Annotated in this window: 102 protein-coding genes, 5 tRNA genes and 3 pseudogenes (1 of these 110 cut by a window edge); 67 read left to right on the top strand and 43 right to left on the bottom strand. The window is 61.7% G+C overall.

The genetic code is table 11. The features are described from left to right. The 21 genes from QWI75_RS19525 to QWI75_RS19425 form a co-directional block, all read left to right on the top strand. Positions 1 to 265: the end of a Pvc16 family protein gene (locus tag QWI75_RS19525; RefSeq protein ID WP_289270938.1), read on the top strand. Its footprint begins 1046 nt before the window's first position; the window shows 265 of its 1311 coding nt (coding positions 1047-1311); the start codon falls outside the window, past its left edge; it ends in the stop codon at positions 263 to 265. After that, positions 262 to 2286 (top strand): ATP-binding protein, encoded by a 2025-nt coding sequence (locus tag QWI75_RS19520; protein ID WP_289270936.1) that lies wholly within the window; start codon positions 262 to 264, stop codon positions 2284 to 2286. The genes QWI75_RS19525 and QWI75_RS19520 overlap by 4 nt, the downstream gene beginning before the upstream one ends. After that, positions 2283 to 2660 (top strand): hypothetical protein, encoded by a 378-nt coding sequence (locus tag QWI75_RS19515; protein ID WP_289270935.1) that lies wholly within the window; start codon positions 2283 to 2285, stop codon positions 2658 to 2660. Before QWI75_RS19520 ends, QWI75_RS19515 begins: the two co-directional genes overlap by 4 nt. A gap of 25 nt (positions 2661 to 2685) precedes the next feature. Further along, on the top strand, positions 2686 to 3117 hold the full coding sequence (locus QWI75_RS19510) for a hypothetical protein (RefSeq protein WP_289270933.1): 432 nt from the start codon (positions 2686 to 2688) through the stop codon (positions 3115 to 3117). A gap of 20 nt (positions 3118 to 3137) precedes the next feature. Next, positions 3138 to 5969: an eCIS core domain-containing protein gene (locus tag QWI75_RS19505; protein WP_289270931.1), complete on the top strand. Its 2832-nt coding sequence runs from the start codon at positions 3138 to 3140 to the stop codon at positions 5967 to 5969. A gap of 26 nt (positions 5970 to 5995) precedes the next feature. Then, positions 5996 to 7678 carry an eCIS core domain-containing protein gene (locus tag QWI75_RS19500; RefSeq protein WP_289270929.1) on the top strand — a complete coding sequence of 561 codons (1683 nt, stop codon included), beginning with the start codon at positions 5996 to 5998 and terminating at the stop codon, positions 7676 to 7678. A 161-nt stretch (positions 7679 to 7839) separates the two neighbouring features. After that, entirely contained in the window at positions 7840 to 9219 is a 1380-nt protein-coding gene (locus QWI75_RS19495; RefSeq protein ID WP_289270928.1) for an eCIS core domain-containing M35 family metalloendopeptidase, read from the top strand. A 372-nt stretch (positions 9220 to 9591) separates the two neighbouring features. Next, positions 9592 to 10974 (top strand): eCIS core domain-containing protein, encoded by a 1383-nt coding sequence (locus QWI75_RS19490; protein WP_289270926.1) that lies wholly within the window; start codon positions 9592 to 9594, stop codon positions 10972 to 10974. Positions 10975 to 11017: 43 nt separating this feature from the next. Next, positions 11018 to 11677 (top strand): hypothetical protein, encoded by a 660-nt coding sequence (locus QWI75_RS19485; protein ID WP_289270924.1) that lies wholly within the window; start codon positions 11018 to 11020, stop codon positions 11675 to 11677. Then, positions 11674 to 12036 (top strand): LysM domain-containing protein, encoded by a 363-nt coding sequence (locus QWI75_RS19480; protein ID WP_289270922.1) that lies wholly within the window; start codon positions 11674 to 11676, stop codon positions 12034 to 12036. Before QWI75_RS19485 ends, QWI75_RS19480 begins: the two co-directional genes overlap by 4 nt. Further along, the gene (locus QWI75_RS19475; RefSeq protein ID WP_289270920.1) at positions 12029 to 13156 is read left to right on the top strand and encodes a hypothetical protein; all 1128 of its coding nucleotides are present in this window, start codon (positions 12029 to 12031) and stop codon (positions 13154 to 13156) included. Before QWI75_RS19480 ends, QWI75_RS19475 begins: the two co-directional genes overlap by 8 nt. Then, positions 13153 to 13728 (top strand): phage baseplate assembly protein V, encoded by a 576-nt coding sequence (locus QWI75_RS19470; protein WP_289270918.1) that lies wholly within the window; start codon positions 13153 to 13155, stop codon positions 13726 to 13728. Before QWI75_RS19475 ends, QWI75_RS19470 begins: the two co-directional genes overlap by 4 nt. Positions 13729 to 13791: 63 nt before the next feature. Further along, positions 13792 to 14112 (top strand): hypothetical protein, encoded by a 321-nt coding sequence (locus tag QWI75_RS19465; protein ID WP_289270917.1) that lies wholly within the window; start codon positions 13792 to 13794, stop codon positions 14110 to 14112. Positions 14113 to 14118: 6 nt separating this feature from the next. After that, positions 14119 to 14475 carry a GPW/gp25 family protein gene (locus QWI75_RS19460; RefSeq protein WP_289270915.1) on the top strand — a complete coding sequence of 119 codons (357 nt, stop codon included), beginning with the start codon at positions 14119 to 14121 and terminating at the stop codon, positions 14473 to 14475. Further along, positions 14472 to 17033, top strand: a complete 2562-nt coding sequence (locus QWI75_RS19455) for a putative baseplate assembly protein (RefSeq protein WP_289270913.1) — start codon at positions 14472 to 14474, stop codon at positions 17031 to 17033. Before QWI75_RS19460 ends, QWI75_RS19455 begins: the two co-directional genes overlap by 4 nt. Beyond that, the gene (locus QWI75_RS19450; RefSeq protein WP_289270911.1) at positions 17030 to 19855 is read left to right on the top strand and encodes a putative baseplate assembly protein; all 2826 of its coding nucleotides are present in this window, start codon (positions 17030 to 17032) and stop codon (positions 19853 to 19855) included. Before QWI75_RS19455 ends, QWI75_RS19450 begins: the two co-directional genes overlap by 4 nt. Further along, a complete protein-coding gene (locus tag QWI75_RS19445) occupies positions 19852 to 22008 on the top strand; it encodes a hypothetical protein (RefSeq protein WP_289270909.1) in 2157 nt (718 codons plus the stop codon). The genes QWI75_RS19450 and QWI75_RS19445 overlap by 4 nt, the downstream gene beginning before the upstream one ends. A gap of 69 nt (positions 22009 to 22077) precedes the next feature. Then, the gene (locus QWI75_RS19440; RefSeq protein ID WP_289270907.1) at positions 22078 to 24795 is read left to right on the top strand and encodes a DUF6519 domain-containing protein; all 2718 of its coding nucleotides are present in this window, start codon (positions 22078 to 22080) and stop codon (positions 24793 to 24795) included. A gap of 106 nt (positions 24796 to 24901) precedes the next feature. Further along, positions 24902 to 25651, top strand: a complete 750-nt coding sequence (locus QWI75_RS19435) for a hypothetical protein (RefSeq protein ID WP_289270905.1) — start codon at positions 24902 to 24904, stop codon at positions 25649 to 25651. After that, positions 25648 to 26589, top strand: a complete 942-nt coding sequence (locus tag QWI75_RS19430; protein ID WP_289270904.1) for an ATP-grasp domain-containing protein — start codon at positions 25648 to 25650, stop codon at positions 26587 to 26589. Before QWI75_RS19435 ends, QWI75_RS19430 begins: the two co-directional genes overlap by 4 nt. A 465-nt stretch (positions 26590 to 27054) precedes the next feature. Next, positions 27055 to 27729 (top strand): LuxR C-terminal-related transcriptional regulator, encoded by a 675-nt coding sequence (locus tag QWI75_RS19425; protein ID WP_289270902.1) that lies wholly within the window; start codon positions 27055 to 27057, stop codon positions 27727 to 27729. Positions 27730 to 27786: 57 nt separating this feature from the next. Here the strand turns inward: QWI75_RS19425 and QWI75_RS19420 are convergent, their stop codons facing one another. The 7 genes from QWI75_RS19420 to QWI75_RS19390 all read right to left on the bottom strand — a co-directional run bounded on the left by QWI75_RS19420 (position 27787) and on the right by QWI75_RS19390 (position 34481). Beyond that, complete coding sequence (locus QWI75_RS19420; protein WP_289270900.1) at positions 27787 to 28701, bottom strand: toll/interleukin-1 receptor domain-containing protein; 915 nt, start codon at positions 28699 to 28701, stop codon at positions 27787 to 27789. 197 nt (positions 28702 to 28898) lie between these two features. Further along, positions 28899 to 29027 (bottom strand): hypothetical protein, encoded by a 129-nt coding sequence (locus QWI75_RS19415; protein ID WP_289270898.1) that lies wholly within the window; start codon positions 29025 to 29027, stop codon positions 28899 to 28901. Continuing rightward, positions 29024 to 30412 (bottom strand): toll/interleukin-1 receptor domain-containing protein, encoded by a 1389-nt coding sequence (locus tag QWI75_RS19410; RefSeq protein ID WP_289270897.1) that lies wholly within the window; start codon positions 30410 to 30412, stop codon positions 29024 to 29026. The genes QWI75_RS19415 and QWI75_RS19410 overlap by 4 nt, the downstream gene beginning before the upstream one ends. 4 nt (positions 30413 to 30416) lie before the next feature. Continuing rightward, a complete protein-coding gene (locus QWI75_RS19405; RefSeq protein ID WP_289270895.1) occupies positions 30417 to 31499 on the bottom strand; it encodes a hypothetical protein in 1083 nt (360 codons plus the stop codon). Between the two features lie 290 nt (positions 31500 to 31789). Beyond that, positions 31790 to 32086, bottom strand: coding sequence for a DUF4062 domain-containing protein (locus tag QWI75_RS19400; protein WP_289270893.1), 297 nt, complete (start codon positions 32084 to 32086; stop codon positions 31790 to 31792). A gap of 26 nt (positions 32087 to 32112) precedes the next feature. Continuing rightward, the gene (locus QWI75_RS19395; RefSeq protein WP_289270891.1) at positions 32113 to 33006 is read right to left on the bottom strand and encodes an N-acetylmuramoyl-L-alanine amidase; all 894 of its coding nucleotides are present in this window, start codon (positions 33004 to 33006) and stop codon (positions 32113 to 32115) included. 149 nt (positions 33007 to 33155) lie between these two features. Further along, complete coding sequence (locus QWI75_RS19390) at positions 33156 to 34481, bottom strand: NTP/NDP exchange transporter (protein WP_289270889.1); 1326 nt, start codon at positions 34479 to 34481, stop codon at positions 33156 to 33158. 319 nt (positions 34482 to 34800) lie between these two features. On the opposite strand from QWI75_RS19390, the gene QWI75_RS19385 reads away from it, so the two are divergent. Then, a complete protein-coding gene (locus tag QWI75_RS19385) occupies positions 34801 to 35751 on the top strand; it encodes a DNA/RNA non-specific endonuclease (RefSeq protein WP_289270887.1) in 951 nt (316 codons plus the stop codon). A 67-nt stretch (positions 35752 to 35818) separates the two neighbouring features. Then, entirely contained in the window at positions 35819 to 37963 is a 2145-nt protein-coding gene (locus QWI75_RS19380; protein WP_289270885.1) for a S8 family serine peptidase, read from the top strand. Positions 37964 to 37978: 15 nt separating this feature from the next. Here the strand turns inward: QWI75_RS19380 and QWI75_RS19375 are convergent, their stop codons facing one another. Beyond that, positions 37979 to 38206 carry a hypothetical protein gene (locus QWI75_RS19375; protein ID WP_289270884.1) on the bottom strand — a complete coding sequence of 76 codons (228 nt, stop codon included), beginning with the start codon at positions 38204 to 38206 and terminating at the stop codon, positions 37979 to 37981. 262 nt (positions 38207 to 38468) lie between these two features. Between QWI75_RS19375 and QWI75_RS19370 the strand changes: the two genes are divergently transcribed. The 5 genes from QWI75_RS19370 (at position 38469) to QWI75_RS19350 (ending at position 46382) form a co-directional block, all read left to right on the top strand. Next, entirely contained in the window at positions 38469 to 39398 is a 930-nt protein-coding gene (locus tag QWI75_RS19370) for a BON domain-containing protein (RefSeq protein WP_289270881.1), read from the top strand. Between the two features lie 242 nt (positions 39399 to 39640). Then, positions 39641 to 40933 (top strand): MFS transporter, encoded by a 1293-nt coding sequence (locus QWI75_RS19365; protein ID WP_289270879.1) that lies wholly within the window; start codon positions 39641 to 39643, stop codon positions 40931 to 40933. Positions 40934 to 41027: 94 nt separating this feature from the next. After that, positions 41028 to 43193 carry an amylo-alpha-1,6-glucosidase gene (locus tag QWI75_RS19360; protein WP_289270877.1) on the top strand — a complete coding sequence of 722 codons (2166 nt, stop codon included), beginning with the start codon at positions 41028 to 41030 and terminating at the stop codon, positions 43191 to 43193. A gap of 744 nt (positions 43194 to 43937) precedes the next feature. After that, positions 43938 to 45029, top strand: a complete 1092-nt coding sequence (locus tag QWI75_RS19355; protein ID WP_289270875.1) for a glycosyltransferase family 4 protein — start codon at positions 43938 to 43940, stop codon at positions 45027 to 45029. Then, entirely contained in the window at positions 45030 to 46382 is a 1353-nt protein-coding gene (locus QWI75_RS19350; RefSeq protein WP_289270873.1) for an MFS transporter, read from the top strand. It abuts the gene before it with no gap. 22 nt (positions 46383 to 46404) lie between these two features. Here the strand turns inward: QWI75_RS19350 and pgm are convergent, their stop codons facing one another. After that, positions 46405 to 48054 carry a phosphoglucomutase (alpha-D-glucose-1,6-bisphosphate-dependent) gene (gene pgm / locus QWI75_RS19345; RefSeq protein WP_289270871.1) on the bottom strand — a complete coding sequence of 550 codons (1650 nt, stop codon included), beginning with the start codon at positions 48052 to 48054 and terminating at the stop codon, positions 46405 to 46407. Between the two features lie 166 nt (positions 48055 to 48220). Beyond that, positions 48221 to 48361, bottom strand: a complete 141-nt coding sequence (locus tag QWI75_RS19340; protein ID WP_289270869.1) for a hypothetical protein — start codon at positions 48359 to 48361, stop codon at positions 48221 to 48223. Between the two features lie 339 nt (positions 48362 to 48700). On the opposite strand from QWI75_RS19340, the gene clpX reads away from it, so the two are divergent. Then, entirely contained in the window at positions 48701 to 49978 is a 1278-nt protein-coding gene (gene clpX / locus QWI75_RS19335) for an ATP-dependent Clp protease ATP-binding subunit ClpX (RefSeq protein ID WP_289270867.1), read from the top strand. 137 nt (positions 49979 to 50115) lie between these two features. On the opposite strand, the gene QWI75_RS19330 is transcribed toward clpX, so the two are convergent. From QWI75_RS19330 to QWI75_RS19320, 3 genes are all read right to left on the bottom strand, one after another. Beyond that, positions 50116 to 50283 (bottom strand): hypothetical protein, encoded by a 168-nt coding sequence (locus tag QWI75_RS19330; RefSeq protein ID WP_289270865.1) that lies wholly within the window; start codon positions 50281 to 50283, stop codon positions 50116 to 50118. Between the two features lie 55 nt (positions 50284 to 50338). Then, positions 50339 to 50515: a hypothetical protein gene (locus tag QWI75_RS19325; RefSeq protein ID WP_289270863.1), complete on the bottom strand. Its 177-nt coding sequence runs from the start codon at positions 50513 to 50515 to the stop codon at positions 50339 to 50341. An 84-nt stretch (positions 50516 to 50599) separates the two neighbouring features. Beyond that, positions 50600 to 51553, bottom strand: coding sequence for a hypothetical protein (locus QWI75_RS19320; protein WP_289270862.1), 954 nt, complete (start codon positions 51551 to 51553; stop codon positions 50600 to 50602). Positions 51554 to 52087: 534 nt separating this feature from the next. Between QWI75_RS19320 and QWI75_RS19315 the strand changes: the two genes are divergently transcribed. The 11 genes and pseudogenes from QWI75_RS19315 (at position 52088) to QWI75_RS19270 (ending at position 62394) form a co-directional block, all read left to right on the top strand. Beyond that, positions 52088 to 52849, top strand: a complete 762-nt coding sequence (locus tag QWI75_RS19315; protein WP_289270860.1) for a hypothetical protein — start codon at positions 52088 to 52090, stop codon at positions 52847 to 52849. 55 nt (positions 52850 to 52904) lie between these two features. Then, the gene (istA, locus tag QWI75_RS19310; protein ID WP_289266912.1) at positions 52905 to 54242 is read left to right on the top strand and encodes an IS21 family transposase; all 1338 of its coding nucleotides are present in this window, start codon (positions 52905 to 52907) and stop codon (positions 54240 to 54242) included. Next, positions 54239 to 55021, top strand: a complete 783-nt coding sequence (gene istB, locus QWI75_RS19305) for an IS21-like element helper ATPase IstB (protein WP_289266911.1) — start codon at positions 54239 to 54241, stop codon at positions 55019 to 55021. The genes istA and istB overlap by 4 nt, the downstream gene beginning before the upstream one ends. Before the next feature lie 19 nt (positions 55022 to 55040). After that, positions 55041 to 55622, top strand: coding sequence for a hypothetical protein (locus QWI75_RS19300; RefSeq protein ID WP_289270858.1), 582 nt, complete (start codon positions 55041 to 55043; stop codon positions 55620 to 55622). A 1027-nt stretch (positions 55623 to 56649) separates the two neighbouring features. Continuing rightward, a pseudogene (locus QWI75_RS22955) lies at positions 56650 to 56907 on the top strand (Arm DNA-binding domain-containing protein); the annotation flags it as partial. A gap of 102 nt (positions 56908 to 57009) precedes the next feature. Further along, complete coding sequence (locus tag QWI75_RS19295) at positions 57010 to 57876, top strand: tyrosine-type recombinase/integrase (protein WP_289270857.1); 867 nt, start codon at positions 57010 to 57012, stop codon at positions 57874 to 57876. A gap of 444 nt (positions 57877 to 58320) precedes the next feature. Next, positions 58321 to 58653, top strand: coding sequence for a DUF6883 domain-containing protein (locus QWI75_RS19290; protein WP_289270855.1), 333 nt, complete (start codon positions 58321 to 58323; stop codon positions 58651 to 58653). Continuing rightward, positions 58650 to 58886, top strand: a complete 237-nt coding sequence (locus QWI75_RS19285; RefSeq protein WP_289270853.1) for a DUF4926 domain-containing protein — start codon at positions 58650 to 58652, stop codon at positions 58884 to 58886. Before QWI75_RS19290 ends, QWI75_RS19285 begins: the two co-directional genes overlap by 4 nt. Before the next feature lie 661 nt (positions 58887 to 59547). Beyond that, entirely contained in the window at positions 59548 to 60723 is a 1176-nt protein-coding gene (locus tag QWI75_RS19280; RefSeq protein WP_289270850.1) for a Fic family protein, read from the top strand. Between the two features lie 226 nt (positions 60724 to 60949). After that, entirely contained in the window at positions 60950 to 61291 is a 342-nt protein-coding gene (locus tag QWI75_RS19275; protein WP_289270848.1) for a hypothetical protein, read from the top strand. Positions 61292 to 61443: 152 nt separating this feature from the next. Further along, positions 61444 to 62394: an IS110 family RNA-guided transposase gene (locus QWI75_RS19270; RefSeq protein WP_289266904.1), complete on the top strand. Its 951-nt coding sequence runs from the start codon at positions 61444 to 61446 to the stop codon at positions 62392 to 62394. Between the two features lie 477 nt (positions 62395 to 62871). Here QWI75_RS19270 and QWI75_RS19265 read toward each other — a convergent pair whose 3' ends face one another. The 5 genes and pseudogenes from QWI75_RS19265 to QWI75_RS19250 all read right to left on the bottom strand — a co-directional run bounded on the left by QWI75_RS19265 (position 62872) and on the right by QWI75_RS19250 (position 66286). After that, on the bottom strand, positions 62872 to 63387 hold the full coding sequence (locus QWI75_RS19265) for an IS5 family transposase (protein ID WP_289270846.1): 516 nt from the start codon (positions 63385 to 63387) through the stop codon (positions 62872 to 62874). Between the two features lie 113 nt (positions 63388 to 63500). Further along, a pseudogene (locus QWI75_RS22950) lies at positions 63501 to 63680 on the bottom strand (transposase); the annotation flags it as partial. A 478-nt stretch (positions 63681 to 64158) separates the two neighbouring features. Then, positions 64159 to 64650: a hypothetical protein gene (locus QWI75_RS19260; protein WP_289270844.1), complete on the bottom strand. Its 492-nt coding sequence runs from the start codon at positions 64648 to 64650 to the stop codon at positions 64159 to 64161. Further along, positions 64647 to 65390, bottom strand: coding sequence for a TIGR04255 family protein (locus QWI75_RS19255; RefSeq protein WP_289270842.1), 744 nt, complete (start codon positions 65388 to 65390; stop codon positions 64647 to 64649). The genes QWI75_RS19260 and QWI75_RS19255 overlap by 4 nt, the downstream gene beginning before the upstream one ends. Before the next feature lie 464 nt (positions 65391 to 65854). Further along, positions 65855 to 66286 (bottom strand): hypothetical protein, encoded by a 432-nt coding sequence (locus QWI75_RS19250; protein WP_289270840.1) that lies wholly within the window; start codon positions 66284 to 66286, stop codon positions 65855 to 65857. Between the two features lie 94 nt (positions 66287 to 66380). Between QWI75_RS19250 and QWI75_RS19245 the strand changes: the two are divergent. Beyond that, a pseudogene (locus QWI75_RS19245) lies at positions 66381 to 67321 on the top strand (IS3 family transposase); the annotation flags it as partial. Between the two features lie 191 nt (positions 67322 to 67512). Then, complete coding sequence (locus QWI75_RS22945; protein ID WP_370693652.1) at positions 67513 to 67722, top strand: HNH endonuclease; 210 nt, start codon at positions 67513 to 67515, stop codon at positions 67720 to 67722. A gap of 94 nt (positions 67723 to 67816) precedes the next feature. On the opposite strand, the gene QWI75_RS19240 is transcribed toward QWI75_RS22945, so the two are convergent. The 4 genes from QWI75_RS19240 to QWI75_RS19225 all read right to left on the bottom strand — a co-directional run bounded on the left by QWI75_RS19240 (position 67817) and on the right by QWI75_RS19225 (position 69371). Beyond that, positions 67817 to 67892: transfer RNA gene (locus tag QWI75_RS19240), tRNA-Lys, on the bottom strand. Between the two features lie 95 nt (positions 67893 to 67987). Then, positions 67988 to 68063: transfer RNA gene (locus QWI75_RS19235), tRNA-Arg, on the bottom strand. Between the two features lie 126 nt (positions 68064 to 68189). Beyond that, positions 68190 to 68810, bottom strand: a complete 621-nt coding sequence (locus QWI75_RS19230) for a YkgJ family cysteine cluster protein (protein ID WP_289270838.1) — start codon at positions 68808 to 68810, stop codon at positions 68190 to 68192. A gap of 6 nt (positions 68811 to 68816) precedes the next feature. Further along, positions 68817 to 69371, bottom strand: coding sequence for a hypothetical protein (locus QWI75_RS19225; RefSeq protein ID WP_289270836.1), 555 nt, complete (start codon positions 69369 to 69371; stop codon positions 68817 to 68819). A gap of 327 nt (positions 69372 to 69698) precedes the next feature. Between QWI75_RS19225 and QWI75_RS19220 the strand changes: the two genes are divergently transcribed. Then, positions 69699 to 69986 (top strand): HU family DNA-binding protein, encoded by a 288-nt coding sequence (locus tag QWI75_RS19220; RefSeq protein WP_289270834.1) that lies wholly within the window; start codon positions 69699 to 69701, stop codon positions 69984 to 69986. Between the two features lie 241 nt (positions 69987 to 70227). Here the strand turns inward: QWI75_RS19220 and QWI75_RS19215 are convergent, their stop codons facing one another. Further along, complete coding sequence (locus QWI75_RS19215; RefSeq protein WP_289270833.1) at positions 70228 to 70506, bottom strand: MoaD/ThiS family protein; 279 nt, start codon at positions 70504 to 70506, stop codon at positions 70228 to 70230. A gap of 99 nt (positions 70507 to 70605) precedes the next feature. On the opposite strand from QWI75_RS19215, the gene QWI75_RS19210 reads away from it, so the two are divergent. From QWI75_RS19210 to QWI75_RS19175, 8 genes are all read left to right on the top strand, one after another. Next, complete coding sequence (locus QWI75_RS19210; protein WP_289270831.1) at positions 70606 to 71001, top strand: hypothetical protein; 396 nt, start codon at positions 70606 to 70608, stop codon at positions 70999 to 71001. Between the two features lie 77 nt (positions 71002 to 71078). Beyond that, on the top strand, positions 71079 to 71663 hold the full coding sequence (gene rfbC, locus QWI75_RS19205) for a dTDP-4-dehydrorhamnose 3,5-epimerase (RefSeq protein ID WP_289270829.1): 585 nt from the start codon (positions 71079 to 71081) through the stop codon (positions 71661 to 71663). A 175-nt stretch (positions 71664 to 71838) separates the two neighbouring features. After that, positions 71839 to 72300, top strand: a complete 462-nt coding sequence (locus QWI75_RS19200) for a Fur family transcriptional regulator (protein ID WP_289270827.1) — start codon at positions 71839 to 71841, stop codon at positions 72298 to 72300. A 117-nt stretch (positions 72301 to 72417) separates the two neighbouring features. Then, positions 72418 to 72846: a rubrerythrin family protein gene (locus QWI75_RS19195; protein WP_289270825.1), complete on the top strand. Its 429-nt coding sequence runs from the start codon at positions 72418 to 72420 to the stop codon at positions 72844 to 72846. Positions 72847 to 72966: 120 nt separating this feature from the next. Next, complete coding sequence (locus tag QWI75_RS19190) at positions 72967 to 74244, top strand: heterodisulfide reductase-related iron-sulfur binding cluster (RefSeq protein ID WP_289270823.1); 1278 nt, start codon at positions 72967 to 72969, stop codon at positions 74242 to 74244. Beyond that, positions 74241 to 74828 (top strand): DUF3501 family protein, encoded by a 588-nt coding sequence (locus QWI75_RS19185; protein WP_289270821.1) that lies wholly within the window; start codon positions 74241 to 74243, stop codon positions 74826 to 74828. Before QWI75_RS19190 ends, QWI75_RS19185 begins: the two co-directional genes overlap by 4 nt. 136 nt (positions 74829 to 74964) lie before the next feature. Then, positions 74965 to 75285, top strand: coding sequence for an iron-sulfur cluster insertion protein ErpA (gene erpA / locus QWI75_RS19180; protein WP_289270819.1), 321 nt, complete (start codon positions 74965 to 74967; stop codon positions 75283 to 75285). Between the two features lie 140 nt (positions 75286 to 75425). Then, the gene (locus QWI75_RS19175; protein WP_289270817.1) at positions 75426 to 76193 is read left to right on the top strand and encodes a 6-carboxytetrahydropterin synthase; all 768 of its coding nucleotides are present in this window, start codon (positions 75426 to 75428) and stop codon (positions 76191 to 76193) included. 146 nt (positions 76194 to 76339) lie between these two features. On the opposite strand, the gene QWI75_RS19170 is transcribed toward QWI75_RS19175, so the two are convergent. Beyond that, positions 76340 to 77887 (bottom strand): sigma-54-dependent Fis family transcriptional regulator, encoded by a 1548-nt coding sequence (locus QWI75_RS19170; RefSeq protein WP_289270815.1) that lies wholly within the window; start codon positions 77885 to 77887, stop codon positions 76340 to 76342. Positions 77888 to 78296: 409 nt separating this feature from the next. On the opposite strand from QWI75_RS19170, the gene QWI75_RS19165 reads away from it, so the two are divergent. Next, on the top strand, positions 78297 to 78761 hold the full coding sequence (locus QWI75_RS19165; RefSeq protein ID WP_289270813.1) for a hypothetical protein: 465 nt from the start codon (positions 78297 to 78299) through the stop codon (positions 78759 to 78761). A gap of 19 nt (positions 78762 to 78780) precedes the next feature. Here the strand turns inward: QWI75_RS19165 and QWI75_RS19160 are convergent, their stop codons facing one another. Next, entirely contained in the window at positions 78781 to 80553 is a 1773-nt protein-coding gene (locus tag QWI75_RS19160) for an alginate export family protein (RefSeq protein ID WP_289270811.1), read from the bottom strand. A 520-nt stretch (positions 80554 to 81073) separates the two neighbouring features. Between QWI75_RS19160 and QWI75_RS19155 the strand changes: the two genes are divergently transcribed. Next, positions 81074 to 81544, top strand: coding sequence for a hypothetical protein (locus tag QWI75_RS19155; RefSeq protein ID WP_289270809.1), 471 nt, complete (start codon positions 81074 to 81076; stop codon positions 81542 to 81544). 204 nt (positions 81545 to 81748) lie between these two features. After that, positions 81749 to 82231 (top strand): hypothetical protein, encoded by a 483-nt coding sequence (locus QWI75_RS19150; RefSeq protein WP_289270807.1) that lies wholly within the window; start codon positions 81749 to 81751, stop codon positions 82229 to 82231. 173 nt (positions 82232 to 82404) lie between these two features. On the opposite strand, the gene QWI75_RS19145 is transcribed toward QWI75_RS19150, so the two are convergent. The 4 genes from QWI75_RS19145 to typA form a co-directional block, all read right to left on the bottom strand. Continuing rightward, positions 82405 to 82737: a thioredoxin family protein gene (locus QWI75_RS19145; protein WP_289270805.1), complete on the bottom strand. Its 333-nt coding sequence runs from the start codon at positions 82735 to 82737 to the stop codon at positions 82405 to 82407. Between the two features lie 73 nt (positions 82738 to 82810). Then, positions 82811 to 83281, bottom strand: coding sequence for a peroxiredoxin (locus QWI75_RS19140; RefSeq protein ID WP_289270803.1), 471 nt, complete (start codon positions 83279 to 83281; stop codon positions 82811 to 82813). 140 nt (positions 83282 to 83421) lie between these two features. Then, positions 83422 to 84204 carry a hypothetical protein gene (locus QWI75_RS19135; protein WP_289270801.1) on the bottom strand — a complete coding sequence of 261 codons (783 nt, stop codon included), beginning with the start codon at positions 84202 to 84204 and terminating at the stop codon, positions 83422 to 83424. Positions 84205 to 84242: 38 nt separating this feature from the next. Next, complete coding sequence (gene typA / locus QWI75_RS19130) at positions 84243 to 86141, bottom strand: translational GTPase TypA (protein WP_289270799.1); 1899 nt, start codon at positions 86139 to 86141, stop codon at positions 84243 to 84245. A gap of 332 nt (positions 86142 to 86473) precedes the next feature. Between typA and QWI75_RS19125 the strand changes: the two genes are divergently transcribed. Next, complete coding sequence (locus QWI75_RS19125; RefSeq protein ID WP_289270798.1) at positions 86474 to 88810, top strand: penicillin-binding protein 1A; 2337 nt, start codon at positions 86474 to 86476, stop codon at positions 88808 to 88810. Between the two features lie 29 nt (positions 88811 to 88839). Here QWI75_RS19125 and iscX read toward each other — a convergent pair whose 3' ends face one another. The 7 genes from iscX to QWI75_RS19090 form a co-directional block, all read right to left on the bottom strand. Then, positions 88840 to 89052: a Fe-S cluster assembly protein IscX gene (gene iscX / locus QWI75_RS19120; protein ID WP_289270797.1), complete on the bottom strand. Its 213-nt coding sequence runs from the start codon at positions 89050 to 89052 to the stop codon at positions 88840 to 88842. Positions 89053 to 89120: 68 nt separating this feature from the next. Next, positions 89121 to 90941, bottom strand: a complete 1821-nt coding sequence (gene dnaK, locus QWI75_RS19115) for a molecular chaperone DnaK (protein ID WP_289270795.1) — start codon at positions 90939 to 90941, stop codon at positions 89121 to 89123. Positions 90942 to 90982: 41 nt separating this feature from the next. Beyond that, entirely contained in the window at positions 90983 to 91666 is a 684-nt protein-coding gene (gene hscB, locus QWI75_RS19110; RefSeq protein WP_289270793.1) for a Fe-S protein assembly co-chaperone HscB, read from the bottom strand. A 103-nt stretch (positions 91667 to 91769) separates the two neighbouring features. After that, a complete protein-coding gene (locus QWI75_RS19105; protein ID WP_289270791.1) occupies positions 91770 to 92117 on the bottom strand; it encodes a HesB/IscA family protein in 348 nt (115 codons plus the stop codon). Positions 92118 to 92135: 18 nt separating this feature from the next. Continuing rightward, positions 92136 to 92540 carry a Fe-S cluster assembly scaffold IscU gene (iscU, locus tag QWI75_RS19100; protein ID WP_289270789.1) on the bottom strand — a complete coding sequence of 135 codons (405 nt, stop codon included), beginning with the start codon at positions 92538 to 92540 and terminating at the stop codon, positions 92136 to 92138. Between the two features lie 58 nt (positions 92541 to 92598). Next, positions 92599 to 93816 (bottom strand): IscS subfamily cysteine desulfurase, encoded by a 1218-nt coding sequence (locus QWI75_RS19095; protein ID WP_289270787.1) that lies wholly within the window; start codon positions 93814 to 93816, stop codon positions 92599 to 92601. Beyond that, a complete protein-coding gene (locus QWI75_RS19090) occupies positions 93813 to 94298 on the bottom strand; it encodes an RrF2 family transcriptional regulator (RefSeq protein ID WP_289270785.1) in 486 nt (161 codons plus the stop codon). Before QWI75_RS19090 ends, QWI75_RS19095 begins: the two co-directional genes overlap by 4 nt. A gap of 203 nt (positions 94299 to 94501) precedes the next feature. On the opposite strand from QWI75_RS19090, the gene QWI75_RS19085 reads away from it, so the two are divergent. The 7 genes from QWI75_RS19085 to QWI75_RS19055 all read left to right on the top strand — a co-directional run bounded on the left by QWI75_RS19085 (position 94502) and on the right by QWI75_RS19055 (position 101811). Beyond that, positions 94502 to 94921, top strand: a complete 420-nt coding sequence (locus QWI75_RS19085) for a 2Fe-2S iron-sulfur cluster-binding protein (protein WP_289270783.1) — start codon at positions 94502 to 94504, stop codon at positions 94919 to 94921. A gap of 210 nt (positions 94922 to 95131) precedes the next feature. Further along, positions 95132 to 96547 carry a glutamate--tRNA ligase gene (gene gltX / locus QWI75_RS19080; protein ID WP_289270781.1) on the top strand — a complete coding sequence of 472 codons (1416 nt, stop codon included), beginning with the start codon at positions 95132 to 95134 and terminating at the stop codon, positions 96545 to 96547. A gap of 36 nt (positions 96548 to 96583) precedes the next feature. Then, positions 96584 to 96657 (top strand) — tRNA-Gln (locus tag QWI75_RS19075). A 99-nt stretch (positions 96658 to 96756) separates the two neighbouring features. Next, positions 96757 to 96830, top strand: a tRNA-Gln gene (locus QWI75_RS19070). A gap of 97 nt (positions 96831 to 96927) precedes the next feature. Next, positions 96928 to 98619 carry a glutamine--tRNA ligase/YqeY domain fusion protein gene (locus QWI75_RS19065; RefSeq protein ID WP_289270779.1) on the top strand — a complete coding sequence of 564 codons (1692 nt, stop codon included), beginning with the start codon at positions 96928 to 96930 and terminating at the stop codon, positions 98617 to 98619. 139 nt (positions 98620 to 98758) lie between these two features. Then, a complete protein-coding gene (locus QWI75_RS19060) occupies positions 98759 to 99286 on the top strand; it encodes a YcbK family protein (RefSeq protein ID WP_289270778.1) in 528 nt (175 codons plus the stop codon). Positions 99287 to 99678: 392 nt separating this feature from the next. Then, positions 99679 to 101811, top strand: a complete 2133-nt coding sequence (locus QWI75_RS19055) for a cadherin-like beta sandwich domain-containing protein (protein WP_289270776.1) — start codon at positions 99679 to 99681, stop codon at positions 101809 to 101811. 180 nt (positions 101812 to 101991) lie between these two features. Here the strand turns inward: QWI75_RS19055 and QWI75_RS19050 are convergent, their stop codons facing one another. After that, entirely contained in the window at positions 101992 to 102498 is a 507-nt protein-coding gene (locus tag QWI75_RS19050) for a hypothetical protein (protein WP_289270774.1), read from the bottom strand. 436 nt (positions 102499 to 102934) lie between these two features. Between QWI75_RS19050 and QWI75_RS19045 the strand changes: the two genes are divergently transcribed. The 4 genes from QWI75_RS19045 (at position 102935) to QWI75_RS19030 (ending at position 110596) form a co-directional block, all read left to right on the top strand. Next, positions 102935 to 105547, top strand: coding sequence for a cadherin-like beta sandwich domain-containing protein (locus tag QWI75_RS19045; RefSeq protein WP_289270772.1), 2613 nt, complete (start codon positions 102935 to 102937; stop codon positions 105545 to 105547). A gap of 31 nt (positions 105548 to 105578) precedes the next feature. Next, positions 105579 to 106892, top strand: coding sequence for a cadherin-like beta sandwich domain-containing protein (locus tag QWI75_RS19040; RefSeq protein ID WP_289270770.1), 1314 nt, complete (start codon positions 105579 to 105581; stop codon positions 106890 to 106892). A gap of 225 nt (positions 106893 to 107117) precedes the next feature. Then, positions 107118 to 108371: a cadherin-like beta sandwich domain-containing protein gene (locus tag QWI75_RS19035; RefSeq protein WP_289270768.1), complete on the top strand. Its 1254-nt coding sequence runs from the start codon at positions 107118 to 107120 to the stop codon at positions 108369 to 108371. A 101-nt stretch (positions 108372 to 108472) separates the two neighbouring features. Beyond that, the gene (locus QWI75_RS19030; RefSeq protein ID WP_289270765.1) at positions 108473 to 110596 is read left to right on the top strand and encodes a cadherin-like beta sandwich domain-containing protein; all 2124 of its coding nucleotides are present in this window, start codon (positions 108473 to 108475) and stop codon (positions 110594 to 110596) included. Positions 110597 to 110639: 43 nt separating this feature from the next. On the opposite strand, the gene dinB is transcribed toward QWI75_RS19030, so the two are convergent. From dinB to QWI75_RS19010, 4 genes are all read right to left on the bottom strand, one after another. Then, positions 110640 to 111713, bottom strand: a complete 1074-nt coding sequence (dinB, locus tag QWI75_RS19025; protein ID WP_289270763.1) for a DNA polymerase IV — start codon at positions 111711 to 111713, stop codon at positions 110640 to 110642. Positions 111714 to 111735: 22 nt separating this feature from the next. Further along, entirely contained in the window at positions 111736 to 112164 is a 429-nt protein-coding gene (locus QWI75_RS19020; RefSeq protein ID WP_289270761.1) for a DUF6941 family protein, read from the bottom strand. Positions 112165 to 112203: 39 nt separating this feature from the next. After that, positions 112204 to 112692: a hypothetical protein gene (locus QWI75_RS19015; protein WP_289270759.1), complete on the bottom strand. Its 489-nt coding sequence runs from the start codon at positions 112690 to 112692 to the stop codon at positions 112204 to 112206. 273 nt (positions 112693 to 112965) lie between these two features. After that, positions 112966 to 113412: a hypothetical protein gene (locus QWI75_RS19010; RefSeq protein WP_289270758.1), complete on the bottom strand. Its 447-nt coding sequence runs from the start codon at positions 113410 to 113412 to the stop codon at positions 112966 to 112968. Between the two features lie 161 nt (positions 113413 to 113573). Here QWI75_RS19010 and QWI75_RS19005 point away from each other — a divergent pair. After that, positions 113574 to 113651, top strand: a tRNA-Glu gene (locus QWI75_RS19005). A gap of 19 nt (positions 113652 to 113670) precedes the next feature. Here QWI75_RS19005 and QWI75_RS19000 read toward each other — a convergent pair. Continuing rightward, positions 113671 to 114729, bottom strand: a complete 1059-nt coding sequence (locus QWI75_RS19000) for a tyrosine-type recombinase/integrase (protein ID WP_289270756.1) — start codon at positions 114727 to 114729, stop codon at positions 113671 to 113673. Further along, positions 114716 to 115036, bottom strand: a complete 321-nt coding sequence (locus QWI75_RS18995) for a helix-turn-helix domain-containing protein (protein WP_289270754.1) — start codon at positions 115034 to 115036, stop codon at positions 114716 to 114718. The genes QWI75_RS19000 and QWI75_RS18995 overlap by 14 nt, the downstream gene beginning before the upstream one ends. Positions 115037 to 115343 lie beyond the last annotated feature (307 nt).

Genomic DNA, 115343 nt, shown 5'->3' with positions numbered 1-115343 from the left:
GGACGCGAACGGCGATGCGACGATCGCGCTCACCGTCCGGCCTGAGGTCCGGCCGGCACAACGGGCCGCCCTGATCCTCGGCGATCGCGAGATCCCGGCGCAGCCGCATCCGCCGCAGACCGACCGGCTTTCGTTCGTGGTCAAGAAAGCCAAACCCGAGACATTCTTCATCCGTTTGCGCGTGGACGGGGTGGACAGCCTGCTGGTGAATCGAGCGGTCACCCCGCCGGTGTTTTTCAATCAGACCGTCACGATCACGCCATGAACCGGACCGAGACAGTCTCCTGGCACGAGGCCAACCAACGCTCTTTGATGGCGGAACTGGCTGTGCTCCGCAGGGTCTTGGAACGCCGGGCCGCGCAGGCCACGGATGACGTCCCGTTCGACGAGGCCTCGGCCGACTCAGAGCAGGAAGCGATTCGGATGGCGCAAGAGGTCCTGCCGGCGCCCGCGGCCTTGGACAGGCTCTGCGCCACGTTCGGGCTCTCGCCGTTCGAGCGGGCCTTGCTCCTGTTGTGCGCCGGCATGGAACTCGATGCGGCCTGGGGAGCCAAGTGCGCGGCTGCGCAGGGCGACCCGCGCCGGACCTATCCCACCTTCAGCCTGGCCTTGGCGGCGCTGCCGGAGCCGCATTGGAGCGCGCTGAATCCGTCGGCGCCCTTGCGGCGGTGGCGCCTCATCGAGGTGGGAGCGGGCGAGACGCTGCTCACGAGTCCGCTGAGGATCGACGAGCGCATCCTGCATGATCTCGCGGGCGTGTCGCACCTCGACGAGCGATTGGTTGGGCTGGTCGATGAGGTCCTCACGGAAGAGCAGGACGAATTGGCGCCCTCTCACCAAACCTTGGCGGGACGGTTGGCTGGGATCTGGTCACAGGCGAGCCGGGCAACGGCGCTTCCAGTGGTGCAACTGTGCGGCCGGGACCCGGCCGCGAAGCGGATGATCGCCGCTACGGCCTGCGCCTCCCTGCGCTGGCGGTTGTACCGGTTGTCGGCGCATCTGATTCCGCTCTCGCCGAGTGAGCTGGACGCGATGCAACGGTTGTGGCTGCGCGAAGCGGCGCTGACGGGAAGCGCGCTGCTGTTGGAGTGCGACGACACGGAGCCGGCCGATGCCGCGCGCGATCGGATGGCGACGCGGCTGATCGAGTCCATCGAGGGTCCGCTCGTCGTGGCGGTCCGGGAGCGCCGCCGTGCCGGATCCCGTTCGACGATCAGCCTCGATGTGCCGGCGCCGGGGACGGCGGAACGACGGACGCTCTGGGCAAGGGCGCTGGGGAGCGCCGGCGCAAGTCTGAACGGGCGGATGGAGGCGCTGGTCTCCCAATTCAGCGTGAACGTCCAGGCGATTCACGCCGCCTGCGCGGAGGCACAGACGCCGCGAGCAGCGGGCCCCTCGGAGAATGTCGCGGACGTCCAGGCGATCGAGTTGGCGTCCCGCCTGTGGGACGCCTGCCGCCGACAGGCGCGCCCGCGGCTGGACGAACTGGCGCAACAGATCGAGCCCTCGGCGACCTGGGAGGACCTTGTCCTGCCGGACCTTCAACGGCGCCGGCTGCGGGACATGGCCATTCATGTGAGGCAGCGGGGGAAGGTGTACGAGGACTGGGGCTTTGCCGCCAAGGGCGCGCGCGGGCTCGGCATCAGCGCCCTGTTCGCCGGGGCCAGCGGAACGGGCAAGACGATGGCGGCGGAGGTCCTGGCCAACGAGTTGCGGCTCGATCTCTATCGCATCGACTTGAGCCAGGTCGTGAGCAAGTACATCGGCGAGACGGAAAAAAACCTCCGGCGGGTGTTCGACGCGGCCGATGAAGGCGGAGCCATCCTGCTGTTCGACGAAGCCGATGCCCTGTTCGGCAAACGCAGCGAGGTGAAAGACAGCCACGACCGCTATGCCAACATCGAAGTGAGTTATCTGTTGCAGCGCATGGAGGCCTATCGGGGCCTGGCGATTCTGACGACCAATATGAAGAGCGCGCTGGACCAGGCGTTCCTGCGCCGCATCCGGTTCATCGTGCAGTTTCCCTTCCCGGATCCGGAGCAGCGGGCCGAGATCTGGCGGCGGGTCTTTCCGCAGGGCGCGCCGACCGAAGGACTTGATGAGGCCAAGCTGGCGAAGCTCAATGTGGCGGGGGGCCACATCCGCAATATCGCGGTGAACGCGGCCTTCCTGGCAGCCGAGGCGGGCGAGCCGATCCGGATGCGGCACCTGCTCGACGCAGCCCGCGGCGAATACGCCAAGCTGGAAAAGCCGCTCACCGAAACGGAGATCGGAGGATGGGCATGATGAGTGATCAGCAACGAGAGCTGATGACCGAGTCGGGTCACCATCATGAACAGGCCTATCAACAGGCCTTCCCTCAGTCCTCAGCCCTCAGTCCCCGGTCCTACGAAATCAATATTGGAGAACTGGTGCTGCACGGGTTTGAACCGCGCGACCGGTTCGCGATCGCCGAGGCGGTCACCCGCGAATTGGATGGTCTGCTCCGCGAGCAGGATCTTCCTGCGACGGTGTTCGGTGGAGGAGATCTGGCCCGTCTGGACGGGGGATCGTTCGAGGTCGCACCGGGCTCCCGCGCGGAGACCATTGGCCGGCAGATCGCACGGGCAATCTATGACAGGTGGCGGGTGGCGAATGAGGCGTCTCCGCCAGACCGCTGATGGGCGCTCACCAAAGGAGAGGGACATGGCACGGCAAACCGCACGATCGGAACGGACCCCACGAAGCTGCGCAACCGGCGTCTGCGATCCTCAACGGAGTCAGGGACTCAAGGCTCCTGCGCCGAAAGGGAAGCATGCACTGGTGACCCTCAAAGGGCCGGGCGTGTTTCTGGCGGCGCAGGTCTCGAAGCAAGGGGGCAATACCGACTTGACCTTCGTCAATCTCGACATCGACGGCAGGAACGTCACCAGCCTCTCCTTCGCGGCGGCCGACAACTTGGGATTGACGGAGCACAATCCCTACGGGATCACCTTGCTCAAGGGCAACGCGGTGGACACGTTTACCATCGGCTTTCCCTCGCCCCTGCGCTTCGAGCGCGAGCTGAAGCTGTCGGTCACGGTCAATGAAATGGGCGTGGTGCAAATTCTGGCCAACGTGATTCACGGCGCCGTGTGATGCGGGGAACGGTTGAACCGATGAGGGGCCCTGTCCAAAGCCGAGTCCCGCCTCCCATCGAGGCGTCAGGGTCATCCGCTCGAACGGGAGTCCTCCAGCGCCGGTGCGCCTGCGGCGGGGCGGCGGGGTTCGGCGGCGCCTGCGAAGCCTGTCAGAAGAAGAAGGTTCTCGGGAAGCCGGCGCAAGCCAAGTTGCGGATCAATGAGCCGGGCGATGCCTATGAGCAGGAGGCGGACCGGGTGGCCGAGCAGGTGATGCGGATGCCGGCCGGGGAAGTCCGCGCAGGAGGATACGACAAAGCGGCTCGACCTGTCATTCAGCGACGGGCCATGGGAGGTGCAGAGGGAGGGGCGGAGGCTCCGTTGATCGTCCATGACGCCTTGTCTTCCTCTGGCCGGCCGCTCGACGCCGCGACACGGGCCTTCTTCGAGCCGCGGTTCGGACATGACTTTTCGAAGGTGCGCGTCCATTCCGGCGCGCCGGCCGAGCAATCGGCGAGCGACGTGAATGCCCATGCCTACACCGTGAGGCACGACATCGTGTTCGGCGCCGGGCAGTTCTCGCCTGGCACAATGGAAGGGCGGCGGTTGCTGGCTCATGAGCTGGCGCATGTCGTGCAGCAGACCGGTGCATCCGGGCCGATCGCCGGGATGGGCCTCGGGATCGCGCGGAAGCAGGCGGGTGCCACGGCCCCCGCGCCGCCTGCCGTGAGGGAGATGACCCGGGATGAGGCGCGGGCCGTGCTTGCGTCGTATCTCGCGGCAGGCGGAGTGGATGAGACGATGGCGGCGATGAACGCCATCGAAGCGACGCTCAACATGTCGTCAACCCCTGAGAACTGGCGGATGCGGCTTCGGGTGCTGGCCGCCGCCTTCAGCCTGCTCGATGGCGCAGGCGCGGCGATCGTGCTGAAGGCATTGACCGCGCCGGCCGGCGCCAGACAAAAGCACCTGCGTGTCCGTTTCGGCAGGCTGGATCGAGACTTCCGTGCGCCGCTGCTCGAGATTCTGCGCAGGCGGGCCGGGGCAAAAACAACCAGCGAAGAACAGCCTACACCGGAACCGGCCAAGACCCTGCCGGCAAAAGGCAAGGGCACATGGGTCGAGCTGGAAGAAGGCGTGTTCGCCTACCAAGTCCCCGCAGGAACCACGATCAACGATGTCGCGGCCTATCTGTCGAGGCATCCCGATCTGCCGATTGAGCTCGCCAAAGTCAACAATATGTCGCGCGCGACTCCGCTCGAAGAGGGCTATCCGGTCATCGTCTCGGTCGACCTGATCGATCAAGAGAGTGCGATCCGGGACATGCCGGAGCCCGTGCGCCGCCGCATCGCTTCCATACGAGAGGCGCGCGCGATGCAGGCTCAGTATCAGCGTTTTGTGAAGGTGCGGAGCGGCCATCCGCTCGGGCCGGGCGCGGTGGGATTGATTCCGCTCACCACGGCGGCGATCACCGGCGCCATCGCCGCATTGAAATACCCCGCAGGGCTGATAGTCGGGCTGCTCAAAGGCGCCTGGAAGGCGGTGACCGAGATATTCGAGGGGGCGTGGGATCTGATCAAGACGATCGGGAAGGTGCTCTACAAGCTCATTACCGGCGACATCGGCGGCATCTGGAAGATGATCAAGGGCTGGATCAAGCAGCTCAAGCTTCTCTGGGAGAAACGAGGGGAGATCGCCAGCGACTTCATGGACAAGTGGGAGAACAAAGACCCCTGGAAGCGCGGGCTGTTTCAAGGGGAAGTGCTGGGCTGGGTGATGATGACGGTGCTGATCGTGATCCTTACCGCGGGCGCGGGGGCGATCGCGCAAATCGCCGGCAAGTGGAAATTCGTGATCGATGCCCTCAAACTTGCCGACCGCGCCGGCGATCTCACCACCTACGTGCGAGCAGCCGGCAGGATGCCAAGCAAAGCGACGGAGGTCGTGCGCAACAAACTAGGCTTGAAGGCGGGGGAAGTCGCCGAGAAGACTGCCGGGAAGCCGACGAAAGAGGTCTTGGAGCAAGGCGCCACCAGGCGGGCGCAGGAACTGGCCGCCGAGGGCCTCGCGGCCAAACTCAGAACGGCGGACGGCCACGACATCAAGATCACCAAAGACGGCCGCATGTGGATCTGCACGGATCCCTGTGATGAGTTTCGCAAGAGGTATCAACGCGTGCTCGAGAACAGTAAGGGCCTCGAGGAAGAGCTGAATCAGATCGCGAAAATCGCCGATCCGAACGAGAAGGCCAAGGCCCTTGCGAAGTGGAAGTCCAAGGCCGATACCGAGGCCGCCCGAGATGTCACGCCGACTCAAAGGACGGCCATGTTCTCGCGCAAAGGCTGGGGGCAGTACGTCTATAAAGGCCGAAAGCTGGGCATTGTCGACACGATCGAAGGTCCTCAAGCCTGGTATATCAGGACAGGCAAAGGCGGACCGGCTGGGCTGGAAGGTCCGGCCAAAGGGGATCCATCACGCTTCCATGGCTGGGCGCAACTGGAGGAGATCAATCCACATAACAAGAGACCCATTCCCGGGAAACCAGCTACGGAATGGATGATCAAGCCTGAAGGAGGACGATTCGGGCAGCCGGGAACACCGGAAGCGCAAATCAATAAGAATATCTCGGACTGGCTCAAAAGTGAGCCGCAACCGGCTGCTGGGCGCGATGTGGGCGACGTCGCGTTCCTCAATGACTGGCTTCGGAAGAACGGCGTGGAGCCGGGAGGCGGCCACAAGGTCGGCGACGAGGTGACCTTGCTGTCCCCCACCAAGCTGACAGAACTACCGAAGACCAGGGTCATGGACTACGTCGAAATTGACGGCGTGATCTTTGAGCGGAAGTACTACAAGGTCAAGGCGATACCTTAGATATAGGAGAGAGGGCATCGGCAACGATGAAACTCCACGCGCCAGCACAACGCCGATCCACGACGGCATCGCCTCCGATGCCGATGCGGGCGGGACTCCTCCAGCGCCGGTGCTCCTGCGGCGGGGCGGCGGGGTTCGGCGGCGCCTGCGAAGCCTGTCAGGAGAAGAAGGTTCCTCTGGAGCCGGTGCAAGCCAAGTTGCGGATCAATGAGCCGGGTGACGCCTACGAGCAGGAAGCGGATCGGGTTGCGGAGCAGGTGATGCGGATGCCGGCGGGGGAAATCCGCGCAAGACAGCAAGACGGAGCGACGCGCCCCCTCATGCGGCGACGGGCCATGGAAACCGCGGAAGGCATCGCGGAGGCTCCACCGATTGTTCATGAGGTCCTCTCGTCGTCCGGGCAACCGTTGGATGCTGCGACTCGCGCCTTCTTTGAGCCCCGGTTCGGACATGATTTTTCGAAGGTGCGCATCCATGCCGGCGCGCCGGCCGAGCAATCGGCGCGAGACATGAACGCCCATGCCTACACAATGGGCCATCACATCGTGTTCGGTGCCGGGCAGTTCTTACCAGGCACGATCGAAGGGCGGCGGCTGATGGCCCATGAACTGACGCACGTGGTGCAGCAGACCGGAACCAATCGGATTCGTCTTGATCAACGCGCCGACACTGGCGGCCTCTCCACGGAGATCGTCCAATCAACGGCCGCAAGCGGCGTCGTGCAGCGCCAGCCTGCCGGTAAGACCGAGGCCGCCTATCAAAAGCTGGTCAAGCAGGGCAAATGGTGCCGCGATTCAGAGGAATCGGGGAAACTTCATCCTGGTCTGCAATGTTACCGCGAGATTCCCCCGTCCCGAGGGTATCCGCCCGGTGATCAGGTCTGTTTCAGCAAGGAAACCGGCAAGTTCGTTGAGTCCAGCCCGGATTTTATCTCGGCCGTGTCCGGACAGAGGCAAGACGGCACCTGCGATATCCCGATGGGGTTCACCGATCCACCGCAACCCTTCACGCAACGGGGGCGTCGCGCGCTCGGCCATTTGATCGCCGATATTGCGACCGAGGATCCCGACCTGATCGGCCGGCACTTCGGCCGACTGTCGGGCGTGGCGATGGGCATCGCCTTGCCCAAGGGGCTCGACTCCGATCTGGCGAGTTTTGCCGTGCCCGCCATCTTGGGATTCCTCGCGGGAGAACTCGGCGAGCGGGGCTTGCCTCGGTTGAACCGCTTGGCGCGAAGGCATGGCTTTCTGCCGACTATCAGCCTGGGCGCCGGCAGCCATCTTGGCCTTGGTCTGGGCGTCGGACTCGAGAAGAGGGACCGTCCGCTGCCCCTCGTGCCCATCAACACGTACCTGACCTTCAACTTCGAGTCGAGCCTGTCCCTGTCCGGACCGGGCGAGAGTTCCACCTTCCTGGCCAAGGTCGGCGTCCGCATCGACCCGGGCAAGCAGGGCGGGCTTTTTGCGTTGGGTTCAATCGGTGCGGGGTTGGCGGCGGGCGGTGATGTGTCCGCCGCGGCCTCGGCGGAGGTGGGCGCTGGCATCCGGGCGACGGATTTCCTCGATGTGCAACTGGTGCGGGAGACGGTCGCCGGCGATGTTCAGGAAGGCGCCACCTATTGGCTGACGTTGAAACTGACCGCTCCGCAGCGCGTGCTTCAGGGGCACCGGAAGGTGCCGACGCCAAAGAAAGGTCGTGGAAGAAAGTGAACCGGTCAACGGCGATCAAGTCGTTCATGCCGACGCCTGCGGGCTTCCTTCTTCAACGTCGATGCGCCTGCGGCGGATCGTCACGTCTCGCTGGCCATTGTCATGCTTGCAGCAAGACGAGCGGGGAGCGGCGATCAAGCAGCGAGCCCCAGCAGCAGACCGTGCCGGCGCCTGTCCATGAGGTGCTGCGATCGTCCGGCCAGCCGCTCGACCGGAGCACACGCTCGTTCTTCGAGCCGCGCTTTGGTCATGATTTCAGCCGGGTGCGAGTGCATGCGGATGAACAGGCGGCGCAATCAGCTCGCGCGGTGAACGCCTCGGCCTATACAGTCGGGCGAGAGGTCGTGTTCGGCGCCGGACAATATGCGCCGGGAACGTCTCCGGGCCGGAAGCTGCTCGCTCACGAGTTGGCGCATGTCGTGCAACAAGATGGTTCCACGGTGCCAATCCCCATGGGGCTCAGCCAGATCGGCGAGCCTCTGGAAACCGAAGCCGATCGAGTCGCGGACGCGGTCGTGGCCGGTCATGACAGGCTTGGGGTGAGGCGCCCGCTTGGCAGGGCATCCGCAACCCGTCTGATGCGCGCGATCGCCTATGGCGCCGATTGTCAGCCCAATCAAAAAGAGGTGGAGGGCAATGTCTCTCGAGCCCAGGCGTCGGCGGGCCGGTGGATACGTGCCGCATTGACGAGTCTAACCAGCCCCGAGAGGATCGGAAGTCTCCTGCGGCGGCACTTCAACATCGAGGCCAACAACGCCGCCGCGACCGGGCAAATTCGCAGCCAATTCGAACATATCCTCGGAGACCTCGATGCGGACGCGTTCACGTATCACTGCCGTCCTGATTCGGATGCACGGTGCCAAAGTGCCGATGGTGGAAATGTCAAGGGGTTTGCCTATGCCGGTCGTCCGGATATTTTCTTCTGCGATCCCTATCCGTTCCAGAACTTCTTCGGCCACAAGTCTCTGATCGACACGCTCCTTCATGAAGCGGCTCATGCCCATGACGCGAGCTTCAACCACGACACGTATGAATGGCAGGACGCCTACCCTGGTCGCCGTCCGCTGACCAACGCCGATAGCTACGCGAGCTTTGCGCGCGAGGCGGCACTGGGCCGTGGAGGAGCCAATCTGGAGCTGACTGTGGGAAGCCTGCTGGCCGCGGAACCGCAGTTCTATATTGCCGCCGGTCTATCGGGCGAAGTGGGTGGGCCGGCGCTGGACCTCTTCAACCTGAAGCTGGGCTACCGCATCGCCTATCTCCATGGAACGGGCCGGCAGCCGAGACGCGCGTTTCAGGCGGGCGAGATCGGGCTCCGCATCAATCCGATCGGCAAACGGGTGTATGTCGACGTGACTACGGGGGCCTTTCTGGGACAGAACTTCACCGACAATGAACTGATGGCCGGGATCGCCAATCGCCTCTCGGCCGGCTATCGGGGCGAACGGGCCGATCTGGGGCTCGATCTTGAACATCTGCGTGATTTCGTGGCCGATCAGGATCTCGTCATCGTCGGCGTGAGAACGGCGGTCCGATTCTAAAGGGCTCTAACGATGACTAGGCTAGCGCGCTTCGTTCGCACCGAGACCGGCGCAGATCACTCCGTGGCCCAACCCTGTTTGCAGCGTAAGTGCGCGTGCGGCGGCTCAGCGGGGTTCACCGGTACCTGTCCGGACTGTCAGAAGAAGAGGCTGCTGGGAAAGCCCTTGCAGACCACATTGCGGATCAATGAACCGGGCGATGTTTATGAACAGGAAGCGGACCGGGTGGCGGCACTCGTGATGCAGATGTCTCACGCAACGTCTCCACTCAACGAACGGCAATCCGGCGCAGCAGTGCAGCGGCGGGTCGCCGGAGGTGAGCGTGCGATCGAAAGGGGCCCCGTCGTCCAGCGCGCGGAGTCAGGCGGTGGTATGGCTGCATCCGCGGACCTCACCTCCACGGAGAGCAAGCCCTCCGATGAGGAGGGCAGCCGGTGTCCGAGTTGGCGGGCAGACCCGGAGAGTATCAGCAAGCGGGCAGCCGAGACCTATGCACAACACGACATGACCCCACCCTCCCACGCCACCGTGGAGAGAATCGACTGCGGCCCTCCGAACTGGTTAGGCAACTATGGGTGTTATGTCCATTTCAGCGACGGGCTCGTGCTGCGGGTGATCGTGCGGGCCAAGGATATCGTCGTCGGCGTTCCGCCGATTACGAACCTGACGCCGCCCGCGGCGACGCCGCTGTGTTTTTACGACTATGCCTGCCCCGAGGGGCAGTTGGTGCTGACCGTCAAGGAATGCAAGAGCGCCAAGGCGACAGGACCGACGCTCGTCGGGCAACGGCGCGCCGCCCCCGGCGTAACTGGCTCGATGGACGCTCCGGCCTTGGTGAACGACGTGCTGGCTACCGCGGGCCGGCCATTGGACCCCAGCGCGCGCACGTTCTTCGAGTCGCGATTCGGGTACGACTTCGGGAGGGTGCGTGTCCACACGGATGCGCGCGCGGCGGAGTCCGCAAGGGCGGTCCATGCGCTGGCCTATACGGTGGGGAACCGGATCGTGTTTGGAGAAGGACAGTTCCGGCCAGACACCGGAGAGGGACAGCGGGTTCTGGCCCACGAGCTGACCCATGTCGTGCAGCAGGGCGGCGCCGGTCCCAGCGAAGCCCATTCGGGGAGATCCGCTCCTCGTCTTGGTCCTCCTGATGGCTCTTATGGGCAAAAGGCCGAGCGGGCCGTGAACCCTCGGATTCCGCTTGGCATCCAGCGATTAGGGGCCAACCCCGGTTGTTCGGAGGAGGAGATCAAGACGATTCATCAGTCCATCTTCAACGCCAGGGGGTGGTTAAACAAGGCGATCGCCAAGATGGAAACGACGCCGACGCCTTCCAAGGTCATCAAGAGCCTGCGCCGTAATTTCGGACCGACCTACGGGGTCGCCGCCAACATTCCTCTGATCGTGGGCCGGCTGCGTAGGGGCTATCGGGAAATCAGCACGATCCCGATCCGATGCGCCGGAACGGAAACAGCCGAATGCGCGGCCGGCCACTGCGGATTAGCCAATAAAGGGGCGGGCGGCCACGAGACGACCATCTGCCGGAATGTCACGTTGGATGAAGGGACGTCCAGCGTCTATCAGGCCGGTTGCGTGCTTCACGAATCGTTCCATGCGGCCTTTTCCAATTTTACCGTTGATGAGTACTCGGGCTGGCATGGGCATGCGGGCTCGACCCCGACGTATCCTGGCAGGGGCACCGCCCCGTTGCTCAATGCCGACTCGTACACGACGCTGGCAATGGATCTGTCATAGCCGCGCCGGGAGTGCCGGCCAACCATGCGGCCCGGATGACAACATGAGCACATTTCCCAATTCGCCGCGGTTGCTGAAGGGCGGCCTTGTCCTGATCGATCCGGACACCGCCGCGGTGCTGCGCGTGATCGCGCTGCAATACAATCCGGATACGTTGAGTCGAACGTTGCAGGTGAAGGGCGTCGGGACGGAGGGGGGCGACCGATCCGAGGCGTTGCGGCTCAAGGGGCCGCCGGTGGAGACGATCAAGCTGGACGCGGAAATCGACGCGACCGATCAATTGGAATTTCCCGATCGGCACCCTACGGCGACCCAGGTCGGCATCCATCCGCAGCTCTCGGCGTTGGAGACGATTCTCTACCCGGCCAGCGCGCGCCTGCTCGCCAACCACCGTCTTGCGCAGGCGGGCACGCTGGAGATCGCGCCGATGGAAGCGCCGCTGACCCTGTTCGTCTGGAGCAAGACGCGGGTGCTCCCGGTGCGGCTGACGGAGTTCAGCGTGACGGAAGAGGCGTTCGATCCGGCCCTCAATCCGATTCGAGCCAAAGTCAGCCTGGGCCTGCGGGTGCTGAGCGTCGATGATGTCGGGTTCACCCATAAGGGCGGGACCTTGTTCATGGGGTACCTGCAAGCCAAGGAACAACTGGCGGCGAAAAACCAAGGCGGCACGTTGAACGTGTTCGGGATCGGAGCCATACCATGACGGATCCGTTGCAAATCCTGTTACAGCCCAGCCCGCTGAACGCCATCCTGTTTCCGCCGAACAGCCGGTACCACGGAGTGCCGACGGCGACACTGGAGACGCCGGACGGCAGATCGGTGGTCTACTTGCGGCGGCGCCTGGTCCCTCCGCCGGAGCGGCTCGCGGTGCTCTATGAACACACCGTGACCCAGAACGAACGGTTGGACGGGATCGCCCAGCGTTACTTCGGCGACCCCGAGCAGTTTTGGCGAATCTGCGATGCCAACGTCGCGTTCCGTCCGAGCGAACTGACGGAGCGGATCGGGCGTCGATTGAAGATCACGTTGCCGGAGGGCGTTCCGGGGGTCCAACGTGCGTAACGGCCTGCATCTGACGTTGATGGTCGGTCCGCTGGTGCCGGTGCCGGTTCCCCAGGAGGTCTTGGACGCCCTGACCGGCGTACAGGTCGTCACCAACGCCGGCGACGCCGCCAGCGGGTTCGAACTGATCTTTGCGTTGAGCACGAATTCGCCGCTGCACGCCTTGTTCCTGGTGGCGGGGGGGCAGTCGATTCCGCTGGTCCGCGTGATCATCGCGGTCACGATCAACGGCGCAACCGAGGTGCTGATGGACGGCGTCATGACGCACCATGAGGTCAAGCCGGGGACCGACGCAGGCCAGGCCACGTTGATCGTGAAGGGGAAGGACCTCACCGCGGTGATGGATTATGTGGAGTTCAATGTCCCTTATCCCGCCATGCCGGGCGAGGCGCGCGTCGGGTTGATGTTGGCGAAGTATGCGATGTTCGGGATCGTTCCCATGATCATTCCGAGCGTCCTGCTCGACGTGCCCATCCCGCTCGAAAAAATCCCCGGGCAGAAGGGCACCGATCTGAACTACATCAGGTGGCTGGCGAAACGGGTCGGGTACGTGTTCTACCTTGAGCCTGGTCCGGTCCCTGGGACCAGCAGGGCCTATTGGGGGCCGGAGATCAAGGTCGGGATTCCCCAGCCGGCGCTGAACGTCGACATGGGCGCGCATACCAATGTCGAATCCTTGAGCATCAGCTACGACACGGAATCCAAGGAGCTGCCGGTGATTTTCATCTTGAATAAGGAAACGAAGGCGATCATCGGGATTCCCGTGCCCGACGTGACGCCGTTGAATCCTCCGCTGGGGCTCATCCCACCGATTCCGAAGGGCATCAAACCGGTTCCCGGAATGGCCAAGTACTCGCCCGTTGAAGCCCTGCTCATCGGCCTGGCGAAGGCGGCCAAGTCGTCCGACGCGGTCACGGCCAGCGGGAGCCTCGACGTGCTGCGATACGGGCGCGTGCTCCGCGCCAGACAGTTGGTCGGGGTGCGGGGCGCGGGGCTGGCCTTTAACGGGCTGTACTACGTCAAGAGCGTCACCCATATGATCAAGCGCGGCGAATACAAACAGAATTTCACCTTGAGCCGAAACGGCCTGATTTCCACTCTGCCCACGGTGCCGGCATGAAGGAACTCGACAGCGAATTAGAATCGACGAACGGCGTCTCCGGAAAGTTTTACGGCAAGTATCGCGGGACGGTCTTCAACAACCTCGATCCGCTTCAACTCGGCCGCATCCAGGTGATGGTGCCCGATGTGTTGGGCCTCACTCCCTCCAGTTGGGCCATGCCCTGCGTGCCGATCGCCGGCAAGCAGGAGGGCACGTTCTTTGTCCCGCAAGTCGGCGCCGGAGTGTGGGTCGAATTCGAGCAGGGAGAGCCGGATTATCCGATCTGGGTGGGAGGGTTTTGGGGCGTGGCCGCGGAGGTGCCGGCCCTCGCGCTGGCGCCTCCGGCCCCGCCGCCGGGACAAAACATCGTGATTCAGACCACGGGGCAGAACACCCTGCTGCTCAGCGACGTCCCCGGTCCGACCGGCGGGATCATGCTCAGGAGCACAACCGGGGCGATGGTCCTGGTCAACGACATGGGCATCACCATCTCGAACGGCAAGGGGGCGAGCATTGCGATGGTGGGGCCGTCGATCACGATCACGGGCCAGCCGGTGAACCTCAACAACGGGGCGCTGACGATTCTGTAAATGGGACGGCCGGCGTGGAGTGCTCAGGCGGCGGCGACAAGCTGAAAGAGGAAGGCCGATAGGATGCCGGGATTTCTGTTGCATGTGGGGGCGACGGTGCTGTGCGCGCACGGAGGCCAGGCCCAGCCCGGCTCTCCGAATCCACGCGTGTTGGTCGGGGGCCAGCCCGTGACCACGCAGCCGGCTCCCTATGCGGTGGCCGGCTGTCCGTTCAACGTGAGCGGCGTCCCGAGTCCCTGCCTGACGGGCCAGTGGGTCACGGCTGCTACGAAAGTATTGGCCGGAGGCCTGCCGGTTCTTCTTCTCGACAGTCAGGCCCTGTGCGCGCCGAACAGCACGCCGCTGCAAGTCTCGACGACGCAAACCAGGGTGAGCGGGATGTGAGGCCCTATGAACCTGGACTTTCCCTTTCGCTGTGACGCCCAAGGACGCTCGGCCGCCGCGGATGACGAGAAGCACGTTCGAGACTTGATCGAACAGGTGCTGTTTACAGCTCCGGGCGAACGGGTCAATCGGCCGACCTTCGGCAGCGGGCTGATGCAATTGGTCTTCGCGCCCAACAGCGATGCGCTCGCGGCTGCCACCCAGGTAACGGTCCAGGGGGCCCTCCAGCAATGGCTCGGCGATCTGGTGCAGATCGAAGCCGTCGAGGTCCGGCATGAGGACGCCATGCTCCACGTTACCGTTCACTATGTCTTGCCCCGCACCCAACAACGTCGGGTTGCGGAGTTTGGTCGCGCGGTATGACGATGACGACACCCTATCGCTGTAAGAACGAGACGAGGCGGGCCCTCGTCCGGAACACGAAGGGGGCCGATGGCAAGCCGGTCCTGAACGGCATCGACTTTCTGGAAGTCGCGACCGCTGATCAGAAGACGCTTCGCGTCCGGTTCCTCCATCCCCTGCCGGGACAGAGCAACCAGGTGCCGCCCAGCCCGGCTCCCCCGTTGACGCCAGCCAATGTTGTGATCGACGGGGGGGTGAGGATCAGGGGCATTCGCGTGGGGACGGTCGGCGCGACGGACCGGGTCTTGACGGTGACCGTCGCGGAGCCGGGCGACTTCTCGACCTATGTCTTTCGTCTGGTCACGTCGGCTGACGATCCGGCTCCTCCGACGGGCTTTGATCCGCAGTTGTCCGCCATCGAGTTCTCCTTCAAGGTGACCTGCCCCAGCGATTTTGATTGCAAACCGGCTGAGGCCTGTGCGCCCCCGTCCGTCTCGCAGCCGGAGATCAATTATCTGGCCAAGGACTATGCCAGCTTCAGAAGGGTGATGCTGGACCGGCTTTCGCTGCTCCTGCCCCGATGGAGCGAGCGCAGTCCGGCGGATCTGGGCATCGCGCTCGTTGAATTGCTGGCCTATGTCGCGGACCACCTCAGCTATCAGCAGGATGCGGCGGCGACCGAAGCCTACCTCGGGACCGCGCGCCGCCGCATCTCGGTCCGCCGCCATGCCAGGCTGGTGGATTACAGCCTGTTCGAAGGGAGCAACGCGCGGGTTTGGGTTCAGGTTCGGCTGAAGCCGGGCCGGGACAACGTGTTGCTCAGCCGGACCAGCGGCCAAGGCCCCACGATGTTGCTCACCCGCGTCGAAGGGTCCGACGCGGTCATCGCCCCAGGATCGGCGGCTCAGCAGGCCGCGCTCACGGCAGGACCGGTAGTCTTTGAGCTGATGGACGACGTCCGGCTGTTCCGGCAGCACCACGAACTGCCCTTCTATACCTGGGGGGACAAGGAATGTTGCCTGCCGACGGGGGCCACCAGGGCCACCTTGAAGGGACATTACCCGCATCTGACGAGAGGCGCGGTGCTGATTCTCCAGGAGAAGAAGGGGCCGAAGACCGGCGCGGAAACGGATGCCGATCCGTCCCGGCGGCATGCGGTGCGTCTGATCCGGGACGCCGTCAACACAAAGGATCCATTGAATCAAGAACCGATTGCCGAGATCGAGTGGCATGCGGAGGATGCCTTGCCGTTTTCGTTCTGCCTGTCTTCGAAAACCGACAAGGATCATGGCGAAGATGAAGTTGACGATGTCACGGTCGCGCTCGGCAACATCGTCTTGGCCGACCACGGACGGACCATGGCCGAAGAGGATCTGGGGACGGTGCCCCCCGTTCGGCTGTTCCGGATACCGGCTCGCCATGCCGCTTCATCACTCGGCGGCTTCGAGATTGGCCGGGAGGACCGATCCGGCGGCCCGCGACAGCCGGTCCCGCCGCGGTTCCGGCCGGCCTTGCAGGGAAAGCCTCTGACACAGGCCGCGCCTTATCCCTATCGGGAAGTTGGTGAGGACCTCCGGTCGGCCCATGCAGCCATGCAGTACCGGCGCGCGACCGTCCGGCCCCAGATCGTGTCCCTCACGAGCACGGATGAGGCCGGTTCCACGGAATGGACGGCGAAGCCGGATTTGTTGAACAGCCGACAGCTCAACGACTGCGTCGTAGAGATGGAAGAAGACGGGACGGCCTTCTTGCGGTTCGGTGACGGGCGGTACGGCAATCGGCCTCCCTCAGGAAGCCGGTTCACGGTTCGGTACCGGGTCGGCAACGGCGCCCAGGGCAATATCGGAGCCGACACGCTCGCCCATCTCGTCACCGAGAACGCGGATGTGGCGGGTGTCGGCAACCCGATGGCCGCCCAAGGCGGGCAGGAACCGGAAAGCGTGGAGTCAGCGAGGCAGAACGCGCCCTATGCCTTTCGAGCACAGGGACGCGCGGTCACAATGCGGGATTACGGCCGTGTCACCGAGCGCCATCGGGGAGTTCAACGGGCGGCCGCGTCGCTGCGTTGGACGGGAAGCTGGCACACGGTCTTCGTCACCGTCGATCGCAGCGGCGGGAGCAGGGTCGATGCGCGGTTCGAAGCGGACCTGCGCCGCCACCTCGAACGGTACCGAATGGCCGGTCACGATGTCGAAATCGATGATCCTCGGTTCGTGCCGCTGGAGATCGAAATGCAGGTGTGCGTCCACCCCGATTATTTCCGCGGGGACGTGACGGAAGCGCTGCTGCGCCTCTTCAGCAACCGAGTGCTTCCGGACGGCCGGCGCGGCATCTTTCATCCCGACAACTTCACGTTCGGCCAAACGGTCTATCTGAGTCCGCTCTATGCGGCGGCGGAGACGGTCGCCGGCGTGGCATCGGCGCGCGTGACCGTGTTTCAGCGCCAGGGCCTCCCCGGCACCGAAGCGCTGCACACGGGCGAGTTGAAGTTGGGGCGGCTCGAAATCGCCCGACTCGACAACGATGCGAACTTCCCCGAGCGGGGCGTCTTTCGGCTGATTGCGGAGGGAGGGAAATGAGCGGAGAACAGCCTGGCGCCATGGCTTCGGAACAGGCTTCCGAGCTGAATCCCTGCGGGTGTTGCATCGGACTCGGCGCGGCGACCCCTGTCGAGGTCTTCAACCGGCCAGGCCTCTCGGTCGTTCAGTATCGCGTGGGGACCCATGCCCTCTTCAAGAGCACGATGCTCGCGCGGCTTTCCGCGTCCGACCATGCGAAGTTGGAATCCCTCAAGACGCGCCGTGACGATGATTTCGCCATTGCCCTGCTCGATTCGTGGGCGGTGCTGCTGGACATCCTGACCTTTTATCAGGAGCGGATCATCAATGAGTCGTACCTGCGCACGGCGACCGAGCGCCGTTCGCTGCTGGAGCAGGCCCGGTTGATCGGCTATGAGCCGAGGCCCGGCGTGGCGGCCGGCACCTATCTGGCCTTCACCGTCGATGATCCGACGCCGCCTCCAGCCGTGGGATCGGCGCCGGCTGCGACTCCGACGTCGGCGACCGAGGTCGTCATCGAGAAGGGCACCAAGGTGCAAAGCATCCCCGGCCCCGGTGAGAAGGCCCAGATCTTCGAGACGGTCGAGACGATCGTCGGGCAGGCGGGGTGGAACGCCTTGCGGCCACGGCTCACGCACCCACATCCGCTGGAGCCGGATCTGGAGTCGGTGACGATTCCAGGTCTCACGTCGTTCGTCAAGTCCGGCGATACGATGCTGATCGTAGCGGGAGAGGACCCGGCCGGGCGAAGCGTGAAACGGGTGCTGGCGGTGACGACGGATGTCAAGGCTCAGACGATACGTCTGGATCTGGTGCCCTCTCCAAAACCTGTTCCGCTGCCGCGGCCCAAGATCGTGCTCGGCAAGTTCATCAAGCAGGCGGCATTCCTCAACGATCAGTTTCTCCGGAAGGAATTGGTGGTGGCAAAGAGCTGGAAACAGGATGTCTTGCGGGCCATGGCCATCCAGAAGCGATGGTCGCCCCTCGCAATCCAGGCCGCCATCAGGGCGCAGGTCTCGGTGGCCAAGCCGGTTCGTTCCATCCCGGACAAGGGCGAGCCGGCGCCAGTGCCCGGAGCGCAACCTTCCAGGGAGCCACTTCCGAACGGCGTCTTTGCTTTCCGCGAGCGGGCGGCGCTGTTCGGGCACAATGCTCCCAAGTACCAGTCGCTCTCCCCCGCTCAGCGATTGGGAGAAAAGTTCAAGGATAAGACCGGAACCGAACAAACCGTGGAACCGGTGTACCCCAACAGTTGGGAAGAGAGGACCCTCAACGACGAACAAGAAGAGGGTCGGCCGCCGCATCTGTTTCTGGATCGGGTCTATCCGAACATCGTCCGGGACAGCCTGATTCTCTTGGAGAGCCAAGCGGGGCGTGAAGTCTACCGGGTGCGAGAGGTCGGCGAGGTGTCTCGCGCCGATTACACGATCAGCGCCAAGGTGTCTCGCGTGGAGGTGGATCATTCCGAGGGCTTCGGCAACTTCCGGCTTCGCGATACGACCGTCTACGCCGTCAATGAGCCGTTGGACCTCGCGCCCCTCCCCATCTCGGATCCGATTGCAGGGAGCCGCCTCACGCTCGACCGTGCCGATCTCGGCCTGAAGGCCGGTCAAACCGTCATCGTGACAGGCGAGCGGGAGGACCTGCGGGATGTCACGGTCAGCGAGGCGATGACCCTCGCCGAGGTGACGTTGGAGGAAGGGTTCACGACGCTGACATTCGGCCAGGGCCTGACCTATCGTTACGTGAGGGAGACCGTCACCATCAATGCCAATGTCGCGGCGGCGACCCACGGCGAAACAAAGGGGGAGATCCTCGGCAGCGGCGATGCGGCCCAAGCCTTTCAACAGGTCGCCTTGCGCCAGCCCCCATTGACCTATGTCAGCGCGCCGACGCCAGGCGGGGCCGCATCGACGCTCGACCTGTGGGTCAATGATCAACGGTGGCGCGAGGTGTCGAGCCTGTACGGACAGGGGCCGACCGATCGCGTCTATCTCGTCCAGCGGGACGACAGCGGCAACACAACGGTCCGGTTCGGCGATGGCGCCATGGGGGCGCGGCCGGCCACTGGGCAGCACAATATCCGCGCGACCTATCGCCAGGGACTCGGCGCGGCCGGCATGGTCAAGGCGCGGCAGCTCAGTCTGCTCATGACCCGCCCGCTGGGGGTGCGGGAGGTCACGAATCCGCTTGATGCAACCGGGGCGGCGGACCCCGAGACCCGCGACGACATCCGGTCCAACGCCCCGTTGGCGATTCGCACGTTGGATCGCGTGGTCTCCTTGCGGGATTACGAAGACTTCGCCCGGGCCTTTTCGGGGATCGGCAAGGCGCAGGCAACCTGGGTATGGAACGGGACGAAGCGCGCGGTCCTCATCACGGTCGCCGGGACGGGAGGCGCCCTCGTCGAAACGAGTAGCCAGCTTGCCGAAAATCTCGACCGCGCCATACGGGAGGCCGGCGATCCCTTCGTGCCCTTCAGCGTCCTGTCCTACCGCCCTGCGTTGTTCAAGCTGGCCGCCAGGGTGAAGGTTCATGGCGACTATCGGCCGGAGCAGGTCGTCCGGAGCGTTCAGGAACGAGTCCGGACGGCCTTTGCGTTTGAGCATCGGGAGTTCGGCCGGCCGGTCGCGTTGAGCGAGGTCATCGCCCTCATACAGCAGGAGAAGGGCGTGGAAGCCGCCACCGTCACGCAATTCCATCGGATCGATGAGGAACCGGCCTTCCCTTTCCCGGCGCTGCTCGGCGCCGACCAGGCGCGGGTGGGGGATGGAGAGCTGTTGGGCGCCGAGTTGCTCCTGTTGGACCCCAATCTGTTGCCGGATATCGAGGTGCTGTCATGACGATGGATGCCGAAACCCTCTACCGCCTCCTGCCCGCCCTCTATCGCCTCCGGGACGAGGAGCAGGGAGGGCCGCTCAAAGCGCTCCTGTCGGTCATCGCGGAGCAGGCGGCGGCGATCGAAGAGGACTTGGAACAACTGTACGACGATCACTTCATTGAAACCTGCGCGGACTGGGCGGTCCCCTACATCGGTGATCTGATCGGCTACCGGGGGCTGCACGGGGTGGCGGCCAAGGTGAGCAGCCCGCGCGCGGAAGTGGCCAACACGATCGGCTACCGCAGGCGGAAGGGAACAGCTTCCGTTCTGGAACAGCTCGCGGGAGACGTGACGGGATGGAACGCACGCTGCGTGGAATTCTTTCAGTTGCTCGCCACGACGCAATATCTGAACCATCTCCGCCCGGGCCATCCGGCTATGGCGGATCTCCGCCGGCAGGCGACCCTGCAGTACTTGGAGACTCCCTTCGACCGGACGGCCCATACCGTGAACGTCCGCCGCATCTTCAGCGGGAGAGGGAAGCACAACATTCCGAACGTCGGATTGTTCTTCTGGCGGCTTCGCCCCTATCGAGTGACGCGAGGAACAGCCAAGCTGGTGAAGGAGGGATGCTATACCTTCCATCCGCTGGGGCTGGATGGTCCGTTGTTCAATCCCGGTCAGGGCGAAGAAGAGATCGAGCACCTGGCGGAGCCGGTGAACGTGCCGGACCCGCTGCGGCGCCGTATCCTGTACGACGAGCTGGAGTCGTTCCGACAATTGCTCGCCGACGGCAAGACGGAGGCGGCGGCGAGCCAGGGTTTGACTTACTTCAGTTCGCGCCTGCCGGTCTTCCAGATCTTCAAAAATGCGACGGCCATCCCGGCCGCAGAGATCCTCATCTGCGACTTGAGCGAATGGCGGAGGCCCCCGAACCAGCTCGCCTATCGGCCGACCGGGAAACGATTCAACGACAACAGCCCCGACCCCAAGCTGCCGATTCAGGTCGCGGTCGATCCGCTGTTGGGCCGCCTGGCGTTTCCGGCCGGAACCAACCTCGCCAACGTCCAGATCACGGTCAACTATTCCTATGGATTCAGCGACGATCTCGGAGGAGGGCCGTATAAGAAGGACACCCTTGTCTCTCCGGTTTCGGCCCGGGTGTCCGCCGGGGGTTCCACGCTTCCTCAGGCCCTCGCCTCGGTCGGGACGGGGGACGGCGTGATCCAAATTGACGACAGCGCCACGCTCGACGGCAACCTGACCATCACGCTCGGTCCCCAACAGGATCTGGTGATCCAGGCGAACGAAGGCACGCGCCCGGTGATCAACGGCGCCGTGACGATCGTCTCCGCGCCGGGAGCCGAGGTGACGTTGGACGGTCTCATGATCGCGAAGATGGTCCGCGTCACTGGCGCCGAACAGATGATGCTCACGTTGAGACATTGCACGCTCTCCCCCGTGGAGGTGGCCGGCGATCTGACAACCAAGCCGCTCGCGACGCCGTCGATACGGTGGAACGATGCGGGCGTTCACGGAACCTTGATACTGGATCGCTCCGTCAGCGGCCGGATCGTGGTGGGGAGCGATGTGCGCGTCAGCCTCGGCAACAGCCTCGTGGATGCCGTTCAAGAGGGCGGCGTGGTGCTGGCCGGGAGCGAGGATGGGCGCGAGCCGGCCGGCAACCTGCGGACGCTGGGCAGCACGTGGCTGGGCTCGGTCCATGTGCGCCAATTGGAATCGGCGGAACAGAGCCTGTTCCTGGGGCCGGTCACCTGCGACCAGACGCAGACGGGATGCGTCCGGTTTTCCTACGTGCCGCTGGAATCCCAGGTCCCGCGCCGGTATCGGTGCCAACCGGACTTCGCGATCCGGCAGGCGATGGAGGAGGCCAAGACCCGCCATCCCGGTATCTCCGCTTCCGAATTGGAGCAGATCGCCGCCAGAACCAAGGCTCGGCTGCAACCGGTCTGGACCAGCCGGCAGTTCGGCCATCCCGGCTATGGGCAGCTTCACGGTTCCTGCCACGTCGAAATTCGGACGGGAGCCGAGGACGGCTCGGAAGTGGGCGTCTTTCACCAAGTCTTCCAGTCGCAGCGGGAAAGCAATGTACGGACGCGGTTGGCGGAGTATCTGCGGTTGGGTTTGGAGACTGGCCTGTTTTACGTGACGTAGCCAGAGCGGACCTTCGACGATCTGCCCAAATAGCATGAGCCGCAGGGGACGAGTCAGAGGAGACATTCCATGAAAGGCGATTTCAGCCGGCAGACATTCGATCCATCGAAGCACTACAGCGACGTGCTCATGCAGCAGGGACGGGTGCAGCTCGATGCGGATTGGAACGAGCAACAGGCGATCCATCGCTATCGGGCCGAGAGAGGGGCGCAGGACATCATCGGCTATTCCGGCGCTCCCGCCCACAATCCGGGGTTTGAGATCGTGCTCAGCCAGGACCGCTCGACCTTTCTGATCGGCGCCGGAAATTATTATGTCGCGGGCATCCTGTGCGAGAACGAGGCGACGGTCCCGTACGGCGGACAGCCGGACCTGCTCGACGCGCCGGCCGTTCGAGAGATCCTGCAACGGGCCGGGACGACCTTCGGAATCGTCTACCTGGATGTCTGGAGGCGGCACGTGACGGCGCTGGACGACCGGTCCATGCGCGAGTCGGCCCTTGGCGGCCCCGACACCACGACGAGGGTCAAGACCATCTGGCAGGTGAAGGTGCTGCCGGTGAAGGAGCCGCAGGGCGGCTTCGTCGGCTGCACGAGCTTCTTCGAGGAATGGGAGAAGCTGTTGGCGGGCGGAAAGGGCGCATTGGACGCGCGCTCGAGGCCGGCGTCGAGCGTCCCGAACCCCTGCATCCTTCCGGCCAGCGCCGGCTTTCGCGGCTTGGAAAATCAGCTCTACCGCGTGGAGATCCACCGGGGTGGCGTCTTGGGGGATCCGAACAATGTTCCGACGTTCAAGTGGTCGCGTGACAACGGGACCGTGGTGACGGCGATCGAGAAGATCAGCGGCCAGGAGGTCACCGTCCGAGACCTCGGCCCCGACGAGCTGCTGGGATTCGCCAGCGGGCAGTGGGTGGAGCTGTGCGACGATGCCGCCGAGCTTGCCGGCGCCCCCGGGCAGTTGCTGCAAATCGACAACGTCAATCGGTCCACCCGGGTCATCAAACTGACGTCCGCGCCGAGTCCGTTGGCCTCCGGCCCGGCTGGCGTGGAGCCGAAGCGCCATCCCAAATTGCGACGGTGGGACAGTGTCAAGGATCTCCCCGCGCAAGTGCCTTCGAGCAACGAGGGCTTCATCCCGCTCGAGAACGGCGTCGAGGTCAAATTCGAACCGGGAATCTACGCCACCGGCGATTACTGGCTGATTCCAGCCCGGACCGCCATCAACGGCGAGACCGGAACGATCGAGTGGCCGTTCGCCTCGTCGCAACCCCCGTTCGGCATCCGGCACCAGTATTGCCGGATCGCGCTGCTCCGCCGAAACCAGACGGATAACACGCTTACGGTGCAGGACTGCCGGAAGATCTTTCCGCCTCTCACCGGCGTCGGGGCGCTCCATGTCGTCGGAACCAACTGGCTCAACGACGACGTGATGCCGTTGGCGCAGTTGCAGCAGGATGGATTGCAAGTCACCCTGGACGGCGTCCCCTCACAGCCGACCCCGGAGACGCCGGGGGCGCCGCAATCGGTGAATCCCGGGAGCTTCATCGTCACGCTGGAAGCGCCGCTCGCCCCTTCGCCCGATCCGAATGCCGTTCTGCCTCGCGTGAACATGATCCTGAACGGCAAGATCACGGTGGAGAAAAACAGCATTCAGTGGAAGCCGGAATTGGCCGAGCTCCTGAAACTGGTGGAAGGACCGCCCTCGTTGCGGTTGATCCGCGTCACGCTGAAGGGGGCGGCGATTTGGAGCATCCAAGGGGAGGACGTGTTCTATCTCGACGGCCAGGCATTCGGCCGGCCGGGCCTCCGGCCGGGCAGTGATGCGGCTGCGCGGACCGATTTGCTGTTTCCGTCCGGCGCCGGCGTGCGCGCCAGCGATTTCGAAAGCTGGCTGTTCGTTCCGGCTCAAATCAGGCCGCCGCTGCCGGATCTGGATTCATTCAACGTAACGCCGGGCGTCGTTCGGGCGGGCCAGCCGGTCACGGTCGTGCTCGCGTTGAATCGCCCGTCTCCAAGCGGCGGCACGGCCGTCGCATTGGCCAAAACTGTGTTGTCCGGCAGCGATCCCGTCCCAACCTTGCCGCAGGCGGTCACGGTTCCTGAAGGACAGACGACGGTCTCGCTCTCGACGGCGACCAGGGCGGATGCCGCCGGCTCTGTGTCCGTGAAAGCCACCTTGAGAGGAGCGGAGAAGACGGCTTCGCTGACGACACGGATCGTCTCCGTGACGATCACGCCGCCGGCCGTCTCCCTGTTTGCGGGAGCGTCCGTGCAGTTTAACGCGAATGTCGAGGGGGCAGAGGACAATACGGTGACCTTCACGATCCGGGAGGGGGTCCGCGGAGGCAGCATCGCTCGGACGGCGCCGACCAGGGCAACCTATACCGCGCCGAGAGAGCCGGGCCAGTTCCAGGTGGTCGCGACGAGCGCGGCGGATCCGACGAAGTCGGCGATCGCCAGGGTCACCGTGACGGAGAAACGGAAGGATTCAAAAGAAGGCAAGGACATCAAAGAGAAGGAGGTCGAGAAGGTCAGGGACAAGCTCAAGGACATTACCGATACGAAGATCAGAGATGTCCATCCGTTGAGCGGGGGCGGACCCAGGCCGGAGGACTTACGGGCAACAACCAGAGCCCAAGCGGATCGGGGACTGTTGGCCGCGCAGGACGATCGAGGCGAAGGACAGGCGTTCATTCGGCCGGATGAACGCCCTCCGGTTGGAGAACCGAGGGGGTCGGCAAAGGAGCCCACCAGGAAACGGGCCAAACGCAGAAAGAAGGAACGATAGCCCGCATTATTCAGACGGTTCGTGGCGTTGCACCCGTTGCTCCTCTGTTGCAATGGGCCAAGGCAGCGGAAGCGTTCATGAATAATGCGGGATGGGACCAGGCCATATGACCTCCCGTGCAACGTTTCTCGTCGTCGCAAATTCGTGGGATGCGGTCTCCCGGAGTTTTGTCGAGCGGCATCGGGATGGCGGCGTGCAACTCCTGACGCCTCGTGATCTCTCACGGGTCGGGTGGAGCTGCTCGTTCGGCACAATGGGAGTACGTTCACGGGCCGTCGTGGCCGGCCGCTTGTTGGAGGACCGCGAGATCCATGGAGTGCTGACGCGGCTGCCCGGCGTGAGCGAGCAAGAGTTGCTCCATATCGCGGCGGGCGACCGAACCTATGTCGTTGCCGAGATGAACGCATTTTTACTGGCTTGGCTCACGACCCTGCCCTGTCCGGTTCTGAATCGTCCGACTCCGCGCTGCCTGTCCGGCCGCTGGTGGCGCCAGGAGGAGTGGGTCCGCGTGGCCGGTCACCTGGGCATTCCCATTCTCCCGGTCCACCGGCGCATCCGGCTCACCCAGGGTCGAAGACCGAGGGCCGTCTCCCAACCGGGAGGCTCGACCGTGACGCTGATCGGGAGGCGGCATCTCGGGGACGCCGATCCGCTGTTGATCGTTCAGGCGCGGCATCTGGCGCAGGCGGCCGGAACCGATTTCCTGGCCGTTCGCTTTACCGGTCCGTCTCCAGGGTCGGCCTTCGTCGACGCGACGCCCTGGCCGGATATTGCCGATGATGTGATCGGCGAGGCCGTGATGGACTATCTGGTGACGGCGCGTACGGACGGGCAAGAGAGCCAAGAGGCCGCATGATTCTGCTCTGGGGGCTCTTGGAGGACAGTCCGCTGGCGCTTGTGCAAGCGGCGCTTCAGCGGCAAGGGGCGCCGACCTTCGTGGCGGATCAATCGGCGGTCCGTGAGACAGCCCTTGACCTCACGGCCGGCGCGGATGTGCGCGCGCGGCTCCGGGTCGGGTCACGAACATGCGATCTCAGCCAGGTCACGGCCGCCTATATCCGACCCTATGAGTCACGCCGACTGTTGAGCGGAACAGACGCGCAAGAGGGCAGCGCCGCCCGACGCCATGCCGAGGCACTCGACGAAGGGCTGACCCTCTGGAGCGAACTGACCCCGGCGTTGGTCGTCAATCGAATCGAGGCCATGGCGGGCAACAGTTCCAAGCCGTATCAATCCTTGCAGATTCGGTCGAGCGGGTTCGAGGTGCCGGACACGCTGATCACGACGGATCCGGCTGCGGCGGCGGAGTTCTGGGAACGGCATGGCACCGTGGTCTACAAATCCGTGAGCGGGGTGCGGAGCATTGTCTCGCGGTTGACGACGGCTCACCGCGACCGTTTGGCCGATATCCAATGGTGCCCGACGCAGTTTCAAGCCTACGTGCCGGGCACGGATGTGCGGGTCCACGTGGTGGGGAATGACATCTTTGCCTGCGAAATTCTCTCCGATGCCGACGACTACCGATATGCTGCATACCAAGGCTCGGAGACGAAACTCCGGCCCTATGTGTTGCCGGACGACTGTGCCGGACGCTGTGTAAAACTGGCGGTTGCCATGGGGCTCCTTGTGGCGGGCATCGATTTGCGACGGACGCCGGATGACCGCTGGTACTGCTTTGAAGTCAACCCGTCGCCGGGGTTTACCTACTATCAGGAGGGGACGCAGCAGCCGATCGATCAGGCGATTGCCCGACTCTTGATCGATGCGCCCCGTCCCCCCGCCATCCATTGTTGAGCAGGCGGGAAAGAATCGACTCCCGCTCTTCCGGAAGCCTGTCGCCGTACGCCCGAAAGCCTCCATCCGATTTCTCATCGCAGGTTCACCCGGCGGAATGGATGTGGGATCGTGCGCGCGCAACCACGTATCCGATGAGATACAGGCGTATCGCTTTAGATACGGAGCGAAAGACTCTGGACGGAAGCCCTTTACGCGATTGCGAGCTGTCGCGATGGTGTAGGCTGGTACGTACAGTCGTGACTCAAAACGGGCGCAAGCGCACCTGCGCGAAACCGACAGCAGAGGTGTGGCTGTCGTGGAATAAGATTTGCTCGCTAGGTGGTTCCTGTCTCTTCGCATCGCAGTGGATCGGATGGTCGAGGAGGGCTAATTAGGTCTCGCGTCGTTCAATCGAAGAGAGTACACTTCCACCTGGTTTTTCTCGCATGGCTGTGGGGATTGCATAAGCGGGCATGGGAAACCATGAGCGAGCATGTGATTCGTGTCGGTATCCTGCATCGTCATCGTCTCCTGCGCGAAAGTCTGGCCTGTTACCTGAGTCAGCGTGAGACGATCTCGGTCGTGTATGCGGCGTCGGAGTGGGAGTTGGACGGCCGAGCATTGTCCGAGCTTCATGCCCAGGTGTTCCTGCTGGAATGCGACAAGGCCTCGCGAGAGCCGATGCAGGCGGCGAAACAACTCCATGCCTATGCCCCCGAGTCCAAGATTTTGATGTTGGACGTGCCGGACAGGGAGGCCGATATCCTCTCCTGCATCGAGGACGCGGGCGCCTCGGGCTATCTCCTTCGGGACGCGTCGGCGGACGACGTGCTCAGGGCGGTGGAGGCGCTGGCAAGGGGAGAAACGCTCTGCTCTCCGCGGATCGCCCATTTGCTGTGTTCACGGATCTCGACCCTGGCGCAGCGAGACGGCGGAGCCGGTCTCGACGACGACGCGGGTCTGACGAGGCGGGAGCGGGAGATTATCGGATTGATTGAGCGGGGGCTCTGCAACAAAGAGATCGCCGTTCATTTGTGTATCGAGGTGCAGACGGTCAAGAACCACGTCCACAATATCCTCGACAAGCTTCAATTGCAGGATCGCCGGGAAGCCGCCCGATATGCCAGGGAACGGGGCCTGGTGGCCAGGGGACATTGAGCTACCCTGCGTCTCTGGAACAAAGCTGTCTGGTTGGCAGAATTCAAGCGGCGATGACTAAACTGATGAAACGGGCTTTGTCGGCGTCAGCGTTCGTTTGAACGCAAGAATCATAGCCAGATCATGTTTGGCTGCGGCATAGTGGATCCCATCTTGTTTGGCTAAGGCAATGGCCCGCCGGATGAAGAACTCTGCCGCCTCTAGATCGCGTTCAAAGATCAGGATGCTGCCCAGACCGTTTAATGCGGAATAATCATTTGGGTTGCCAAAGAGGGCCTCGAAGAACAGACGTTCTGCCTGCGCCAGCAATCGGTCTTTGGGCGGACGGCCAGCCTGGATCGCCGCCCAATGCTTTAGCATATACGCATTCTTGCGGTGATACCCCGCCAGGTTGAGCACCATTGGTTCCAGCGGCCACGTTTTTTTAGCGTCAGACGTGACGCCATCGATCAGTTGATACTTCTTCTTGGCTGTCTGAAGATCCCTCTTCCCCAAGCAATCAGTGACGGCGCTTTGCCCCTCAACGATGTGCTGTATAGTCTGCTGGAGTTCCCAGCTTGGACTGCTCATCACGGTCGGAACCTCGTTTGCCGCATCCGGAGACGTGCGAACGGCCCGACGGAGCTGTTCAATCGAAGCGGTGTTTCGGCGTTGCAGATTCAAGTAAATGGTGTTCTGGAGGAAATAGGGTAACGGTGTGTGATCGCGCACGCAGGCGACAATGAACCGGTTCAGATGAAAGGCGGTCAGCACTTCGGCAGCAACCCATCGGGACCTTGCCGCGGCCTTCGACCAGAGAAGGATCAGAATGCGGCTGTTCCTGATCGCATTTTGCAGTTCCTTCCGTAACAAAACTCCCAGACGGATCTCTGAACGGTCCAACCAGACCTTGAGGCCGTCCGCCTCTAGAAGTTCTTCGATCTGGGCGACCACCCCGGCTTCTTTCGAGGCATGGCTAATGAACGCATCCATGTGTCAACCATCCTCTGAATGATGCTGCCTTGCTGTCTACAGCGCATAACGGCGCGAAAGTCTGTTGCGGTGAATTCGGGTCAGAGAAGGTGTTAGGCGGCCTGCCCATGACCATGGCCGCCGTCCTTCTACGCAAATCCCTGAAAATGTTCCGCGCGAAGCTTCTATTTGGCGACAGCCTGGCCGACTCTCTGATGTCAGAGACCGAACGCGTCTTTCGTATCGATGATGATGGTTTTGGCGCCTCGTGCCTTGGCCTGTTCGATCATATCGGCAGCGCCGCCGGGACCGCCGACGCCGCGCGGCGTCTGGGCTCTACGGCTCACATCTGTTTGGACCGGCTGAGAGTGGCGTCAAGTGCGCCCATGACCTGCCGAACCACAATTCCAGCGTTTGCGGAGGGATCCTGACTTGAGAGCAGTTCATTGTGCATATCCGTCAGGTCCGGGTTCGGCTTGTCCCTGCCGGCGATCATGAAGGGCAGGATCGTCACCTCGTTTCTCCGCTTCAGAATCTCGCGGAGTTCATACTCGCACGTTGGTGACTGCTCGTAGGTGGAGTCGAGCAGGGCTACGAAATGCGTGGTCTTCTTGAGTGACTCATCCAAAGCTACTTTCCAATCGATACCGGCGGCGTTGACCTGATGGTACTCAAAGGGAATCACGTGCTTTGCCTTGAGAAGCGTGTAGATCTGCTCCACGAGTACACGGTCGGAGCCTTTCAGCGTGTGACTGATAAACACGAAAAACCGCGCGTAGCGCTTCGACTGAAGGTAGTCGAGCCCGTCGACGTCACTGAGTGCCTCGCTAAGGCGATCCATGGCGGCGATACGAGGAGCGACCAAATCTAGAACATCCTCTGGTTTGCTCCACCTCACAATATCGTTCTCAAACCCGCCCGGATCTCCTTTCAGAATCCACGGCAGTCCGTCTGGCTCGGATGCCGCGGACAGCATGCGAATCGCGGGCAATCCCAAACCGTGCGCGGCGGCATACACCTGCTCTAATCGGGAATCGCGCGTCCCAAATTCGGCCAGGACCAGCCCGGCTTCGTGAAGCAGCCGAAAGACCTCACCGCTGCTTTGCCGTTCGGGGTTGCAACGGACGGGCTTGTACCCGCCAGCCCGCAAGCTGCCTTGGAGCGCCTCGCCGACTCCCTCATAGAGCGAGGCGCCCACCAGGATGGCAGCGCTTCTGGACCGCTCGTAGCTCACCGGCCGGCGGTGGTTCGCCGCCCAGGCTTTCCACTGCCGGATCTTCGCCTGGATGACGGTCGTCCATTGTTGCGATTCGATGCGGCGTTCCTTGGTTCCGCAAACGAATTCGATGTACCCTTCCCAGGGTCGAATCGTCTCCGGAGGCCAGAAGCGCGTGCCTCGTTCGTACAGGACGAGTCGCGGGGTATCCGCTCGTTCGGCGAGCCGAATCTCAAACAGGCTGTAGGGCGAGCAGCGTAAGTCCGCGCCGCCGGCCACCGGTGCGGCCTCACGGGGATCGCGGTAGGTCAGAATGCTGACAAACAGATCGGTTCGCCGGAGGAGTTCCTCGATTCGATTGATGTAGTAGGGGGGATCGGCTCCGGGTTCCTCTGGAACGTCCACCAGCAGCGTACAGTCGGCGACCAGCTCTTCCCACACCTGGAGGTTCAGCTCAACATCGCGCGGACGCCAACTGTGGCTGAAGTAAACCGCGAATCTGCTCGGGCCTGCCACGGAATCAGGGGCCTTTCCTCGCTTCTATGGCGCTCACATTGACGACATCAGTGGAGATGAGCTTACGGAACACCGCATCCAGGGTCAATCCAGCGACGAATCCAATGAGCACTCCGAAGAGCACGAGCTTTTTGGCTTGCTCCGGCGAGACGATATTTGGCCCACCTGTCGCAGGCGCGGTGGTGATCTGGGCCGTGATGAACAGCAGCCCCGCGACTCCGCCCGCGATCAGCCCCATGGCCACGGTCGTAAGTGTGGTTTGCGTGGTTACAGGCGTGGAACCCTGACTGGCGTCAAACACGAGGCGGATGGTGGAACCTGCAACTCCGGCCAACAGTGGCGAGAAGAACAAAAGAGAAACCAACAGAGATTGAGGGATGTCGGTCCACGCCAACGCGACGGGGACTGCAGCCACGGCAACGACGAAGACTAACAGGGCAAAGAATGCATGCAAGCTGACGGAAACCTCCTTTCGGCGTTCTTCGATACGGCGCTGCCTGACCAATTCGGCTTTGCGGGCGAGCTGGTCTTTGATCACTCTGACGCACTCAGCCGCATGATCATCCGACCACCCAGGACGCGCCATCAACGAAATCTCATCAGCGCTGGGCAGGTCTCGCCCTGGCCGCAGGGACTCCCAAACCTTCGAGGCGGCGCCGCCGAACGCCGCCAGTGGAAGCATGGCGATTCCGTGGCCCATAGCAACCACGCCGGCAATCATCGTGGAATCGCCGCCCCCCATCAGCAGAATACCGTTTGCCTCATTCAACGACTGGTAAAACGACATTTCCCAATTCTGGCTGTGATCGGGCCGCCAGTCGAACACCTCGCCATTGGTTTGCTGCTCGGGGAACTCGGGCTTTTCTCCGTGCAAGGGATAACGGACCTGAATCGAGCGAGGTTTAGCCAAGCGGCTTGCGACATACCCCTTTACGATGCGGCCTTCCAGAAAGTCGGCGCCACTGGAGTAAACAAGGATGCGAAGCCCGGCCTTGGCAAGTTCCCGTCCGAGCGCCTCGGCGGCTGCAGGTGCGTCAAGGGAAGTTTTCACGTTTCCTACAATTGCGACGATGGGATCTTCAGTCATACATAACTCAGATCTTGGTGGGCGGCTGTGGAGTGGCCGGGGTTGCGATGGTCGACAAACTCCCAGAGCGCGTCGTCATGGGAGTATGGTGATGGAGACAGCGCGGCTCTTGCTGTGCGAAGTTAATATAGCGTGTGTGCACTGAGCGTAGCAATGACTCGTATTGAGTCGTCTCAAATGTTACCGGTGTTGCCAAGCAACATCTTGTAGAGCCATTCACATTACCCCCAAGGCCAGATGGAACTGGCCTCAAGGAGAAAGCGGATAAAGGCAACGGGCATGGCGCGGCGTTATCGGTAGGAGTCTATGTGCGCATACAACAACTCGAACTGGGTGTAGGAGAGACGGCCGTATGCTGGATCGACCGTCGGCGGCTCGGCTCCGTACCCCCGGCCGACAAGCTGGATCACCCCCTCGCAAGAATCGAGCTGCCGGCGCAGCCACTGGCCGAGTTCGCCCTGGCCGGTGGGAAAATCATCTTGGGAGACTGGGTCGAATCCGAGTGTGCGGACCGTGGCGGCCACGTCTTTGCGAGCGGTTCGCAATTCCTCGCTGACCGCCGAGAGAAACAGGCGTGGTCGGTTCATGCGGCGTCGGCCTCCTCTTCGTGGCTTCAGGAGGGGTGAGTTGCGACCGGCTCAATGTACTTGTTCGAGACCCAGCCCTCAAGGTCGCCCTGGCCGTCCACCTCGACTTTCGTCCAGCGTGCGCCCTTTTCCAAGATGAGGAGCAGGGTGCCTTTGCGCAGGGCAGGCGCGGCCAGGTCATATTCGGCGCCCGGTCCCTTGCGGATGTTCAGCGAATCGGCCGTGACGCGGCACCGTTCGTCTTGTTCACCCTTTCGGCCCAGGGCCCGCGACCGGATCGACTCCAACGGAAAGGCCGGTCCCGGATCGCGCTTGCGCTCGGGCGCGATGTCCTCGTGGCCGAGCACGTCCGTCAGCCCATATTCCTTGACGAGCAGGAAAGCGAGTTTCAGCGCGGTCTCAATCTGCTTCTGCGTGTAGGTATGCCACCAGGCCGGTTCCTGATCGAGCTTATGCTTGGCCTGAACGGCTTGGGAGGCCGGATAGGTTTCGCCGAACCAGGCCGTGAGCCTGTCTCCCGTGCGAGTCAGCCGGCCCGCATTATCCATTTCGATGCCGATGGCATATTCGTTGAGTCCGGTGAGGCCTTCCCAATGGCTGGTGCCCGCATGCCAGGTCTTGATGTTGAACGGCGCCAGTTGCGTGATCGTGCCGTCCCGGCCCACCACCAGATGGGCCGAAGCCTGCGCAACGGGATTGCACAGCCAATCGCAAGAGTCCTTGGCGCTGTGTCCGGCCGTGTAGTGAAAGACAAGGTAGCGCGGCGTGATCGGACCGCCGTGGTTGGGAGTCTCTCGATAGGTCACCGCCGGGCCGACCAATCGATGGTCGCGACAGGTGAAAGTATCAGGAGCATCGGTCGCGAGCGAACCGGTGCCGGGTGAGCGGCGAGGCGTTCGTCTTGTGCGAGGTCTCGGCATCGGGCGCTCCTTATCGACGAGGGAGAAGCAAGGATACGAATCTTGGGGCTGTCGCGGCAAGCCGCATCGAATGTATGACCGTCACGATGAAGGGGAGCCGCCGGTCTCTCATGGGAGAGAGACAATGTTCCGACGCAAGGAGTCGGCGATCACTCGTGGCCGGAAGACCGCCGAAGCTCCTCGTGCTTTCGTCCGAGATAGAGGCCGTTCACCAGCCACAGCCCCGCAATCGGCACGGCCGCGAGCGCCATCTCGGAAATGGAAAAGCCGGCTGCCTGCAGCGTTGTCGCCACCCAACTGCTGGCCATGTCTCCGCCTCGGTGCACCACCGTGTCGATGACGTTCTTGGACTGGTACTTTTCTTCCTTCGCGACGACCGTGAAGAGAGTTTCGCGGGTCGGTTTCGTAATGGCAAATTCACCGGATCGCCGCAGGATGCCGAAGGCCACCAGTACCGGCAGGATCGGCGCGACGCTGAAGAGCCCGAACCCGATCAGGTTGAAGGCCGGCACCGCCGCGAGCAGCGCCGTGACCCCCAGCCCCGTCAGGAGCCGGCCGGTCAAGAGCACCTGGGCGCAGACGGTCAGGCCGTTCACGGCAAAGTCGACCAGGGCAAACAGCCGGGTGCGCTCTTCGGGATTGCCCAGCACTTGGGGCACGAGAACCATCTGTTGGCTGTAGAGCAACGTGGAGAGGACCGAATAGCAGCCCAGATACAGGCAGATCAAAAGAAGATAACGAGACTGGAGTATTTTGGTGATGCCGACCAAAAGGCCGGGCGGGGTGCTGGATGTCAGCTCCAAACGATGGCGGTCCTGAAGCCCCTTCTGATTGGCTTGATGCGCAGGGACGGCCCCAGTCAAGGCGAAGAAACAGGCCAGGGACGCCAGCAGCAACGAGATCGAAACCAGAAGCAAGGGGGCAATTCCGATCATCGGCACTGCCAGTGCTGTGAAGAGGGGACCGGACACGGCCCCGGCGCTGCCGCCGGCCGCAATGAAACCAAAGAGGCGGCGGGCCGCTTCCGTGGAGTAGAGATCCGCCATCACGCTCCAAAACACGGAGACGACAAACAGATTGAACACGCTGACCCAAACGAAAAACACGGGCGCCACGACCGAGCGGGGGGCGCCGGTCGTGAGCGCGAGATAGAACAACAACAGGTTGGAGGCGAAAAACAGATAAACCGTGGGAATGAGCCGGCGGACCGGTAGCCGGCCGGCCAGCCAGCCAAAGAGGGGTACCAGCGCGAGCATCGAAACAAACACGGCCGAGAACATCCATGGCAAGGTCCGCATGCCGGACTGGACCCCCATCTCATCGCGAATCGGCCGGAGCACGTAATAGGAAGCGAGCAGCGCGAAGAAATAGAGAAACGACAAGAGCAGAGCCCTGACTTCCTGGTGCTCGATGGAGACCAGCCGGCGCAGCAGAGACAGAAGAGGAGATGGGGTCGAGGCGGCGGTCTGCGTCATTGATGGGGCGGATGGTCGGTGACTATAGCCGGAGGCGGCGGCTGTGGCAACGTGCACAGACGCGGGTCTGTATCGAGATGGATACGGGAAGGGTATCGGAAGAGATACGCCGCCTTTCTCAAGAACCGGGCTGTTCTCTCTATGTTTTTTGCGGAGTTTTCGGGCTTCACTATTGTGGCGGGCAGTTTGCAGGTTTATCCTCATCGGCGGTCCCCGGCGCGGCGCCCTGCGCGTGAGGATATCCGAACTTGTCCCTGCCGGCCCTCAATGTTGTTCGTGCCTGCAATTGCGCAGGGGTGTGTCGAGAAAGGAAGGAGCCATGATCGCAACCCATCCAACCGAGCTTGAGCAGATGAAAACGCTGGGCGAACTGGCCGAGCAGGCCCGAGCCATTCTCCGCGACATGGAGGAGGCCGATCGGGCTCCCATCGTAAGGACCGTCCGCGACTATGCCGGGCGAACGGGATACTCCGCGCAATTTCTTCATGGGTTCGCGGTGCCCCACCCGACACCGACCGGGGTCCGGGCCTGCGATGTCGCCCCGCTGCTGAACGGATGCGGAACGGAACTCAAGTACGAACACTTTTCCGTCGTCATGTCGAAGTCTCGACGGCTCGCCCTCTATGTCGCCTGCAACATCGACGGCCGGCGTTCTCAAAAAATCAAACGCGGCCAGGACCGCTGGAGCCTCGATCCGCGGATGGACCGGGAGTATCAGATCGGGGAAGACCTCTATGCGAGGAACGAATTGGATCGCGGGCATTTGGTGCGGCGCGAAGATCCGGTGTGGGGCCAGACGCATGAGGCGGCCGTCGCGAACGAGGACACCTTTCACTTCACCAATTGCTCTCCGCAGCATGAAAAGTTCAATCAAAAAACCTGGCTGGGACTTGAAGACTATATCTTGCAGAACAGCCGCGCGCACAAGTTGAAGGTCACCGTGTTTACCGGGCCGATCTTGCGCGACGACGATCCGGAATATCGCGGCGTGCGCCTGCCGCGGGAATATTGGAAGGTGATCGCGGTCATCTCCGACGGACGGAAGTCGGCCACGGCCTATATGATCAGCCAATCGGAGTTGCTTGAGCAGTTACGGGTCTTCGGCTTCGGCCGATACAAGACCTATCAGGTCAGCATCGGCCAGATCGAATATCTGACGAACCTGGACTTTGGACCGTTGAAGCACTATGACGGCTTCACCACCGAGGAGGGGCGAACCAGGCGGGCGATGCGGGCCGAGATCCGATCCTGGGAAGACATTCGAATCTGAGACGTTGCGCGCGGCTTGATCATCGAACGATCCATGATCTTCCACACACGAGCAAAGGAGGACCGCCATGCCTGACCTCACACAGGTGCGACTTGGCAGAAAGACAGAACCCCCCATCGTGCTCCGCAAGAGCGACGATCTGATCGCGGTCCGAACACGCTCGACCCGATCCATCAGGTCCGGAGCCGTTCCAACTCCCGCCTCAGGGGAAGTGGCGGACGGACATCTTATCTTTACGATTCCGGAAGCCGGCGTCGAAGTCTATCGAGTTCCCCCTGGACCGGGGCGAAGGTCCTTGGAGAGTCGAAAGGAAGCGATCCGCGCAGCCTCCGACGTGCGGTTTGCCGGAGGCGTCATGGTGGATGAGAAATCCGGGGAGCCGGTGCTGTACACGGAAAACCTGTTCATTAAGTTTGTCGATGATATGGACCCGGAGGACTGTCGGGACGTGATCCGGGAAGCCGGTCTCACCATCAAGAAAGAGCTGACCTACGCCGCCAACGCCTTCTTCGTCGGCGCGCCGGAAGGCACAGGGACCCAGGTCTTTGATCTGGCCGCCTCGCTCTTGAATCGCAAGGAGGTGGAGTATTGTCATCCGGAGCTCGTCCGGCCAAAAGGCCGGCGGACGATTGCCGCCGAGCAATGGCATCTCAAGACCACCACGGTCAACGGCACCCAGGTCTCGGCGAGCGCCAACGTCGAGGCGGCCCATCAGATCACCATGGGGGAGGGGGCCGTCATCGCGATCATCGACGACGGGGTGGACATCGATCATCCGGAATTCGCCGGCTCGGGAAAGGTCCTTGCCCCGCGCGACGCCACGGTCGGCAACGGAGATCCCAGGCCGAAGGATGTGGTGTTCGAAGAAAATCACGGGACCGCCTGCGCGGGAGTGGCCTGCGCGGCCGGGGTTGAGCGCGCCTCCGGGGTGGCTCCGAAGGCCAAGCTGATTCCCATCCGTCTGAACTCGGCGCTGGGCTCCCAGCAGGAGGCCGAGGCGTTCGAGTGGGCGGCCAATCACGGCGCCGATGTCATTTCGTGCAGTTGGGGCCCGACCGATGGGCGGTGGTGGAAGCCGGACGATCCCGGACACCATCAGAAAGTTCCGCTCCCGGCCAGCACCAAGTTGGCGATTGACTATGCGACGACCAAGGGGCGAAGCGGCAAGGGTTGTCTTGTCCTGTTTGCAGCCGGGAACGGAAACGAGAGCGTGGACAACGACGGGTATGCCAGTTACGAGCGCGTCGTCGCGGTTGCCGCCTGCAACGACCGGGGCAAGCGCAGCGTATACAGCGATTTCGGAAAGGCCATCTGGTGCTCGTTCCCGAGCAGCGACATGGGCCACGCGCCGTTTCAGCATCCGGCGCCGCTCACCACGGGCATTTGGACGACAGACCGTGCGGGATCTCCGGGCTATAATCCGGGCAAACCCGCCGACGGCGACCTCCGTGGCAACTACACGAACAGTTTTGGCGGAACGTCCAGCTCCTGTCCGGGCGCGGCGGGAGTGGCCGCGCTGGTGCTGTCCGTCAATCCCGATCTCAAATGGCAGGAGGTGCGGGAGATTCTCAAGCAATCCTGTGACAAGATCGATCCGCAGGGCGGCCAGTACACGGCGGAAGGATGGAGCCGCTTCTACGGCTATGGTCGGCTCAACGCCGAAACCGCCGTGAAACTCGCCAAGCCGTCGGAGCAGAACCGCGTGCTCATCAGCCGGACGTTCAACGAGCCGGTGCCGGATCTCCAAACCATCACGGTCTCGCTGGACGTGAATGACGCCACTCCGGTCGAAAATCTGATCGTGCACCTCGATCTGGCCCATACGTATATCGGGGATCTGGTTGTCACGCTCATGCCTCCGGCGGGTCTGACCCCGGCCAAAGCCGTTCTGCATGATCGGAAGGGAGGCGCGGCGCAGAACATCAAACGGACCTACGACATGCTGGATACCGCCGCGCTCGCGCCGTGGAAAGGCAGGAGTCTCAAGGGGACTTGGATGCTCAAGATTCAGGATGTCGAAGCCCGGGATGAAGGGACGCTCAAGCAGTGGGGATTGGAATTGGTCTTCGGTTCCATGGGGCCGCAGGCGGAGGCCGCGCGGAATGCCGGTTCACTGAATCGCGGCATGAGTCGCGGGCGGCGAGCCGCCAAGGGTCGAATGACGAGGACGGGCGGCCGGCGCGCGTCCTCACGGCCGGCCCGCCATTCATGAGAGAGGGTGTGTTGCTCAATCCGTTGAATCTCCAGGGAGCAGGGGGGTTCGGCCCCCCGCTCCCGCTCGTGCGGAACCCGTCGAGGCCGCGCCTGTGGCATTCCGGCGGAACAGGATCGGATCTTCCGCCGCGAGCGCCGTGAGACTTCGATGGGGATCACAAAACTGCCCCTCCGCGGGCCTGTCCTTCGGCAGGCCGTCCGGCGCGGTCTTATTGTTGACGGGCACGCCGAAGGCTGCCATCTCTAGTTCATACAGTCACATTAGTTGAAGATACGCATATGGCCAATCGGCACCGGCGGACTGGTCCGCCCGGTGCCGCTGGTCCGCCAGATTCGCTTCCTCGTCATGGCGGGGCGAGGGTAGGTTTCAATACGTCATCTGTGGTAAGAGAGACCATCCCGCACAATTGGGTCATTGCGCTCAGGAGAGAGCATCTTCATCGAGACGATCCCGTTATCATCATGTGCGCTTCTGCTGGACTCCGCGCCGAGGGAGAGAGAAGATGAGCCCCAAGCCAAGTTTGGACGATAATGCGCCGCCACAGAGTCATGTCACTGGCGCGAGGTTTTCTATCCGAGTCGCAGCGGCGCTCCTGACCCTGTTGATCGCGGGAAGTCCGTCAGGATCTCTGGCGGCCGATCAGGGGCCGGCCGGCGCCGCTTCCAAGGAACCGCCGGCTGCCTCGCATCAAAAGGAAAGTCAGAAAGAGAAGGACAGCCACAAAGAAAAGGACAGTCAGAAGGAGAGTGAGGGGAAGGCCTCTTCCGGCTCGGCGGAAAAGCACCCGGCGTCGGGAGAGGGATCGGCGCCAGCCGCGCCGCCTCCGCCGGAGCCGCCAGAGGAGCCGGCGAAGAAGGCGCTGGGGTCGGTCATTCTGACCGCCAAGCTGGCCTTGATGGCCGATCCGCGGTTGTTTCCCTATGAGATTGAGGTGGAAATCGACGGCGCGAGGGCGGTGCTCTCTGGCAAGGTCGCGAGCGCGGAGGAACAGCTTGCCGCGACGGAGGTCGTCCAGACAGTCCCTTCCATTAAGGAAGTGGTGAACAAGCTGGTGGCGACGCCCGATGTCAAGGCTGCCCTGGCCAAGCACGCCGACGAACTGATCACGCAGTACGTCAAGGACCGGTTCGCGCGCAGCGAAACCTTGAAGACCTCGGGATTCGAGGTGACCTGCCAAAACGGCATCGTCTCGCTCAAGGGGGAAACCCGATTCCAGGTGATTGCCCTTGAAGCGGCTCAGGCCGCCAGGCAGGTTCCGGGAGTCAAGGCCGTCAACACGGCCGGGGTGCACTTGGCCGGAACAATTATCAAAGAGAAGGAGCCGGAGAAGGAGCCGGCGAAAGAATCCGGGAAAGAATCGTCGAAAGAATTGCCGAAGGAACCGGTGAAAGAACCCAAGAAAGAACCGGCCAAGACGAAAGAGAAAGACTAGGAGCCTGCCCGACATTGCCGTTCGTGACGAGGCGAAGCAGGCGCTGGCAGATACAAGGCCGCAGGCCACGATAAACCGGAGGCGTATTCGCTGGAATACGTTGAGGATTTTTCGGGGCCGAGAACGAAGTAGATGCCGGTGCATCCTTCGCCGCAGTAGAAAGGTCGATGCCGGACAGGCTCCTTGGACAAGGAATAGAAGCTGGCGGATGCGGTTATGGGTCACGAAGCACACAGGTTCTGATGCCGAACGGATGGGCCAGAGCAGATAGTCCCTGGGTCGTCCCCCAACCGGCGGTGAACAGCCGTCGCTGGCTGCTCTCTCGGGATTTCGCCTACGTCTGGTGGGGGCAGACGGTCTCGCAGGTCGGCGACGGCATCTCCAAGCTCGCGCTCCTGTGGTTCGTCTATGCGGTGACCGGGTCGCCGCTCAAGACGACCGTGATCGGCCTGTTGCAGACGATCCCGCCGATCGTCCTGGGACCGTTGATCGGCGTGGCGGTGGACCGGCTCCCGAAGAAGCCGCTGCTCATCGCTTCCGATGTCAGCCGTGCCATTCTGATCGGCCTGATCCCCTGTTGGATGTCGGTGGAAAGCTTTACGGTCGAGCGGCTGTACCTGCTTGTGTTTCTCCATGCCGTGGCGACAGCCTTGTTCGGGCCGGCCTTGACTGCCACGATTCCCTCCATCGTCGCGCCGGCGCAATATACCGCCGCGAATGCGCTGCTCCAAAGCACCACGAGTCTCGGCGTCATCATGGGGCCCGCCTTGAGCGGCCTCGGCATCGCGGCGCTCAGCTCGCAAGATGTGCTCTGTCTCAATGCCGTCACCTATCTGGTCTCGGCCCTCTTTTTCCTGCGGATCCGAGTCGCGCCTCCGGCGGCGACCGACCAGAGCCAGGGTGTCGTGCGTTCGACGCTCTCCGACCTGGTGGAGGGGATTCGATTCGCCCTGTTCCGGCAGCCGACCATTTTGTTTCTGACCTTGACGGCGTCGCTCTACACCTTCGCCACGAGCGCCTTCACGACCCTGTTCCCGGTGTTCGGCCGCAAGCTGCTCGATTTGGGCCCCGTCGAGGTCGGATATCTCTGGTCGGCGCTGGGAGTCGGCCTGCTGGCCGTGTCGGTCGCCTTGATCTGGATCAGCGAGTGGAGTCTTGAGCGGAGGATTCGCGTGATCACGGCGGCGAGCGCCATCAGCGGAGGCTGCCTCCTGATGCTGGTCTGGGCCTCCAACAGCTATGTCGCCGGGGCGTTGATGTGCGTGATCGGCGGGGGGCTTGGCACCTTGACCCCGATTGCCTGGGGGGTCTTGCAGGAACTTTCCCCGCCCTTCATGGTCGGCCGGGCCTTGGCCGTGTATTCGACCGGCGCCATGACGGCGGCCATCGGCGGCCTCACGTTTTTCGGATGGGTGACCGGCGAATTCGGCGAACCGATCAGCTTGGCCGGGATCGGGCTCGTGCTCTTTGCCACCGCCGTCGTCGCCGCCACGTTTTCCCGCTGGGTGAGGAGCGATGTCGCCGCGCGAACCTGACAGGGGCCGGCGCAAGGGGTCGGGAAAGGCAAGAGGCGCGCCGGCTCAACCGGTTCGCCGTCATCATCGGTCTCATGGCCGGAAGGGGCGCCCTGTGGATTCGATCATCCGCGTCAAGGATCAGTTTTACATTCACGCCGACTCGTCGCTCGTCGATAACCGGACGCACGTGCTCAAGCAGGGGGACTCCTTTGCGGTGTTCGACCGGTACGGGGACATCAAGCCGGTCGGGAAGTTCTCGCACGGCCTCTACCATGACGGCACCAGGCACCTCTCCCGTCTCGAAGTCTTCGTGGGAGGCGCCCGTCCTATCCTACTCAGCTCGGCGGTGGGGGAGGACAATATCGTGCTCACGGTGGATCTCACGAACACCGATTTGGATCTGGAAGACCAGGCCAGGGCCCGCCGGGGCACCTTCCATTTGTTTCGCTCGGCCTTTCTCTGGGGCGGCGGGTGCCACGAGCAATTCCGCCTGGTGAACTACGGCGTCGACCCGGCTCGGATCTCGCTCGCCGTGAAATTCGACGCGGATTTCGTCGACATCTTCGAGGTGCGCGGCGTGCGTCGGCGGCGCAGAGGCAAGCGGCTGCGCTCGATCGTCAAGTCCGACAGCGTGCAGTTGCTCTACCAAGGGCTCGATGGGGTCGTCCGCCGCACCGGATTGCACTGGCACCCCACCCCGCAGGCCCTATCCGAATCGGAGGCCCGCTTCGATCTTTCGTTGAAACCGAAAGAAGAGGTGTCGCTGACGTTGGCGGTCCGCTGCGAGCAAGCCGAGCAGAAGGCGGCCGTCTGGCGCTATCACCAGGCATGGGAACAGGCCAAGCATGACCTGGCCAGCCGCATGGGCGAGGATTGCGAAATCGTGACGTCCCATGATTGGTTCAACGAGTGGCTCGATCGGTCCCGGCGCGATCTCCACATGATGGTGTCGGAGACTCCGCACGGCCCCTATCCCTACGCGGGAGTGCCCTGGTTCAGCGCGCCCTTCGGGCGGGACGGGATCATCACCGCGCTGGAGTATCTCTGGGTGAATCCCTCCATCGCCAAAGGGGTGCTCGGCTATCTGGCCGCGACCCAGGCCAAGGAGACGGTGCCGGAACAGGATGCGGAGCCGGGCAAGATCCTGCACGAGAGCCGCAAGGGGGAAATGGCCGCCCTCGGCGAGGTGCCGTTCGGTTCCTATTACGGCAGCGTGGACTCGACGCCGTTGTTCATCATGTTGGCGGGGGCCTATTTCGAACGGACCGGCGATCGGAATTTCATCGAAACGCTCTGGCCGAATCTCGACGCGGCGATGCGGTGGATCGACACCTACGGCGATGCGGACCGGGACGGATTTGTGGAGTATGCCAGGCGTTCGTCGCGCGGACTCGTCCAGCAAGGATGGAAGGACTCGTACGATGCTGTCTTTCACGACGACGGCAGGATGGCCGAGTCGCCGATCGCGCTCTGTGAGGTGCAGGGCTATGTCTATGCGGCCAAGCGCAGCGCGGCGGCCTGTGCGTCCGCGTTGGGGAAGAAGGAAACCGGCGCCGTCTTGCTCCGCCAGGCCGAGGTATTGAAGCAGCGGTTTCATCAGGCGTTCTGGTCCGATCACCTGTCCAGTTACGCGCTGGCGCTCGACGGCGAGAAGCGCCCTTGTCTGGTCAAGACGTCCAATCCAGGGCATTGTCTCTTTACCGAGATTGTCGGGGACCGGCATGCGGGGCGGCTTGTGCAATCGTTGGTCGAGAAAGACTTGTTTTCAGGATGGGGGATCCGAACGGTAGCGGCGGACCAGGCGCGATACAGCCCGATGTCCTACCACAACGGGTCGGTCTGGCCCCATGATAATGCGATCATCGCCATGGGGCTGGCCCGCTACGGGCATACCGACGCGGCGGTGAAGATTTTGCGGGCCCTGTTCGACGCCTCGCAATATTTCGATCTGCATCGGCTGCCGGAATTGTTTTGCGGGTTCGAGCGCCGGCCCGGCCAAGGTCCCAGCCTGTACCCCGTGGCCTGTTCGCCGCAAGCCTGGAGCGCGGCCTCGGTCTTCTTGCTGCTGGCCGCCTGTTTGGGGCTCACGGTGCGGGCGACGGAGCATCGGATTGTGTTTCATCGTCCGCTGTTGCCGGAATTTTTGCGCGAAGTGCATCTTCGCCATCTGCGCGTCGGCGCCATGTCCGTGGATCTCGTGCTGACGCGATCGAAGGATACGGTTCGAGTGGAAGCCTTGCGTAATGAGGGCGGAGTGGACATCGTGATCGTCAAGTAGCCACGGTGCCGGATTCGCGCCACTCCTCGCAGCATCTTCTCCGAAGCCTGCCGGGTCCCCGCCTCGCCGCATGCAAAGAAAATTGTAAAGTCGAGCTGTCGGAAGGACTTCAAAGGCTTAATTGGAGTGTTTGCTTTCCCCTATGGCCATGAGGGATGGCCTTGGCGGTCGAGAACGGGTGCATGGATGTATCTTATTGATATTTGTATGATTACGGCAAATTTTTCGGAGAGAGGCACGCCAAAGCTCCTGCCTGTATGAGAAACCATCCAGTGCGATGAGCCTTCCATTCAGTTGATTTTCTTCATCACCGGACGAGGATTTTGTCCATTGTGTGGGGTCTCTCTGCGTCGTAATGTGACGCAGCGTAGAGGATCCGTTGGTGCCCCCTCCGAGAGAATCGAGACAGCGAGGACAGATGAGACGGAGTTTCGGATAGGCGGATGGTTTGCTGAAGCGGCGGCACGTGATGGAGCAAAAATCTAACCCTCCGTTATTCCACGGTTCGCATCAACTGATCGAACAGGGTACGGCTCGTGCATAGCGAGAGGCGCCAATCAAAATCAAAGAGAAGTTGTGTTGCAGTGCAGTGTGAACGTGACCGAGTGAATGGAGTGGCAAAGGGGTGAGTCCGAAGAACCAGTCGAGCGGCCTGACGCGCATCTGCCCACCGACGCCGCATACTGTGGACCGCCAAGCACATCACGCATCGTCATCCAGCTCGTCGAGGAGGAAAACCGAATTATGAGAATCGCGCAGGTCGCACCACTGTGGGAAAGTGTCCCGCCGCAACGGTATGGAGGGACCGAACGGATCGTCTCCTATATTACTGAAGAACTGGTTCGCCAGGGCCATGATGTCACCCTCTTTGCGAGCGGAGATTCTGTGACCCAAGCGCGGCTGGAATCGATTTGTCCGCAGGCCCTCCGATTGAACAGCGGGATCTTCAATCGGGACGCTCCGATGATGATGCTGTTGGAACGGGGGTTCGGCGCCCCCGCCGGAACCTTTGACCTCATTCACTCGCATGTGGACTTCCTCGGGTTCCCTGTCGCTCGGCGAAGCGCCACTCCGGTCCTGACCACCTTGCATGGACGGCAGGATCTTCCCGAGCTCGCTCCGGTCTTTCGTGAATTTTCCGACATGCCGTTGATCTCAATTTCGGATGCGCAGCGGAGGCCATTGCCCTGGGCCAATTGGCTCGGGACGGTCCATCACGGGTTGCCGGAGGACCTGTACTCATACCATCCGACGCCCGGAAAGTACCTGGCCTTCTTGGGGCGTATTTCCCCTGAAAAGTGCCCCGAGCAGGCGATCGAAGTCGCCAAGCGCGTCGGTATGCCCCTTCGGATCGCCGCCAAGGTCGATCCCGCCGACCGGGACTTCTTCAAGGCCAAGGTGGAACCGCTCATGGACCACCCGTTGGTGGAGTTCCTGGGGGAGATCACGGACCAAGAAAAAAATCAGTTCATCGGCGAGGCCTACGCCCTGGTCTGCCCCTACGACTGGCCCGAGCCGTTCGGGCTCGTGTTGATCGAGGCCCTGGCCTGCGGCACGCCCGTGCTGGCCTACCGCCGCGGCTCGATTCCGGAAATCATCGAAGACGGCGTGACCGGGTTCATCTCCGAGAACATCGGGGAAATGGCCGCGTCTGTGACCCGGGTGGACTCCATCGACCGGGCCCGTTGCCGGGCCGCGTTCGACCAGCGGTTCACCGCGCGGCGCATGGCGCAGGATTACGTCAAGTGCTATGAGCGATTAATTGAGGCCAGGTATGTGACCGCGGAGGTGCAGCCGAGTAACGGCCGACATTCGGTGTCGCTGGTGGGGCGTTAAATGGCGATCGAGACCCAGGCGAGGAAGGACAAGATGAACCAGGGGCCGTCACAGACCGTTGAGCCAGCCGCCGAGCCGGAGTCCGCTTCCAAGGGCGGTGGGTGGCTGCTGCTCCGTACGCGGGATTTCGGATTGCTCTTCTGGGGGCAACTGACGTCGCAGATCGGCGACAGCCTCAGCAAAGTCGCATTGCTGTGGTTCGTCTATCAGATGACGGGGTCGGCCCTGAAGATGGCCGTCATCGGCCTCTTGCAGACCGTGCCGCCGCTGGTGCTCGGTCCTGTGATCGGCGTGTATCTGGATCGGTTGCCGACGAAAACGACGATGATCGTGGTCGATTTGCTTCGAGCCGTCCTGGTCATGCTGATTCCCGGGCTCTACGCCTTGGATCTGCTCACCCTGGAGCGGTTGTACGTCCTGGTGTTTTGCGTCGCGGTGGTCTCGATGATCTTTGGCCCCGCCTTGGCCTCGGCGGTGCCCCAGATTGTCCGGCGAGAGCAGCTCACGAGCGCGAACGCCCTGCTTCAGGGCACTGCCAATATCGGCGTCTTGATCGGTCCGGCGATCAGCGGGCTCGGGATCGTCCTGATCGGGGCGCAGAACGTGCTCTACGTGGATGCGGCGACCTTCCTGGTCTCCGCCCTCTGCCTGATGCCGATCCGCATGCGTATTCGCGCGGCCGCCGATCCGGTATCGGAGGCGAAACGGTCTTTCCGGGAAGACTTGCTGGCCGGCTTCCGGTTTGTGTTCATTCAACATCGGACCATCACGGCGCTCATGTTGACGGCGACGCTCTACAGTCTGGGGGTCAGCGCTTTTGTGTTCATGTTGCCGGTGTTTGCCGAGCAGGCGTTGAATGTGGGGCCGTTGGAACTCGGATGGCTCTGGTCTTCGCTGGGGATCGGCATGCTGGCCGGCTCAGCCTGGTTGGCTTCGAGAAAGCACCAGGCGACTGCCAATGGATTCAAGATGATCTCCAGCTCCATGACCGTGGGAGGGGTGGCGGTTTGCGGCTTGAGCATGCTCCCGACTCCGCTCGTGGCCACCGGCCTGATCGTCATCATTGGAGGCAGCACAGCGCTGTTTATGCCGATCGTGTGGGGAGTTCTGCAGGAATTGACGCCGGAACCGCTCTTAGGCCGCGTGTTCACGACCTTCAGCACTGGGGGGATGGCCTCGGCGATGGCGGGGATGGCGGGGTTTGGCTGGGCTGCCGATACCATGGGCCCCGGCATCTGCCTGGTCGGCATCGGGCTGGTGTTGCTGGTGACCGCCTGCGTGGCAGCCGGGTGCAGCCGGGTCCATTACCCGGCCGGCGACCGCAAGCAGGAAGGAGAAGCCCTCGCCGCGTAAGAGAGGGTTTCGTACCGAGTCGTTACGATGCAGATTCGAAGGCGCGGCGGACGATTGTCTGCGCGTCGGCCTGGATTCGTTTCAAATGGTCGTGGCCGCGGAATGACTCGGTATAGAGCTTGTACACCTCCTCCGTCCCGGAAGGGCGAGCGGCGAACCAGCCGTGGCGGGTGACCACCTTCACTCCCCCGATCGAGGCTCCATTGCCCGGGGCCTTCGACAGCACCGATAGGACTGGATCTCCAGCCAATTCGCTGACTTGAAGCTGCTCAGGCGAGAGGTTCTGCAGAATTCGTTTCTGACGGGCCGTCGCCGGCGCATCGATCCGCTCGTAACAGGGCTCGCCGAGTTCCTTCGTCAGGTCTCGATACAATTCGCCTGGGTCCTTGCCTGTCACCGCGCGCATCTCGGCTGCCAGCAGATCCATGATGATGCCGTCCTTGTCGGTCGTCCAGACGGTCCCGTCCATCCGGAGAAACGACGCGCCAGCGCTTTCCTCCCCGCCGAATCCCAGTGATCCATCCAGAAGCCCCGGCACGAACCATTTGAAGCCCACCGGCACCTCGACCAGCCGCCGGCCCAGCGAGGCCGCCACCCGGTCAATCAAGCTGCTGCTCACCAGGGTCTTGCCGATTGCGGCGGTCGCGGGCCACTGAGGCCGATGGGTGAACAAATAGGCGATGGCCGTGGCGAGGTAGTGATTCGGATTCAATAAGCCCGCGCTTCGCGTCACGATGCCGTGGCGGTCGGAGTCCGCATCGTTGCCGAAGGCCACGTCGAAGCGGTCCCGCAGCGCGATGAGCGCGCTCATCGCGTGGGGCGAGGAACAGTCCATCCGAATCTTTCCGTCCCAATCGAGTGGCATGAACCGGAATGTCGGATCGACCGACCGGTTGACGAGTTGAATGTCCAGGCCATACCGGTCCGCGAGCGGTTCCCAATAGCCCACCAGGGAGCCGCCGAGGGGGTCCGCCCCGATCGTCAGCTTCGCCTCGCGGATGCGCGGCAGGTCCACGACATGGACCAAGTCCGCGATAAAGGTTCCGACGTAATCGTGCCGGTGGACGGTCCCGGCCTGCATCGCCCGCTCGTATGGAATCCGCGCCACGCTTCGTAACCCGTCGGCCAACAGCCGATTGGCCCGCTCCTCGATCCATTTTGTGATGTTGGTGTCCGCCGGGCCGCCGTTCGGCGGGTTGTACTTGAAGCCGCCGTCCTCAGGCGGGTTGTGCGAGGGGGTGACGACAATCCCGTCCGCCAGTTCCGTCTGCCTGCCTCGGTTGTGAGTCAGAATGGCATGCGAAATGACTGGGGTGGGCGTGAAGCCGTCGTCCCGATCAACCATGACTTCCACGCGGTTGGCCGCCAGCACCTCAATAGCCGTGCGAAAGGCCGGTTCCGACAGGGCATGGGTGTCCCGGCCCAGAAAAAGCGGCCCGCTGATCCGTTCCTGTTGCCGGTACTCACAGATGGCCTGCGTGGTGGCCAGGATGTGGGCTTCATTAAAGGTCTGCCGAAGGGCCGAGCCCCGGTGGCCGCTGGTCCCGAAACTGACGCGATGGGCGGGGTCGCCAGGGTCCGGGTTCTCCGCGTAGTAGGCCTGCTGCAGGGCGGCAGGGTCGATCAACAGGTCGGGTGGAGCCGGCTTCCCGGCTTGCGGATGGATGGCCATAGGCGCGTAGAAGAGCCGGACACTGCTCTCGGATCAAGCACAACCGGCTTGCGCGATCATAGTGCGGCCGGAGATCCGAAACAAGGGACTTTATGACAAACGAAGGATCGGATAGGGTTGGGCGGGGGAGACCGAAGCGAGGGCCGGCGAGGCGCCGCGCGGACCGTTATCGGCTAGGCGACCGCCTGACGCGCAACCAATCCACAATACGCTCACAAGTCGCTTCGATCGGCCCTTCGGCGATCAGCGCAAGGCCGAGCAGCGCCAAGATGCTCATCACCAGTCCGGCTTCTTCCAATTCAGACATCGGCTCCTCCTGGCAGGTTGGAAACGAGGCTCCACGCTAGCTGAGGGTAGCCTTGCCGGGATAGTCCTCAAAGGGAGAGAGCCGCGGCCTTTCGTGGGATTGAGGAGCAAGCAGCGGTGAACGAAGGCCCCTCAAAGGAGGGGCGGGTCGAGCGAAGGGCCAAGCCGGTGGGGCTGATCCCGATTGATCCGCTGGCAAGCGAAGCTCGATCTGCGTCCCCACCCGGGTGATACGAACGATCGGCCGGCCTGCTAGAAACGCTCTTGCGATTCGGCCTTCATCGGACATAAGATTGCGTGGTCATTCTTTCCGCGGCCGATCGTCACCAAGGGGATGGCGGTGTTTTGGCAAACGCGAAACCCGGCGAACCGACGCGAGCGTCTCTGCGCGCTGTGCGGCAAGCAGGAGGGCGCCGTCCGCAACCTGATCCCCAGCCCCACCCATTACACCTGTGATGCTTGCCAGTCCAAAGCGCCGTTGTTGATCTGCGATGAATGCATGCAGCGCTGGTCCGCCTCGCTGACGCAGGAGCGCGCGACGCCCGGAGCGCCGCCGTCCGGACCGATGGTGGTCCCCAAGCCGACCGAGATCAAGGCCACGCTGGACGAGTACGTCATCGGGCAGGACCGCGCGAAAAAAGTCCTCTCGGTCGCGGTCCACAACCACTACAAACGCATTCTGAATCGGGAGCGCCTCACCAACGTCGACTTGCAGAAGGGCAACATCATGATGATCGGGTCCACCGGGACGGGGAAGACGCTGCTCTCCCAGACTCTGGCCCGCATCCTTCGCGTGCCCTTCGCCATCGCCGACGCGACGACGCTCACCGAAGCCGGCTATGTCGGGGAAGACGTGGAGAACGTTGTCCTGAAGCTGTTGCAGTCCTGCGACTATGACGTGGCCCGCGCGGAAACCGGGATCATCTATATCGATGAGATCGACAAGATCAGCCGCAAGTTGGAAGGCCCGTCACTCACGCGTGATGTGTCGGGGGAGGGCGTCCAGCAGGCGCTGCTCAAGCTGGTCGAGGGGACGCTGTGCAACGTGCCGCCGAAAGGCGGGCGCAAACATCCCGAGCAAGAGTACATCCGCGTGGATACGACGAACATTCTCTTCATCTGCGGCGGAGCGTTCGTGGGATTGGATCAGGTCATCGCCCAACGGACGGCGCCGAAACGGATGGGCTTCAGCGCGGCCGTGCCGGTGCAGGAGATCGAAGGCCACACGGATCTGCTCGCCTCCGTGCGATCGGAAGACCTGCTGAAATTCGGTCTCATCCCGGAGTTTGTCGGCCGGTTCCCCATTCTCACGACCTTGGCGGACCTCAACGTGCCGGCGTTGATCCGCATCCTGACCGAGCCGCGCCATGCGCTGGTCAAACAGTATCAGGCCCTTTTCGAACTGGAAGGGGTCGAGTTGCAGTTTACCGATGCCGCCGTCAAAGCCGTCGCCGGCCGAGCGGCCCTCATGAAGACCGGAGCGCGGGCCTTGCGCACGATCCTCGAAGACGTGATGTTGGATCTGATGTACGACGTGCCGGCGATGGGCGGCGTGAAGTCCGTGGTCATCACCGAAGACGTCATTGCGGGAGTCAGCCAGCCTAGAATCCTCACGTAGACGTGTTGATCAGCCGCTTCATCCTCGTTGCAAACCAATCCCCCGCTGCCAAGGCACGTAAACAGGCAGGGACATTGTCGCGACCGCATCGTTTGGCTCTGACCCACCCGGGCGGTCAGGCCACGAACAGCCTCGAATCAGGCCGCTTGCCGTCTCCGGCTCTCGCCGGAAGCGGAAGGAGTCAGGGAGCCTCCCTCGCCGGAGGCGGCGAGCCGCCTGCGCTCCGCGTCGCTCTCCCCGGCCATCGACCAATCCAGCAACCAGATCAGCGCGACCATCGTCGCGAGACCAATGATCTCGACCATGTGACACCTCACCACGACGGGAATCGATCGGAATGCTATCCCGCGCCGCTCGTATTTACGCGGCATGCCGGCTTCTGATGTGTCCCTGTGTCGCCGGCTCAGTCGATTGGCTCAGATCGCTCGACAGGCGAGACGATTCCTTCTCTGCGGGATAGAGAATCGCCATGCAGACAAAGAAGAGCCCCACCATGGTCAGCAGACCGGCCACAATTCCCCAGTAGCCCCAGGACATAAGGCACCTCGCTTGTCGCGGACGACACCGCTTCCGTGTCGTCCGGTTGATCCTTCCCGGTCGCTTTCTCCTATGCTCCTCCGTTCACGCAATCTTCCTGTACACCCGCTGCAGAGCCTCAAACTTCATGTCAGCGGCCGTCTCCTCCTCCGCCCGTCCTGACCTGAAGGCCAGTCCGCCGCCGAAGATGCCGAGCAAGGCCGCGCTGGCCGCGATAAAGTAGCCGACCGGGATCTCCGGCCAGGATCGCGGCTCGGCCAATCTGGCCATCCGTTCGCCGGTCCTTCCATCGGCCACGGCCAGTCGCTCGAACTGCTCGGCGAGCTGGGTCGTTCGCCTGATAGCGGTGGTCACGCTCGCCAACTGGTATTGATTGGCCGCCCGTGCGTCTTCATACCGCATTTGAGCCTGCGTCACCTGCATGATGGCCCGGCCGGTGCGTTCTTGAATCTGTGCGGCAAGCGCCGTCAATTCCCGACTGGTGTCCACGATGATCCGGCCGAGGGTCGGCTGCCAAACCGACGAGAACTCGCCATCCAATCGCCGGCCCATCGTTTCCGTCGCATGGATCATCCGTTTGTTGAACTCCGACGGCTCGAATCCCGACGGCACCAAGCCGCTCCGCCACCCGCGCTGGGAAAAGTTCACGATCGCGCGGCCCATGACCGTTTGCACCCGGCCCTCGTGGTCGGTCTTCATGCGTGCGGCCTTGTCTTCGACGATCTGGCTGAGATTCTCTGGCGCGGCGCCGAACCGGTGCTGCGCCACGAGCGCGCGCGAGAGGTTGGTCGCGCTTTCTGTAATCGCGCGGGGGCCGTCGCGCTCCAGAAGAGATTGATCGAGGATGGCTTGGCCCAGCGCCGGTTGGAGCCAGACCATGCTTGCCAGAATGCCGGTCGGTTGGGAGGTTGCCCCTTGTTGAGGTGGGGCCGCTTGGAAGGTCCCGTTGGCGGCAGTCATCAACAGGTAGCCACTGAACACCGTCGCCGCCAACCCAATGGCTACCGCGAGATCGTTGACGTCGTAATGGCGCTCCATAATACCCTCCTTCCCCCATCGGGCAAGGCTTCACGCGGCAGACGCGTGACCAGTCGTTTCACCCGAGGGCCTTTCCACGGCGGTTCAAGCCGATAGTCCATCAGTTGAATTCCTCCTAGGCGATGTACGAGACGAATCGAACACGTGGAACGGGCGTGACGGACTCTTGGCGCCGATTGGAATCGGTCCCTGCGGCACCTGATGCCTAACGCGATGATTTCAAAGGCTGAGAGAGAAGTGAAACGAGCGATGCTGTGCTCGAACAGAGAGAGAACAGGGGTGTGGGAATGGAGACACCCAATCAGGTCATCCCGCCGGATTCCTGTTCCGCGGAGGACCATGGCTACCACCTGTAGACCAAGGCGGTTGCACTGAACTGATGTAGTCTACGCGCCTGAAGGAAGGCAGGTCAACTGGCCGTATTGAGTCATCTAAAATCTTACCGAGCGACCGATCGTTGCGTCATTTGTCAATCTTACCCTCCGAGTCCGCATGGGGCGGGCCAGAAGGAGGGGGAGGATCGAGGCAGCGGGGATGGCGCGACGGTCGAAGCACGAGTATCTGCGGGTGATGTGGCAGCGGTATCAGCGGGCGGGGCGCCGCGAGCGATCGGCCCTCCTGGACGAAGTGACACGAGTCTGTCGATATCATCGCAAGTATGCGATTGGGTTGCTGAGCCGAGCGGCCCCACCTCGGCCGCCCGTGCGCCGGGTGATCCGGCGACGGCCGACGTATGGGGAGCCCGTGATTCGCCTGCTGGCAGAAATCTGGGCGGCCTCGGGCTATCTGTGTGGTCAGCGACTGAAGGCGGCGCTGCCGCACTGGCTGCCCTGGCTGACGCGGCGCACCGCGGTCACGCCGGCGGTGGAAGCCCAACTCCGGCGGATCAGTGCCCGGCAGATCGACCGCCGGCTGCGGGACCGGAAGCGACGGCTCAAGCGGCGGCTGTATGGCACGACGCGCCCGGGGTCCTTGTTGAAGCAGCAGATCCCGATCAAGACGGAGCACTGGGACGTCCGTACGCCCGGCTATCTGGAGATCGATCTGGTGTCGCACACGGGCGCCTCGGCCGCCGGCGAGTTCCTGCACACCGTGGACGGTGTGGACATCCACACGACCTGGGTGGAGCGCCAGGCCGTGATGGGCAAGAGCCGTCACGGGGTCGTGCAGGCGATGACGACCATCGAGTCGCAGCTCCCGTTCCCCCTGCGGGGCGTGGATTCCGACAACGGGAGCGAGTTCATCCATGACCACCTGCTGGCGTGGTGTCAGCAGCTGTCAGCGGTCATCCAATAATCCCCAGGTGTGGTCATTGAATTTTCCCCACCCTCCTAACTGAAGGAGGAGGGAGATGGGACTTGACGAGACGGGAGCGTCGGCGATCATGCGTGCCCAGGGGGACCAATCTGGGGAGGCATGCATGGTGGATCAGGAGCGATGGGCGGAGATTCGACGGTTGTTTCACGAGGAGCGGGTGTCCATTTCAGCGATTGGGCGGCGGTTGGATCTGGATCGCAAGACGGTCCGGCGCAGTCTGCGGCAGACGACGTGGCACCCCTATCGCCGGGCAGCGGTGGCGGAGACGCTGCTCACCGCCCATGCCGACTTTGTGCGGACCCGCGCCCCGCAGGTGGGGTACTCGGCGCGGATTCTCTACCAGGAACTGCGGGCGAGCCGGAGCTACACCGGCAGTTATGAGACGGTGAAGCGGTGTGTGGCGCCGCTGCGCGAGGTCCAGCTGCAAGCGGAGCGGGCCCTCCTCCGCTTTGAGACCCCGCCGGGGCAGCAAAGTCAGATTGATTGGGGCCAGGCCACCGTGCCCTTCCGCACCGGTCCCGTCGTGGTGCACGTGTTCGTGCTCACCTTAGGGTTCAGTCGCCGCGGCTTCTATCACGCGTGTGCCGATGAGCGCCTGGCGCAATTTCTGGAGGCCCATGAACGGGCCTTTGCCCATTTCGGCGGGCACACCCGCGAGCATCTCTATGATCGTCCGCGCACCGTGTGCTATGCGGATGAGACCGGCCGACGCCTCTGGAATCCCACGTTCAAAGCCTTTGCCGACTATTGGGGCTTTGAGCCCCGCGTGTGTCGGCCCTACCGGGCGCAGACCAAAGGCAAAGTGGAATCGGGCGTGAAGTATGTGAAGCGGAACTTTCTGCCCGGGCGGACGTTTGTCGACGTGGTGGACTTCCAGGCCCAGCTCGACGAATGGAACGTGACGATCGCCGACCAGCGCCTGCACGGCACGACTCATGAGCGACCGATCGCGCGGTTTGAGCGAGAACGCGAGCACCTCGTGCCACTGGCGGGCCAGCGCGGCTTCCAGCAGGAGGCGCGGGTCTCGCGGATCGTGGCTGAAGACTATCTGGTCAGCTTCGACACGAATCGGTATTCCGTGCCCTTCCGCCTGATTGGGCAACGGGTTGAGGCGCAACGGCGGGGCGACACCATCCATATCTTCCATCGCGACCGCGAGGTGGCCACCCATCCCGTGTTACCCGGCCGCCACCAATTCCGCATTCTGCCGGAGCACGGCCCCGGCGCCAGTGCCCGCATTGCGCGCCAGCGCCGGTCAACCCTGAGCGAACTGGCCACTCACCCCGGTGCGGTCCCGGAGGTCGAAGTGCGGGATCTGGCGTGCTACGAGGCGGTGTGCGGGAGCGCGGCGGCGCACGAGGTGCAGCCATGAACCCGGCGCAACTGGAACGGCTCCGTGAACAGCTGACGCGGCTGCGGCTCCTGAAGAGCCGCGAGCGGCTCGACGCCCTCTTACAGGAGGCGGCGGCCAAGGACCTGTCGTATGCGGACTTCCTCGATCAGGTCCTCAGTGAAGAAGTGACCGCCAAAGCGGAGAAGAACATTACGATGCGCACCAGTCTCGCGCGGTTTCCGTTTGTGAAGAGTCTGGAGGTCTTCGACTTCGCCTACCAGCCGTCGCTGGATAAGAAGCAGATCCAGCAAGTGGCCACCTGCCACTTCATCGAGCACGGCGAGAATCTCGTGATCTTGGGGCCGCCCGGGGTCGGCAAAAGCCACCTGGCCATCGGGCTGGGGCTCAAAGCGATCGAGCGAGGCTATCGGGTGTTGTTCACGACGGCCGCCGCCATGATCGCCACACTGACTCGAGCCCTGACGGAGAATCGGCTGGAGGACAAGCTGAAGCTCTACACGATCCCGCGGTTACTGATCATCGATGAGATCGGCTATCTGCCCATTGACCGCACCGGGGCCAACTTGTTTTTCCAACTCATCTCGCGTCGCTACGAGAAGGGGCCGATGATTCTCACCAGTAACCAGAGTTTCGGGGCCTGGGGGGAGGTCTTCGGGGACCGGGTGCTGGCGACCGCGATCCTGGATCGGGTCCTGCACCACGCCATCACCATCAATATCCGTGGTCATTCGTACCGGCTCAAGGAGAAACTTAAAGCCGGTTTGGTGCGCGTCGAAGAAGCCGCCACGACCACGTAACCAGGGTGGGGAGTTTTCGATGACCATAACTGGGGAAATTTGGGTGACCCTTGACAAGCAGCGGCCTGTTGGTCGACAGGTCCAGTTCACGCGCTCGCGCCCGTATAAGAAGGATGACAACGCGCATGTGGAGCAGAAGAACTGGACGCATGTCCGCAAGCTAGTGGGTTGGGAGCGGTACGACACCGAGGCGGCGCGCACCGCGCTCAACGCGCTGTATGCGGACCTGCGGCTCTTCCAGAACCTCTTTCAGCCCGCGATGAAACTCGTCCGCAAGGTCCGGGTGGGCTCGCGGTTGATCCGGCGCTATGAGGCGCCGCAGACGCCGTTCGAGCGGGTGCGGGCCTGCGCCGACGCCGATCCGCAGAAGGTGGCCGCCCTGGAGCAAGTCCTGAAGACGACCGATCCGTTTGCGCTCTCGCAGCGGATTGACCGGCACCTGGAGCGACTCTGGGCGCTGGCCACCCGAGCCACGCGCACCCCGCGCGAAGCGGCGCCTCGGCCGCCGCAGCTGCGGGCGAGCACGCCCTGGCGTGGGTGGACCTTCAGCCCGAGGGTCCAGCGCCAGACACCGGCGCTGCCCCGGACAGGACGCTCATAAGGGGGGATCTCCAGTATGGACCGAGCGGCGATCGTTGATCCTAGGCCAAATACGGAAGCCGGTTTTCCGACCGAGCGCCCGAAGAATCCCAACTCCAGGCTCAGGGGATGCGTCGCTCGGTAAGATTCACAAATGACTCAACGATCCCCCGCTGGGTAAGATTTTTAAATGGCTTGATAGGCTGGCCAAGGGCGAGGGGGCAATCCATCCTCGGAAGGCTCTGTGGGTGCGAAGAACCTCCGCGCGAGGGGCATCGTCACGGACGACGAATTCTTGGAAACCTTAAAGGGACCCGGTTGCATGAGAAGTTTGGATCAAAGCAAGACAGTTACCGGCGGTCTTCTCCGCTCGCCGCAGCGACGCTATGCCGATAAAGAGGCAAGCGGCTAGCACGAAGCTCACATCAGAAGAAGTGAATTACTGGAGGGGTTTCTCCGGCGGCGTCAATGGAGAGGGGCTACGCCCGATGAGCCGCCGGGTCTAGCAAGCTTAGATCAGAAGGAGAATGACTGGAGGATTCCTCTGCTCGCCACAACTACGATAAACCGATAAAGAGGCGAGCGGTTCAAGCGAAGCTTCGTATTTAGGTATATAACCTACGTCAATATGATTAAGAGTAATCACCAGCATTTACTCTCAGGTACTATCACTTACCACACCTCTTGACACTTCAACGAGTTGTGATTACGGTTCTCCTCTAGGTTACGGTCTAGCCCGCATTATTCACGAGAATTCGTGACGAAACCGCGGAGATGCCATGCGAGACGGGCGTGCGGAGCCGCGAAAGCCCGAGGCATACTTGCGACAGTATGTCGAGGGAGCGAGCGGCGAGCCCGCCCGACTGGCTGCCCTTCAGGCGCGGCCAGTCTTGTCGCAGCGGCATATCGGCGGTTGCAGTAGAAGTCATCGTGAATAATGCGGGCTAGACCCTGGCAATTCGCTCTTTCGTGTCTACACAGCGTCTACATTTCGGCCCGCTGATTAGACCGTTGTGAACGAGAAGTCAACGCGCACGGAGGACGCGTCCATGCCAAAGCTGACGAAACGCCTCATCGATGACACTCCGTTCCCACCTTCAGGACAAGTCTTTATCCGAGACTCTGTGCTTCGCGGTTTTGCGCTCCGAGTGACCAAGGGAACGAAGACCTTCGTTCTGGAGAAACGAGTCAGAGGGAGGGTCAGGCGAATTACCATCGGTCCGTATGGTCCGCTCACGGTTGACCAGGCTCGCAAGCAGGCGGAGGCTCATGTCGGGGCAATCGCACAAGGAGAAGATCCTGCGCAAGCGCGCCAAGACCGGGTCAGAGAACCGACCTTTGGCGATCTAGCCGTCTTGTATGAGCAACGGCATCTCCCCATGAAGCGGTCGGCGAGGGATGACCGGAGCATGTTGGACACGCATCTGAAGGATTTGAAGACGCGGAAGTTATCCGATATCAGCCGGAATGAGATTGTTCTGCTGCATTCGAAGATCGGGGAGACCGCGCCCTATCTGGCGAATCGCGCCGTGGCCCTGCTCCGAAAGATGTTCAACCTGGCCAAGGACTGGGGAATGTTTCAGGGGGAGAATCCTGCAACCAGAATTCATTTCTTCAAAGAAAAAGAGCGGGATCGTTTCGTACGGCCCGATGAATTTCCTCGTCTGTTTGCCGCGAGTCTCGAAGAACCGGATGAGTATGTGCGCGGGGCTTTTTTCACGTACTTGTTCACCGGGGCTCGCCGCGAAGAGGTGCTCACGATGCGGTGGGAGGATATCAGTTTGGAGCAAGCCGAGTGGCGTATCCCCCAGACGAAGGCAGATAGCCCGCATGTGCTTCCCCTGGCGGGACCGCTCCTGGCAGTCTTGAGCAAGCTTCCGCGACAAGACGGGAATCCCTATGTGTTCGCCGGGCGCAATGGGTCCCATCGCGTGAACATCAAGCGAGCCTGGGGCCGTATTCGGACCAAGGTAGGTGTCTCGGATGTCAGACTTCACGATCTCCGGCGCACCGTGGGATCATGGCTGGCGGGCAGTGGTGAAAGCCTCCAGCTGATTGGAGCGGTCCTCAACCACAGCAACATCAGCACGACGAGGATCTATGCGCGATTGGACCTTGATCCGCTGCGCAGGGCCTTGGAACAGAACGCAAGTAAGATGTTGCTGACGGTCCACAAGCATTTCCAACGTAAAGAGGGAAGGAAGCACAGAAGGGGATCAATTCCCACGCCGTCGCTCCCGGCACTACAGCGGCTTGTGAGCGCCGCTACCAATTAGTTCTGTAGCAGAACCTGCACTGACAGTTCCCACGTCGTTTCTTCTGGACTTACTCAGCGGTCGGCTCCAGAGGAGCGGTTAAGCGGGAAAACCCGAAGCGGCAAACCGCGTTAGTGGCATCCTGATGGTCACACGAAACAGCAGGACATCGACCCCCGGTGAGACTGCCAAGACACTTGCCAAAGCGTAACCGAATCACTATCGATACTGGTTATATTTGCGCAATTCAGCAAGTTCGCCTTGCCAAATAGTGCAGAGATCGGAATCCTGCGAGAACGCCTCGCTTGGAAGAGCGGAATGAATGGCTGCCCGTAGCGAAGCGGAGTAAAAGGTTCCTGGGCGTACAAAGTCCCGCCCGAAAGGGCGGGGTTCTCTAAATGGATACGAGTACTGAGAAGACAGACGCGGCTGCAACGTAGTAGGTTGTGCAGCGCTGAAGGTGCCATGAGACTACCTGCTGATACAACCATAGCCGAAGATAAGCTGGCGCGCTATCTGCTCTTGCCGCAAGCGCGCGGCGACAAATCGGCCTTTCTGGCGCAGACTGGCTATGTGCAGGGAAACGCTGGCCAACTACTGCAGGACTTGCGCACGCAGATTTTGCCATTAGACGCCGTGCGGCTGGAATCCAACAAGTTCGGGCAGTATTACGAGATTTGCGGCACGCTTAAGGGGCCCAATGGTATGACACTACCAGTGCGCACTATCTGGATGACCGAGCACTTGTCGGGCATCACGAAGTTCGTTACACTTATTCCAGACAAACGGAGGGCATGATGAAGTTTGAGCTTTACACTGATGTGGCGCTGACATGTGACCTGCCGGAGCATCGTCTCCGTCGCGGCGATATTGTGAAACTGGTCGACCATCACGTGGCCCCTGACGGCACAGAGGGATACTCCATCGAAGTCTTCAACGCTGTTGGCGACACCATTGCCGTCACCGCCGTTCACGCCTCCGCCCTGGAAGCCCTCCGCGAAGACGAGGTGCTCTGCGCTCGTGCGCTGTGACGAGACGCGACCTCCTGCTCTCTTTCCAGAACTAGTGGACTAGACTCAATTTCCTATTCTGTGCATTGCATGTGGCCCATGCGGCCTTCTGACTTGCGTCCGGCAGGCGAAAAGCTCGTGTCCGAATGTCGCGGCCTACTGGAGATCATGCTGCCCCTGACTGCTGCGGAGCAGGAGTTTATCGCGCGCCTGAACGACTGCGGGGACATCGCCCCACGTTGCTTACTCGCTTTGACCTGGAAACAGAAGGCGTGACAGACTTTTACCTGATTGGGCATTTTACCCGTACGGTAAAAATAGCCAATTGGGTAAAAATATGCAGAACTGTGGAGATTGTTTCTTGCGCAAAGCGTACGCGCCTTTCTTCGCGCGGCGCATCAGCCGATGTCTGCGCCTCAACCTTAACCCCCTCAGGATGATGAGAGTCCAGGTCTCTGTTCCGGGTAGGTCGAGGGTCGTCTTGTGCTCAAAGCGATGCTGCGCCTCAAATAAGTCGATGCGCGTGCCTGACACCATCAACCTCCTTGAGGCCGCGAAAATCGACGCCACTATTGCTAAAGACCTAAAAGAGCTGAGTATAGTTGATCGCTGCGTTGAATATGGGCCCGAAGTTGCCCCATAATCAACGCAACGTTGAACATGGAAGGCCTCTCGCGCTTTGATGAACACGACGGAAAACAAGTCCTCCCGAGCGGGCCGCTATGTGCAGCAGCCGGCGGGCTATCGCGCCTTCATCCCCGCGCCCTTGCCTCCGGTTCCGCCCGTTAATCTCGGCGGGCTGCTGCGGGAGCTGCTCTCCGGTGCCGACTACGCCCTTGGCCGGCTCGACGGCGCGGTGCTCACCTTGCCCAACCCGGACCTCTTTGTCTCCATGTATGTGCGCAAGGAGGCGGTGCTCTCCAGTCAAATCGAGGGCACCCAAAGCTCTCTACAGAACCTGCTTGCAGCCGAGGCACGGCTGGCCGACCCGGACACCCCGGCGGACGTGACCGAGGTGATCAACTACGTCCGGGCAATGAATCACGGCCTCAAGCGACTGGCTGAGCTGCCGGTCTCCGTTCGTCTGATTCGGGAGATTCACGCGGAACTGTTGCGGGGCGTCCGCGGGGCCAACCTCACGCCGGGGGAGCTGCGCACCAGCCAGAACTGGATCGGCCCCGGCGGCTGCACGCTCGCCGACGCGACCTTTATTCCGCCGCCGCCTCAGGAAGTTCCCCAAGCGCTGGCCGAGCTCGAGCAGTTCCTGCACGCTGAAAACCCGCCGCCTGCGCTGGTGTGGGTGGGGCTCGCCCATGCGCAGTTCGAAACCATCCATCCCTTTCTCGACGGCAACGGCCGCGTCGGGCGGCTGCTCATCACCTTCCTGCTCACCGAGAAGAAGCTCCTGGCGCGACCCGTGCTGTATCTGTCCCACTATTTCAAGCGCCACCGCGCCGAGTACTACGAGCGACTGCAAGGCGTGCGCGATGCCGGTGACTGGGAAGGGTGGCTTGCCTTCTTCTTGCGCGGCGTGGCCGAGGTGAGCCGCGAAGCGACCCGGACGGCAGCGGCTATCTTGCGCATGCGTGAGGACTATCGCGCGCGCATCATCGAGCGGCTCGGCCGCGCTGCCGCCAACGGCCACCGCATCATGGACAAACTCTTCGACCGTCCGATCGTGACCGTGGCCCGCGTGCGTGAATGGCTCAAGATCACGCCGGCGGGCTCGAATAATCTCGTCAGCCGCCTCGTGGACATCGGCCTGTTACGCGAGATTACCGGCTATGCCCGCAACCGGCGCTTCCGTTTCGATCCGTATCTCAAGTTGTTCGAGGAATCAGGCGAGAGGCGACCATGAGGGTAACCAGGCCAATGAAGCAGAGGAGCCATCGGCAGCCTCAAACCGAGAAGCGGACGTTTCGATAACTGCTCCGTTGCGCTAACATCACCACGATCGGACAGCCTATGCCGCAGATTTTAACAATATCGAGCTGAAGCTGTTGGAGGGTCTACACCCGGTTCTGCCCGCGGCCACGGCCAGTTCGTTCTGTGTCGGATATCTCAACCTCCGTAGCCGGGGCCAGTTGGCCGATCTCGTAGCCAGTCTGGTCTTGAAGGGGATCGCCATCGGGGAACGGTATGCGGAGAAGGACGCCTACGACATCTATGCGCTTTGTGCCCACTCACGCGGAGGTCCCCAAACAGTGGCGTCGGCGCTCAAGCCTTTCATGAATCAGCAGCTTGTGCAAAAAGGCCTTCGCTCAATCGCTCAGAAGTTCCGTGCCCTCGCCCGCATTATTCATGAACGCTTCTGCTGCAATCGCGGATTCGCTGCTGCGACACGCCTGTCGGCGGGCGTGCTCGCCGCTCAGTCCTTCAACGTACTGTTTCAAGTACGCCTTGTATCTTGGAATTGTGGTACATGAGACATACGGAATGTGACAGATCGATACGCCTCCGGTCCGAAGAGACCGCGGCCGAGCCGGGTCGTCACATTCCCTATTCCATAAGCCCGCACAGTTGCCTGGGCCACCGAGCCCGCATCAAGACAAGGACGGGCTTCACCAAGGAGGAGGCGATGCAGACATCGTCGGTGTGTGTCGGAATTGATATCTCGAAAGCGCAGCTGGACGTCGCCATGCGGCCGGCTGGCACGCCGCTGAGCGTCCCGTATGATGCCCAGGGAATCAGCACGGTGATCGCACGGCTGAGCCAGGTATCGCCGATACGGATTGTCGTGGAAGCCACCGGGGGCTTGGAACGGCCGTTGCTGCGGGCGCTGGTGGACGCCGCCTTGCCCGTGATCGCGGTCAATCCGCGCCAGGTCCGGGACTTTGCCAAAGCGACGGGCCGGTTGGCGAAGACCGATACGCTGGACGCGCAGGTGTTGGCCCGCTTCGCAGAGGTCATCCAACCGGAAGTGCGGGCGCTCCCCGATCCGCAGACCGCGGAACTGGCGGCCCTGTTGGCGCGACGCCGCCAAGTGCTGGCGATGCAGCGGGCCGAGCAGAACCGGTTGGACCGAGCTCCAGCCCGCGTGCGGAAGCGGATTGAAGCCCATCTGCGCTGGTTGCGCACCGAACTGGCCCGGCTCGACGAGGACCTCGATGACATGATTGAAGAGAGCCCCATCTGGCGTGCACGCGAAGATTTGTTGCAGAGCGTGCCCGGCATCGGACCGGTAATGAGTCGCACGGTCTTGGCCGAGCTGCCGGAGTTGGGCTTGCTGAATCGCAAGCAAATTGCGGCCTTGGTGGGCGTCGCGCCCTTCAATCGGGACAGTGGGCGGCTGCGCGGCCGACGCACCATCTGGGGTGGGCGGGCCCCCGTCCGCACCGCGCTGTACATGGCGACCTTGGTGGCGACGCGCTGGAACCCCGTCATCCGGCAGTTCTACCAGCGACTGCGTACCGCCGGCAAAGCATCCAAGGTCGCGCTGGTCGCCGCGATGCGCAAGCTGCTGACCATTCTCAATGCGATGGTACATCATGGGACTCCATGGCAACCGGCCGCTGCACGGAGAGCTTGACATTCAAGACAGTTGCTCAGTCCTTCGCGGCTGTGCTTGCCCGTCTCGCGACGCAACTCCGCCATTTCGCGACGAACCGTCATGAATAATGCGGGCTGGATGCCGAAGGTCCGACCTGGGTTGCGAAGTTCTTAGGTGGAGGCGATCCGGGAACAGAAGCACGGCTCCGGCAGGATGCCTTCATGACGGTGCGTGAGGTCTGTCGAGTCCTTGGAGCAGTTGCTGACTAACCGGATCGGCAGTCTCGCACGAGCTGAACCTGCTGAAGCACATGAACAGATTCCCGGTCCTTTTCTGGTTTTCCCGCGAGCATCCTGCGCTCCGCTGGAAGGCGCCCAACGTGCGGCAGCATCGCGATGAACAGGAAGACGCCTAAGTGAAGACGCCTAAGTGAAGACGCAAGAGCACTGAAAGACTCCCGGTACTTTTCTGACTTGTAGTGCAAATTGTTCCTACGGTCGGCAGGCTGTTTAGAAGTCATTTCAAAACCTTCCGAAGCGTGATCAGGGCACAGGCCAGATGAAAGAAGCCCCCATAAGTGTCCATCAGGCGATCATCCCGGACGGTCAGTCGCCGGAAGTTGCCCAGCCAGCCGATCGTGCGCTCCACGATCCAGCGGCGCCGGTAGCGGCGCACCTTGCGCCCGTCCTGAGGGGTGGCCCGCTGGTTATTGGCCCTGGCCGGAATGATCGGCTCAATCCCGCGACGGACCAACAGGGCCCGGGCGGCATTGCTGTCATATCCCCGGTCCGCAATCAGCCGCTCCGGCCGCTTGCGGGGCCGCCCCGGCCGATGCGGGCGTGTCACGGCGATCGTGTCGAGCGTCGCGTCGAGGAGCCGGCCCTCCGCCGGGGACGCCGAATCCAGGTATGCTCCCAACGGAGTACCCGCGCCATCGACCAATACCATCCATTTTGTGCCCTTGCCGCGCTTGGTCGGCCCGACGTTGGCGCCCCCGTTTTCGCCGGCGCGAAGCTCCCATCGAGGAAGCACTCGTTCCAGCGCAGTTTCTGCGCGTCATTCAAGTGGGCCAGCAAGGCCCGCCACAGCGTCAGCAAGACCCCGCTGGCTTCCCACTGCCGCAGCCGTCGCCAACAGGTGCTCGGGCTGCCATACCGCTTGGGCAGTTCGCTCCACGGTGCGCCGGTCCACAGAATCCAGAGTATCCCTTCGAAGCAGCGCCGAGCGTCGGCAGGCGGTCGGCCGCCCTTCGGTCGGCGCGGGGCCGGGGGTAAATGGGGACGAATCTGGTCCCATTGCGCATCGGTCAGCTGGCGCCACGCCATGTGTCCTCCTTTCCTTGAAGGTCGTCATGGCGCGGATTCTACTCCTTTTCCGAGGTTTTGAAATAACTTCTAGGAAGTTGGCGAGCGGATAATCAGGGTTGCCTTGTTAGCTAGTTCAGTGGCGATCATGAGGATTTTCTCGCGCTCAACCGGCCAGCCGATAATGTTTGCATGTCGCGGGTGTGGGACAGGACTGGAAACCACACGGAGCTGTTGAGTGAAGACGACTTGGGCTATGAGGTCAGCACGTCCGATCACAGGCTTGTGTGAGGGGTGAAGAGCGGTCACATAGTTGTCCCCGATTTCCCAAATAGCCTGCTCCGCACAGCGCTCTGTTCGATAAACGGAAGTTTCCGCCGTTCTGGTTGAAGGAATAAATGCCTGAGGACTCACTCTACTCGTTGCTGGCTTGATGTGGCGTTTCGTGAGGATGAATCGACTAAGACGCTCGCGAGGATCTATGTCGGAGGGGAGAAGGTCAGGCTTTTGATAAATACGATCCCAGAATCGTCGCAATCGATCCAGGTAGCTCATCACCAAGTGGCTCCTGCCCATACTGTTTCCGATCTGGTCCCAGAATTCCGGCGTAGATCAGCAATCCTTGATTCGTTGTGATGGTAAAGAGATAGTTGCGGCCTCGGTCCCATTCGAAAGCGATCTCGCCGTGAGGAGCAGGCACGATATCGGGAAGAGGCAGCGTCTCCGGCAACAGTCCAATGAGATGACGCGCCGTTGCGATCGCTAAGTCTGCGATGGGTTCAGCCTCGTAGCCATCCCAACCACGCTCGGACGCCTCTTGAAGAACATCGGCTAACCGATCCCGGAGCGCTTGCCGCCAGCCAAGAACGATCGATTCGTCCGCGTGCTTGCGGAAGGCGCTGATGGCGGCTCGGAGTGTGTGAAAGGTCTCGCTGCAACCCGGTCCGACCTCGGTAATATAAGGAGTTGCGGCAGCAATCGCTGTCATCATCGGAACAGCTCCTCGGTCCTAGGGGTCAGGCTCGACTTGAAGATCGTGTTCTTGAATTCCCGAAATCGCTCAAGAACGTCCCATATGCTGGCAGTATCGGGGGGCCTGGGGGCCTCTGTCAAGACATCGATGTCAAGAATGAGAGAGGTGGTATCGGGAGCAGCGACAGGCACCAGCGATTGGGTAATAATCGCTTTCGCCTCCAGTGCGGGCAGGGGGATGACAAGGCGCGTAAGGAAGTACTCAAGCGTCTGCGGGAGAGCTGCTGGAACACGAGGTGGTTCAGTAAGGTAGTCCTCCAGTTTGACCTGTTGACCGGGTATGTTGATTTGATTGATGTATCGGAGACCAATACGAACGATGCGTTGCGGCTGTGCGGTGCGGAGATAGAGCTCCCAGAGCCCCTTGGCCTCCGTGCGGATCACCGGCCAGCCCTGGCTAGGATAAGGACGCAGCCGGTTAAAAGTAAACCCATCAAGTCGGTACTGGACGATCTGTTGTTCATCTTGGGAGTAAAACAGAAAGCCATCGCGTCCCAAATGTCGCTGGGCGGCTGAGATGAGCCGATCCTCCTGAATCTCGACGGAACCCTCCCAACGATGTCGTGCTTTCTTTGTGGGATAGTGTTCGCGGATCTGGTCGTGGAGAGCCTCAAGGGTGGGCAACGTGGAGGATGGCAATGGGTCAACTCTTATGTCAACGAGAGCCTCCTTGATGGGCGGATTGGGGTATGGCTGCATCGGAGAACCAATAATAGTGGGATCAGGTGACGGATTACAACCTCTCTGAATGTGATGAGACGCTTGTCGGAAGTGCCCTGGCAACCGCATGGCAGGGATAGCTGGAGGCCTAGTATGAAATGCTCATGTGCATCGGACGCTGCTCAAGGAATCTGACACCTTACTTCTCTCGACCGCCTGTATTCTGGCAGCCCATTCTTGCGGAAGACGCGCGCGACTCCCTTCGTATGTCGCATCAGCCGCTGCCAGGACCTCGACGTAACCCTCATCAGGCCTGATGAGGGCCCCGGTCCCTTTTCCAGTCATGCTGTTGACGGAGATTGGAGTTGGCAGACCGGCCTGACACTGGATCGCTGATAAATAGCACCTTCCCCGCATTTTCTCCCTAGGACTCCACAGTTAGGAGCTTGTTTTGCTCGAACCATGTGCAGAGTTCCTGAGAGAATTCGTCAAGCACCACCTTCTCAAGTGGTGCGCGGTTGCTCCTTTTCTGCGAGGGCTGAAAGGTCTGTTGAAGAAACGATGAAAAAGAGGTAGCTCTGAATATCTGGCTTCCAAACTTCATGGAGAGACTTAATCAGATGCGAAACGTCTGTAAGTCGAATAACTTTCTTTCCGCCTTCTGGTTTTCTGATCAAAAATTCCAATTTCGCCACAGGCTCTGATTCTGTCGAAAGACTGCTTTCGCTGAATGGCTCGAACCTGTTTACTGTGATAAACGCCCGGCCCACGATTTCCCTGTCATCCAGCTGAGCAGAGAAGAAATTCTTCACCTTACCATATGGAATCTCAACACCGACCTTGGAGAACCTATCGTGAAACTCCTTAAACACATCCTTTGGCGCGGCATTCTTGAGCTGCCGCAAGATTGTGTTGAAGAACTGGTCCTCCCGCACTTTGAGGGGGGCTCCGGAAATTCGGACAGTGTGGTAAGTGGTAGCCTGGCTTCACCACCGCCACCGCGAGGTGGCCGACGAGAGGAGCGAGGCAATGAAACGCACGAGACGGAATCATGGCGCCACCTTCAAGGCGCAGGTCGCATTGGCCGCGGTCAAAGGCGACAAGACGCTCGCCGAGTTGGCCGAGCAATTCAGCGTCCACCCCACTCAGATCACCGAATGGAAGCAGCAACTGGTGGGACGGGCGGCGGACGTGTTTGGCGGGACGAAACCGCCGTCGGAGGCACCGGATCTCAAGACGCTTCATGCGAAGATCGGGCAACTGGCGTTGGAGAATGATTTTTTAGAAGGCGCGCTCATCAAGGCGGGCTTGCTGAGCGCAAAGCGATGATCGATCGCACGCATCAATTACCAATCGGGCGGCAATGCCAACTGCTGAAGCTGGCCCGGTCCACGGTCTACTACCAGCCCGTGCCGGTGTCGTCGGAGACGCTGGCCCTGATGCGCCGGGTTGACGAACTGCATCTGCAGTATCCGTTTGCCGGCGCCCGGATGCTCCGGGATGTCCTCCGGGGCGAGGGCCATGGAGTCGGACGGCGCCATGTGGCGACGCTGATGCGGCGCATGGGGATCACGGCAGTCTACCGCAAACCCCGCACCAGTCAACGGCATCCCGCCCACCGGATCTATCCCTATCTGCTGCGCCAGCTCACGATCACGCGTCCGAACCACGTGTGGGCGGCGGATATCACCTACATCCCGATGCAGCGCGGCTTCGTCTATCTCTGTGCGATCATGGACTGGGCCAGTCGCCGGGTGCTGGCGTGGCGGCTGTCCAATACGTTGACGACGGACTTCTGCATGGAGGCGGTGCGGGAGGCCGTCACCCGGTATGGTTGCCCGGAGATCTTCAACACCGATCAAGGCTGTCAGTTCACCAGTCAGGAATTTACCGGGCTTCTGACAGCCCACGGCATTCAGATCAGTATGGATGGAACCGGGCGTTGGCGCGACAATGTGTTCGTCGAACGCTATTGATAAAACTTCCTCTTATACTAAGAAAAGCGACTCGACGAAAGGGAGCTGATTCAGATGAGGAGTTCGAGGGGTTTGAGGGAACATTGAAGCGCAGGTATGTTGCACACCGTTCTCGCGAAAATCAATTGCGACTTGCGAAGATCCGTGAAGCCCTGCGTGAAAACAACGGGAAACTGGTTTGTGAAGTGCCTAAGTGTGGATTCGACTTTGGTAAGCGATATGGAAGGATTGGAATTGGATATGCGCAAGTCCACCATCTACGACCGTTGAGTTCGGTGCCAGCCAAGGGTGTGAAGAGCAAACTTAGCCATTTAGCTATAGTCTGTGCAAATTGTCACGTCATGATCCATCACGGCGGCCAATGCAGGCCACTAAAGAATTTGATTGCTCAATGAGCGCGCTCAAAAAATAAATTGCTTATTTCCCGTCTACACTCCGTCTACACGGAAATCGATCAGGAGGGGAGGGGAAGGCTAAGTGCTTGAATTTTGGTGGGCCGTGTAGGGGTCGAACCTACGGCCCGCTGATTAAGAGTCAGCTGCTCTACCAACTGAGCTAACGGCCCCACCAAGTTCCACAAGGTTGGGGTTAAGGGCAACGAGAGAAACCGGCGTTCCTTTTCCCTTAGCCTCAACCTCAGTCTCGACCTTCTCTCTCGTTTGGCGCGCCTGACAGGATTTGAACCTGTGGCCCCTGGCTCCGGAGGCCAGTGCTCTATCCACTGAGCTACAGGCGCAGCGAGTCGAGCCAAGAACCATATCATACCGTTTATGAGGCTGTCTAGAATGTGGAGGGCGCTTCTTACTCCCATCTGAAATAGGCCGACGGGCGTTCTCTTCATGGGTTATCGAGGCCATTCCGGTCATTGCTGATCGAGGAAACCATAGGGGAGCATGACTTCCTCGCCTTGTTGTGACGGGGCATCCGACTCAACCTTCCGGACCGACAGCAAGGTCGCTTCGAGTTCGGCCAGTCGATGCTCTTCTCGGCGGAACGATGGTGTTAGGCGGACGAGCGGCACGGATGTTTGGACCTCGCAGGCGCTCCGCACCAGCCCGTCTTCGTCCACCGGAATGCCCATGAGGCGACAGGTCAACGGTCGGGCTTTATAGACCTTGCAACTCCCGTCGGGATGGAGCGCCGGACAGGGGAGGGAGCCGAACTGCGCGACGAGGGAATCGATCGCCCGATCATCCCACTGGTCAAGCGAAGGGGATTGCCGCAAGGCGGGAAAGGCCCGTTCCATGGCTGCCACCTGACGGGCCGCCGCCTCGTGTATCGTCCGACGCTCCTCCGCCGGCAAACGGGGGAGCGCCTCTTGCAGCCGATCCACGTCCAATCGCGTGATGGCGAAGGGACCGATACAGCAGCAATGGCAACCTTTCCCGCAGGGGATCGCGCCGGATAGCGAGGCCCGCGCCCGCTGAAACCACAGGTCCGCCTGTCCGGTCAGTCGGATGAGGCCTTCGTGATAGACGGACAATGGACTCTATTCGGCGGTGGGTTCGTAAAACTCCACGACGAGTTCGCCGGACGGTGAATAGAACCCCTGCCCGTCCACCTGGACGATGCCGTCGCAATTCTCCTGATAGAACTGGAGAACCCATCCGTTGAAGTCGTACCCTTCGTCGGTGATGTCGTTTTTCACCATGCGCGTGGTGAGGAGAAACCTGGCCCGGGCGACATATTCGCGGACCAGCTGCGCTTCAACATCGTCGTGGAAGGAAAGCTGGTCCAGAAAGTGAGCCCGCTCCTGTTCCAATGCGTCCTTGTAGGTGCCGCGGTCCCGCAAGCAGAATACTTGAATAGGTTTGCGGTCACGGTTGTACCCGAGCGACACCTGGACCCACGCCCAATCCTCGAGCGCATCGGGCTCCACCTCCGGCAGGATCGGCTGTTGATTGCGGGACTTCAGGAAATCACAGAGCAATTTCAGCGGCGGGGAATTCTCGCGCAGACAGAACACGCGCGTGAAGATATATTCTTCGCCGCTTTTCGGATCGATGGACGACGGTGCCGGAACGACAGGAAGTTCTTTCCCCATGATGGTCTCGTTTCAGTCTTTTTTTGGGTTTTCCTCAATCTCCGATAGCTTCCCTGGAGACAGTCCAAGATATGGTACGGCTATGGTACCCTTGGGCCTCGCCAACCTGCAAGAGCCTCGGACCTTGATGAACCCAGCATCTGGCGCGCCTTAGGACCGTTTTTCTCGTTGACAGGGTGGGAGGTGTTCGATACACTCTCGCCCGGCTCGCAGCGGGACCACTCGGTTCCCTTCCCAACTTGTGACGTTCGAGCCAAACCCGAAGCACGCTCATCCACGTCCACTGAGCTGTTCATCAATCACCTACTCTCTTTCAAGGAGGTTCTCATGGCCAAATCGATGACGAAGTCGCAGATCGCCGATCACCTGGCAAACAAGGCGGGGATTACCAAGAAGACCGCCGTGCAGATCCTGGAGGATCTGTCCGCGCTGGCTTATAAGGAAGCCAAGAACACTTTCGTCCTCCCCGGGATTGGCAAGCTGGTGTTGGCCAACCGAAAGGCGCGCATGGGCCGCAATCCCCAGACCGGCGAACCCATCAAGATTCCGGCCAAGCGCGTGGTCAAGTTCCGGGTGGCCAAGATGGCGAAGGATGCGATTCTCGGCAAAAAGTAACCAGAGCAAGCAAGAGTATGATGGAGTGACGCTGGATTGGATGCGAGAGCGACGAAGGTTCTAGCCGACAGACCGCCGTCCTCATCCTCTTGTTCGTGATTCCGACATCAACGGGCCGACTCACTCATCTTAGATTGAGGAGTCGGCCCGTTGCGTTCCAGGCTGGATGCGGCACGTCGACCGGGCAGGGATCGGCGGTGTGAGCGAGCTGGAGCGAGGGGCTGAGATATCCGGCAAGCCCTTAGTAAAAAGAGGACGGTCCGAGCCCCGTGCCTCCCATGCCGTCGTGTCCCACGAGGCGAACGGCGTCTCCATCGTTGACCAGCGAATCCTCGCTGGCGATCTTTTTGTTCACGGTGACAAGCACTTTCTTCTCGCGCAATAATTGCAGCACGGGGCGCAAGGTCATGCCCTGGCGCTGAATAAGCTGTTTGACGCTGAGCGGGCCGGGGACTTCGCAGGTGAAATCCCGTTCCCCATCCTCGGTTTGCAGTTGTCCCATGAGGGTAATCGTGACCATTGCCTTGACTCCATTGAACAAGCGGATATCCGACGCCAAGCCTGCCGATTGGTCAGGCCGCACCGGAAGGTCGGCGCCCCTGGCGCCATAGGAAACCGTATGCCTCGCCTCGATGTCAACCGCCCAGAGATGGAGGATCTTCAGTTTGTGTTGTTCGTCACGGCGCTCTGCACCTCCGAGTTGCCGACGTTGAACATTCCGGAGGCCTTGCGGCGGGAGATTTTCGACCGCTGTTGGGCGCTGGTACACGAAGGCCCGCCCCCGACCACGCAGCAGGAACGGGTGCTCGATCTGCGATGGGGCACGGAGGTGACGTTGGATGCGCTGGTCGAAACCATTCGCACCATGCTGGCGGAGGCCGGGATCACGACGCTCATCTGGGATCACCCGGCCAGCGAGCCGCGACTGTCCAGTTCGCCCGGGGCACAGCCGTTGATCGATCGCTTGAAGGAATGGGAGCCTCCGCCGCCGGGCCCCAAGCCGTCGAACTCCTAACCTGTCCATGCCGGACTGCTCGGTCGTCCTCTGGCCAGGGGCCTGAGACCCGACGACAGCCGATGAAGGAGCAAACTGTGCGCATCAGTCCGATGTCGTTGCCGGAGGTGCTGCTGATCGAACCGGACCTGTACCGCGACGCCCGTGGCTCGTTTTTCGAAATTCATCGGGCGGACCGGTATGGCGCATTGGGGATCGACGCCGTCTTTGTCCAGGATAATTTTTCCCGTTCACGGCAGGGCGTGCTGCGGGGACTGCATTATCAGTTGGGGCGCCCTCAGGGAAAACTGGTCACGGTCGTCACGGGCCGGGTCTACGATGCCGCGGTCGATATCCGGGTCGGATCACCGACGTTCGGCCAATGGGTCGGCTATGAGTTGTCCGGAGACGATCCTGTACAGTTGTATATTCCGCCCGGCTTCGCCCATGGGTTCTGCGTGTTGAGCGAGACCGCCGATTTTCTGTACAAGTGCACCGATGTCTATTCGCCGCAGGACGAACGCGGCATCCTCTGGAGCGACCCGGATCTGGCCATCCCCTGGCCCGTCTCGAATCCTCAGCTCTCGCCGAAGGATCAAATGTATCGTCCCCTAAAGGAGATGCAGGGGGAACTGCCGCTGTACCGCCCCTCCGCGCAAGAAACGTCAAACGTTAAACGCTAGACAGCAAGCCGGAGCGATGCGCACAAGCGGACCTCGTGGCTCCGATGAGCGTGCCGGTCACGGTTCACGTCTTCCGCCTCGTACAGGGGCTGGCCGCAATTGCCGGTGCTCCGCTGGATCCCTCGGGACCGCCTTGACCTTCCCGACGGTCACATGTTAGGAATCATTCCTAACTATGGCGCTGAACGTGATGCTGGGGGATGAGGAGCTTCGCCGTCGCTTCCGCGCGTGCGGATTGCGGCTGACGCCTCAGCGCGCCGCCATCTATCGCGCGCTGGTCGCGACGACCAGCCATCCGACGGCGGAGACGCTCTATGCGTCGGTCAGGCGGACCTACCCGAACCTGTCGCAGAATACCGTCTATTACACTCTCAGCGCGCTCCGGCGGGCGGGGCTGGTGCAGGAAGTCAACTTTGGACACGATGGGGCGCGATTCGACGGGAACGTCACCCCTCACCACCATCTCATCTGCACTGCCTGTCACCGTATCGAAGATGTCATGGACGAACGGTTGGATCGGCTTTCGCTGGCGGCCCCCGTCACGAAGAGATTTGAGGTCCGCCGCCACCGGGTCGAGTTCTACGGGTTCTGCGAGCGATGCCGCCGCAAGCAACAGGGCACGGGAGGCAGGCGATAATTGCCGTCTCCAGGTTTACGAGAAGAGCAGGGGAGGGCGGAGGGCTCTCGGCGCAGAGGCGAGAGTTCTCAGGAGACGGAGAGCATTCATGACGATCCACACAGAAGGAGGTTCGAGATGGGGAAGAGTTTGAATGGGACCAAGAGCCATGAAAATCTCAAGCACGCCTTTGCCGGCGAATCCCAGGCCAATCGCCGGTATCTCTACTTCGCCCGACGGGCGGATATCGAAGGGTATCCGGACATCGGCGGCCTCTTCCGGGATACCTCGGAGGCGGAAACCGGCCATGCATTCGGGCATTTGGATTTTCTCAAAGAGGTCGGCGATCCCGCGACCGGCGTCCCGATCGGCAACACCGAGGCCAATTTGAAGGCCGCGATCGAGGGAGAGACCTACGAGTACACGCAGATGTATCCGGGCATGGCCAAGACCGCGCGGGAGGAAGGATTTGCCGAGTTGGCCGAATGGTTCGAAACGCTGGCCAAGGCCGAGCGTTCGCATGCAAACCGGTTTACCAAGGGGCTGGAGGGGCTCAACAAGGGTTGAGCGCGGAGGTCGGCGGAGTGGTTCGCCGCCGACCGTCAATTACGGGTGCGACCACGATCATGGCATGAACGGGCCTGGGGCCTTCGGACGACCCCAGGCCCGTTCATGTGAGTGTCGACGATGAAGGGTTTGAGCCTGCTGACGCCGGTTCCGCCGGCTGACCTCAAACGGGAAACGGATCGCATTTTCGAAATCTGCGACGGATGCCGGCGCTGTTTCAACCTGTGTCCGTCGTTCAACACCCTCTTCGATCGGATCGATGCGCAGGAAGGCGACCTGACCAAGCTCCGTTCCGAAGATTACAGCCGGTTGGTGGACGAGTGTTACTACTGCAAGCTCTGCTACAACCACTGTCCCTACACGCCGCCCCATCAGTATGAGATCGACTTCCCGCGGTTGATGATCGCCTGGAAGCAGCAGAAGGCCCGTGAGCAGGGGGCGTCCTGGCGGGATCGTCTCCTGGTCAAGACGGATCTCATCGGGTCAATGGGCAGCCGGTTCGCGAGCTTGGTCAATCGGGTGCTCGGATTGTCATGGGTTCGCAGCCTGCTCGATCAGGCGCTGGGGATTCATCGAGAGCGGCGACTCCTGCCGTTCCAGCGGGAGACGTTCGCGCGTTGGTGGGGACGGCGCCCTCCCGCCAACCAGCCGGCCAAGGCCCACGGGAAGGTGGCGCTCTTCGCCAGTTGTTTGGTGAATTATCAGGCCACGGACGTGGGACGAGCGACGGTCCAGGTGCTGGAGAAAAACGGCTATGAAGTGGTAGTTCCGGAGCAACGTTGTTGCGGCATGCCCTCATTCGACCTCGGGGATGTCGAGGCCATCCGACAGGCCGCGCGTGCGAACCTGCGCTCGCTCCGTCCGTTCGTCGACCAGGGGTATGATGTGGTGGTTCCCGTGCCGAGTTGCAGTCTGATGCTGAAACGGGAGTACCCCTATCTGTTACCGGGCGAGGACGCGGCCAAGGTCGCCGAACGCACGTTCGATGTGTGCGAGTACCTGATGCGGGCCAAACGGGCCGGCCGGTTGGCGACGGACTTCGTGCGAAAACCGGGCCGGGTGGCCTACCAGATTCCCTGCCACCTGCGGGACCAGAACATCGGCTTCAAGTCGAAGGAATTGATGGAAACGGCCGGCGCGCAGGTGGAGGTCATCGAACGTTGCTCCGGACACGACGGCAGTTGGGCGGCCAAGACGGAGTTCTTCGACCTTTCCATGAAGATCGCCAAGAAAGCGATCCGCGAGATCGATCAGGTGCCGGCCGATCTGGTTGCGTCCGATTGCCCGCTCGCAGGGTTGCAGTTGGATCAGGCCGGCAACGGGTTGCAGGCGTTTGCCGGCAAACGGACGCTCCATCCGATTCAGATCGTCCGCGACGCCTACGGGTTGCCGTCATGAAGGCGCTGACCAGGGAGCAGCTCATCCCCTACGAGGAATACGAACGCCAGCGGGAGGCGTTTCGCCGGCGGATTATCCCGCTGAAGGCCCGGCGCCGGCTTTCGATCGGCGACAAGGTCACGCTTCTCTTTGAAAATCGAGACACCCTCCAATTTCAGGTGCAGGAGATGATCCGGGCCGAGCGGATCGTCGATCCCGACAAGGTGCAGGAGGAGCTGGAAGTCTACAATGCGCTGCTGCCCGGACCTGGCGAACTCAGCGCCACGCTCTTCATCGAGGTGACAGAGTCCGCCGACATCAAGCGGGACCTCGATGCGTTTCAAGGCATCGATCGAGGCCGGACGGTTTCGCTGGTGGCAGGCCCGGAGGCCGTCTTCGGCGAATTCGAAGGCGGGCACAGCAAGGAAGACAAGATCAGCGCGGTGCATTTCGTCCGATTTCGTCCAAGTCCCCGATTTATTGAGATCTTGCAGCGAGGAGTGACGCCCGTGTCCATTCGGGTGGACCATTCAGCCTATCGGGCTGAGGCCTTGGCGCCTCGGGAGATGCAACAAGAATGGCTGGCTGATTTGACCGGTGAGTGATCCGGACTTTACCGGTCAGGGTTCCTTCTCAAAAGAAGAGGTAATTTACGGTTGCGGCGTTGACTGAGGGCCGAGCCGGCATTATATACTACCGTAACGGTCCGATCTTATTGATGGATCAAAGGAGGAGCGCGCAATGGTCACCATCACCGATACCGCGGAGAATAAGATTCGGGAACTCATGAAGGAAGAGCCGGATGTGGAGGGCCTGCGCATCTATGTTCGAGGCGGAGGCTGTCACGGCTATCAGTACGGCATGGCCTTCGAATCCAAAATCGGCGAAGACGATACGATCATCGAAAAGGGCGGCATCAAGGTCATTATGGACCCGCAAAGCGCCCCGCTCCTGAACGGAGCGGAGGTGGATTATGTGGACAGCCTGCAGGGGTCCGGGTTTTCGATCAAGAATCCGCAGGCCAAGACGACCTGCGGTTGCGGCAGTTCCTTCAGCGCGTAAGTAAGACCGCCATGGGAGCGGCAGTTCCCGCCCCCATGCCGATCACCCAATCACGCAAGGGCTAGGGTCAGGACGGTTTCCGTCGTGATGTCCTGGCCCTTGTCCGTTTTCAGGACCAGCAGGATTAGGAAGACACCGCCATGTCGGAGGTGCTGTTAACCAAAGGGATCGAGTTTGCCGCGGCGCACCGCTATGTGCGCGAGGAATGGAGCGAGGCCAGAAACCGCGAGGTCTTCGGAGCCTGTTATAACGATCCGGGCCACGGCCATAACTATTTTCTCGAGGTGACGGTGGCCGGAGAAGTCGATCGCCAGACCGGCATGGTCGTGAACCTCTACGATTTGAAAATCGTGCTCAAGCAGGTGCTCGAAGAGTTCGACCATAAGCACCTGAACCTGGACACGCCCTACTTCAAGGACCGCATTCCCACGACCGAGAACATTGCGCGGGTCTTGTGGCGCTGCCTCGAACGTCATCGCAATATCGGCCGGCTGCACAGGGTCAAGCTCATCGAAGATGAGGACCTGGCCGCCGTCGTCCGCGGCTCCCGCGGCCTTGACCGCGCCGCAGTCACGAGACGCTACAGTGTGTTGTGGGAGGCAGGCCGGAGCCGTCGATCAGCCAGGCATGACCCTCGCGCCTATGACTACGACCTCTTCATCACGCTGGAGGGGGCGATCGACGAGGCCACCGGCATGGTCACGGATCTTCGCCGCCTCGACCAACTCGTGCAGGAACAGGCCCTTCCCGGTTTTCGATCTGCTCCGCCATCCATGACCGGCGAGCAACTCGCCCAGCGGGCCTGGCAATTGCTCGCTCCGCACCTGACCGGCGCACGACTCGAACTGGTTCGGTTGGTGGAATCTCGCGACCTGTTCTACGAGTACAGCGGGAACGGACCGGTCTGACGGGTCTGTTCTCCGTTATCCCTCCGCTCGCTTCCGGCCCCTTCCGAACACCTTGATCCCGTTGAGAGTTGGCTCGACTTGGCCGGTCGCCGATCACGCGCGACCGGGCCGGTCCCATTGACGCGAGCGAAGATCACTGGGCGCGATCAGGTGGAGAGGGTCGGGGAGGGTTTTTTGAGACCCAGTTTGCGGATCTTGCTCCGCAGCGTTTCCGGATTCAGACCCAATTGGGCGGCAGCGCCTTGGGGACCGTAGATCCGCCAGCCGGTTCTATTTAAGACGGCGATAATGTGCTCATGCTCAAGCTGGTGCAAGGTCGTTGGTGTCGTCTCCAATACCGGAACCGAGGGGGCCGGCGAGAGAGAGGTTTTCGGGAAGAAGGCCTCGTCGATCTCGACGGTGTCGCCGGTCGAGAGAATAACCGCCCGGTCGATCAGGCTCTGCAATTCGCGGACGTTGCCCGGCCAGCTATATTCCAGCAGCCGTTCCAGCGACTGGCGGCCCAGTTTCAAGTGGCGCCGCTTCAGTTTGGCGGCCGCTTGCGCAAGGAAATGATCCGCCAGCAGCGGTATGTCCTCCCGCCGTTCCCGAAGCGGAGGGATCGAGACCGGGAACACGTGCAGGCGGTAGAAGAGATCCGAGCGAAACGTTCCCTTCTTGATCGCGTCCTGGAGATGGGCGTTGGTGGCCGCCACGATGCGGACGTCGACGGGGACCGACGCGGTGCTCCCGATGCGATCGACCATGCCGTCCTGCAGGACGCGCAGCAGCTTGGCCTGGGCCTCCAGCGGCATTTCCCCGATCTCGTCCAGAAACAGCGTCCCGCCGTTGGCCAGTTCGAAGCGGCCTGGTCGCTGGGCACTGGCGCCGGTAAAGGCGCCTCGCTCATGGCCGAACAGTTCGCTCTCGACCAGCCCGCCGGGCAGGGCGGCGCAGTTCACGCGGATGAACGGTTTGTGATGGCGCGGGCTTCCGTCGTGGACGGCCCTGGCCAGGAGTTCCTTGCCGGTCCCCGTTTCGCCCAGCAACAGGACGGTCGTGGAGGTGGGGGCGACGGCCCGAATGAGATCAAGCACATGGCGGAATGCCGGGGACTGGCCCACCATCGTCCCGAAATTCCGGCTCAGCTTGACCTCTTCCGCCAGATATTCGTTCTGCCGCTTGAGCTGTTCGCTCAGGCGCTTGATCTCTTCGTACGCCCGAACCTGGGCGATCGCGGTGGCGATATGAGTGGCGACCAGTTGGAGAAACTTCACGTCGTCCGGGTCCGGCTCCCCGGTCTGGCGGCTTCCGATGTTCAGCGTGCCGAGACATTCGTCGTGGACGAGGAGCGGGAAATTGATCATGCGTCCGAGCCCTTCCTCCAGATAATACTTGTCCTCCAGGAAGACCTGCTGTTGATGCAGGTTGGGCCGCACATGCACCTGCTTGTGATCGTACACCCAGCCCATGGCGCTCCCCACGCGGGGTACGATCGTATCGGTGCGCAGGGCCGGCGGGGCGTTGGTCACCACGGCGTAAAAACGGAATCCGTCCTGTTGAGGGTCGTACAGGAGGATGCCCGCGCGATCCCAGGGGACGACCCGCTGGATCTGCTTGGTCACGGCCTTCCAGAGTCCCTCCCAATCGCGCTGCAAGTTCAGGACGTTGGTGACTTCGAGAAGGATTTCATAATTCAGTTCGTTTTTGGTCATGTCGGCGTCCTCTGAATCATCGGCATTATCGGGGCCGGAACTTGGACCGGCCACTTCCGCTTATCATACAGTCCCGCGACGCGGTTTCCCACCTTGCGCAAATCGGCCAGGCTTGGTCTCGGAGCCGCCGCTTTTCGAATGACCGGGCTAGCATGGGCAGGCGCACTGCATCCCGTGAGTCTTCGTGATTCACCGTTCTCGTTCATGGTTCGGATTTGACTCGGCCGATCCGTTTATCTCGGAGACGGCGATCGGCCAGCACAAATCTCTTCTGACTCCACATGTTCCATGGTTCCGCATGGCAGAGGAGCACGGGCCGGTATCTGGCACCGCCCTTGCTCGTGACACGGGTCCATTGGGTGAGAGAGACGATCGGTCTCTCTTCTGTCATCAAAAGGAGGTGCGGTTCATGGGTACGTTCCTGTCTCGATCCATTCTTGCGGCGCTGGTCCTGTTGTTGGCGACCGAACAGGCCTGGAGTAAGGAGGTGCAGTTCGTCGCCACCGAGGCTCAAGGCAACCAGCCTATCTGGCGTACGGACACGGTGCTGTTGGAGCGCGCGTTCGACAAGGAAGAAGACCTCATCTTTATCCTGAACAATCCGACCACCGCCGAACATACGTTTGCGATGCCGGGGGTGCAGTTCGTCACTCGCGAACACGTGGTCTGGCCGGAGAGCGGAAGCGATCTTGCCGAGCCCATCCGCCTGGTCTATGCCCAATCGTTGACGGTGACCGTCAAGCCGGGTGAACGCAAAAGGGTACGGGTTGACGGCATCAGCCTCCTGGCCGACAAGTCGGCGGGCCAGGCCTTTCGCTACTACTGCGAGATTCACAAGGACATTCATCTGGCCGGGTCCCTGTACGTGATGTGATGTCTTGGCATGGAGGCCGTCAAAATCGATACTCGACGCCGACTTCATACTTCAGCGCATTGTCCTGATGGGGCGCATAGAGGCGGCCGGGAAGGAACATGCCGAAGTATGAGAACAGGCGAACCGGGCCGTATACATAATCGACCAGGACATCGAACTCCTGTCCGATGTCTTTGGTCGGCCCTCCGACGGCCGTCCGGCTGTAGGAGAGGGCCGGGTGCAGGAGCGGCCGGGGCCCCAGGACCCCGGTCCCGGCCGGCTGGGCGACCGAGGCTTGCAGCCAGGTCCAGGCAACCTTGATTTGGAAATCCGCGATTGGACGGAGGATCGCGTAGGGTTGCGCGAAGGTCACGTTGGTGAAGCCAGACCCCCGCCGGCTGTCGAACCCTCTGCCGTTAAAGCCATGGATGTCGTCCGAGAACAGGAAATTGTAACGGAATCCGGTTTCGTCGAGGAATAGGCTGTCGAAATTGCGGTTCGTCCCATCGTCGGGGTTCTTGTCGCCGCTGCCGAACCCGAAGGTCGCGCCGAGGGACAGGAAGTCGGGCCGTTCGGGGATGAGCGCCGTCAAGTCGAACCGGTACCGAAGGTCCAGATAGGCCAGATGGGCGCTGTTCCGCTCGCGTCTGCCGTGTATCCCGCTGCCGTCGTCGGAGACGATCGGAGAGGTCCCGCCCAAATAGGCATACTCGAAGGCATAGTCGAGCGGGCCGATCCGGCCAGATCCGTTTGCGTCGAGGTATTGATTCTGCTTATAGACGCCGCCCTGGGTCGTATCCCACATCCGCCAGATAAAGAATTGCAACCGGTTCTTCGGTGTGGGCCGATAGTTGAAGATCAGCATGGCCCCATCGAGGCCTTCTTCGGTCGCCGACGAAGTGTTCAGCTTCTGCAGGGTGGTCTGGCTGATGCCGGACCCGGAGCTGTTAGTGATGCTGCGGCCCATGGCCCCCATGACATACGTGATCTGCATGCTGAATTGGTCGTTCCACTGTTTCAGTGCCGTGACGCTGTCCCGCACGATATGCCCGACAATGCCGTTCCCCACGTGGTTCATTTGCCGTCCCAACCGCACCTGTGCCCAGCCGTTGTATTGGAGGTACAAGAGTTGGGTATCGACCTGGAATTCGCGCTGGCCCGCGGGCCCCATCGGCGCGCGGTCGTTGCCGAGCAACACCCCGTCGTTGAAATTGTCCCCGGCATAATTGAGGGACGCCACCGCCATGAACGGCCCTTTCTTGACCGCGGCCGTGGCATACCCGCGGAGGGTGCTGAAACGGAGGCGGTCGTCTTCTTTCCTGAACGTATTGAACGAGGCTGATGAGCCGTGCTGAAGGGTGCCGTCCGGCGCGAACTGCTGGTCAGAAAAGTTGTCGTACAGATTGAATCGAAAGCGGGTGTATCCCTGGAGTTCGAGTTGCCACTCCGGTCCGTCCGCCGGAGCCGGCGCCTCCAGGTGCAGTTTCGGTTCGGGCGGACATTCCATGAATCCCGGACAGGCGACCGGGCCGGATGGACGGAGTTGCTCCGGTTTTCGAAGCCACACGCGGAGCTTCGGCTTCGGCGCTTCCGGCGGTGCGGGCGCCCTGCCTTCGATCTGCGCCATGCGCCGTTTCATCTCGTCCCGTTCGGCCTGCTGCCGCTCCTCCATCTGCTCAAGCTGCATTCGCAATTCCTCAATCGTCTCCGCCGAGGTCGCAGGAGAGAGGGCCAGCAGCATCGTTGCAAGCAAGATCAAGCCAGCGACGGAAGACAATGACAGCGCGATCATGGACGGGGGTCGTGTGGTCATTCACGGCTGGAGGCATCCTCTCGCGTGCCGGTTCGGAGGCCGGGCCGGCGACGCGAACTACGCGAAGGACCAGTCCGGTCGAAGCATGTCGGCGGAATCGCTGAGTGGTGAATCGATGACGATCATGGAGATGAAGGCTTCAGCAAACGCGGTGCCACATCGGTCCAGCAGGCTGTTTTCCAGGCAAACCTCCTGTTCATGCTGAGTCGGCGCGGCTCCGACATGTGACGGGAGGCACAACGGAGCGAGATTCCCCGGTGACAAACCGTGATCCCTCGTGGTTCACCGTGCTATATCACGGCCGGACCCTTCTCGATTCCGGCGTTCAGCCTATCGGTATCAACCTCGGTCCTGAAAAAACGTTGTTCCGACTTGCGTTACGTCACCCGATGCGTCGAAGAACGTGAAATGTCCGGGTGGCACCGCATTTGCTCAAGACTCAGACCGTTCGCGACTTGCTTGATCAATAACCGCGCCGCTCACGTCGTTGGCGCCAATTCAATCGAAGGAGGTTTTTGCCATGACCCGCGTGACTCGCATCTCGTTCGCCGTGCTGACGGGTTTGCTGTTGCTGAACTTCAGCGCTCCGTCCTGGGGGAAGGACATCTATTTCGTCGCCAGGGATTTTGAAGGGAATCGTTCGGTGTGGCATACCGACAGCATGTTGTTGGAGCGGCCTGCCGACAGAGCGGAAGAGCTCACGTTTGTGCTGGAAAATCCGACCGATACCGAGCATGCCTTCGTCATGCCGGGGGTTCAGATGATCACGCGGGAACAGGTGCTCATGCCCGAGAGCGGAAGCGACATTGCGGAGCCGATGCGGATTCCCTATGTGGAGCCGATGACGGTGACCGTCAAGCCGGGAGAGAGCAAGCGGTTGCGGGTTCACGCCACCGATCTGTTCGCCCCGAAATCAACGGGCGTGGCGTTTCGGTTTTTCTGCACGATCCACAAGGACGTGCATCAAGCCGGATCGATGTTCGTCATGTAGTCGGCTCGCGCGGCATCGAGCGGCCGGTTCCGGTTAGTCCGGGAGGGATCGGCGGGCGATGCGGGACGCTCGATCATCGCTGAGCGTGCGTGAGCATGGTTCGGCGGTTGCGTGACAGGGGCTCTGCGAAGCGATCGCAAGGGACCACGGCGCAACCGCCGAATCGTGTCCCTTGTCAGGACAAAGAAGAATCCCAGGAGGGTGATGATGATGAAGACAGCCGGACGGTTCTGTGCCTTGGGCGTTCTATCGGGGCTGTTCCTGACCGCCGCGGGAACGTTCGCTTCGGCAGTAGGCGCGGAATATCGATTTGTGGCGCGGATTCCCTCGGCGGATCAGCCGATCTGGGAGGCGGCTTCGGGGACCATCGACCTTTCGGCGGTTCCCCAAGAAGAGATCGTCCTCGTATTGGAAAATCCGACGGACGTCCCGCATGGATTTGCCATGCCGCAGCTCCAGGCCGTGGTTCGGGAGCAGATCATCAGACCGGTCGACTCGATGGTGCCGACCGAGACGGTGTTGCAATATACGGCTCCGATTTCGGTGACCGTGGAACCGGGGCAGGTGTACCGCGTCAGGCTCAGCCACAGCGCATTCAAGGCGCGTGAATCCTATTCGGAGACGATCGCAGTGTTTTGCCCGCTGCACAAGGCCAGCCGGGCCGGGTCGGTCTTTCTGGTGAAATGAAGATGGGGCAAGGTCTCTGCCGTTCATAGTCCGGCGGTCATGCCACGATGATGCGCGACGGTGAGGCGGGTGGAGGCCGGGCCGGCTCGCGCAGGCCTCCTCGAGCGAAACTCGGCGCTGCGCGGGCTCCCCATCCTTCCTCGGGATAAGGCCGGCAGACTTCCGCGCGGACGTTATTTCAGCAGATGGTCGGAAATGAGCGCGGAGAGTTCGGCCGCCTCGACCTTGCCCTCTCGGGTCAGCAGCAGTTTCCCGTTGGAAAAGAAGTGCGTGGTGGGATAGGTCTCGAAGGTGTGCATTTTCTTGATCTCGCGGCATCGGCCCGGGATGTGCATCTTGGCCTTGCCGATCTTCACCTGCGGAAACTTCGCCGCGGTTTCTTCCAAGATTGGATCGTATTGGTTGCAGGGCTCGCAGGTCGCCAGCCCATAGGCCACGAGGGCAGCCGGCGCGCCGGTGAACTGCGCGTAATTCTGGTCGCTGACGTCTTCGACGGTTCCCGGCATAAGGAGTGCTGAGGGCCGAGTTCTGAGTGCTGAGTCAGCCAAACGCTCGGCCCTCAGCACTCAGGACTGGTGATTAGTTCAGCTTCGACAGCGCGTCCAGGATCTCCTTGTCCTCCCGTGCGGTCTTGATCTCCTGAACCTTCACATAGGCGACCTTGCCGTTCTTGTCGACGATGACGGTCGCGCGCTTGCCGCAGTTCAAGGGCTCGAAGTACAGGCCGTACTTCTTCACCACCTCCCGGTTGAAATCGGACAGGAGCCGGTGCTTGAGCTCCAAGTGATCGGCCCAGGCCTTGTGGGAGAAGAAACTGTCCGTGCTGATCCCGAACAGTTCGGCGTTGGCCGAGGTGAATTTCGGGAAATCATCGGTCAGGCACTTGTTTTCATTCGTGCAGACCGGGCTCCAGTCCAGGGGATAGAAGGCCAGCACGACGTTCTTCTTCCCGCGATAGTCGCTGAGCTTCACATCCTTCTGATCCTGATCCTTGAGCGTAAAATCCGGAGCCGTATCTCCCACTTTTATTTCTGCCGCCACATCACCCATCGAATCCTCCTTCTGGTTGAAGACTACTTCTCTGACACCAACCCGAACAAGTTTGGTACCACTCTTCGAAAATCCATGTCAACGGGTCAAAAGGCCTAGGGTCTGGACGTTCTTCCGGCAGGTCGTGCCCCGCAGCCCGCTCACCGCTCGGGATCGCCGGAGGACCAGGCAATGCGTCGAACGGACAAGGGACCGCGCACGTGGGGAATAGTGCGGTGGGCAATCACCTGCACGTCCAGGGCGAGCCGGGGCAGAGGAATGGTCGAGCCGACCGTCGGAGTCCGACCGCTGTGCAGCAGGGCTTCGGCGATCTGGAGCAGCCGGTCGATGGTGTGTTGACCGGGCAATCCCCGCGGACTCAGGGTCTCCAGCTCATCCATCCCGAATTTGGACAGGCCGTGCGTTTGGAAACAGTCATGCGCCGGGTCGGTGTCGTCCGTCTGCGACACCGTGACATGATCGGCCAGGCGGAACGAGTTCAGCGGCCGATCTTGCCAATCGGATGGGTTCAGAAACGAACCGGCGGCAAGATCGTAGGCCGTGCCCTCCGTGAGCAACGTCAGGCCTCGTGCCAGCCGGCTGCCGAACAGATGCGCATCGAAGGCCTGGCTCGGAGGAGCCTGGCGTTGCATGATCATGGCCGCCATGGAATGCCCCCAGCCCAGTTGTTTCTTCCAGTTCTCGGCCTGCTCCCTCGGGAGCGCGAGACAGAGGGCGGCCGACCAGGTGGCATGGGACACGTCGATCCATTCCGAGGATGAAGGCGGATGCGAGGGTTCTGATTGGAGCTTCAACGGGCCTCCATATTCGAGATCGAACCAAAAACGGAGGTCCGTGATCGTGGAAGGGGCGAATGAGAACCCGACGACAAAGACCGGACGTCCCGGCTTCGCGCTATGGCCGGTTTTGCGCTTGATTTTCACGATGGGCCGCAGGCAGTCGGGCGAACAGCTCGCCCGGGTCAGCTCTGCCCCTTGCGGTCTTTCCGAGCCTTGCGGCGGTCTTCGGGGTTCAGGAGCCGCTTGCGGATGCGCAGGCTCTCGGGGGTGACTTCAACGAGTTCGTCCTGGCCGATGTACTCCAGGGCGAATTCGAGGCTCATCTCGCGCGGAGGCGTCAGCACCAGGGCCTCGTCCGATCCGGAGGCGCGCATGTTGGTGAGGTGCTTGGCCTTACACACGTTCACGTCCAAATCTTCGTCCCGATTGTTTTGGCCGACGACCATGCCGCGGTACACATCCACGCCGGGGCCGATGAACAGGGTCCCTCGTTCTTGGGTCATGAAGAGGGCATAGGCGGTGCTGGCGCCGTCTTCAAACGCGACCAGCGAGCCGTGGGGCGCGACGTCCAGGTCCTGAGCCGCAACCGGCTCGTAGGCCTTGAACACGTGGTGGAGAATGACCGTCCCGCGGGTCTTGGCCAGCAAGTAGGTCTTCAGGCCGATGATGCCCCTGGTCGGGATCGAATAGTCGAGATGGGTTTCGCTGCTTCCGCTGTCGAAATGGACCAGTTTCATGTGCCGGAGCTCGCCGCGCCGCCGGCCGACCTCTTCGATGACCGCGCCCTGATAATCGGAGGGAACCTGAATGGAGAGATCCTCATAGGGTTCCGTGAGCACGTCGCCGTCCTTGCGGAAGATTACTTCCGGCTGCGACACCTGCAATTCGTAGCCTTCGCGGCGCATCTGCTCGATCAACACGGCGAGATGGAGTTCTCCCCGGCCCGCGACCAGAAAGCGATCGGCGCTGTCCGTGTCCTGCACGCGCAACGACACGTTCGTCTCCAACTCTTTGTAGAGCCGCTCGCGGAGATGCCGCGACGTGAGGTATTTGCCCTCCCGGCCGGCGAAGGGGCTGGTGTTCACGCCGAAGGTCATCTGCACGGTGGGCTCGTCGATCGCGACGGGCGGCAAAGCGACCGGCTGCGCCGGGTCGGTGACGGTCTCTCCGATCTGAATTTCCGGCAAGCCGGCGATCGCAACGATCTCTCCCGCTTCGACCCGGTCGACATCGATGCGCTCCAGTCCCGAAAAGATCGAGAGATCCGAAATGCGGCCTGGTGCGGGCGTGCCGTCCCGCCGCATCACGCAGACCTGCTGGCGCCGGGACAAGGAGCCGGCGAGCAACTTGCCGATGCCCATTTTCCCCTTGTAGGGATCGTGGGCCAACGCGAGCACCAGGAGCTGGAGCGAAACATTCTGGTGGATGGCCGGGGCCGGCAGGTGCACGAGAATCGTGTCCAACAGCGGCGTAATATCCGTGCCGGGCTTGTTGACGTCCAGCGTCGCGATTCCCTTCAAGGCGGAGGCATAGACGATCGGGAAATCCAGTTGCTCGTTGGTGGCGCCGAGATGGACAAAGAGATCGAAGGTCCGGTTCACCACGTCATCGATCACGGCGTCCGGACGGTCGATCTTGTTCACGACGACGATGGCCTTATGACCGAGCGCCAGCGCCTTCTTGAGCACGAAGGTCGTCTGGGGCATGGGGCCTTCTTTGGCATCGACCAGCAGCAGGACCCCGTCCACCATCCGCAAGGTCCGCTCGACTTCGCCGCCGAAATCGGCATGTCCGGGCGTATCCACAATGTTGATCTTGACGCCGTTGTAGGCGATGCTCGCGTTTTTGGCCCTGATCGTGATGCCGCGCTCCCGTTCCTGGTCCATCGAGTCCATGATGCGCTCGCCCATGTCTTCGATCTTGCGGTGCACATGGGTCTGGCGAAGCAGGGCGTCAACCAACGTGGTCTTGCCGTGATCCACGTGCGCGATGATGGCCAGGTTGCGAATGTCTTCGCGTCTGGTCCATCCGGGACGTTCAAGTTCCTGCGAAGAAAGCGGGGGCTGCGGAGAAGTCGTCATGGGGGCTCCAGAAAGTCAACTCAAAAAAAAGACGCCTGTGGATCGGCGTCGGAGCACAGTATACTGGATGCGGGATGGCCGCCACAAGCAAGCGGACGGAATCGCGCGAGCGCCCGCCGCGCCAAGCGCCGGACTTGCTTGCAGTTTGGGAACACCCATTGTAAGGTGACCGAGGGTGCGGCTCGCCTCCAGGTGCGGGCCCACGGCCTCTGCTAGATTGCATGTCACTCCTTCCCCATTCACCCGGTTCGCCGCCGCCAGGACCTCCCTCGGGGCCGCTTCCTGAACTGCGGGAACGCCGCCGCCGATTTCGGTGGTGGCAGGTCGCGCTGATGGTTGCCCTGGGCGGGCTGGTCGTGGGCGCGGCGGCCGCGGCAGGCACGCTCTACTATTTTGCGCAGGACCTGCCCTCGCTGGACATTCTGCAGGGTTATCAACCCAGCCAGGTCACGCGGGTCTATTCGGACGATCATCAGGTCATCGGGCAATTCTACGTCGAGCGCCGCATCCTGACCCCGATCAACTTGATTCCCAAGAATTTCGTCAACGCGGTGATCGCCGTCGAGGATGCCCGGTTCTTCGAGCATCCCGGTCTCGATATTGTGGGCATCGCGCGGGCGGCCTGGACGAACCTGCGCCGGGGCGGGCGGGTCGAAGGCGCGAGCACGATCACGCAACAACTGGCGCGGTCGCTGTTCCTCTCCTCCGAGCGAACCTTCAGCCGGAAAGTGAAGGAATTGATCCTGGCCTATAAGATCGAGTTGATCCTCAGCAAAGAACAGATCCTCGAGCTCTATCTCAATCAGATCTACTTCGGCCAAGGGGCCTACGGGGTGGCGGCGGCGACCCAGACCTATTACGGCAAACCCCTCAAGGATCTGACACTGCCCGAGGCCGCGCTGCTGGCGGGCTTGCCGAAATCGCCGAATCACTATTCACCCTTCCGCTCGCCGGAACGCGCGAAGAAGCGCCAGGAGCATGTGCTGGCCAGGATGGAAGAAGCCGGGTTCATCACGCCGCAGGAACGGGAGGAGGCGGTGAACGAAGCCCTGGCGTTCCGCAAGCCCAGCGCCGACAGCGTGGCGCCTTATTTCGTGGAATACGTCCGGCAGTATCTGGTGGCGAAGTACGGGGAAGCGGCCGCGTACAAAGGTGGATTGGAGGTCCATACGACCTTGAATCTCCCCATGCAACGGGCGGCCGAGCAGGCGGTTCGCGAGGGGTTGCGGGAGCTGGACAAGCGGCAGGGGTGGCGGGGGCCGGTCGGCACGGTCGATCTGCAGGATCTGTCCGCCGGATCGACCGACACGCCCTTGCCGAATCCCGGCGACATCGTCCAAGGGGTTGTCATCAAGGTCGCGAAGGACCACGTGCTGGTGCAGGTCGGCAGCAAAACCGGCCGGCTGGCGTTTGAGGACATGGCCTGGGCGCAGCGGCAGCTCATCGGGCGCGATGTCGTGAAGGACGTGAAGACCGTGGCGTCGCCCAAACAACTCGTCAAGCCGGGCGACGTGATCGAGGTCGCCGTCAAGAAGATCGAGCGGGACACGATTCATTTTCGTCTGGAACAGACCCCGGTAGTCGAGGGCGCGCTGATCGCGACCGATCCGCGGACCGGAGCGATCCACGCGATGGTGGGCGGCTACGATTTCACCCGCAGCGAATACAATCGGGCGGTGATGGCGCAGCGGCAGCCGGGGTCGGCGTTCAAACCCGTCATTTACGCCGCCGCCTTGGCCCAGGGGCTGAGCCCTGCGAGCCTGATTCTGGACGCGCCGGTGGTCTATGAAGATGAGAAAGAAGAGAAGATCTGGAAACCGGAAAACTACGGTCGCCGGTTCCACGGCATGGTCACGCTTCGGGATGCGCTCGCCCAGTCGCATAATCTCGCGACAGTCCGGCTCTTGGACAAGGTCGGCATCCGCAACGTGGTGGAATTCGCCAAATCGATCGGCGTGACCAGCCCGCTGGCGCCGGATCTCTCGTTGGCCTTGGGCTCGTCGAGCGTGAGTTTGTTGGAATTGACCGCGGTGTACGGGGCGTTCGGAAACCAGGGCGTCCGGGCGGAGCCCTATGCGATCATCTCGGTCAAGGACAGCAGCGGGAAAACGCTGGAAGAAACCGAGATCCAGGCGAAGCCGGTGATGTCGAAGGAAACGGCCTACCTCATCACCAACATGATGGAGGATGTCGTCCAGCGAGGAACGGGGCAATTGGCCAAGTCGCTGGACCGGTCGGTGGCCGGCAAGACGGGCACCTCCAACGACTTCACCAATGCGTGGTTCTTGGGCATGACGCCCAACCTGGCGGTGGGAACCTATGTCGGGTTCGACGACCGGCGGTCGTTGGGGGAGACGGAATCGGGCGCCCATGCGGCGCTCCCGATCTGGGTCAATTTCATGAAGCAGGCCTTAAAGCAGCTTCCCGTCGTGCCGTTTGAGATTCCCGACGACATCATGTTCGTCAAGGTCGATCCGTCCACCGGTCTCCTGGCCGAGGATGCGGGCGAGCGCAGTACCGTCGAGCTCTTTGCCAAGGGGACCGAGCCTACGCAGGTGGCCGCTCCGCGTATCGATCCCGCCGATTTCTATAAGCTGGACCAACTCCCTGAGCCGCCAGCCCCAATGCCGGGGCCCATGGGGCAGCCGGCCGACAACCTCCTGAACTGAATCCGATTGCGCAGGGCCGGGCGGAGGGTCTACGACCGGGCGTCCTTATATTCCTGCCACCAGGCCATCTGGATCGCTTCGAGAATCTTCTCGTTGGATTTCTTGGGGTCGTCCTTGAAGTCGGGGAGGGCTGTGATCCAGGCATGCAGGTCGGTGAAGCGGACGGTCAGCGGGTCCACGTCCGGGTGTGCTTCCGTCAGTTGAACGGCAATCTCTTCGGTATCCTGCCACGTGACATGCATCGGTTCGTCCTCGGGTGCGGCGCGGTAGTCATCCAAACGCTCCACGCGCCTTTGGGTCGTGATAGCGGCTAGGTGACTTGGGATAGTTTCTTATTTTGCAGCGCTTCTTTGAGCGAATTGTCCATCAACACTTCGGCCAGGTGGTGAGTGACCTTTTCCACCTCGCTGATCTGGGCCCGAATCGCCCGGTGGTCATCCTGCTGTTTGACGGCGCGGAGCGTTGCGACCGTCTGGCGGATCTGCTCCGCCTCTGTGGCGTCGATGAGATGGGCGCCCATGTGCAGCGCCTTCTCGGTCGCCGTGAGAATGGCATCGGCTTCCGTGCGGGCCTCGATCACTTGGCGCGCTTTCAGGTCTTCCGCCGCAAACGCATAGGATTCGTTGATCATCCGCTCGACCTCCTCGTCCGACAGGCCGTAGGAGGGCTTGACCTGGATCGATTGAGTCTCGCCGGTGCGCACGTCTTTGGCCGACACGTTGAGAATCCCGTTGGCATCGATGAGAAACGTGACCTCGATGCGCGGAATGCCGGCCGGCAACGGCGGGACCTTGAGCTGAAAGCGCCCCAAGCTCCGGTTGTCTTTGACGAGTTCGCGTTCCCCTTGCAGGATGTGCAGATCCACGGAAGTCTGACCGTCCACGTAGGTGGTGTACATTTCCTTGGCGCTGGTGGGGATCGTGGTATTGCGCCGGATCAGCGGGCTCATGACGCCGCCCATGGTCTCGATTCCCAGCGACAGGGGCGTGACGTCCAGCAGCAGAAGATTCTGGGTGGCGCCGCTGAGGATGCCGGCTTGGACCGCGGCACCCAACGCCACGACCTCATCGGGATTCAATTCGCAATGCGGGCGTTTGCCGAACAGCTCCTGCACGCGCTGCCGGATCACCGGCATGCGGGTTGCGCCGCCGACCAGCACGACTTCGTCGATCTCGGATGGGTTGAGGCCTGCATCTTTCATGGCCAGGCGGCAGGGTTTCAAGCTGCGCTCGACGAGATCGGCGGTCAAGGCGTGGAATTGATCGCGGGTGAATTCCCGCTGGTATCGGCCTGTGGAGTCCGGCAACTCCACCGTTGCCGAGGTCTTCAGGTCGTCCGAGAGCCGGATCTTCACCCGTTCGGCTTCGAGCCGGACAGCCTGCATCGCATCGGGAAACCGGTTCAGATCCAATCCTTGCTGCTCGCGGATCTCCTTCACCATCACGTCGGCCAAACGCCGGTCGAAATCGTCGCCGCCCAAGTGCGTGTCGCCGTTGGTGGCCAACACTTCGAAAATGCCGTCCTTCAGTTTGAGAATCGACAGATCGAACGTGCCGCCGCCGAGGTCGTAGACCGCGATGGTGCCCTGGGTCCGCTCCTGTAACCCGTAAGCCAGCGACGCGGCCGTCGGCTCATTGATGATCCGCAGGACCTCCAAGCCCGCAATCGTCCCGGCGTCCTTGGTCGCCTGACGCTGACTGTCGTTGAAATAGGCCGGGACCGTGATGACGGCTTGTCTCACATCCTCTCCGAAGAACGCCTCCGCCCGTTGTTTCAATTCCTTCAGGATCATGGCGGAAATTTGCGGAGGGGAGTAGGTCTTCTCGCCGATGCGGATGCGGATGACCCCGTTCTTTTCTTCAAGCTGGTAGGGGAAATAAGCCAGTTCTTCGGAAACGTCCTGCAGGCTCTTGCCCATGAAGCGCTTCACGGAATAGACCGTGCGGTCCGGGCTTCGCACGAGAAATTCCTTCGCGGAGTCGCCGACGATCAGCCCGTTGTCGGTGAGCGCGACGACCGACGGCACCATGGCTCGGCCATGACGCCCCGTGATCACGCGAGGGGTCGAGCCGTCCATGTAGGCGATGAGTGAATTGGTGGTGCCGAGATCAATGCCGACGATGGGTGCCATGATGTCCTAGCGTATGGATGTGGAGATTGGACAGACGGTGCCTAATTGGATTCCAGGGTGTTGGCCACGTCGGTGACGATGTTCCGGACGTAGGTGCGATTGGACAGGACTTCGCGCATCTCTTTGAGCACAGCGTCCTTGTCAGCGCGCATTGCGGCGCCTCCGTCCTCCCGTTGGTGGAGCGCATCCCATTTCCCGAACAGGGCGAACAGCTTCGACTCCAACTCCCGCTGCCGTTCCTCCAGGCTTCGGCGGTCCGAGTCGAGCTTGGCCCGCAAGCCGGCCAGCTTGTCGGACGGCCCCTCCGCCAGGCCTTCCCGATAGCTTTCAAGATCCTCTTGCAAAGAGAGGATTTCTTCGAACAGGTCGGCCGGCGGGGCCGATCGGATGTCCTTGACCGACCCGGCTTCCAGGCCGACCAGATATTCAGCCCGTTGAATCGGATCTTTCAACGTCCGGTAGGCATTGTTCAGCAGCGCCGAGTTGCCGAGGCTGATCATCCGTTCCGTGTCCGTTTTGGTGTGGAAGAAATCCGGATGAAACGCGCGACTCATGTCGTAAAACCGGCGTTCCAGTTCCTGTGCGTCGATCGACAGACGACGCGGGAGACCCAAGCAGGAAAAGTAGTCGCTCTCCTTGGAGAGCGGCTGAACCTTGACGCAACGGTCGCAAAAATACTCTCCCGTGACTTCGGACTGGCAATGCCAGCACATGCTCCGAGCCATTTGGAGCTCGGTGCGTCGAGGAGGCGCTTTGACCGTCTCTTCCATGATCAACATTCTCACGGCGGCTGACCGCCGCCTTCTTGATCGCAGTCTCGCGGACCGTCTAGGCGGAGAAGGATTCTCCGCAGCCGCAAGTCTTCGACGCGTTGGGGTTGATGAACCGAAACGACCCGGTCATGAGATCCTTGTAATAATCAAGCTGGGTCCCTTGGAGATAGATGGCGCTCTTGGCGTCCACAATCACCTTGATCCCCTCGATGTCATACACCTGATCGTGCGGACCGATCTTCTCGTCGAAGTTCAGGGTGTAGCTTAATCCCGAGCAGCCCCCGCCCTTCACGCCCAAACGCAACCCGCCTTCGGTGATGCCCTGCAGGTCGAGCAGGCGCTTGACTTCCTTGACTGCGGATTCGGTGAGTGTGATGACCGGTGTAGTGGTTTGGCTGTCCATCTCTGTACCTCTCAGTGGTTACCCTTCCTTGCCGTCCGGAGCAGCGCCCCCCTGCTTCTTCTTATAGTCGTTGAGCGCGGCCTTGATCGCGTCTTCCGCCAGCACGGAGCAGTGGATCTTGACGGGCGGCAGGTTCAGTTCCTGCACGATATCCGTGTTCTTGATCTGGGCCGCCTCGTTGACGCTCTTTCCCTTGAGCCATTCCGTGGCCAAGCTGGAGCTGGCAATGGCGGACCCACAGCCGAATGTCTTGAACTTGGCGTCCACGATGGTGTCGTTCTGCACTTTGATCTGCAGCTTCATGACGTCACCGCACTCGGGGGCGCCGACGATCCCGGTCCCGACGCCTTCTTCGTCCTTCTTGAACGAACCCATGTTGCGGGGGTTGTTAAAGTGATCAACGACTTTGTCGCTGTATGCCATGACCGGTCCTCCTCTCTGTCCTTTTATCTCTTATAACGTCAATGTCCATGTGTCGTGGTCAGTGCGCCGCCCACTGGACGGATTTCAGATCGATGCCTTCTTTTGCCATTTCGTACAGGGGAGACATCTCGCGCAATTTCGTGACCGTCTCGATCATCCGTTTGGCGGTGTAGTCGATCTCCTCCTCCGTGTTGAAGCGGCCGATGCCGAACCGAATCGACGAGTGGGCCAATTCCGCTCCCACTCCAAGCGCCTTGAGCACGTAGGAAGGCTCCAAGGTGGCCGAGGTACAGGCCGACCCCGACGACAGCGCGATCTCCTTCATCCCCATCAACAGCGACTCGCCCTCGACGTAGGCAAAGGACAGATTCAAATTGTGAGGCAGCCGCTGGGTCGGATGGCCGTTGAGGTAGACCTCCTCCAATGCCGTCGTAATGGTTGTCTGAAGCCGGTCCCGCAGCGCGGCCAGACGAACCGATTCCACCGGCATCTCCTGCCGGCAGAGGGTCACGGCGGTTCCAAATCCGACGATCAATGGCACCGCCAGGGTCCCAGACCGCATGCCGCGCTCGTGTCCGCCTCCGTCGATGATCGGGGCCAAGCGCACCCGCGGGCCTTTCTTCCGGACGTACAGGGCGCCGATGCCCTTGGGGCCGTAGATCTTATGCGCGGTGCAGGACAGGAGATCGATGCCCATCGCCTGCACGTCCACCGGGATCTTCCCAACGCCCTGCGTGGCATCGCAGTGAAAGAGGATGCCCTTCTCCTTGGCCACCTTGCCAATGTCCGCCACCGGGTTGATCGTGCCGATTTCGTTGTTGGCCAGCATGACGGAAATGAGCACCGTCTTGTCCGTAATGGCGGCCCGCACATCATCCGGGCTTACCATGCCGTATTTATCCACCGGCAAGTAGGTCACCTTCACGCCCCGTTTGGTTTCCAACGTCTTGGCGGTGTCCAACACCGAGCGATGCTCCGTCGAGCTGATGATAATGTGATCGCCCTTTTCCCGGTACATCTCGACGACGCCCTTAAGAGCGAGGTTGTTCGATTCCGTGGCCCCGCTGGTGAACACGATCTCCTTGGCGTCCGCATTGAGCGCTTCCGCGATCTGTTGGCGCGCCTGTTCGACGCCCTCTTCGGCCACCCATCCGAAGGCATGGTTGCGGCTGGCCGCATTCCCGTATTTCTCCGTAAAATACGGCAACATGGTCTCCACGACGCGTGGATCGACCTTGGTGGTCGCGTGGTTATCGAGGTAAATCGGCAATTTCATCTTGTCACTCCTTGGCCGGTCGTAAGGGATTGCACGGTGATAAGCGGGGTGCCCCCCATCATGTCCTGGAGGGTCATATTGTTCAGAAGTTGATAAATACTGTCCTGGAGCTTGAGCAACGGCGTCCGGATGGTGCAATGCTCCTGCTGCAAGCAGAGCGTCCCGTCATGATTATCGTGCGAACAATCGGTGATACCCAACGGTCCCTCGATCGCTTCCAAGACCCGTGCGATCGTGATGGTCTTTGCCTGGTGCGCCAGCAAATATCCGCCCTTCGGTCCATTGTGGCTTTCGATCACGCCGCTCTTTGCCAGGGCTTGGAGAACCTTGGCGAGCAACTCGGACGGGATGTTGTATTCTTCAGCAATTTCTTTGGTGTTGACGATACGGGGTGCGGCCAGGTCACCGTATTGGCTTTGGCGGGAAGCCATGTACTGGAGGGCCATCAGTCCATAGTCGGCCTTTTTGGAGAACTTCAGCATAAGCGCATATCCGATTTATTTAATCGGAGATCATATTGATCTCCGACTAGAAAAGTCGTATATAAAGTATCATCATGATTTTTCGAATGTCAACCGTGGTCAGGGAGATCGGTGCACGATTTCAAGCTTGAGGAGGTCGGCGGTAAGCCTGACGGCATGTAGGCATGTAACATAAGCCTCTGATACTGAAAGGATATTAACAAATGGGCGGGACAAACCCCTACATCGAAAAGGCCGAATACCAGTTACCGACCAAGACCTATACGGTCACATTCGTCAAGCAGGCCACGAATGAAACCGTCGTGGTCAACGTGGACCCAGACAAGCTCCCCTATGGGGAGACGGGACTTCCCGGCAGCATCCTCGATATTGCGCTGGCCAACGGGATTGACTTGGAGCATGCCTGCGGGGGGGTCTGTGCCTGCTCGACCTGTCATGTCTACGTGAAACAGGGACTGGAGACCTGCAACGAAGGAACGGACGACGAGTTCGATCAATTGGACGAGGCTCCTGCGATCACCTTGCATTCCCGGCTCGGTTGTCAATGTGTTCCCAACGGCACCAAGGATGTGCTCGTCGAGATCCCTGCCGTCAACAAGAACCTTGTGAAAGAAGGTCATTGACCCCCGGCCACCGCGTCGGTCCTTGTGTCGGCGTGGCGTTAACCGTCGTGCGGCCAGTCCTTGTGTTCCGAATCGGCCTCGATCCGTTACCTTTACAACCTCTCCTCTGCGTGTTAATGAGGTGCGCAGCGCCGAGGAGCCATCCATCGCAAGATCGCCGTGCCGTTCGGAGATCATTGAAGGCATGACGAAGCTGAAGAGGACTGCCTGATGAGCCAGGTCCGTGTCCGGTTTGCACCCAGTCCAACGGGCTATTTACACATCGGAGGGGTCCGAACCGCCCTCTTCAATTGGCTGTATGCGCGGCGCCATCACGGCACCTTTATTCTGCGGATCGAGGATACCGACCAGAGCCGATCGACGGAAGAAGCGATCACGGCCATTCTCGAAGGAATGCGCTGGGTAGGGTTGGATTGGGATGAAGGACCCTATCGCCAGACCGAGCGCATGGAACTGTACCGCGACCATGCCATGCGCCTGTTCGCAAACGGGCAGGCTTACTGGTGTGTCTGCACCGCCGAGGAATTGGAGGAAAGGAGAAAGGAGGCCCTGGCCAAGGGGTTGCAGCCGAGATACGACGGGCGGTGCCGGGAGCGGGGAATCGTGAATCCGACGGGAGAGGCCGCCTTGCGGTTCCGCGCTCCGCAAGAAGGGCAGACCGTCATCGAGGATCTCGTCAAGGGCCGCGTGGTATTCGATAACGCGGTGCTGGACGACCTGATCATCTTGCGTTCCAACGGCTACCCGACCTACAACTTTTCCGTCGTGGTGGATGATGCCCTGATGGGGATCACGCATGTCGTGCGCGGAGATGACCATCTGACCAACACGCCGCGGCAGGTCCCGATCTTCCAGGCGCTGGGATTTCACGTGCCCCAATTCGGCCATCTGTCCATAATTCTGGGTTCCGACAAGGCCAGGTTGTCGAAACGGCATGGCGCCACCTCGGTCTTGGCGTATCGCGACATGGGGTATCTGCCCGAAGCCATGCTGAATTATCTCGTGCGGCTGGGCTGGTCGTTCGGGGATCAGGAAGTCTTCTCGCTTCAAGAAATGATCGAAAAATTTTCATTCGACAATGTCCAGAAATCGTCAGCCGTATTCAATCCTGAAAAACTGCTCTGGCTCAATGCACAGTACATCAAGCAGAGCGAACCCAAACGGGTGGCGGAGCAGTTGCAGCCCTTCCTGGAACGGGCCGGGGTTGGAGCCGAAGCCGCGGGCAAGTCCGGCGAGTGGATGGAGCGGCTGGTCCTGGCGTTTCGTGAGCGGTCCCAGACGCTAGAAGAGATGGCCAAGGCCGCGATCCCCTATCTTCAGGCCGACATCCAGATGGACGAAGCGGCGGCCAAGAAATTTCTCACGCCCGCCATCGCCCCGCTGCTGGAGCGGTTGGCGGATCGCTTTGCCGCGGTTCCTGATTTCGACAAGGAAGGCCTGGAGGCGGTGTTCAAGAACGTGATCGCCGAAGCCGGCATCAAAATGGGCGAATTGGCGCAACCGGTGCGAGTGGCGCTGACAGGACGGACGGCCAGCCCTGGACTCTTCGAGGTGATCGATCTGCTCGGGCGGGACCGGACGCTTGAACGGTTGCGTCATGCGGTCTCCCGCGCCCAGCGCGCTTGACTGGCGGGCAGTGATATATTAGTCTCGCACGTTGGTTGGGGGATCGTCTAGCGGTAGGACGTCAGACTCTGGATCTGACTACCTAGGTTCGATTCCTAGTCCCCCAGCCACTTTGTCCGTCTTCGTTTCACCGGCCAATTCTGCGTCGTGTGGTGCCGCTCGGTGGGGCAGGATGCGCTCCGGACGCGCATCGAAGTCGAGGTTCGCGCTGGGGGATCGTCTAGCGGTAGGACGTCAGACTTTGGATCTGACTACCCAGGTTCGATTCCTGGTCCCCCAGCCATTTCGTTGAACCGGGTATCGGGGAGAAGGAGCCGGCCACACCAGCCGGCTCTTTGTGTTTTCAGGGATGAACCGTTCACAAACGCGTGGTCGTTAGCATGATGAACGAACCGACCGGTTCCGCCGCCTCGAATTTCATCAAGGAGATCGTGGCTCAGGACCGAGCCGCCGGCAAGCACGGCGGCCGTGTGGCCACCCGTTTTCCTCCCGAGCCGAACGGCTATCTCCATATCGGCCATGCCAAATCGATTTGTCTCAATTTCGGGCTGGCGCTGGAGCACGGCGGGACCTGCAATCTGCGGTTCGACGACACCAATCCCACCACGGAGAGCATGGAGTATGTCGAATCGATCAAGGACGATGTGCGGTGGCTCGGGTTCGCGTGGGACAAGGAACTCTATGCGTCCGACTATTTTGAGCAACTCTATCAGTTTGCGGTTCATCTGATCCGGGCGGGCCGCGCCTATGTGGACAGTTTGAACGCCGATCAGATCCGGGAATATCGGGGCACGCTGACGGAGCCGGGCAAGGACAGTCCCTATCGTTCCCGAACGGTGGACGAGAACCTCGACCTGTTCCGGCGCATGCGGGAAGGAGAGTTCGCCGAGGGCAGCCATGTCTTGCGGGCGAAGATCGACATGGCCTCGCCCAACATCAATCTGCGCGATCCGATCCTCTACCGGATTCGGCGCGTCCCGCATTATCGGGCTGGGGACGCCTGGCTGATTTACCCCACCTATGACTATGCCCATCCCCTGTCGGACGCGATCGAAGGGATTACGCATTCCATCTGCACGCTGGAGTTCGAAGACCACCGCCCCTTGTACGACTGGGTGGTGAGGGAATCCCGCGCGCCTTCGACGCCGCAACAGATCGAGTTCGCCCGGCTCAACCTGACCCACACGGTGATGAGCAAGCGAAAGTTGCTTCGGCTGGTGGAAGAAGGGCATGTCACCGGATGGGACGATCCGCGGCTGCCGACGATCAAAGGACTCCGCCGCCGCGGCTACACCCCTGAGGCCATTCGGGCGTTTTGCGAGCATATCGGCGTGTCCAAGCGGGACTCGGTGGTCGAGATGGCGCTGCTCGAACATTTTATCCGCGAAGACTTGAACAAGCGCGCGGCCAGAGTGATGGGCGTCCTGCGTCCGCTGAAACTGGTGATCGAGAATTATCCGGAGGGGAAGATCGAAGAGCTGGAAGCGATCAACAACCCCGAGGATTCGGCTGCGGGCTCGCGCCTCGTGCCATTCTCGCGAGAACTCTACATCGAGCAGGACGACTTCCGGGAAGATCCGCCCAAGCAGTTTTTCCGCCTGGCCCCCGGACGCGAGGTGCGCCTGCGCTATGCGTACATCGTCAAGTGCGTCGGCATCATCAAGGACGAACGGACCGGCGAGGTCATGGAAGTCCGGTGCACCTACGATCCGGAGACACGCAGCGGCGGATCAGGCGCCGGGCGCAAGGTCAAGAGCACGATCCATTGGGTGTCGGCCGCGCGGGCCGTTCCCGCCGAGGCGCGGCTGTACGAGCAGCTTCTGAATGAGGCCAGCCCCGGCGACGAGCAGGACTTCGTCTCCTGTCTCAATCCTGACTCGGTGCAGATCCTTCGAGGCTGTCTGGTTGAACCGGGCTTGGCCGAGGCGAAGCCGGGACTGCGCGTGCAGTTCGAGCGGCTCGGCTATTTTTGCGTCGATCCGGATTCGACGGCGCAACGTCTGGTCTTCAACCGGACGGTCGCGCTGCGCGACACGTGGGCCAAAATCGAAAAGGCCCAGGGGCGTGGATGAAGCCCTAAATTTCATCTTGACCGGACCGGCCGGATCTGTTAGAAGCCCAAATATCTCCCCATACAACCTTCGCTCGTTCTCTTTATCACGCATCATCATGGATGAGCTGTTGCGAACAGATTGTTCGAGGCGGTCCTTTTTGCGGACGTCATTTGCGGCCGCGATGGTCTGTTGCGCGCGCGCGCTGTGGCCAACGGACGTCTTTGCCGGTCGCCTGCCGGAAGGACGGCTGGTGCTGTGCCACGCGCATACCAACGAGCGGCTGGAGGTGACCTACCGCAACGATCTCGGGCGGTACGATGCGTCGGCGCTCGAAGACCTCAACAATTTCATGCGGTGCAACTATACGAACCGGACCGCCAGCATGGACCTCCGGGTGATCGAATTCCTGAACACCCTCCATAAGCAGGTCGGGGGCGACAAGGACATCGTCGTGCATTCGGCCTACCGTTCTCCGGAATACCAAACCGTGCTGATCAAACAGCGGGGCCGGCGGGTGGCCAGGCAAAGTTTCCACGTCACGGCCCAGGCTGTGGATTTTCACATTCCCGGCGTGCCGTTGCGCCAGATCCGCCAAGCGGCGCTGCGGTTGGGACAAGGCGGGGTCGGGTATTATCCGCGTCGCGGGTTCGTGCATGTCGATTGCGGTCCGGTCCGCTGGTGGTGAGGCAATCGTTTTTGTTCTGTCAGGTTCGTTTCCTCCAATTCCCACCTCAATAATCACCGCGCAATCGTCCGAATCCGAGCCAGACAGCAGATCTCATCGGTCGAGCGCGAGGCCGGAACAACGGTTGAGCGTGAGCCCACCGATTGAATAGGTGCTCCCCTCCAAATTCCTGACGGTCGCGTCGCAGGTCCCTACCGAAGCGGAATGGGCGGTGCGAGAGGTCTCCCTGATGATGACTCCATTCATCATCACTGAGGGTCAGACGCGTGACACTGCCTGTGCGCCGCAACAATCGGCCTGTCCTAGGCCATCCAACACACACGCCCCAGACGCAGCGAGCGATTCGGACCTTGGTCGCCACATGGACATGGGGTCTACCGGCGCTCTTGTGCTTGTTAAGCGCCTGCATTCCCGGTGGGGGTGGCGGCGGAGCCGCCAGCAACCCGGCCAACCTGCAGAATCTCGAGATCCTATCCGCTCCGCAAGCTTCGAAAACCTTCGCGCCGACGCCCGTATTCAACGCGGAGGTGTCCGACTATACCGTCACGGTGGGAAGCGATGTTGCCTCGGTCCTCATCGTCCCGACCGTGGCCGACAGCCGGGCGACGGTGAAGGTCAACAACCAGCCGGCGCAGTCAGGCCAGCCGTTCGGTCCAATCAATCTGGCGCTTGGCAGCAACCCGTCGATTGTAATCTTGGTCGACGCGCCGGGGGCTTCGAAGACCTACACCCTCACCATCACGCGCGCAGCCAATACCAGTCTCTGGGATCTGCGGGTATCCGCGGGGGCGCTCCAGCCGGCATTTGACCCGAACCAGTTCGAATATGCGGTGCAGGCGCCGTTCACCACAATGTCGACCACCGTGACGCCGACCACCGCCGATAGCAACGCCAGCGTGACGGTCAATGGCCAGCCGGTCAACTCGGGAGAGGATTCGCAGTCGATTCCCTTGTCCATTGGCCAAACTACGATCACGATCGTCGTCAGCGCGCCGTCGGTGCCTTCCACGACCTACAGGGTGACCGTGACCAGGGTTCAAGGGTCCACGAATGCCAACCTCTCGGGACTAACCGTCTCACCCGGAACTCTACAACCGGCGTTCAGTGCTTCCACGCTCAGCTACTCGATCAGCGTGAACAATCCGACATCCAGCGTGGTTGTGACGGCGACCGTGCAGGACCCGACTTCGACACTCCAAGTCAACGGCCAGCCGGCGACATCCGGCCAACCGTTCACGGTGAACAACATCCCAGTGGGATCGAGCACGATCACGATCCTGGTCTTTCCCCAGACCGGCACGGCTCAAGCCTACGCCATCGCCGTTAACCGCGCCTTGCCGGGCAATGCCAATCTGTCGAATTTGACTGCCAACACAGGGACCCTCTCGCCGGCCTTCAGTCCGTCCACGCTCACCTATACTCTCAACATTTCGAACCCGGTCACGAGCGTGTCGCTGACAGCCACCGTCCAGGATTTGACCTCCACGATGACCATCAACGGGCAATCCGTTGCATCAGGTGCGCCATTCACGCTCAACAATCTCAGCATCGGCAATACGACCGCGACGATTGTCGTGACAGCCAATCCGGCGGGCAACAGCCAAACCTACACGGTCACGATCGTGCGTCCGGCGCCGGGGAATGCCAACCTCTCCGGCCTGACGGTGACTCCGGGTTCCTTGACGCCGGCCTTCAATGCCGGCACCTTGGCCTATAGCGCCAACGTGCTGAATCCGGTGACGAGCGTGACCGTCACCGCCACCGTGCAGGCGGCCGGCTCCACCATGACGATCAACGGGCAAGCGGTGGCATCCGGCACGCCGTTCGCGATCAATGGCCTGGCCGTGGGAGCGAATCCGGTCACCATTCGTGTGACCGCCCAGCAGGGGAATTTCCTGGACTATGTGCTCACGGTCAACCGCTCGCCGGCCGGCAATGCGAACCTTTCCGGCCTGACAGTGAGCGCGGGGACTCTATCGCCGGCCTTTGCTCCATCCACGCTGCTCTATTCAGTCACTGTCCTCAACAACGTGACGAGCATCACCGTGACGGCGAGCATGCAGGCCGGCAGCTCCACGATGACGATCAACGGGCAGGCGGTGGCCAACAGTACGCCGTTCACCGTCAACGGATTGGTCGTCGGAGCGAATCAGATCACGATTCGCGTCACCGCGCTGGAAGGCAACGTCCAGGAGTATGTCGTGACGGTCAACCGAGCGGCGCCGGGCATCGCCAATCTGGCATCGCTGACCATCGCGCCGGGAACCATGACCCCCGCCTTCCTTCCTGCCACCCTCAGTTACACCGTGACAGTGGCCAACACGGATGCCAATGTGACAGTCACGGCAACGTTGGAAGCCCCCAGCACTTCCTCCATGACGATCAATAGCCAAGCGGTCGCCTCAGGGACGCCATTCCTTGTGAATCTCGGCGCGCCCGGGAGCGCCACTCCCATTGCCATTGTGGTCACAGCCCAGGCCGGCAACAGCCAAACCTATACGGTGACCGTTAATCGGCCGCTGTAATCCGCCAATCCGCACCGTCAAGCGATCTTTCCACATCATCCGGTTCTGGAGGGAGAGGCGACGCGCAGCCGCTTGCCGGAACGACTTGGCCCCGCCGGCATCGGCGGGGCCAAGAGCAAGAGATTGACAAGCAGAGGAGAGGGGCGAAGAGCAAAGTCGGGGAGAGGACGCCGGCGCGGGCTAGGCCGCCTTCTTGACGCGCTTGCCCGATTCGGCCTGCACGGACGGGACGAGCGGAGCGGCTTTCAGAAACCAGGCCGCCGTCAACCAGATCGCCACGCCGGTGATCCCGAGCACAAAAATCCAATTGTAGAGTGACTTGGCCGTCGAGTTGAAGAAGGGTTTCAGCACCAACAGCGCGACGGGGTAGGCGCCGGCGCTCACAATCAGCGCCGTCACCGGCAGCACTAATTCGCGAAGACAGGGCATCCAGGCCCCGGCAAACGGCGGATCGGCCGCGATGCGCCGCCCCAACAGCCAGCAGAGGAGCAGCGCGCCTCCATACCCGATAAACTGGACCAGGTGCGCGGCCTTCAAGCCCGTGCCGGCGAGCGAAGTCTGCTTGAACAGAGCAATGTTGCCGAGCAAGGTGGCCAGCAGCAAGGCCAGCAACATCCCGACTCCATACTGGACCATCCAACCCCAGGGTTTCATTCCGGGGACCTCATCATGATGTGACGTGCTCATGGGTGCTCCTCTGTGGCGGCGCCGGTTGCGGCTGGTTCAACCCTTCTTCCTCTGATCCGGATCAATGATCCGTACCAAGGAAAAGATAGCACCAACAGTCGAGTCTAGCCGAGATATGCAATGGTTCCAACGACTTATGACGAATATCCAGGCACGCTTTGCCGCAAGGGAGCCATCGAGAAAGCCGGAGATCTCCGGTGAACCAGGGCCGAATCGGCACAGCCTGATTCCGGATAACCGGCCCTGGGAGCCGGCTCGCAGGCCTCTGTAAAACGTCCAATTTCTTAGGGAAGCCCTACCAAAGTGGGATGGGATTCAGGTCTACCCGTCCGCCATGATACAGCCTCCCTGCGGCGTAGAAACGAAGGCAAAAGAATACAGCGTCTACCCCATTTCCTACCCACAAGCGTGTCGTGAGGCCGAGAGGAGACCCTCAGTGCTCAAGGTGTTTGTTGATGCAGCGGCAGGATGGAATCGTCAGGTGAAACCCAGACAAGGGGGCCGGTCGGCCTGGTGGCGAGGGGGGGCCGCTTTCATTTTGCTTGTGACAGCCCTCACGGGCTGTATCCCCAGTTCCGACGCGCCGCCGGGGCCGAATCGCGCGGCGGATCTGGCCAATCTGGAACTGTCCGAGGGGGCGCTCTCTCCTGCTTTCGGTCCCGATGAACTGAACTACACCGTCTCGGTCGGCAGCAATACCGCCTCGATCACCATCACCCCGACCCTGGCCGATGCCCGCGCCACGGTGAAAATCAACAACCAGTCAGCCACCTCCGGTCAGCCGTTCGGGCCGATCAATCTGGAATTGGGGACCAACCCGCCGATCACCATCCTGGTCGACGGTCCGGGGATTTCCAAGACCTATACCATCGTCGTCACCCGCGCGCCCAATGCCGATCTGGAAAAGTTGGAATTATCCGCCGGAGTTTTGGAACCGGCGTTTGATCCGAACAAGACTACCTACGAAGTTAAGACGGGCTTCACCACACCGGACACAATGGTTACGGCTGCAGTTGCGGACGACACTTCATCACTGACGATCAACGGGACAGCGGTCAATTCGGGGCAGCCCTTCGGTCCTATTACTCTCAGTGTCGGTTCTAGTAATCTCATTCTCATTCGCGTGACGGCCGCCAATGGGGTGACCAAGGACTATCAGGTTACCGTACTGAGAACCGGTACGACCAACCTGGCGACATTGAGTGCTTCGGCCACCGCGATTGCATTCAATGCCAATACCTTCACCTACAACGTTTCGACAGGATTCACAACGGATCAAACGACGATTACGGCCACCCCTGTTGATGACACTGCGTCGGTAACCGTCAACCTGCAAGGGCCAGTCTTGGGTGGGGGAACTTATGGGCCGTTCCCGTTAGCGCTCGGGCCGAATACCTTCACGATTGTTGTAACGTCACCAACGGTGGCCTCGAAGACCTATACGGTCACGATTACGCGGCAGCCGCCCTCGACAAATGCCAATTTGTCGAATCTGACGGTCAATCCGCCTGGCGGAACCGTCACAGGATTCAATCCAGGAAACCTGGGGCCCTACACGGTGACAGTTGCGAGCGACCAGACGAGCGTCACGGTCGCGGGATTCTTAGAGGATCAGAAAGCACGCCTCACCATCAACAACGTTCCGGCCAATTCTGGTCAGGGCATATCTGTGACGCTTGCGTCTCCGGCGCCCAGTTCCACACCGGTCAATGTGACGGTGGTGTCCGAAAGCGGGAACGTCCAGACCTACGGGCTCATCATCAATCGGGCTGCCCCGGCGTCGAGTAACGCCAATCTTCTGAGCCTGGCGGTTTCGCCTGGTCAACTCCAACCGGACTTCTCGCCCGGAACCACGAACTACAACGCGTCGGTGGCAAGCGATGTGATAGGGATTATCTTCACGGCAGCCCCGCAAGATGGCGGCGCCACGATGACGATCTCGCTTAATAATGGATCGCCGTCGCAGTTGGCGGCTGGCCAGAACTTCATCGTTCAGCCGCTTCAGGTCGGAAACAATAGCGTTCGAATTCGCGTCACCGCGCCGGCAGGGAACACGAAGGACTACATCACGACCGTGAACAGGGCAACGCCACCATCTACAAACGCCTTGCTACAAACACTGACTGTTAATCCCCCAAGCAGCTCTAATCTCATTGCCGCAGGAGTGTTTACGTATAACGTGACTGTGCCTTTCTCGGTGACCAGTACCACCATCACCGCAGTCCCACAGGTAAACCCAGGCGCCACAGTGACATTCATTTATCAATCGAGCACCCAAACCGGGTCGCCGTTCCAGGTCACTGGTTTGGTCGAGGGACTGAACACTGTGACGGTTAGGGTCACGGCTCCCGCTGGGAATACCCAGGACTACACGGTTAGGATTACTCGTGAGACAGCCTCTGGAAATAACAATCTGTCAAATCTTGTCGTTTCTGCCGGCACGTTAAATCCCAACAATGTTCCCTTCAATCCTTCAATCACAAGCTACACGGTTTCTGTACCAAACACGACGGCTTCGACGACGGTTACGGCGAGTCTCCAAGAGCCAACTACTGCAACGATGACTCTCTCTGTTAACAATGGAACACCCTCTAACCTACAACATAACGTACCATCGAGTTCGATCGCGCTTGCAGTTGGAGATACTAAGCTCGACATAGTTGTGAGGGCCCAAAATGGCACCCTCAAGACCTACACGGTGACGGTCACCAGAGCCGCTGCCCTTTCCAGCAATAATAACCTCTCCGCACTGTCGGTTTCTGCCGGCACGTTAAATCCCAACAATGTTCCCTTCAATCCTTCAATCACAAGCTACACGGTTTCTGTACCAAACACGACGGCTTCGACGACGGTTACGGCGAGTCTCCAAGAGCCAACTACTGCAACGATGACTCTCTCTGTTAACAATGGAACACCCTCTAACCTACAACATAACGTACCATCGAGTTCGATCGCGCTTGCAGTTGGAGATACTAAGCTCGACATAGTTGTGAGGGCCCAAAATGGCACCCTCAAGACCTACACTGTGACCGTCACGCGGAACCCATAAATTTTCACCAACAGGTCACAAGGTCATACCCATGCAACACCGCATCCGGACAGCAATCGGGTCTGAGACTCACGCCCCGTCTGCCTTTTTGCGAACGGTCGCGATGCTGGCCGTCACGGCGCTCATCACGGCCGGCTGCATTCCGGATGGAGATAGTCCCGCCGCCGGCCCCTCGCCCGCCGATCTCTCGACGATGGAGCTCTCGGCCGGTCCGCTCAACCCTGCTTTCACTCCCGCCGTCACCAATTATGACGTGATGGCGCCGCATGGGACCGACTCAACCATGCTCACGGCCACCGCCGCCAATGCCTCGGCCAAGCTCGCGGTCAACAATCAGCCGGCCGTGTCGGGCCAACCCTTCGGCCCGATTCCCCTGGATGTCGGCATCAACCCGGTGACGGTGGTCGTGGATGCGCCCGGTGCCACGAAAAGCTACACCGTGGTGGTCACGCGGGGCGGGCCTGCCGATCTCTTCGGCCTGGAACTGTCCGCCGGCCCCCTGTCGCCGGATTTCGACCCGGCCACGACCGACTATTCGGTCTCTGCGCCCTCGACGACGACGCAGACGACCGTGACGGCCACGCTCTCCGATGAGCGCGCGACGTTCACGATCAACGGCCAACCGGCGACCTCCGGCCAGCCGTCCAACCCGATCAACCTGGCGACGGGCACCAACACCATCACCATTGTCGTCACGGCGGTGAATGGCACGACCAAGACCTACAGGGTTTTCGTGAACCGGGCCGGGCCCGGCAACGCCAATCTGTCCACGCTCCAGTTGTCGGCGGGTCCGCTGAGCCCCCCCTTCAACCCCAATACCGTCAACTATTCGGTCACCACCGCCAGCACGACCGCGACCACGACGGTGACTGCCACGGTGCAGGTCGCCAGCTCCAGCCTCACGATCAACGGCCAACCGGCGGTCTCGGGCGTCCCGTTCGGGCCGATCCCGTTGAATCCCTCCGGCACCACCACACAGATCACGATCACGGTGCGGGCCCAGGACGGGGTGACGGTCAAGACCTATACGGTCGAGGTGGCGCGCGGGGCTTCCTCGAACGCGAACCTGTCCAACCTCGTCGTTTCCGCGGGGGCGCTCCAGCCTCCCTTCAGTCCAACCAGAACCAGTTATGATGTGGAGACCTCCAAAACGACCTTCTCCACCACGGTCACGGCTACGGCGCAGGATTCGAGCGCGACCGTGAAAATCAACAACGGGCCTGCAAACCCAGGGCAATCATCCGCCGCCGTCCTGCTGCTGTCGAATACCACCCGCATCAATATCGAGGTGCGGGCGCAGAACGGCAACACCAGGACCTATCGGGTCGATGTGGAGAAGGATTAGCGGAACGCTCAGATTCGAATACCAACACCAACACTCATGCTTGGTGATCGCAGTTTGAACAAGGTGCTGACTGCTGCCCCGCTCCAGTGGGTGTAGGTTTGGATGGTTTCCCCCACATATTGTGTTGCCCTTGCGATTGTGTTAAGACCGCCATTGGTGCGGTCCCTACGCCTTTTCAAGAAGACAACCTCGTGGCAACCCTGGTGGCAGGGATGCCTCTCTGTATTGGCGTTCCTGCTCTTGCTGCCCGGCTGTATTCCCGATCCTGATTCTCCACCGGTTTCGGAAAATCCGGCGCTCGACCTGGCCTCGCTGCAAGTGCAGGAGGGGGGGCAGGACCGGCCGCTCTCTCCCGCGTTTTCTCCCACCGTCACCAGTTACGTGGTGTCGGTCTCGAATCAAACCACCAGCGTGGCCGTGACCGCGACGCTCGCAAATCCGCAACTGGCCAGGATGAGGATCAACAATCAGTCGGTTTCCTCCGGACAGGCTGTTGGGATCAACCTCTCCCTCGGGTCCAATCCGGTGGCGGTGTTGGTGGAGGAAACGGCGCCCAGCGGGCAGACGCGAATCTACAACCTCGTTATCAATCGGGCGGCGCCGGGGAGTAATAGACTCGCGAGTCTGGTTCTGTCGACCGGCAGTCTCAACCCCTCCTTCAACGGGGATCAAACCTCCTACAGCGCCTCGGTGCCGTTCTCAACGACGCAGGTCATCGTGACAGCCACGGCAGAAGACCCGGCAGCCAAAATCACGATCAATAACCAATCGGTGCCGAGCGGCCAGCCCTCCCCGGCGATCCCCTTGAACGTCGGGGCCAACAACATCGTGGTGGTCGTGACGGCTCAAAACGGCTCGACCCGCAGCTACACCGTGGTGGTCACCAGACAGGCGAACGTCAATCTTGCGAGCCTGGCAGTTTCGGCCGGAGCCTTGAGCCCGCCGTTCAACAAGGATGTGACGGAATACCAGGTCAATGTTCCGAACGAAACCGCCTCGACCACGATCACGGCGACGATCGAGCAGGCCGGCTCTACCTTGGCGATCAACGGACAGCCGGTGGCCTCCGGGCAGGTCTTTGGCCCGGTGCCCCTCAACGTCGGCCCCAATAGTTTTGCCGTGTCAGTGATGGCCCCTGATCGAATCACGGTCAAGACCTACACCGTCGTGATCACCCGGGCCCCTTCGTCGAATGCGCTCCTGTCGACATTGACGGTCACCCCCGGTGCCATGATCCCGCCGTTTAGTCCCGGCACTACGACCTACACGGTCATCAACGCCGGGCTCTTTACCACCACTGCGAATGTGACCGCCACGGTTCAAGAGCCCAATGCCACGATCACCATCAATGGCATGTCCGTGGATTCCGGCACGACGCTACAGGTGCCGCTCCCTACGCCATCCACTCTGATTACGATTCTCGTGCGCGCCCAAGATACCGTCACGACCGTGACCTATTCCGTGACCGTCAACAAATAAGCCCCAACTCACAGATGCCATCCGCTGCCCCATCGCGCAGTCCTCGCCAGAGCGGGGGGCTGCATTGGGCTGTTGTCTGTTCAAGACGGAAATCCACCTTCGTGCTTCTGCAAGGGCTGCTGCTTGCCGCCGCAGGAGGATGCATTCCAAGTTCCGATCCTCCGCCCGGTCCACCGGGCAGCACGCCGGGCGACCTGGCCTCGCTGGTGGTGTCGGCCGGCGCGCTGTCCCCGGCCTTCGATCCAGCCGTGACGAGTTACGCCGTGCTCGTCCCCAACGCCACCACCAGTACCACCGTGACGGCGACGGCGGCCGAACGGCTGGCCAAGATCAGCATCAATAATCAGGCGGCGACGCCGGGCCAACCGTTCGGGCCGATCCCGCTCGCGGTCGGCCAGACCACCGTGACCGTGGTCGTGGACGGGCCGGGATTCAACAAGACCTACACCATCGTGGTGACCCGCGCTGCTGCGGCGATCGCCGATCTTGCGAGCTTGCAGGTGTCTGCCGGGGGATTGAGCCCGCGCTTCGATCCGCAGGTGTTGGCCTATTCGGTCTTGGCGGCCAACTCCACCACGAGCACGACCATTACCGTCACGACCGCCGATACCACCGCCACCGTCGCGATCAATAATCTTCCGGCCCGGTCCGGCGAAACGTTTGGTCCGATCCCCCTCAACTTGGGACCGAATGCCGTGACGATCGTGGTGACGGCTCCGGGCGGCGCGGTCAAGACCTACTCGGTAGCCATCGTCCGCGGCGCGTCCGGGATTGCCGACCTCGCGTCACTGTCCCTGTCGGCGGGCGCCCTGTCTCCGGGGTTCACCCCGGACCAAACCAGCTACAGGATTGCCACGGGGAATTCGACCACGCAAACGACGATTACGGCCGTCGTTGCCGACGCCACCGCCTCCCTGACGGTGAATGGCACCCCGGCCACCTCCGGGCAGCCATTCGGGCCGATCGGCTTGACCATCGGGGTGAATATCTTGACGGTTCGAGTGACGGCGCAGGATGGAACCGCGAAGGTCTACACGATCGAGATCACCCGCCCGCCGTCGAGCAATGCCAACCTGTCCGCGTTGGCGTTGTCGGCCGGATCATTCTCGCCGGCCTTTTCCGAAGACCAGCTGGATTACAGTCTCTCGGTGCCCAGCACGACCGCAAGCACGACTGTGACCGCGACCGTCGCCGACGAGACGGCCTCGGTGCAGGTCAACGGTCAGCCGGTGGGATCGGGGCAAGCGTCACCGCCCATCGCGTTGAACGTGGGGACGAACCAGATCCTGATCGTCGTGACGGCGCAGAACGGCACGACGAAGACCTATACGGTGACCGTGGAGCGCACGGTCTCGACCGATCTCGCCGGACTGATTGTATCGGCCGGTCCCCTGTCGCCCGGCTTCAGCGCCGGCACCACGACGTACAGTCTGGAGGTCCTCAATACGACGACGAGCACGACCGTGACCGCAACGGTGCAGGATCCCACAGCCACGCTCACGATCAACGGCGCGGCGGCCAATTCCGGCCAGGCCTTCGGTCCCATTGCACTGAACGTCGGGCCGAATCAAGTGACGATCATCGTGCGGGCGTTGAACGGGGCGACCAAGACCTATACGGTTACGATCACCCGCGCGGCCAACGTTAATCTGGCGAGTCTTAGTCTCTCGGCCGGGTCGCCGACGCCTCCGTTCAGCCCTTCGGTCACCAGCTATACGCTCTCGGTACCGAACGAGACCACCTCCACGACCGTCACAGCCACAGTGGAAGATGCCACCTCCACATTGACAATCAACGGCCAATCTGTGCCGTCGGGTCAAGCCTTCGGGCCGGTCGCGCTTGCGGTCGGTCAGAACAGCGTGACCATTTTGGTGAGGGCGGTGGATGGGGTGACGACCAAGACCTATTCGGTCACCATCACGAGGGCGCCGTCCTCCAATGCCTTGCTGGCAGGGTTACAGGTCACTCCCGGGTTCATGCTCCCGGTGTTCAGCCCGTCCGTGACGACGTACACGGTCAACGGCGCCGGGCTCTTTACGGCCGCCGCGAACGTGACGGCGACGGTGCAGGAGCCGAACGCCTCGATCACGATCAATGGGGCGGCGGTCGCCTCAGGCACGACGCTGCAGGTGCCGCTCACCGGGCCTTCGACTCCGATCACGGTCCTCGTGCGGGCGCAGGATCAGGTGACGACCGTGACCTATAATGTAACGGTCAACCGGTAGCGCACGGACGCGCCGCCCGGCGCGGCCAATTCGTCACACGCGCTCAAGCCAATCGCTCCACGCGGACGCCCAGCAGCCGGATCGCCTTGCCCTTCGGATTGCGTCGCTTGTCGAGAAACGGCAGGAGCAGCTTGATTGCCTCGGCCTGGACTAGCCGCGCATCCGAGGTCGGGGCGTCGAGCGTATGGGCGCGCGAACTCGTTTCGAAATCCGCGAACCGCACCGTCACCGCCACGGTCCCGACCTGCGAGAATCCTTCAGCTCGGACCCGTTCCATCACGTGCCCGCACATGCGGGCGAGCTGGTCGAGCAAGTAGGTGGCGTCGCGCGTGTCGGTGGCGAAGGTTTCCTGCTCGCTGATCGATTTCGGGGTCCATTCCGAGGACACCGGCGAGTCGTCCCGCCCCCTGGCCCTCTCATAAAAATCCGCCCCGCGTTTCCCGAACGAGGCGCAGAGGTCGTCCTTGGTGCGGGCCGCCAGGTCGCTGATCCGCAGGATGCCCTGTTGCGCCAGGATCGTCTCGGTCTTCGGCCCGATTCCCGGAATCGTCCGGATGGGGAGCGGCGCCAGAAAGGCTTCGACTTCCTCCGGCCTGACCACGGTCAAGCCGTCGGGCTTCCGGAACCCCGATGCGATCTTGGCGATCAGCTTGTTGGGGCCTAAGCCGATCGACATGGTGAGCCGTTCCTGGTCCCGGACTTCCTGTTTGAGCCTGCGGCAGAGGTCTTCGGCGGCTTCGAACGAGCCGGATGGACTGAGGTCGAGGTAGGCCTCGTCGATGCTGGCCTGTTCGACGAGGTCGGCATAGCGTCGGCATAGGGTCATGATCTCGCCGGACACCGTCGCATACTTGGTCATGTTGGGACGCAAAAAGACGACGGGGGGCCGGCCTTGTTTCCTGGCCCGCTCGGCGTCGCGCCAGGCTTGCGAGATCGGTTGCGCCGAGTGGAGGCCGTAGGCCCGCGCCGCATAGTTGGCGGTGGCCACGACGCCGCGCCCGCGCCCCTCAAGGGGGTCCGCGCCGATCGCGATCGGGCGGCCGCGCAGCTCGGGGCGGTCGCGCTCCTCGATCGCGGCGAAGAAGGCGTCCATGTCCACGTGCGCCACGAGTCGCATGGGGCGGGGTGCGGGTGGCTGGCTACGACGGCTGGGCCGGCGGCCCGGGCGGCATCGACGCCTGGATGACGTGAAAATCCTTCTGCGCGATCAGGCGGCGGGACATCATAAGGCGAAACTCGTACCGGCCGGGAGCGGGAAACACCAGAGCCGGGATGTTGATGCCGAAATCGGAGATCTGCAACCGGTCCCGGATCTCGACGCTGGGAAGGGACGCGCGGCAGATCACCTGGTCGGTGTTGAGATAGACGAGCGTGATGTCGAACTGGTAGGGGCCTTGCGCGTCGGTGAGGCAGAAGTAGACGCCGAGTTGCTGGTGCTGGCAGGGAAACACCTGGGCCTGCAGGTGGGTGAAGAGCCCGATGAGGCTTTTCTTGTGCGTGAGGCTGTCCTCGATCACGGTGTCGCAGACGAGGAAGGCTTGCACGCTGGGAGGCACTTGGTCAGACATCGCGGCGGTCTCGTCGGGTCGGTCGGCGCACCAGGGCGCTCAGCCGATGGCGGCCGGCCCGCCTCGACATTCAAATACCTCGCCGAAATGGGAGACGGCGGAGCCGACTCGGCACACGTGCGGCGTGACCTCCACGCGCTCCCCCTTGTGGGTGAAGAATCGGCCGCGGATCATCTCGATGCGGCCTTCCGGCGTCATGACCGCCTCAAGGAATACCTCGCCGGTTTCTTGATCCGTGACCGTGACCCACGGACCTGAGCTGAAGGGCGCGAGCGCGGGCGAATTGGTCTGGAGGATGAAGCGATGGCCCTCGTTGAAGGCCCACTGGTTGCGGCGCACATGGGCGATGTGCGCGCCACGCTCGTCGTAGAAATCCATCGTCAGCCACAGTTGCCCGGACCGGCATTCGAGAACGAGCTGCTCCTTGCCCTGGAACTTGAGGACGCCGTTGGAGTCCCGCACGATGTTCGAGCCCAGCTTGATTTCCAGCACCGCGTCGCCCCGCTTCGCTCCGGACGGAGGCATCATGGCCGGCTCCGGGAAGTGGGGCCGGCGGCTTGCGCCTGGTGAACGGACGGCATCGTGAAGCTCGATGCGGAAGGATCGCGATCCAGCCCTGTCCCGGTTCCGATAGACGTGCTCATCGACGAAAAGCGGGCCGTATCATAGCGCAAACCGGAGATTTGCTCCATGCCCGACTGCGGGGCTCTCAAGGGATTGCTGAAAAGGTTGTGCGTGACAAACGGAACGTGGTGTGCGCTCGTGGCTGAGGTGAAAGAGCCGGAGGGGTGGGAAAGGGGGTCAGGGAGCAGGGGCAGCGGCTTCCATAAAGGCCGGAGGGCCTTCCCCTGCCGAATTGGTCGCGGTCACGCAGATCTTCGCCGTGGGACTGTTGCCGGCTCCAGCCGGAATGATCACCTCTCTGGCGACAGCCCCGCCGCCCGTGACCTTCGTCGCGCTGTGCTTCGTGTACTCGCGGGCCCCGCTCCCCACGTCATAGTAGATGGTGGTGTGCGACAGGTAGCCAAGGGGTTGCCCGTTCTGTTGCAGGGTGGGCTCCGTGTATCGGATGGGAATGGTTCGGTTCGCCGGGATCGGCAGGGGAGCCGAGGGCGAGCAATCAATACGCACGGCGGTGCCTTCTGCAATCTCATCAAGCAACGCGCAGGAGGAGAGTGAGCTCAGCATGATCGGCAATAGCAGGATGCCGGACAGGGGCGGCCATGAGCGCCGGATCGGTCGCAGCATGGGCCAACCTTACGGGACAGAATGGCCGTTAAGCAAGAGCGGGAAGTGTCCGCGGGCAGGTGGTGTGACTGGCGCGACATGCCCATTTGAAAAGCAGGAAAACCCTGTGATACAGTCCGCCTCTTGCGGCGACCGCTCTCCGATCGACACATGACCCGGCTGGTCCCATCGTCTAGCCTGGCCTAGGACGGAGCCCTCTCAAGGCTCAGACACGGGTTCGAATCCCGTTGGGACCACCACGTATTTTCAGGCAGTTAACTAAATCGGGTGAGTGTCGAGCATGGAACCTGTGCTAATTTTGTGATAATCATCCTTGAACACCTGAACGGCTTCTCTCAAATTCTCAGGTGCCAAGTGTGCGTAACGCTGTGTCATCCGTCCATCGCGATGGCCTAACAGCCGCTGGACGCGATAGAGATCAACACCCCGTTGGACAAGGGCCGACGCAAAGGTATGACGCAAGTCATGGAAGCGGAAGTCCGCCACTCCGACCGCTCTACAAGCCCGCCGAAAGGCAATAGTGACCATATCACCCGTGACCGGATCTCCGTTGCGTTGAAGGAACACCGGACCATCCGCATATGGACGGCTGGGTTTCACAGCTTCCAGGGTCTTGATGACCGGCTCGCACAGCGGTATCCCTAAGCGGTCACCATTCTTAGTGTGATCAAGCACGATGAGACCTCGCGCTAAATCCACCTGGTTCCATTGCAGTGAGACCACGTTATCCCGACGCAGGCCCGTATATCGGGCAACCATCACAATCGGTTGCAACCAGCCCGGGCAGGCTTGGTAGATTTGCGCTAAGGTCTGATCATCGCAGTAGCGGACCCGCGCATTGTTAACCTTGCCCATCGAGACGCGCCGCACCGGATTATCCCGGCACCATTCCCATTCACGAATGGCCATATTGAAGGCGGCCTTCAGGAAGGCCAGTTCTTTGACGATGGTGGCCGGAGCTGCCTTCTCTTGTAGCCGTCGCCACTTGTAGGCAGCAAGCTCTTTCGGCGTGACTTGTGCCAGAGTCATTTGACCAAAGATCGGCAGCAAGTGCTTCAGCATCGCACGTGCGCGCCGTTCACCGTGGCGACTCCTGCCAATCACCCGCTCACGGTGATATCGGTCCATCATCTCCTCAACCGTCCGCACTTGTTCTTCTAACCGGTCGAAATACTGGCCCTCGATCAGCTTCACCTTGATCTTGGCCAAGATACTTTCCGCTAGTCGCCGGTCCGTGGTGCCGGTGGTTCTTCGGATCTGTCGCCCTTGGTAACTGAAACTCATCCACCAGACTTTGTGACGCTTAAACAGCCCCATCCGCTTCCCCCTTCCTGATGAGGCCTGATTTCGGTCTGGTTTCCCCGCGCGCGGCAGTATAGACCTCGCGCTTGACGCTCGCAATGAGCGCGTCCACATCGGTCCTGGTGGCTTTCGGAACGATGTTGGCTTTCTGTGGCTGGTGACCATCCGGGCACGACGCGAGCCAGGCATCAATCTTTTCCCGTTCAAACCGCAGTAGCCTATGAAGCCGCTTGCAGGGAATCTTGCCCTGCTTCGCCCATGCGTAGATTGTCGAGGCCGGAATCTGAAGCTCTTTGGCTATGTCCTTCGCTGTTAACAGCATACAGGGTCCGTACGGTGAAGCCGTGCACGACCGGCCGGATGAGTGAAGGGGGGAGGTAGGGTCGGTGTACGATCGTCGCTCATATTCGATTTACGGCGGTCGTTTTAGCGGGATCTCCCTCGCAAAACCGATATCTGGGGTTCTTGCGATTCGTCCGCCTATTCTTGCGCGCTAGCTGATCTTGAATCGCCGGTCGGGACCCCCGAACCCGACACGGCGGCGTCGCGCGCGCATGCCGCCGGGAGCAGTGTCTTGCCCTCCGCTTTGCTCCGTTCTGCACCACTGCAAGAGGCGCCATTGCGCGGTA

The sequence above is a fragment of the Nitrospira tepida genome, assembly GCF_947241125.1.
Taxonomy (GTDB): domain Bacteria; phylum Nitrospirota; class Nitrospiria; order Nitrospirales; family Nitrospiraceae; genus Nitrospira_G; species Nitrospira_G tepida.
The sequence above is the reverse complement of the archived record's forward strand: the minus strand, read 5'-3'. Positions and strand labels throughout refer to the sequence as shown.

Bases quoted from the DNA above. Each gene is read 5' to 3' on its own strand.
- QWI75_RS19440 (WP_289270907.1), top strand. From the start codon at position 22,078: ATGAAAGGCGATTTCAGCCGGCAGACATTCGATCCATCGAAGCACTAC.
- QWI75_RS19450 (WP_289270911.1), top strand. From the start codon at position 17,030: ATGAGCGGAGAACAGCCTGGCGCCATGGCTTCGGAACAGGCTTCCGAG.
- QWI75_RS19195 (WP_289270825.1), top strand. From the start codon at position 72,418: ATGGGGAAGAGTTTGAATGGGACCAAGAGCCATGAAAATCTCAAGCAC.
- QWI75_RS19155 (WP_289270809.1), top strand. From the start codon at position 81,074: ATGACCCGCGTGACTCGCATCTCGTTCGCCGTGCTGACGGGTTTGCTG.
- QWI75_RS19420 (WP_289270900.1), bottom strand. From the start codon at position 28,701: ATGGATGCGTTCATTAGCCATGCCTCGAAAGAAGCCGGGGTGGTCGCC.
- QWI75_RS19405 (WP_289270895.1), bottom strand. From the start codon at position 31,499: ATGACTGAAGATCCCATCGTCGCAATTGTAGGAAACGTGAAAACTTCC.
- QWI75_RS19430 (WP_289270904.1), top strand. From the start codon at position 25,648: ATGATTCTGCTCTGGGGGCTCTTGGAGGACAGTCCGCTGGCGCTTGTG.
- QWI75_RS19210 (WP_289270831.1), top strand. From the start codon at position 70,606: ATGCCTCGCCTCGATGTCAACCGCCCAGAGATGGAGGATCTTCAGTTT.
- erpA (WP_289270819.1), top strand. From the start codon at position 74,965: ATGGTCACCATCACCGATACCGCGGAGAATAAGATTCGGGAACTCATG.
- istA (WP_289266912.1), top strand. From the start codon at position 52,905: ATGGGACTTGACGAGACGGGAGCGTCGGCGATCATGCGTGCCCAGGGG.
- QWI75_RS19445 (WP_289270909.1), top strand. From the start codon at position 19,852: ATGACGATGGATGCCGAAACCCTCTACCGCCTCCTGCCCGCCCTCTAT.
- QWI75_RS19500 (WP_289270929.1), top strand. From the start codon at position 5,996: ATGAAACTCCACGCGCCAGCACAACGCCGATCCACGACGGCATCGCCT.
- QWI75_RS19480 (WP_289270922.1), top strand. From the start codon at position 11,674: ATGACGGATCCGTTGCAAATCCTGTTACAGCCCAGCCCGCTGAACGCC.
- QWI75_RS19485 (WP_289270924.1), top strand. From the start codon at position 11,018: ATGAGCACATTTCCCAATTCGCCGCGGTTGCTGAAGGGCGGCCTTGTC.
- pgm (WP_289270871.1), bottom strand. From the start codon at position 48,054: ATGGCCATCCATCCGCAAGCCGGGAAGCCGGCTCCACCCGACCTGTTG.
- QWI75_RS19315 (WP_289270860.1), top strand. From the start codon at position 52,088: ATGGCGCGACGGTCGAAGCACGAGTATCTGCGGGTGATGTGGCAGCGG.
- QWI75_RS19090 (WP_289270785.1), bottom strand. From the start codon at position 94,298: ATGCTGAAGTTCTCCAAAAAGGCCGACTATGGACTGATGGCCCTCCAG.
- QWI75_RS19270 (WP_289266904.1), top strand. From the start codon at position 61,444: ATGCAGACATCGTCGGTGTGTGTCGGAATTGATATCTCGAAAGCGCAG.
- QWI75_RS19145 (WP_289270805.1), bottom strand. From the start codon at position 82,737: ATGCCGGGAACCGTCGAAGACGTCAGCGACCAGAATTACGCGCAGTTC.
- QWI75_RS19300 (WP_289270858.1), top strand. From the start codon at position 55,041: ATGACCATAACTGGGGAAATTTGGGTGACCCTTGACAAGCAGCGGCCT.
- QWI75_RS19225 (WP_289270836.1), bottom strand. From the start codon at position 69,371: ATGGGGAAAGAACTTCCTGTCGTTCCGGCACCGTCGTCCATCGATCCG.
- QWI75_RS19160 (WP_289270811.1), bottom strand. From the start codon at position 80,553: ATGACCACACGACCCCCGTCCATGATCGCGCTGTCATTGTCTTCCGTC.
- QWI75_RS19350 (WP_289270873.1), top strand. From the start codon at position 45,030: ATGGCGATCGAGACCCAGGCGAGGAAGGACAAGATGAACCAGGGGCCG.
- QWI75_RS19000 (WP_289270756.1), bottom strand. From the start codon at position 114,729: ATGGGGCTGTTTAAGCGTCACAAAGTCTGGTGGATGAGTTTCAGTTAC.
- QWI75_RS19285 (WP_289270853.1), top strand. From the start codon at position 58,650: ATGATGAAGTTTGAGCTTTACACTGATGTGGCGCTGACATGTGACCTG.
- QWI75_RS19040 (WP_289270770.1), top strand. From the start codon at position 105,579: ATGCAACACCGCATCCGGACAGCAATCGGGTCTGAGACTCACGCCCCG.
- QWI75_RS19455 (WP_289270913.1), top strand. From the start codon at position 14,472: ATGACGATGACGACACCCTATCGCTGTAAGAACGAGACGAGGCGGGCC.
- QWI75_RS19425 (WP_289270902.1), top strand. From the start codon at position 27,055: ATGAGCGAGCATGTGATTCGTGTCGGTATCCTGCATCGTCATCGTCTC.
- QWI75_RS19465 (WP_289270917.1), top strand. From the start codon at position 13,792: ATGCCGGGATTTCTGTTGCATGTGGGGGCGACGGTGCTGTGCGCGCAC.
- iscX (WP_289270797.1), bottom strand. From the start codon at position 89,052: ATGCATGTCACGTGGCAGGATACCGAAGAGATTGCCGTTCAACTGACG.
- QWI75_RS19490 (WP_289270926.1), top strand. From the start codon at position 9,592: ATGGCTGCATCCGCGGACCTCACCTCCACGGAGAGCAAGCCCTCCGAT.
- QWI75_RS19095 (WP_289270787.1), bottom strand. From the start codon at position 93,816: ATGAAATTGCCGATTTACCTCGATAACCACGCGACCACCAAGGTCGAT.
- QWI75_RS19140 (WP_289270803.1), bottom strand. From the start codon at position 83,281: ATGGGTGATGTGGCGGCAGAAATAAAAGTGGGAGATACGGCTCCGGAT.
- QWI75_RS19400 (WP_289270893.1), bottom strand. From the start codon at position 32,086: ATGAACCGACCACGCCTGTTTCTCTCGGCGGTCAGCGAGGAATTGCGA.
- QWI75_RS19290 (WP_289270855.1), top strand. From the start codon at position 58,321: ATGAGACTACCTGCTGATACAACCATAGCCGAAGATAAGCTGGCGCGC.
- QWI75_RS19330 (WP_289270865.1), bottom strand. From the start codon at position 50,283: ATGGTCGAGATCATTGGTCTCGCGACGATGGTCGCGCTGATCTGGTTG.
- QWI75_RS19185 (WP_289270821.1), top strand. From the start codon at position 74,241: ATGAAGGCGCTGACCAGGGAGCAGCTCATCCCCTACGAGGAATACGAA.
- QWI75_RS19190 (WP_289270823.1), top strand. From the start codon at position 72,967: ATGAAGGGTTTGAGCCTGCTGACGCCGGTTCCGCCGGCTGACCTCAAA.
- QWI75_RS19150 (WP_289270807.1), top strand. From the start codon at position 81,749: ATGATGATGAAGACAGCCGGACGGTTCTGTGCCTTGGGCGTTCTATCG.
- gltX (WP_289270781.1), top strand. From the start codon at position 95,132: ATGAGCCAGGTCCGTGTCCGGTTTGCACCCAGTCCAACGGGCTATTTA.
- QWI75_RS19050 (WP_289270774.1), bottom strand. From the start codon at position 102,498: ATGAGCACGTCACATCATGATGAGGTCCCCGGAATGAAACCCTGGGGT.
- typA (WP_289270799.1), bottom strand. From the start codon at position 86,141: ATGACGACTTCTCCGCAGCCCCCGCTTTCTTCGCAGGAACTTGAACGT.
- QWI75_RS19340 (WP_289270869.1), bottom strand. From the start codon at position 48,361: ATGTCTGAATTGGAAGAAGCCGGACTGGTGATGAGCATCTTGGCGCTG.
- QWI75_RS19365 (WP_289270879.1), top strand. From the start codon at position 39,641: ATGCCGAACGGATGGGCCAGAGCAGATAGTCCCTGGGTCGTCCCCCAA.
- QWI75_RS19125 (WP_289270798.1), top strand. From the start codon at position 86,474: ATGGTTGCCCTGGGCGGGCTGGTCGTGGGCGCGGCGGCCGCGGCAGGC.
- QWI75_RS19220 (WP_289270834.1), top strand. From the start codon at position 69,699: ATGGCCAAATCGATGACGAAGTCGCAGATCGCCGATCACCTGGCAAAC.
- QWI75_RS19370 (WP_289270881.1), top strand. From the start codon at position 38,469: ATGAGCCCCAAGCCAAGTTTGGACGATAATGCGCCGCCACAGAGTCAT.
- QWI75_RS19435 (WP_289270905.1), top strand. From the start codon at position 24,902: ATGACCTCCCGTGCAACGTTTCTCGTCGTCGCAAATTCGTGGGATGCG.
- QWI75_RS19260 (WP_289270844.1), bottom strand. From the start codon at position 64,650: ATGATGACAGCGATTGCTGCCGCAACTCCTTATATTACCGAGGTCGGA.
- QWI75_RS19460 (WP_289270915.1), top strand. From the start codon at position 14,119: ATGAACCTGGACTTTCCCTTTCGCTGTGACGCCCAAGGACGCTCGGCC.
- QWI75_RS19355 (WP_289270875.1), top strand. From the start codon at position 43,938: ATGAGAATCGCGCAGGTCGCACCACTGTGGGAAAGTGTCCCGCCGCAA.
- QWI75_RS19065 (WP_289270779.1), top strand. From the start codon at position 96,928: ATGATGAACGAACCGACCGGTTCCGCCGCCTCGAATTTCATCAAGGAG.
- QWI75_RS19515 (WP_289270935.1), top strand. From the start codon at position 2,283: ATGATGAGTGATCAGCAACGAGAGCTGATGACCGAGTCGGGTCACCAT.
- QWI75_RS19010 (WP_289270758.1), bottom strand. From the start codon at position 113,412: ATGCTGCGACCGATCCGGCGCTCATGGCCGCCCCTGTCCGGCATCCTG.
- QWI75_RS18995 (WP_289270754.1), bottom strand. From the start codon at position 115,036: ATGCTGTTAACAGCGAAGGACATAGCCAAAGAGCTTCAGATTCCGGCC.
- QWI75_RS19470 (WP_289270918.1), top strand. From the start codon at position 13,153: ATGAAGGAACTCGACAGCGAATTAGAATCGACGAACGGCGTCTCCGGA.
- QWI75_RS19395 (WP_289270891.1), bottom strand. From the start codon at position 33,006: ATGCCGAGACCTCGCACAAGACGAACGCCTCGCCGCTCACCCGGCACC.
- QWI75_RS19170 (WP_289270815.1), bottom strand. From the start codon at position 77,887: ATGACCAAAAACGAACTGAATTATGAAATCCTTCTCGAAGTCACCAAC.
- QWI75_RS19510 (WP_289270933.1), top strand. From the start codon at position 2,686: ATGGCACGGCAAACCGCACGATCGGAACGGACCCCACGAAGCTGCGCA.
- QWI75_RS19505 (WP_289270931.1), top strand. From the start codon at position 3,138: ATGAGGGGCCCTGTCCAAAGCCGAGTCCCGCCTCCCATCGAGGCGTCA.
- hscB (WP_289270793.1), bottom strand. From the start codon at position 91,666: ATGGCTCGGAGCATGTGCTGGCATTGCCAGTCCGAAGTCACGGGAGAG.
- QWI75_RS19320 (WP_289270862.1), bottom strand. From the start codon at position 51,553: ATGGAGCGCCATTACGACGTCAACGATCTCGCGGTAGCCATTGGGTTG.
- QWI75_RS19165 (WP_289270813.1), top strand. From the start codon at position 78,297: ATGGGTACGTTCCTGTCTCGATCCATTCTTGCGGCGCTGGTCCTGTTG.
- dinB (WP_289270763.1), bottom strand. From the start codon at position 111,713: ATGCGACTCGTGGCGCACGTGGACATGGACGCCTTCTTCGCCGCGATC.
- QWI75_RS19015 (WP_289270759.1), bottom strand. From the start codon at position 112,692: ATGATGCCTCCGTCCGGAGCGAAGCGGGGCGACGCGGTGCTGGAAATC.
- QWI75_RS19105 (WP_289270791.1), bottom strand. From the start codon at position 92,117: ATGGACAGCCAAACCACTACACCGGTCATCACACTCACCGAATCCGCA.
- QWI75_RS19255 (WP_289270842.1), bottom strand. From the start codon at position 65,390: ATGCAGCCATACCCCAATCCGCCCATCAAGGAGGCTCTCGTTGACATA.
- iscU (WP_289270789.1), bottom strand. From the start codon at position 92,540: ATGGCATACAGCGACAAAGTCGTTGATCACTTTAACAACCCCCGCAAC.
- QWI75_RS19380 (WP_289270885.1), top strand. From the start codon at position 35,819: ATGCCTGACCTCACACAGGTGCGACTTGGCAGAAAGACAGAACCCCCC.
- QWI75_RS19175 (WP_289270817.1), top strand. From the start codon at position 75,426: ATGTCGGAGGTGCTGTTAACCAAAGGGATCGAGTTTGCCGCGGCGCAC.
- QWI75_RS19085 (WP_289270783.1), top strand. From the start codon at position 94,502: ATGGGCGGGACAAACCCCTACATCGAAAAGGCCGAATACCAGTTACCG.
- QWI75_RS19325 (WP_289270863.1), bottom strand. From the start codon at position 50,515: ATGTCCTGGGGCTACTGGGGAATTGTGGCCGGTCTGCTGACCATGGTG.
- QWI75_RS19280 (WP_289270850.1), top strand. From the start codon at position 59,548: ATGAACACGACGGAAAACAAGTCCTCCCGAGCGGGCCGCTATGTGCAG.
- QWI75_RS19385 (WP_289270887.1), top strand. From the start codon at position 34,801: ATGATCGCAACCCATCCAACCGAGCTTGAGCAGATGAAAACGCTGGGC.
- QWI75_RS19390 (WP_289270889.1), bottom strand. From the start codon at position 34,481: ATGACGCAGACCGCCGCCTCGACCCCATCTCCTCTTCTGTCTCTGCTG.
- QWI75_RS19520 (WP_289270936.1), top strand. From the start codon at position 262: ATGAACCGGACCGAGACAGTCTCCTGGCACGAGGCCAACCAACGCTCT.
- QWI75_RS19295 (WP_289270857.1), top strand. From the start codon at position 57,010: ATGTTGGACACGCATCTGAAGGATTTGAAGACGCGGAAGTTATCCGAT.
- QWI75_RS19215 (WP_289270833.1), bottom strand. From the start codon at position 70,506: ATGGTCACGATTACCCTCATGGGACAACTGCAAACCGAGGATGGGGAA.
- QWI75_RS19375 (WP_289270884.1), bottom strand. From the start codon at position 38,206: ATGGCAGCCTTCGGCGTGCCCGTCAACAATAAGACCGCGCCGGACGGC.
- istB (WP_289266911.1), top strand. From the start codon at position 54,239: ATGAACCCGGCGCAACTGGAACGGCTCCGTGAACAGCTGACGCGGCTG.
- dnaK (WP_289270795.1), bottom strand. From the start codon at position 90,941: ATGGCACCCATCGTCGGCATTGATCTCGGCACCACCAATTCACTCATC.
- QWI75_RS19200 (WP_289270827.1), top strand. From the start codon at position 71,839: ATGGCGCTGAACGTGATGCTGGGGGATGAGGAGCTTCGCCGTCGCTTC.
- QWI75_RS19020 (WP_289270761.1), bottom strand. From the start codon at position 112,164: ATGTCTGACCAAGTGCCTCCCAGCGTGCAAGCCTTCCTCGTCTGCGAC.